Here is a 111172-nt window from a genome sequence, read left to right on the forward strand (position 1 = left end):
GCCGCAAGCCCCCCCCCCCCCCCCCCCCCCCCGCCCCCCCCCCCCCCCCCCCCCCCCCCCCCCCCCCCCCCCCCCCCCCCCCCCCCCCCCCCCCCCCCCCCCCCCCCCCCCCCCCCCCCCACGGCCTGACCGCCAGGAGGAGAACCCCCTCGCCCCCCAGCGCTCGCACGCTCGCGATGGGACCCTGCGAGGGCGCCGCCTCCCCCAGCACGACAGCGAGAAGAGGACACATGCCCAGTCAGACCGTGACCGTCGGCTCCCGGGTGGGGCTGCACGCCCGCCCGGCCGCGCTGATCGCCGAGGCCGTCGGGAAGGCCGGGGTGCCCGTCACCCTCGCCACCCCCGGCGGCAACCCGGTCGACGCCGGTTCGCCGTTGATGATCATGACCCTCGGCGCGAAGCAGGGCTCGGAGGTGATCGTCGCCAGCGAGGACCAGGCCGCGCTGGACCGCATCGCGGACCTCGTCGCCCAGGACCTCGACGCGGAGTGACCCGAGACGGCGACGGCGCCCTCCCCGCGCGGGTGGGCGCCGTCGCCGTCGTCCATGATCAGGTGACCTGATCGTGGCGCGTCCTCCCTCAGCGCGTGCGGTGAGGGAGGACACCGGGGGATCAGGTCACCTGATCATCGCCGGGGTCAGGACTGGTCGGGGCGCGGCACGTCACCGCGCCAGGCACCGGTCTCGGTGCCGCGGCTCTCGATGAACTCCTTGAACTTCTTCGCGTCGGCCTTGACCTGCCGGTCGTCGAAGCCGAGCGCGGCGCCGGCCTTCTCGACCAGCCCGGTGGGCTCCCAGTCGATCTGGATCATGACGCGGGTCTTGGCGTCGTCCAGCCGGTGGAACGTCACCACGCCCGCGTGCTTGGCGTCGCCGCTGGTGCTGGTCCAGGCCACCCGCTCCTCGGGGTGCTGCTCGGTGATCTCGGCGTCGAACTCGCGCTTCACGCCGTCGATGTTGGTGACCCAGTGGGTGTGGGTCTCGTCGATCTGCGTGATCCTCTCGACACCGCCCATGAACTTCGGGAAGGTCTCGAACTGCGTCCACTGGTCGTAGGCGACGCGGATCGGGACGTCGACGTCGACGGACTCCTGCACGCTGGCCACGTTCTCAGCTCCTCGTATCGCTTGTTCGGTCGGGCCGCCACCTACCCCGCGCCGGCGGGGCCGACACGTGGTCCGCGCTGCTCAGCGCAGCGCGGCCGCGATGCTCCCGCGCACCGGCCGGTCCGCCACCAGCAGCATCTGGGCCAGGTGGTAGGCGTCCGGCTGCCCGGCCCAGGTGCCCTCGGCGACCTCTCCGGTGGGGGTCAGCTCGTGGTGCCAGCTCCCCGTGGCGGGGTCGGCGAACCGCTCCTCCCCGTGCACCCGCCAGCGCTCGGCCAGCCCCCGGTAGCGCTCCTCACCGGTGACCCTGGCCAGGACGGCGGCGGCCGCGACCGCCTCGCAGAGCACCCAGTGCATGCGCGCGCCGACGACCGGCCGGTCGTCCCAGTCCAGCGTGTACGGGAAGCCCTCGCGCCCGTCGGCGGCCCACCCCCGCCTCGCCGCCGCGTCGAAGAGCGCGACGGCGTCCTCGAGCAGCCAGGACGGCGGATCGGGCAGGGCGGCCCGCAGGTGCAGTGCGAGGCGGGCCCACTCGAACTGGTGCCCGACCGTGACGCCGTAGGGCTGGAACGGGTCGGCCGGGCGGTCGCGGTTGTGGTCGGGCAGCGGCTCCCACGCGGCGGTGAAGTGCTCCGGCAGGCGCCAGGCCCGCTCGCGGGCGAAGCCGTGCACGATCCGCTCGGTGCTGCGCAGCGCCTGCCCGCGCAGCCGGTCGGCGAGGGCGGTGTCGTCGACCGCGTCGGCGGCGGCGAGCACCGCCTCGACGCCGTGCATGTTCGCGTTGGCCCCCCGGTAACCGGACAGCCGCGTCCAGCCGGCGTCCCACTCGTCGACCGCGAGCCCGGCGTCGGCGTCCCAGAAGCGGTCCTGCCAGACGGCGACGGCCTCGTCGAGCAGGCCGCGGCCGCCGTCGGCCCCCGCGGTGGTCGCCGTCGCGCCGGCGAGGACGACGAACGCGTGCACGTAGGCGGCCTTGGCGTCATCGTCCCCCGTCGCGCGCCACCCGCCGTGCACGACGTCGTGGAGCGGGCCGGAGCGCAGCGCGGCGACGCCGTGCCGGACCAGTTCGTCCGCCCCGGGCCGGCCGAGGAGCGCGGCCAGCCCGAAGACGTGGGTCATCCGGGCGACGATCCACGTCTCCTGCGGCCGCGGCAGCACCGCCCCGTCCGAGCCCAGGTAGCCGAACCCGTCGGGCAGCCGCGACCGCGCCGCGAAGTCCAGCAGCCGGTCGAGGTCGGTCCGCGCAGCGCTCACGCCCTCATCCTGGCCCGCCCGGCCGCACGAGGCCCGTCTCGTAGGCCCGGACGACGGCCTGCACCCGGTCGCGGACCCCGAGCTTGGCCAGCAGCCGGGTGACGTGCGCCTTCACCGTGGCCTCCGTGACGACCAGGTGGGCGGCGATCTCGGCGTTGGAGAGGCCCTGGGCGACCAGCAACCAGACCTCGCGCTCGCGCGGGCTGAGGCCGGCGACCGGCTGCGGCGGGGCGATCGGCGCCCGGAGGTGCCGCTCGATCAGCCGGCGGGTGACGGCGGGGGCCAGCAGCGCCTCGCCCTCGGCGACGGTGCGCACGGCGTCGACCAGCCGGCCGGGCGGCGCGTCCTTCAGGAGGAAGCCCGCCGCACCGGCCTCGAGCGCGCGGAAGACGTACTCGTCGAGGTCGAAGGTGGTGAGCACCAGCACCTGGGGGCTCCCGGGCTCCCGGCGGAGCCGCCGGGTCGCCTCGATACCGTCCAGTCGCGGCATGCGCACGTCCATGACGACGACGTCGGGGCGCAGCCGCAGCGCCAGCTCCACCGCCTGCACCCCGTCGGCGGCCTCGCCGACCACCTCGACGTCGCCGGCCTCGAGCAGTCCCGTGATGCCGGACCGGACCAGGGCGTGGTCGTCGGCGACGACCACGCGCAGCCGCTCGCTCACGGTGCCGTCACCGGGAGGACGGCGCGGACCGACCAGCCGCCGTCGGGCTCGGGACCGACGGCGAGCGATCCGCCGTAGACGCGGACCCGCTCGCGCATCCCGGGCAGCCCGTGACCGCCCCCGCGCAGCCCTTCCGGCGCGAGCTCCGGCCCGGCGGCGCCGGCCCGGCGTCCGGAGTCGCGGACCGTCACGGTGACCGTGTCCCCGCGCCGGGCGACGGCCACGGCCGTCCGCGCGCCGGGGGCGTGCCGGAGCACGTTGGTCAGCGACTCCTGCACGATCCGGTAGACCGCCAGCGACGGGCCGTCGGGCACCGGCTGGTCCACGGCGACGTCGAGGGCGACGTCGAGCCCGGCGCCGCGCGCCTCGTCCACCAGGTCGGGCAGTCGCTCGATGCCCGGCTGCGGCACGTAGACCGCCTCGCCCTCCCGCAGGACGTCGAGCAGGTGCCGCATCTCGGCCATCGCCTCCGTCGCCGTGCGACGCGCCATGCCGATGTGGTCGCGCGCGCGGTCGGGATCGCGGCCGACGAAGAGCTCGGCCGCGCCGGTCTGCAGGACCACGACCGACACCGCGTGCGCGACGACGTCGTGCAGCTCCCGCGCGATGCGGGCCCGTTCGGCGGCGACCGCCCGCCCGGCGGCGTCGGCCGAGCTCTGCTCGGCCCGCAGGGCGGCCAGGGCGCGGTGGTGGACGACGCGCCCGCCGGTCCAGGCGCCGGCGACGAAGAAGAACAGCAGGATGACCGAGCGCGGCTGCGTCGCCTCGACGCCGAAGTAGCCGAGCTGCCCCGCCGCACCCATCGCGATCACGGGCACCAGGCCCAGGCCGACGGCGGCCGGTAGGGGGGCGACGTGCACCGCGACGGTGAAGGCGGCGAGCAGCAGGCTGGGGAAGGGCGTGAACGTCGCCGCCGCCTCCGCCGTCGCCGCGTGCACCACCAGGGCGACCGACACCACGACGGTGACCGAGCCGGGGAACCTCCGGCGCAGCGCGAGGGGCAGCGTCGCGACCAGCACGAAGAGGGTGGCCGGCGTCGCGGCCAGCTCCGGGGAGAGGAGCACCTCCAGCAGTCCCCAGACGGCCAGCCCGGCGGCGACGGCGACGTCCAGCCCGCTGGTCCAGCGGGGGACCGACGCGGCGGCGACCGCGGGGTGCACCGCGGGGGCCGGGCCCGGAGCCCCGTCTGCGGTCGTGGTCACGGAGGGGAACCTACGGCTCGCCACCGGACCCCGGCGTCCACCTCGGGGCGACACCGGGGTTCGACCAAGGTCGACACCGGGGTTGCGACCCCGCGGCGCGCGATGTGGACCCGCGGCCGATGCCGGGCGGGGCCGGACGCTCCTAGCTTTCTCGGCGACCGCCTGACCAGGCGCTTTCCACGACCCGAGGAGCTCCCGTGACCACCCTCTCCCCCTCCGCCCGAACCACGACCGCACGGCGCCCCGACCGCGCCGCCGGCATCGCGACGCTCGTCGCCGCCGGCATCTCGGTCGCCGTCGGCGTGACCCAGGTGCTGTACCCGCAGGACACCGACCCCGCCATCGACCCGCGGACCGCCGCCATGCTCGTCGGCACCAGCGTCATGCTCTGGGCGCTGCCGGTCCTCTACCTCCGGCTGGCCGCGCTGGGTGGCTCCCGCCGGGCCGCGCAGGTCGCCTCGGCCGGGACGGTGCTCCTGTCGGCCGGGATGCTGTCGAGCGCCATCAACGGGGAGGACCTCTCCTTCTTCCCCGCGGTGGCGCTCGTGGCGAACGCCCTCTGGTTCCTCGGATCGGCCGGCCTGGCCGTCTCCCTCCGGCGTGGCCGTCAGGTGCCCCGACCGATCGTCGCGCTCCTGCCCCTGGTGACGCCGGTCTTCCTGCTCCTGTCCCAGCTCGGGGGCGGTGTGCCGGTGGGCGCGTACCTGGCCGTCGTCGGCTGGCTGATGCTGCGCGGGCAGCTCGCCGGCCGCGGCTGACCCCGTAGGGCCCTGGCGGTCCCCGCCCCTCGGGCGGGGACCGCTACCGCGCTGCCGGCCGGTCGGCCGCGAGGCCCAGCGCCAGTCGCACGGTGGCCACCATGATCACCACGAGCCCGAGCAGGTGCACCGCCCCGGCGGCGATGTTCGGCCCGTCCGCCGCCACCAGGTCCAGCACCACCAGGACCAGGAGGGCGACGAGGACGACTCCTCCCACCCGCCGGGGACCGCCGACCACGCTCTCTCCCGGCGAGGCCAGGAGGAGCACGGCGGCGGCGAGGGCCAGCGCATGGGCGGTGAACTGGGCCAGCGACGGCGCGAGGCCCTGCTCGGGCCCCGGCCGGCTCCCGCTGACGACGATGGCCACGCCGCTGCAGAGCGCGAAGAGCAGCAGCAGGACGAGAGCCGTCCGACGTCGGTCCACGGAGCCACCCTCCCGCGCGCGCCGGTCAGAAGGCCAGCGCCGCGCCCGGATCGTGGAGCAGCGCCCCCACGTCGGCCAGGAACCTCGACCCCAGCTCGCCGTCGACGATGCGGTGGTCGAAGCTCAGCGCCAACTGGGTCACCTGCCGGGGGCGGACCTTGCCCTTGTGCACCCACGGCATCTCCCGCACGGCGCCGAAGGCGAGGATCACCGACTCCCCGGGGTTGAGGATCGGCGTCCCGGTGTCGACCCCGAAGACGCCCACGTTGGTGATGGTGAGCGTGCCGCCGGTCATGTCGCCCGGGGCGGTGCGCCCGGCCCGCGCCGTCTCGGTCAGCTCGGCCAGCGCGCCGGCGAGCTCGGCCAGGGAGAGCCGGCCGGCGTCCTTGATGTTGGGCACCACCAGCCCGCGAGGCGTGGCCGCGGCGATGCCGAGGTTGACCTGGCCGTGGACGACGATCTCCTGCGCCGCCTCGTCCCAGGAGCTGTTCACCATCGGGTGCCGCTGGGCCGCCAGGAGCACCGCCTTGGCCACGAACAGCAGCGGGCTGACCTTCACCCCGGCGAGCTCGGGCCGGGCGGCCAGCCGGCTGCGCAGCTTCATCATCCGGGTGACGTCGACGGTCAGGAACTCCGTGACGTGCGGGGCGGTGAAGGCGCTGGCCACCATCGCGGCCGCGGTGGCCTTGCGGACCCCCTTGACCGGGATCCGCTGCTCGCCGGCGGTGCCCGCGACGGGGGCCTGGGCGCCGGCGCCGTCGGCCCGCGCGGCGACGGCGGCGTCGACGTCGGCCCGGGTGATGCAGCCGTCGGTGCCCGTCCCCGAGACCGTGGTCAGGTCCACGCCGAGGTCCTTGGCGTACTTGCGCACCGGCGGCTTGGCCAGCGGGCGGGGTCCGCGCCGGCCGGGGGCGGACCCGCGCGACGGCGCGGCCTCCTCACGGCGGGCGGCGGCCTCGGCCTGGCGGCCGACCTCCAGCCCGCCGTGGCGCACCGGCTTGCTGCGCATGTCGGGGGCCGTGGCCAGCAGCGGCGGGCCGTCGTCGGAGGGCAGGGGCGGCCGGTCGGTGCCGCCTGAGCCGTAGTCGGCGCCGGGCAGCGCGGTGGCGCGGGCGGCGGCCGCGGCGCCCGAGCGGCGCGGCCGGCGGCGGGCCTCGGTCGTCCGCGGGCCGTAGCCGACCAGCACGGCGGTGCGCCCACCCGGGGCGGCCCCGCCGATCAGCCCCGCGGCCGGCTCCTCGCCGGTCGCGGCGCCCTCGCCGGCCGGCTCCGCCGCCGGGGCGTCGCCGCCCACGTCGACGGTGATGATCGGCTCCCCGACGTCGACCGTCGTGCCGGCCTCGTGCAGCAGCTCGACGACGGTGCCGGCCCACGGTGAGGGCAGCTCGACGGCGGCCTTCGCCGTCTCCACCTCGCACAGCGGCTGGTTGACGGTGATGGTGTCGCCGACGGCCACGAGCCACTGGAGGATCTCGCCCTCGGTGAGCCCCTCACCGACGTCGGGCAGCTTGAACTGTCGCTGGGCCACGGCTCAGAACTCCATCGCGCGGTCGACGGCGTCCAGCACCCGGTCGAGGTCGGGGAGGTACTCCTCCTCCAGCTTCGACGGCGGGTAGGGGGTGTCGAAACCCCCGACCCGCAGCACCGGCGCCTCCAGGGAGTGGAAGCAGGTCTCGGTCACCCGGGCGGCGATCTCCGCGCCGAGCCCGAGGGTGACGGGCGCCTCGTGGACGACGACGCAACGGCCGGTGCGGCGCACCGACTCGAAGACCGGCTCGAGGTCCAGCGGGGAGACGGTGCGCAGGTCGACCACTTCCAGCGAGCGCCCCTCGCCGGCGACCGCCTCGGCGGCCTGCAGCGCCGTCTTCACCATGGGGCCGTAGGCGAGCACCGTGACGTCGTCGCCGCCGCGGACCACGCGGGAGGCGAACAGCGGGTCGGGGGTGGCGTCGGTGTCGACCTCGGCCTTCTCCCAGTACCGCCGCTTGGGCTCCAGGAAGACGATCGGGTCGGGGTGGGCGATCGCCTGCTGGATGCCCCAGTAGGCGTCGACCGGGTTGCTGACCGCGACCACCTTGAGCCCGGCGGTGTGCGCGAAGTACGCCTCGGGGCTCTCGCTGTGGTGCTCGACGGCCCCGATGCCGCCGCCGAAGGGGATGCGGATGACGATCGGCATCGGCAGCCGGCCCTTCGACCGGGCGTGCATCTTGGCCACCTGGGTGACGATCTGGTTGTAGGCGGGGAAGACGAACCCGTCGAACTGGATCTCGCAGACCGGCCGGTAGCCGCGCATCGCCAGCCCGACAGCGGTGCCCAGGATCCCGGCCTCGGCCAGGGGCGTGTCGACCACACGGGCCTCACCGAAGTCCTTCTGCAGGCCGTCGGTGATGCGGAAGACACCGCCCAGCTTGCCGATGTCCTCCCCCATGAGCACGACCTTGGCGTCGTCCTCCATGGCCTTGCGCAGGCCGAGGTTCAGTGCCTTGCCGATGGTCAGGGTCTCGGTGCTCATTCGCCGGCCTCCTCGAAGCTCGCGCGGTAGGCGACGAAGTCGTCGCGCTGGGCGGCCAGCCACGGGGTCTGCTCCGCGTAGACGGAGTCGAACATCGCCGTCGGTTCGGGGTCGGGCATGTCGACGGTGCCGCTGCGGATCCGCACGGCGAGCTCGTCGGCCTCGCGCTCCACGCGGTCGAAGAACGCCGCATCGGCCTTGTCGTGCCGGGAGAGGTGGGCCTTCAGCCGGGCGATCGGGTCGCGCAGCTTCCACTCCTCCAGCTCGCTGGCCAGCCGGTACCGGGTGGGGTCGTCTGAGGTGGTGTGCGCGCCCATCCGGTAGGTGAACGCCTCGATGAAGGTCGGCCCCTGGCCCTCGCGCGCGGCCTGGAGCGCCTGCCGAGTCACGGCCAGGACGGCGAGGACGTCGTTGCCGTCGACCCGGACGCCGGGGAAGCCGAAGCCGGCCGCGCGCCGGTACAGCGGGACGCGCGACTGCCGCTCGAGCGGGACGCTGATCGCGTACTGGTTGTTCTGGCAGAAGAAGACGACGGGGGCCGAGAAGCTCGCCGCCCAGATCATCGCCTCGTTGACCTCGCCCTGGCTGGTGGCGCCGTCGCCGAGGAAGGCCAGCGCCGCGCTCTCGGCGCCGTCGCGCTGCAGCCCCATGGCGTAGCCGGTGGCGTGCAGGGTCTGCGCGCCGATGACCACGGTGTAGAGGTTGAAGCCGGTGGCCACCGGGTCCCAGCCGCCGTTGTCCACGCCGCGGAACAGGCTGATGACGTGCAGCGGGTCGACGCCGCGGGTCCAGGCGACGCCGTGCTCGCGGTAGGTCGGGAAGGCCATGTCGGAGGCGGCCATCGCGCGGCCGGCGCCGATCTGCGCGGCCTCCTGGCCCAGCAGTGAGGCCCAGATGCCCAGCTCGCCCTGGCGCTGCAGCGCGGTCGCCTCGACGTCCCACCGGCGGACTAGCACCAGGTCGCGGTAGAGGTCGCGCAGCTCCTCGTCGGAGATCTCCAGCGAGTAGTCGGGGTGCTCGACCCGCTCGCCCTCGGGCGTGAGCAGCTGGACCAGCTGCGTCCGCTGCGGCAGGTGGGGGGCGTCGGCCCCCGGGACGGGGTCGACCATCTCGGTGGTCTCTGGCAACGCTGTCACCGGTCGCGCTCCTCGCCGTCGGCCACCGCCACCGGGGTCACCGGCGGCGCGGTGGTGCTGGACGTTGCGGCCCGCCGGGTGTGGCGGCCCTCACACATCCTGGCACGGCCTCCCCGCCGCTGACCAGCCCGGGCGGGGGCGATCTGCGCAGGGGTGGTCGAGGGAGTTGCGCAGAAAGCTGCCCGCGCACGGCCGGGAGCTGACAGACTGCCCAGCGTGCCGGAGATCGACGCCACCGACGCGCGGCTGCTGCTGGCCCTCACGGAGGACCCGCGGGCCAGCGTCATGGCGCTGTCGCAGCGGCTCGGCCTGGCCCGCAACACCGTGCAGAGCCGGCTGGCCCGGCTGGAGGGCAACGGCGTGCTCGGCCCGCTGGACCAGCGGGTCCGCCCGGAGGCCCTCGGGTACCGGCTGACCGCCTACATGTCGGTGCAGGTGGCGCAGCGCGGGCTGGCCGAGGTCAGCGGCGCGCTCGCCGGGCTCCCCGAGGTGCTCGAGGTGACCGGCCTCTCGGGCGCCACCGACCTGCTGGTGCACGTCGCGGCCACCGACGCCGACCACCTGTGGCGGATCACCGAGACGGTGCTGGCCATCCCCGGCGTCCAGCGGGTGGACACCGCCCTGGCGATGCGCCGGTTCGTCGAGCGGCGCGTGGGCCCGCTGCTGCACCGCGCCGCCGGCACCGGCTAGCGGGGCCGGCGGATCCGCACGGGTCCTCGGGCGGTCCGGACGTCGACCACCTCGCCGCCCTGGGTCACCTCGACGGTCCCCGCGTCCGCGAGGCGGCCGGCCGCGCGGCGCGCTTCGGGCATCAGGTCGCGCCAGCCCTCGGGATCGAGCGCCCGAGCAGCCTCGGAAGGGCAGATGGAGGCCTCCGCGCGACGCTGCCCGAGCAGCTCGCCGATGGTGCGCTCCAGCTCGGCGCCGACGTCGTCCACCTGCCCAGCGTGGCCGTGCCCGAGCGGCTCCGCCAGGGGTGCCGGTCTCCGTGGCCCGGGCGAGGACGCGGTCGGTGGGTGGGGCCGCTTCCGGGCGGGTATCGGGCCGCACATGGCGAAGCGGACCCCGGTAGGGCGCACCGGCAAGGGCAGGCGCGGCATCAGCACGCTGGGCTGGGCGCTGAGGGGGGCGGCCGCCGGCGCGGCCGGCACGACGGCGCTCAACGCCGTCACCTACCTGGACATGGTGGTGCGCGGCCGGGGCAGCAGCTCGACGCCCGAGCGGACCGTCGAGAAGCTCGCGGAGGCGGCGCACGTGCCCATCCCGGGCGACGAGCAGACCCGGCAGAACCGCGTCCAGGGGCTCGGGCCCATGACGGGGCTGGTGGCCGGCGTCGGGGTCGGCGTGGTCGGCGGGCTGGCGCGCGCGGCGGGTCTCCTGTCGGCCAAGCCCGTCGGTGTCGCCCTCACCGCGCTGGGCGCCATGGTGGCGGCCAACGGCCCGATGACCGTGCTCGGCGTGACCGACCCGCGCACCTGGTCGACGACCGACTGGCTCAGCGACCTGGTGCCGCACCTGGCCTACGGCGTCGTCGTCAAGACCACGATCGACGCGTTCGACCGCCCGTGACGGCGCCCGGCGATGACCAGGTCCCCTGATCGTGGAGCGTCCTCCCTCAGCGCCCACGGTGAGGGAGGACACCGCATGATCAGGTTCCCTGATCGTGGCCCGGGGGGAGAGCGGGTCAGCGCCAGCCGCGGTCGTCCACACCGCCGGGCACCGGCGCGGCGGGGTCGTACGGGGTGCGGGTGAAGACGAAGGTGTCGAGCTCCAGGTGGTCGTCGGCGATGCGCAGCCTCTCCCCCGCGAAGTAGCCGTCCAGCCCCCGCCAGGTGCCGTCCTCGGCCGACGCGAACCGGCTGGCCCGGCCCGGCCGCCCGGGCAGCGGGCCCAGGTGCAGCAGCCCGCCGCTGACCGAGCGCAGGAGGTAGGGCGCGGGCCCCCAGAACCAGACACCGAGGGTCTCCAGGGGAACCGGCGAGGGGGCGGGCACCCACGGCTCGACGACCCGCGGCTCGGCGGCGCGCAGGTCGGCCAGCAGGCCGAACACCAGCGGGTCCAGGCCGCTGGTCGTGTTGGCCAGCGAGACCGCGCCGGTCTGCTCCTCGCGGTCGACGAAGACGCCGGCCAGGAAGCCGGGCATCGAGCCGCCGTGGCCCACCAGCGTCCGCCCGTCGACCCGCACCACCTGCACGCCCAGCCCGTAGGAGGACCAGCCGGGCGCGGAGGAGTCCACCCCGGCGGGCACGGTCATCTCCTCCAGCGTCGCCGGGTCGAGCACGTCCGCGGTGTCGCCGAGGAGGAACGCGGCGAACCGGCCGAGGTCGGCCAGCGTCGCCCACAGCTGCCCGGCGGCCGCCATCACGCCGGCGTGGTGCTCGGGTTCGGGCAGCACGACGTCGGCCCAGGGGTGCACCGCCCGTCCCTCGGCGGCCGGGGCCACCGGGCGGGGAGTCGTGCGCGCCATGCCCAGCGGCGCCAGCACCTCGGCGGTGACGACGTCGTCCCAGGACGAGCCGCGCAGCCTCGCGACGAGCTCGCCGAGCAGGCCGAAGCCGAGGTTGGAGTAGTGGAACCGGCGCGCGGCGCCGAGGACGACGTCGGTCTCCGCCAGCCCCAGCTCCTCCAGCGACCCGCCCGGTGTCCGCTCCCACCAGCCGCCGGGGCTCTCCGCCGAGGCGCCGGCGAGGTGGGAGAGCAGCTGCCCGACCGTGCGGTCGCCGAACGGCGTGCCGGTCAGGTGGCGCTCCAGCGGGTCGTCCAGCCCCAGCCGGCCCTCGTCGCGCAGCCGCATGACGACGACGGCCGTCACGGTCTTGCTGATCGACCCCAGCCGGTACTGGACGTCCGTGTGCGGCCCGGGCACCTCCCCGCGGCCGGCCGACCACGCCAGCCCGCCGTCACGGACCACGCCGGCGACGAGGCCGGGAGACCGGCCGTCGCGCTGGACCCGGGCCGTGCGGGCGAGCAGGAGGCGGGCGGTCGAAGGCAGCACGGGCTCGGGCATGACGGCGACCGTAGCGACCGGCCGGGCCCGGTGGCTCAGGCGGCCAGCGCCTCGCGCGCGGGCAGCGCGCCGGTGCGGGTGGCCCACCGCTCGAACCAGACGGTGGCCAGCGGCGGCACCGAGGCGGCCAGCGCGAGCAGCGTCGTGGGCAGCGACCAGCGCAGCACCCGGGCGGCGACCAGGGCGACGAGGACGTAGACGACGAAGACGCCGCCGTGGATGGGCCCGAACACCTGGACGCCCACCTCGGAGGTCTGCAGCACCCACTTCACGAACATCCCGGCCAGCAGGCCGACCCAGGTGATCGCCTCGGCGACGGCGACGATGCGGAAGGCGGCGGTGACGGTGCGCGGGTTCAACGGGGCGTCCTCGGGTCGGGGGCGGGATCCGGCAGGTGAACGAGCGGGCCGCCGGCGACGTCCCCGGGCGGGGGTGTGACGTACGCGGCAGCCGGCCCGGTGGCAGGGTCGGCAGCGTGCGCGGACTGGCCCGGCGGGAGTTCTGCCTGGTGCTGCTGCGCCGGATGGCCGACGTCCGGCCCGACCTCACCGCCGCCGCCCTGCCCCGGCTCGGGGCGACCCGGGCGGAGGCCCACGCCGCGCACACCCGCTGGCAGGCGCTGCAGCACTCCCGGCGGGCCCCGCGCGGGCTGGCCCTGCGCACCGCGGTCCTCGGCCCCCCGGAGGAGCTGGAGGACCGGCGCGTCGGCGACCTCGACGTCCAGGTGCGGCGCTGGCCGCTCCCGCTGTGGCCGCACCAGTGGTGGGAGGTCGTCAGCGGCCCCGGGGGCGCCGTGCTGCACGAGCACCTCGCCCGGGCGCCGGGGTCACCGGTACCCCGGGCCCGCCCGCGTCGCCTGCTCGTGTGGGAGCACGTGCTCGACGACGTCGTCGGGTTGCCGGGCGCCCGCGGGGTCGACACCGGCGTGCCCACCCGCTCCGAGGTGCGGCTGCCGGGTGGGGTGCGGGCGGTGTTCGTCTGGGGGCTGCTGCAGCAGGTCAGCGGGTCGGGCGCGACCTGAGCGGCTGCCGGGCGTCACCCCGCGATGCGCCGGGCCCCGGCGTAGCCGCCCATCGAGTCGATGCTGGCCACCTTGACCACGTCGCCCGAGGTCGGCGCGTGCACCATCTGGCCGTTGCCGATGTAGATGCCCACGTGGCTGACCGGGCTGTAGAAGAAGACCAGGTCGCCGGGGCGCAGATCGTCGCGGGAGACCGCCTGGCCGACGCCCGCCTGGTTCCGGCTGGCGCGCGGCAGCGCGATCCCGGCCGCCCGGAAGGCGTAGGAGGTCAGACCCGAGCAGTCGAACGCGCCGGGACCCGTCGCCGCCCACACGTAGGGCTTGCCCCGCTGCGCCATGGCGGTGTCGACCGCGATCTGCGCGGCGCGGCTGTCGGCCGCCACGGGAGCGGACGGCGCGGCTGCCACCGCCTCCCGCTCCCCGCGGCTGGCGCGCTGGGGCTCCCCGCCGCGCTCCTCGGCGTGGTGCGCCTCGGCCACGGCCTGGCGCTCGGCGGCGCTCAGTCGGTCGAACTGGGCTCGGAACTCGTCGACCTGCTCCTGCAGCTCGGCCTGCTGGCCGGCGATGGAGTCGTAGGCGGCCTTCGCCTGGGCGGCGGCCTGCTGCGCTGCGGCCTGGGCCTGGGCGGCGGCCACGTTCGCCTCGGCGGCCCGGGTGAGCACCACGCCCTGGTGCCCGGAGATCGTCTCGAGCGTGCTCACGCGGCTGACGAACTCGTCGGCCGAGTCGCTGGTGAGCAGGGCCTGGAAGGAGCTCAGACCCTCGCCGGTCCAGGCGCTGCGGGCGATGCCGCGCACCTGCTCCTGGGCGCGGGCCAGGTCCGCGGTGGCCTGCTGGAGCTGGGCGGCGGCCGCCTCGGCGGTGGCCTGCTGGGCCGCCAGTGCATCCCGTGCCGCGTTGAACTCCTCGGTGACGACCTCGAGCTGGTGGCCGCGCTCGGCGACGAGCCGGGCCGCCTCACCGGACGTGGCGGGAGAGCCGGGAGCCGCGGAGGCGGGCACCGTGGCGAGCAGGATGCCGACCGTGCCGGCCAGGGCCAGCCCCACCCGCCCGGCGGTGCGGCGGCGGGCGGGTGTGCGCAGGGGGGTCGCCATGGTGCGGCGGCTCTCCGATCTCGTCCACGGCCGCCTGCCAGGACCGGCCGGGCGCCCCCGTGCGGCGGAACGGACGGGTCCGTCCCGCCACGACGCTGCGACGGTCCCCGGTCCGGCAGCCCGCGGGTACGCGGGTCCGGTTCGACGGCGCCCGGCGGGGGTCACTCGGCAGTGACGGAAAGCCCCGACGGACCTACTCACCGTAGGCGGCGTGACCCGGTCGTGACAATGCCGCGAACCACATTCGTGTAGTTCTTCCCGGGTCACGTCACAGCAGCCCCACCCGACGCCGGGCGGACGCGGCCGGGGGCGGTTTCGGCACGGCCCCGCGGGACCACTACCGGAGGATGGATCGCCGTGAGCCCCTCGAGTGATCCGCAGCGCGGGAGCCGGTCGTCCCGGGCGGTCGGCGCGCTCCGCGACCTCGTCCGGGGCGTGCGCGCCCGGCTGCGGGGACGCGACCTCATGCTCATCGCCGCCGGGCTCACCTTCTACGCCGGCATCGCCGTCGTCCCCCTGGTGGTGCTCGCCTTCGGGCTGACCGCCTGGCTCACCTCCCCGGAGCGGGTGCGGGAGCTCGGCGACCGGCTCGGCGACCTGCTGCCCGGCGCGCTCGGCGCCCCGGACGCCGTCGAACGGCTGGTCCAGGCCGGCGCGGGGCTGGACCCGCTGGGCGCCCTGCTGGCCCTGCTGCCCATGTCCTTCTACGGCGAGGGGCTCCGGCGCGCCCTCCTGCGCTTCTCCGCACGGCACGCCCGGCACGAGGGGCACACCGCCTGGCGCGGCCGGCTCGCCGCCCTGCCGCTGCTGCTGCTCGCCCCGGTGCTGCTCTACCCGCTGCTGCTCGCCGCGGCGCGGATGGCCGACCTGGCCGAGCGCGGGGGCGTGGCGGCCACGGTCGGGCAGGTGGCGCTCGGCTACTACGCGGTGCTGGCCGCGCTCACCCTGCCGCTGGCCTGGGGGTTCCGGGTCGTCGGCGGCGGCCGCGTGCGGTGGCGGTCGCTGCTTGTCGGCGCGCTGTTCACCGCCGCCTGCCTGTCCGGCTTCCTGCAGGGGTTCGTGCTGTTCCTGGCGCTGCCGCTGGACCTCGGCGCGCCGTTCGGTGACCTGGACGTCGTGGGCGGCGTGGTCGCGCTCGCGCTCTGGCTGTTCCTCCTCCACCTGGTCGTCCTGCTGGGCTGGCTGACCACCCAGACGCTGGACGAGCTGGTGGACCGCCGCTCAGCGTCGCAGCGGCGGATAGGGGAACCGGTCGAGCCAGGTCTCGACCGGGCCTAGCTCCGGGTCGTCGGGCACCGCAGGGTCACCGGTCCCGGGATCCGGCTCGGGCACGACCGGCGGGGCCGGTGGCGGCGGCACCGGCTCGGGCGCGCGCTCGGGAGCCGGCGGGGGCGGCGGGGGCGGCGGCGGGGGCGGCACGTAGCGGGAGCCGTTGCTGACGAGGACGGCGACGACCTGTCCCGGCACGGCGCGCCCACCCGCCGGCGGGCTGGTCCCCACGAGCTGCCCCTGGGCCAGCTCGCTGTCCACCCGCACCACGCGGGGGAGGAAACCGGCGGCCTCGAGCACGTCCTGGCACCGGGACGGCTCCCCGCAGGAGGGGACGCGGATCGTGTTGCCGCGCACCACCGCTGGGTCCGCGGGCGGGAAGTCGCTGCTGCCCCGCGCGGTGAGGACGGGCGCCATCGCGTCGTGCCAGATGGTGGCGCCCTTGTCGCCGCCGAAGCCGCCGACGTCCTGGCTCTCCTTGGGGTTGAACACCATGACGCTGGCCGCGATCTCCGGCGTGTAGCCCACGAACGCCACCGAGACGTTGTCCTGCGTGGTGCCGGTCTTGCCCGCGATCTGGTGACCCGGCACGTACGCGCGCCGGCCGGTCTGCCCGCCGGATCCCGGCTCGACGTCCTTGCGCAGCATCTGGTTCAGGGTGTTCGCGACCCCGGCGGGGATGGCCTCGGGCGTGCAGCGATCGCCGTCGACCAGCGGCTCGCCGTCGTCGCCGAGGACGGGCTCGCCCTCGCGGTCGAGGATCCCGGTCACCGGGACGACGTCGCACCGGGTGCCCGAGGCCGCCAGCGTGGAGTAGGCGCTGGCCAGCCCCAGCGGGCTGGTCGCCTCCGGGCCGAAGGCGAAGGAGCCGTTGTTCTCGTCGACGGTGCGCTGCGCCAGGCCCTGCGGGCCGTGCTCGTAGAGCCCCATGCGCTCGGCCATGCGCACCGGTTCCTCGACGCTGCCGAGCGCGTCCTCGAGGGCGAGGAAGTAGGTGTTGGAGGACTGGTAGAGGGCTGTGGTCAGGTCCAGGGTCGCCCGGTAGCTACCCGAGTTGCGGACGTCGTAGAACCCGTCGCCCTCCCGGTACACGCGCGAGACGTAGGGGCTCGGCGCGGTGAGCGTGTACTCCGTGGAGTAACCGCGGGCCAGCGCCGCGGCGGCCACGAACACCTTGTAGGTGGAGCCCGCGCCACGGCTCGGGAGGGCGTTGAGGTTCACCGACTCCTGCCGCCGGTCCGCCTCGTCGTGGCCGTAGATCCGGTTGACGCTCATCGCCAGCAGGTGCCCGGTGCCCGGCTCGACCGCGGTGAAGGTGGCGGCCAGCGGGCTCTCCAGCGGCTGGTTGGCGAGCACCGCGGCGTCACCGGCGCGCTGCAGGTCGGCGTCCAGCGTGGTCTGGATGACGTAGCCGTTGCGCTCGAGGTCGTCCTGGGTCAGCCCCAGCTCGTCGATCAGGTACTGCTGGACGAAGTCGCAGACGTAGGCACCCACGGTCGCCTCGACGCAGCCGCGGGGCGGCGCCGGGGCCGGGGCCAGGCCGAGGGGGGCGGCCGAGGCCTCCTCCTGCTGCTCAGGGCTGATGTACCCCTGCTCGGCCATCCGGGCGAGCACCTGGTTGCGCCGGACGGTCGCGCCCTCGGGGTCGGTGAAGGGGTCGTGGTCCTTGGGGCTCTGCACCAGGCCGGCCAGCAGCGCCGCCTGGGGCAGGGTCAGCTGCGCGGCGTCGACGCCGAAGAACGCCCGGGCCGCGGGCTGCACCCCGTAGGCGTTCTGCCCGAAGTAGACGATGTTGAGGTACCGCGTGAGCAGCTCGTCCTTGGTGTAGGCCGACTCCATCGCCAGGGCCAGCCGGGCCTCGCGCAGCTTGCGGCCGAAGGTCTTCTCGGTGGCGGCGTTCCGCTCGTCCTGGGTGCGCGCCGACTGCAGCAGGGTCTGCTTGACCAGCTGCTGGGTGAGGGTGGACCCACCCTCCTCGACCTCGCCGGCGGCGATGTTCGTGACCAAGGCGCGCGTCGTCCCCTGCACGTCGAGGCCGCCGTGGTCGTAGAAGCGCGCGTCCTCGACGGCGACCAGCGCCTGCCGCATGACCTCGGCGATCTGGTCGAAGGCGACCGGCTCGCGGTTCTCCCGGTAGAAGGAGGTGATCAGCTCACCGTTGGCCGCGAGCACCACGGTGTTGCCCGCCGGCACCTCGACGGAGAACTCCTCCGGCGGGTCGCCGAGCAGGGCCGAGGAGCTGCGCGCGGCCAGGGCGGGCCCGCCGACCCAGGGGAGGAGCAGCCCGGCCAGCAGGACGCCGGCGAGCAGCACGGCGCCCGCGAGCGTGAGCAGGGTGCGACCCGGCCTCCTGCGCGACTCCATGACCCTCCTCCGGCTGTTCGTGCAGCTCAGCAGGGCCGATGGCGATCCACAACCACCCGCGCGGTGGCGCGTCAACCGGAACTCTCCCGTCCGCCTCCCGGTTCCCGCGCGTCACAGGGGGCCGCGGCGCCCCGGGGCAGGGGTTCCCCGGACCCCCCTCGTCGGCGCAGCGCCCACGGCGTTGGATGGGGGCATGCCTGACTCGATGCTGGCCGGCCGGCTGGACGTGCGCACCCGTGAGTTCGTGGTCAAGGAGGTGCCCAGGCCGGCACCCGGCCCCGGGGAGGTGTTGATCCGGGTCGCCGCGGCCGGCATCTGCCTCTCCGACGTCCACCTGATCGAGGGGCAGCTCTCCCCGCTGTTCCTCGCCGGTGACGAGGTGACGCTCGGGCACGAGGTGGCCGGCACCGTCGCGGAGCTCGGCGACGGCGTGGGCGGCCTGACCGAGGGGCAGCGGGTGCTCCTGCAGGCCGGGGAGGAGAAGGACGGCTGGATCCACACCCGTGGCGTCGACTACGACGGCGGCTGGGCGCAGTACGCCCTGGCGACGGCGGGCACGGTCGTGCCCATCCCCGACACGCTGCCCTTCGAGCAGGCGTGCATCGTGCCCGATGCGGTCTCGACGCCGTGGGCCTCGATCGTGCGGACGGCGCAGGTGCGCGCCGCCCAGCCGGTCGGCGTCTGGGGCATCGGCGGGCTAGGCGCGCACGCGGTGCAGCTGCTGCGGCTGGCCGGGGCCGCCCCGATCGTCGCCGTCGACCCGGTGCCCGCGGCCCGGCAGCGGGCGCTGGACTTCGGCGCGGACCTGGCGCTGGACCCGTCCGAGGACATCGCCACCCGCGTGCGGGAGCTCACCGGTGGCGCCGGGCTGGCCTTCGCCTTCGACTTCGCCGGCGTCGCGCCGGTGCGCGAGCAGGCGGTGCGCTGCCTGGAGCGGGACGGGGCCCTGGTGCTGGTCGGCCTGACCGACCAGCCGCTGGAGATCCGCAACGGGACCCAGTTCAGCTACTTCGGGCAGCGGATCCTCGGCCACTACGGCTCCGAACCGGGCCACGTCGAGGAGTTGGTCGACCTGGTCCGGCACCACCGGCTCGATCTCTCCCGCTCCATCTCCGGCACGCTCCCGCTCGCCGACGCCGCCGAGGGCGTGCAGCGGCTGGCGAATAAGGAGGGCGACCCCATCCGCCTGGTCCTCACGCCCTGACTCTGTCGTCCTCCGGACGACACCGCGGCCAGGTGCCGTCCCCCACCGCCGTTGAGCCGCCCCACGGGACGTTGAGCCGCGCTCGCACGCGGCTCAACGTCTCCTGGGCCGGCTCAACCCGCGGACGGGGGTGGCTCCTTGATGAGCACCTGGACGGCGCGGAACTGCTTCGGCGTCCCCAACAGGACCGCCTTGGTCGGCTCCCCGACGTCCAGCGCGGGGTCGCGGCGCAGGGCGGCCAGCGGGCGCAGCCGGGGGTCGGCCAGCACCTCGTCGGCCAGCCCCCGGTCCCCGCCGGTGAACAGCGCCGCCAGCCCGTCGGCGTGCGGCAGCAGCACCCGGACGGCGGTCTCCACGGCGTGGTCGACGACGGCGTCGGTCTGGTGGCCGCGCCGGCGGGCGAAGCGCTGCTGCGACCAGCCACCGGCCGCCGTCCGGCCCTGCACCTGGCGGGCGTCGACCTTGGAGACCACCAGCTCGTCGCCGTCGAAGACGCCGACCGCCCACCGGCCCCGGCGGACGAGGAGCACGGCCGCGCGCCGCGGCCGGCCCGCGGCAGCCGTGAAGGCGGCGAGCAGGGGCGGCTGGGGCGTCCAGCCGAACGGGGCGCGCAGGACGACGGTGGTCGTGTCCGCGCAGGCGATCCGCAGCCCGTCGTCGGCCGGCTCCACCGTGGTGAAGGCGCCGTGCCGGGCGGCGACGCCGTCCAGCCAGCGGCCCAGCCGCTCGGGGGCCACCCCGAGCTGCCGCCCACCGCCGGCGGCCGGCCGGGGACGCGTCACCGGGACCGCAGGGTGAGCAGCCGGTCGAGCACGTCGCCCACACGCAGGCCGTCGTGCTCGTGCTCGTTGGTCACCCAGGTGCGCACGTTGCCGACCTCCCCGGCCGTCTGCAGCGACAGCCCGGCGTCGACGTACATGTCGTCGAAGTAGACCGCGGCGTCGACCGGCACCTCGTTGGCCGCCAACCGCGCGGGGTCGTACAGGGCCGGGAACTCCTCGAGCTCCGCGAGCGCGTGCGCGGCAGGGCCGAACGGCCGCAGCGAGGCGATCTCGTCGAACATCCAGGGGTAGACCATCTCGCCCGTGAAGGGCAGCGGGCGGCGGTCCCCGTCGAACTCCGGGCCCCGCTCGTCCTCCGCCGCCCAGCCGACCGGGCCCGCCCCCTGCGCGTAGATGCTCTCGTGCAGGGCCGCGTAGAGGGGATCGTCCCAGGAGGAGGTCCGCCGGGAGACCTGGTCGAGGAAGGTGTCCGTGAGCTCGCCGTCGGCGCCCAGGGCCTCCTCGAACAGCCAGTGCAGCTCGGTGGCGCCGTCCCGCATGCCGAGCACGTGGCCGGTCGTCTGCAGACGGCGCACGGTGAGCCGGTCGCCGTCCGGCAGGGTCGCGGGCCCGGCCGCCAGGCGGTCGGCGACGGCGGCCACCCGGGCGACGTCGCCCGGGAACCGCTCGTAGAACTGCCGGGTGCGGGCCGCGACGCGGGGATAGGTGCGCCGGTACACGTCGCGTGCGTCGGCGTGCAGGCCCGGCAACCCGCCGGTGACCAGGCAGCGGGTCAGGCCCTCCGGCGCCCGGGACAGGTAGGTGAGGGTCAGGAAACCGCCGTAGCTCTGGCCCAGCGTCGTCCACTGCCGGCCGTCGTAGAGGGTGGTCCGCACGTGCTCGGCGTCGGCGACGATCGAGTCCGCGCGGTGGGCCAGCAGGTGGCGGGCGGCCGCGGCGGCGCCGGGGAGGCGGCTGAGGGCGGCGCCGGTCACCCGGGAGCTGCGCCCGGTGCCGCGCTGGTCGAGGAGGACGACGCGGAAGTCGCGCAGCGCCCGCTCGATCCAGCCGCCCCGGGTCGGCCGCGGCGACTTGCCCCCCGGGCCGCCCTGCAGGAAGAGCAGCAGCGGGAGGTCGTCACCGCGCCGGTCGGGGTGCACCAGCTCCCGCACGAACACGTCCAGGGAGCCGTCGGCGTCGGGGTCGCCCCAGTGCAGCGGCACGCTCACCGACCGGTCGCGGACCAGCGCCCCGGGGAGCGCGTACTCCTCCACGGCGTCGCCGGTCAGCGGGCCAGCGCCGGCTCGGCGGCGTGCTCGGCCGGCACGTGCAGCAGCCGCTGGTACGAGGCGACGACCACGGCGGCGATCCCCGCGGCGACGATCGCGACGACGAAGGCCCGGTTGGCGCCGGCGACGTCGACGATCTTGCCCGCGACCGAGGCACCGACGGCGACCCCCAGGCCCAGCGCGGTGCCGATCCACGTGAACGCCTCCGTCACCGCCGACCGGGGCACCAGCAGCTCGGCCAGGGTGAAGGAGCTGATCAGCGAGGGCGACACCGCGATGCCCGCGACGATCACGAACGGCACCATCACCCAGATGTCGTCGATGAACAGCAGCGGGACGACCAGCACGGTGAGCAGGGCCAGGGCCCCGACCAGCCGGAGCCGGAGCGGGAGCTGCCAGTGGATGGCGCCCCAGCCGATGCCGCTGGCCATCGACCCGACCGCCAGGCTGGCGATGAGCACGCCGGAGAGCGCCATGGCGTCCCGCTCGTCGGCGAAGGCGACCAGGGCGATCTCCAGGGTGCCCAGGATCGCGCCGACCGCGGCCCCGACGACGAAGAGCACGCGCAGCCCCGTGGTGCGGATCGCGGAGGGGCCCTGCCGGCTGGCGTGCCCGTGCGGCTCCGGCTCGGTGCGGCGCTGGGCGGCGAACAGCAGGCTGCCCACGGTCGCCAGGGTGAACGCGGTGACGACGCCGGAGGTCGCGTGCCCCGTCGTCGACAGGAACGTGACGAGGACCGGACCCACGATGAAGACGAACTCGTCGACGACGGACTCCATCGACAGCGCCGTGTGCAGCCGGTGGCTGCCGCGGAGGAGGTGGGTCCAGCGGACGCGGATCATCGAGGAGACCGGCGGGATGCAGGCCCCGGCCAGCCCGGCGGAGAGGAAGACGACCAGGAGCGGCCAGTCCTCGCGCACGGAGAAGAGGAAGACCAGGCCGGAGAGGACGAAGACGACCAGCACCGGCAGCAGCACCCGGCGCTGGCCGTGCGTGTCGGCCCACCGCCCCAGCAGCGGTCCGGCGATCGCCGTCGTCACCGCCCCCACCGCCGCCACGGCGCCGCCGAGGCCGTAGGAGCCGGTCTCGGAGGCGACCAGGAGGACCGAGCCCAGCCCGACCATCGAGAGGGGCAGCCGGCCGATGAAGGCGGCGAGCACCATCGGCAGGGCGTGCGGCGTCCGCAGGACCTGCAGGTAGGGATTGGGCACGAGTGGGCTTGCCTCCGAGAACGGGCAGGGGGGGCTCAGCCACGCTAACCGACCGTGGGCGGGCGTGCCGCGACGGCGACCCGTCACGCTCCACCCGCCCCCGGCGATGATCAGGGTCCCTGATCGTGGAGCGTCCTCCCTCACCGCCCACCGTGAGGGAGGACACCCGGTGATCAGCTCACCTGATCGTGGCCGGGTCGGGCGCGGACGGCGGAGGGCCCGGACCGCAACCGCGGTCCGGGCCCTGGCGACGTGCTGGAACGGCCACCCTTCAGGGGCCCGCGCCGAGCGTGCGAGGCGTGGGGGGAGGGTGGTCCTCTCTCTACGCGAGGCGGCTCTTGAGGATCTCGAGCTCGTCCCACATGGTGCTGGGCAGCTTCTCGCCGAACTTCTCGAACCACTCGGTGATCTGCGGGATCTCCTCGCGCCACTCCTCCGGCTTGACCGCGAGGGCCTGCTCGACCTGCTCCGGTGTCATGTCCAGACCCGAGACGTCGAGCGCCTCGGGCGTGGGCACGTGGCCGACCGGGGTCTCGACGGCGGCCGCGGTGCCCTCGATGCGCTCGACGATCCACTTGAGCACGCGGCTGTTCTCACCGAAGCCCGGCCACAGGAAGCCGCCGTCCTCGTCGCGCCGGAACCAGTTCACGTAGAAGATCTTCGGCAGCTTGGTGGCGTCGGCCTGCTTGCCGGTGTTCACCCAGTGACCGAAGTAGTCAGCGGCGTTGTAACCGATGAACGGCAGCATGGCGAACGGGTCGCGGCGGACGACGCCGACGGCGCCGGTGGCGGCGGCGGTGGTCTCCGAGGAGAGCGTCGCGCCCATGAAGACGCCGTGGTTCCAGTCCCGGGCCTCGCTGACGAGGGGAACCGTGGTCTTGCGACGGCCACCGAAGAGGATCGCCGAGATCGGCACACCGCGGGGGTCGTCGTACTCCGGCGCCAGGATCGGGCACTGGGTGATGGGGGTGCAGAACCGGCTGTTCGGGTGGCTGGAGAGCTCCTCGCTCTCCGGCGTCCAGTCCCGGCCCTTCCAGTCGGTGAGGTGGGCCGGGGGCTCCTCGGTCATGCCTTCCCACCAGACGTCGCCGTCGTCGGTGAGCGCGACGTTGGTGAAGACCGAGTTGCCCTTCTCGATCGTCCGCATGGCGTTGGGGTTGGTGTCCCAGCCGGTTCCCGGAGCCACGCCGAAGAGCCCGTACTCGGGGTTGATGGCGTAGAGCCGGCCGTCCTCCCCGAACCGCATCCAGGCGATGTCGTCGCCGATGGTCTCGACCTTCCAGCCGGGGATGGTCGGCTCCAGCATGGCCAGGTTCGTCTTGCCGCACGCGGAGGGGAAGGCGCCGGCGACGTAGTAGGTCTTCTGCTGCGGGTTGGTGAGCTTGAGGATGAGCATGTGCTCGGCGAGCCAGCCCTCGTCGCGCGCCATGACCGAGGCGATGCGCAGCGCGTAGGCCTTCTTGCCCAGCAGGGCGTTGCCGCCGTAGCCGGAGCCGTAGGACCAGATCATGCGCTCCTCGGGGAACTGCACGATGTACTTGGTGGTGCTGCACGGCCACGGGACGTCGGCCTGTCCCGGCTCCAGCGGAGCGCCGAGGGAGTGCATCGCGGGCACGAAGGGCCGGTCGGTTCCCAGCGCTTCCAGGATGCGGCTGCCGATGCGGGCCATGACCCGCATCGAGACGACCACGTACTCGGAGTCGGTGAGCTCCACGCCGAACATCGGGCTCTCGGCCTCGACCGGGCCCATGCAGAACGGGATGACGTACATCGTCCGGCCGCGCATGCACCCCCGGTACAGCTCGGTCATGACCGACTTCATCTCGTTCGGGTCCATCCAGTTGTTGGTGGGACCCGCGTCGGCCTCGTCGACCGAGCAGATGAAGGTGCGGTCCTCGACGCGCGCGACGTCACTGGGGTCGGAGGCGCACCAGAACGAGTTGGGCTTCTTCTCCAGCGGCGTGAAGGTGCCCGCGTCGACGAGCTGCCGGGTGAGCCGCTCCCACTCCTCGTCGGTGCCGTCGACCCAGACCACCTGGTCCGGCGTCGTCAGCTCGGCCATCTCCCGCACCCAGGCCAGCAGCCGGGCGTGTGTCGTCGGGGCGTTCTCCAGACCTGGGGTGGCCACGGTGGTCACGGCGTCTCCATCCTCTGCGTCGCCGGAGCGGACTCCCGTTCCGACGGTGGTGCCCTGCGAGCCGCGGCCGCTGGACGGCCGTTCGGATCGGGTCAGGCTACAAGCGTCGACATGCGCTTGTAACCGAGACAAATGTTACGTATAGGACGTCTTGTGCTCACCTCGGAACAGCCTGCCGGAACGCGGCGTTCGCCACACCTCGTGAGCACCCCCATCCTCCTCTCGCCTTTCCGCCTCCGCGACGTCACGCTGCGCAACCGCCTCGCCGTGGCCCCCATGTGCCAGTACTCGGTCGCCGACGGGCTGGTCGGGGACTACCACCTCGTGCACCTCGGGCGGTTCGCGCTGGGTGGCTTCGGCCTGGTGGTCGTCGAGGCGACCGCCGTCACCCCGGAGGGCCGGATCAGCCACGGCGACGTCGGCCTGTGGTCCGACGACCACGTCCGGGGGCTGGCCCGGGTGGTCGACTTCCTGCACGCCGAGGGCGCCGCGGCCGGCATCCAGCTGGCGCACGCCGGGGCCAAGGCCAGCAGCCGCCGCCCGTGGGAGGGCTCGGGTCCGGTGACCGAGGACGACGCCCACCCGGGTGAGGCGCCGTGGCCGACGGTCTCGGCGTCCCCCGTCCCCGCCGGGCCGGGGTGGCCGGTGCCGCACGCGCTGACGGCCGAGGAGCTGGCCGAGGTGCGCGACGCCTTCGTCGCCGCCGCCCGCCGGGCCGACGCCGCCGGGTTCGACGTCGTCGAGGTGCACGCCGCGCACGGCTACCTGCTGCACCAGTTCCTCTCCCCGCTCACCAACCGGCGCGAGGACGCGTACGGCGGTTCGCGGGAGGGCCGGATGCGCTTCCCGCTCGAGGTGGTCGACGCCGTGCGCGCCGCCTGGCCGGAGGGCAAGCCGGTGCTGGTCCGCGTCTCCGCCGTCGACGGTTCGGGGGACGGGCTGACCATCGAGGACACCGTCGCCCTCGCCCGCGAGCTGCGCGCCCGGGGGGTGGACGCGGTCGACGTCTCCGGCGGCGGAATCGGCGGCGGCTGGGAGCACCCGATCGGCTACGGCTACCAGGTGCCCTACGCCCGCGACATCCGCGAGGGGGCGGACCTGCCGACCATGGCCGTCGGCCTGGTCGTCGACGCCCGCCAGGCGGAGGCGATCGTCGCTGGTGGCTCGGCGGACCTGGTCGCGGTCGCCCGGGAGGCCCAGGACGACCCGAACTTCGCCGCTCACGCGGCCCGCGAGCTCACCGAGACCTACGACGCCTACCCGGTGCAGGCCGGGCCGCGGCTGGCCTCCCGCGACCGGCTCCTCGGCCGGCTGGGCCCGTGGACCGGCCCCGACCCGGTCCAGACGGAGGACCCCCGTTCCCCCCACCCTTCGCACGCTCAGGGCGGGCCTCAGAACGGGGGCCGACGGAACTAGCCTGCGCGGCCGTAGGCGGGGCCGACCTCCGCGGCGAACACGTCCCAGCGGCCGGGCGCGGGCCGGCCGCTCACCTCGGCGTCGAACTTGTCCAGGTACCAGTGCCAGCCCATGGCGTAGTCGGTGACGTCGACGCCGGCGGCGAAGACCTGGACGAAGCGGAGGACGGTCCGATCGCCCTCGGTGGAGAGGTCGAGGTCGATCCGCCACACGCCGGAGCCCTCCTGCTCCTGGACCCACTGCACGACGAGCCGCCTCGGCGGGTCGCACTCGACGACGGTCATCGGCTCGCCGACCGCCTCGTCCTCGTGGGTCATCGTGAAGGTGCCGGTGCCGCCGGGCCGCCGCTCGCCCTCGTAGGTGCCGATCCAGCGGGCCATGCGGTCGGGCTCGGTGAGGGCGGACCAGACGTCCTCGATCGGGTCGGGCCAGCTGCGGCGGAACTCCAGCCGGCGGCGGCCGTCGTCCTCGGTGGTGACGGTGCCGCGCCGGGTGTCCAGGTGTTCGGTCATGCCGGGTCTCCCATGCTCCGCGCCCGCCTGCCGCGGGCGATCTCGGTGTCGAGCGCGTCGAGCCGCTGCGCCCACAGGTCGCGGTAGGGCTCCAGCCAGTCGTCGATCTCCCGCAGCGGCCGTGGGTCCAGCGAGTACCGGCGCTCGCGCCCGTCGGCGCGCACGCTCACCAGCCCGGCCTCACGGAGCACCCGCAGGTGCCGGCTGATCGCCGGACGGCTCACCCGGAACGGCGCAGCGAGCTGCCCCGCGGTCCGTTCTCCCCCGGCCAGGAGCGCCACGAGTTCACGCCGGGTCCCGTCGGCCAGCGCCTGCATCGCCTCCACCGGCCATGCGTAACACATGTGTTACGGGTCGGTCGAGGGGTTGACGCGCGCCCCCCCGGGAAAGGAGGCGGCCATGACCGTCACCGATCCGGACACCCCCGACCCGCTCAACGACCCCCGCACCCTGCAGGCCGACCCGGGGGCCTACGGGGAAGGTGCCGACCTCGCCTCCGCGGAGGACGACGCGGCAGCGACCGGCGAGGACGAGCTGGCCGCCGGCGAGAACCTCGAGGACGAGGCGGGCGGCGGCGACGTCACCGGTGGCGCATTCGGCGGCACCCCGCCGGCCTGATCGTGTGACGGATCGGTTCTCACCGGGTAAGGCGGGCCCGTCCCACCCACCTGAACAGAGGAGGACCGATGGCCACCGGTGAAACCGGCTTCGAGGACGTCTTCTACGACCTCGTCTCCGTCCAGTACCACTCGCTCAAGGCCGGGCACGACTACGGCCAGTACGTCCGGGACGCCGAGAACGCGGGCCTGGACGACATCGCGGCGTTCTTCCGCGAGGTCATGGAGCAGGACTCCCAGCGCGCCAGGCGGTGCCACGAGTTCCTGGGCCGGCTCCAGGGCACGGAGCAGGGCGGCCCGGCCACGCAGTAGAGCGGGCAGGATGCGGTCGTGATCCGGACCGCGCTGACCCGCCGCTTCCACCTCGCCACGCCGGTCATCGGGGCACCCATGGCCGGTGTGGCCGGGGGCGCGCTCGCGCGGGCGGTCTCGCTCGGCGGCGGGCTGGGCATGATCGGCGTCGGCAGCGCGACGCCGGCGTCCTTCGTCGCCGAGCAGTGCTCGATCCCGCGGGGCGACGGGCTGCCGTTCGGCGTCGGGCTGATGGCCTGGGCACTCCCCGACCGGCCCGACCTGCTCGAGGCCACGCTGGGCGCGACACCCGACCTGGTATCCGTCTCGTTCGGCGACCCGGCGCCCTGGGTCCCGCGCCTGCACGACGCCGGGATCGCCGTCGCGGCGCAGGTGAACACCGTGGCCGACCTGCACCAGGCGCTGGCCGCCGGGGTCGACGTCGTGGTGGCGCAGGGCAGCGAGGCCGGTGGGCACACCGGGCACCGCGCCACGCTCCCCCTCCTGCAGGAGGTGCTCGCGCTGACCGACCGCCCCGTCCTCGCCGCGGGCGGGATCGCCACCGGACGCGGGATGGCCGCTGCGCTGGCCGCGGGCGCGGCCGGCGTCTGGATCGGCACACCGCTGCTGTCGTGCACGGAGGGGCTGAACTCCCCCGCCGCCCGGGAACGGGTGCGGGCGGCGACGGGCGAGGAGACCGTGCTGACCCGCGCCTTCGACGTCGCGGAGGGCCTCGCCTGGCCGGAGCGGTGGCCCGGCCGGGCGCTGGTCAACGACTTCTCCCGCGCCTGGCACGGGCGGGAGGACGAGCTCGTGCACGACGCCGCGGCCCGGCAGCTGGTGGTGGACGGCCGCCGGACCGGGGACCCGGCAACCGCCCCCGTCTACGCGGGCGAGGCGGTCGGCCTGGTGACGACGCAGCGCTCGGCCACCGAGGTGGTGCGAGAGCTGGACGCCGGCGCCGAGCAGGCCCTGCGCGCGGTGGCGGACCTGGTGGGCTAGGTGTGGGCTAGGTGGCGCAGCTGTCGTCGGTGCAGCCCTCGGCGGGCGGCACGGTGACCAGCGGGTGCGCGTCCGCCCAGGCGCGCTCGAGCACCTGCAGCAGCAGCTCGGCGGGCTGGGCGCCGGCGGCGCCGTACTTCCGGTCGACGACGAAGAACGGGACGCCCGTCGCGCCCAGCGACTGCGCGGTGGCGCTGTCCTGGCGCACCGCGGCCAGGTACCGGCGATCGGTCAGCGCGGCGCGCACCTCCGACTCGTCCAGCCCCACCCGGACACCGAGGGGCACGAGCGACTCGACGTCGAAGACGGAGCGACCCTCCTCGAAGTAGGCGTGCAGCAGCAGCTCCTTGAGCTCGTTGCGCGTGCCGTGCTCGGCGGCGAGGTGCAGCAGCTCGTGCGCGAGGAGCGTGTTCCCGCTGACGGCGTCGGTGAGGTGGTACTCCAGCCCCTCACCGGCGGCGACCTGCTCGACCTGCGCCATGTTCTGCCGCATCTGCTCGACGCTGGTGCCGTACTTGCGCGCCAGCGCCGGCAGCGTCGGGTGCGTCTCGCCCTCGGGGGCGGTCGGGTCGAGCTGGAAGGAGCGCCACACGACCTCGACCTGGTCGCGGTGCGGGAACTGCTCGAGCGCAGCCTCCAGCCGGCGCTTGCCGATGTAGCACCACGGACAGACGACGTCGGACCAGACCTCTACCTGCATGCCCGGCCCAACGCCGTCACCCTCCCGACTTCTTCCGCCGGTCAGCCGCCGGTGAAGGAGCGGACCCCGACGAGGTCGACGACGAAGACCAGCGTCGCACCCGGCTTGATGACGCCCCCGGCGCCGCGCTCGCCGTATGCCTTGTGCGCCGGGATGGTCAGCCGGCGGCGACCGCCGACCTTCATGCCGACGATGCCCTCGTCCCAGCCCTGGATGACCATGCCCACGCCGACCCGGAACTCGAGCGGGTCGCCGCGGTCCCACGACGCGTCGAACTGCTCGCCGCCCTCGTGGGTGACGCCCACGTAGTGGGTGCTCACCAGGTCGCCGGCCTTGGCCTCCGGGCCGTCGCCGACGACGAGGTCCTCGATCACCAGGTCGTCGGGGGCCGGTCCGGTCGGCGGCTCGACCTCGGGTCGGCTCAGCTCGGCCACGGTTCTCCCTCCCGCACCGGGGCTCTCCCGGCGCCGTCGTCCCCCATCCAAGCAGCGGGCGGCAGCTCCGGCTCGGGCCGGCCGACGTCGAGCGGGTGGGCCAGTTCGTCGGCGGGAAGCCGCCCCGCCCAGATGGCGACGACGGCGAACACCGGCGGGGCGAGCCCGGCCACCAGGAAGGCCCCGGTGAGCCCGGCCAGCTCGCTGAGCGGCCCGGCGAGCGCCATCGACAGCGGCATGAGGCTCAGCGAGACGAAGAAGTCGAGGCTGGACACGCGGCCGAGCAGGGCGGGCGGCACCCGGCGCTGCAACAGCGTCCCCCAGATCACCATGCCCGCCTGGGACGTCGCCCCCACGGCCGCCGCGGCGAGGAGCATGACCCCGAGGTCGGTGCTGAACCCGAAGACGACCATCGGCAGGCAGCCGGCGCCCCACAGCAGGTTCATCACCGTGAGGTAGCGGCGCGGCAGCCGCCACGACGCCACCAGCAGCGAGCCCAGGGCGCCGCCCACCCCGAAGGCGGCCAGCACCCACGCGTGCTGGCTCGCCCCGCCGCCGGCGTCCTCGATCGCGAAGGGGACGAGCACCTCGAACGGCCCCATGAAGGCCAGCAGCATGAGGGCGGCGAACAGCAGCGTGGCCAGCAGCCAGGGGGTCGCGACGACGTAGCGGACGCCCTCCCGGACGTCGGCGACCAGACCGGGCGGTGCCGCGCCCTCGGCCCGCTCCCGGCGCACCGGCGTGAGCGGCAGCGCGAGCAGGAAGCCCGCGGCGAGGAACGCCGTGGCGGCGGTGCCGGCCATCGCCGCGCCCGGGGACCACGCGGCGACGAGGAACCCGGCGACCGCGGGCCCCGCCGCCTGGCCGAGCACCGGGCGCACCGCCCCCTCCAGCCCGTTCACCGCGAGCAGGTCGCCCTCGGGGACGAGCGCGGGCACCAGCGCGGAGTACGCCGGGTAGAACAGCCCGAGGGCCGCACCGTCCACCAGGGCGACCACGGCCAGGTGCCACACCTCCAGGACTCCGGCGAGCGAGAGCGCGGCGGCGACGGAGGTCGCGCCGCCCTGCAGCAGCGCCACGAGCAGCAGCAGGTGCCGCTGGGGCACCCGGTCGGCCAGCGCCCCGCCGAGCAGCGTCATGACGAGCATGCCGCCGGAGCCGATGGCGGCGACGAGCGACAGCGCGCCGGGGCCGCCGCCGAGCGCGACGACCTGCCAGACCATCGCGATCGCCCACAGCCCCTGGGTGAGCAACGAGAGCGCCATCGCCGCCGCGAGCAGCCGGTAGGAGCGGTGCCGCAACGGCGCCAGGGCGCGTGGCAGCGTCATCGCTCTCCTCCGTGGGTCGTGGGCGCGCCCATCCTGGGCGACGGGTACGACAGGAGGCACGCGGTTTCCCCGAAGGCGGAACCGGGGTGCCCCGCTCTGCCGGTCCCCGCCGCTACGTTCCGCGCCATGATCGACCACCTGGGTCTGCAGTGCGCCGACGCCGAGGCGGCGGCCGCCTTCTACCAGCGCGTCTTCGCGGCCTGCGGCGTCCGCGAGGCGATGCGCATCGACACACCGCGCGGGCCGGTGATCGGGCTCTGCGGCCCCGACGGGCAGCCGCAGCTGTGGACCAGCCCCGCCGAGGACACCGGCCACCGCCCGGTGCACCTGGCGCTGGCCGCGCCGTCGCGCGAGGCCGTCGACGCCGTCTTCGCCGCCGCGCGCGAGGCCGGCGCCGAGGTCCTGCACGAGCCGCGCGTGTGGCCCGAGTACCACCCGGGCTACTACGGCGTCTTCCTGCGCGACCCCGACGGCAACAACGTGGAGGCGGTGCACCACGGAGGGCCCTGACCCTGCGAGCGGCGGCCCGGCGTGCTGGGCTGGGCACATGGCCAGTGAGCAGCCGCCGTGGTGGACCCGTGCCGTCGTCTACCAGGTCTACCCGCGCTCGTTCATGGACAGCGACGGCGACGGCATCGGGGACCTCGGCGGCGTGCTGCTGCACCTGGACCACCTGGCCGACCTCGGCGTCGACGTCCTCTGGCTCTCGCCGGTCTACCCCTCGCCGCAGGCCGACAACGGCTACGACATCAGCGACTACCAGGACATCGACCCGCTGTTCGGCTCGCTCGAGCAGCTCGACGCGCTGATCGCCGCGCTGCACGCCCGCGGGATGAAGCTGGTCATGGACCTGGTGGTCAACCACACCAGCGACCAGCACCCGTGGTTCCTGGAGTCGCGCTCGTCGACGGAGAACCCGAAGCGCGACTGGTACTGGTGGCGCCCGCCGCGCGCGGGCATGGCGCCCGGCGCCCCGGGGGCGGAGCCGACCAACTGGCAGTCGTTCTTCTCCGGCTCGACCTGGGAGCTGGACGAGGCCTCCGGCGAGTACTACCTCCACCTCTTCGACCGCCGGCAGCCCGACCTCAACTGGGAGAACCCGGAGGTCCGGCAGGCCGTGTACGAGATGATGCGGTGGTGGCTCGACCGCGGGGTCGACGGCTTCCGCATGGATGTCATCAACATGATCAGCAAGGACGTCGCCCCGGACGGGCACCTGCACGACGGTCCGCCGCTGGCCGGCTCCGCGCTGGGTGACGGCTCGGCGTCCTACCTGTGCGGGCCGCGGATCCACGAGTTCCTGCAGGAGATGCACCGCGAGGTCGTCGCCGGCCGCTCGGGCGCGCTGCTGACGGTCGGCGAGATGCCCGGTGTGACCGTCGAGCAGGCCCGGCTGTTCACCGACCCGGCGCGCGGCGAGGTGGACATGGTGTTCCAGTTCGAGCACGTGGGGCTGGACCACGGCACCTCGAAGTGGGACATCCACCCGCTGCGGATGCGCGACCTCAAGGCCTCGTTCGGCCGCTGGCAGGCCGGCCTGGCCGACGTCGGCTGGAACTCCCTCTACTGGGACAACCACGACCAGCCGCGCGCCGTCTCCCGCTTCGGCGACGACTCCCCCGAGTTCCGCCGCGACTCCGCGACCTGCCTGGCCACGCTGCTGCACCTGCACCGGGGGACGCCGTACGTCTACCAGGGGGAGGAGCTCGGGATGGCCAACTACCCGTTCACCGCGCTCGAGGAGTTCGCCGACGTCGAGTCGCTCAACCACCACGTGCACGCCGTCTCGGCCGGCCACGACCCGGCCGAGGTGCTCGCCGCCCTCCGGTACATGAGCCGCGACAACGCCCGCACGCCGGTGCAGTGGGACGACTCCCCGCACGCGGGGTTCACGACCGGGACGCCGTGGCTGGCGGTCAACCCCGACCACGTGCAGTGGAACGCGGCAACGCAGCGGGACGACGAGAACTCGGTGCTCGCCCACTACCGGCGGCTGATCGCGCTCCGGCACACCGACGACGTCGTCGCGCTCGGCGACTTCACCATGCTGCTGCCCGACCACGGCGACGTGTACGCGTTCACCCGCTCGCTCGGCGGGGTGGAGCTGCTCGTCGTCTGCAACCTGTCGCGGACCCCCTACCGGCTGGCCGAGCTGCTGCCGGAGGCGCCGGCCGCCGAGCTGGTGCTGGGCAACCTGCCCGACGACGACCCCGCCGAGCTGCGCCCCTGGGAGGCCCGCGTCCTGCGCCTGCCGTGACCTGGCCGGCGTCGACCCTCCCCACGACATCCGGGCCCGGCGGATGCCCTGCTGGGGGACACCGCCTCGATCCGGCGGTCCCTGCCACGATGACCACGTGCAGGACACGTTCGCGGAGATCGGCGAGGAGCGCCGCGGCCTGGCGGCGATGCTGTCGGGGCTGACGGCTGAGCAGCAGGCGGCCCCGAGCCTGTGCAGCGGGTGGACCGTGCACGACGTCGCCGCCCACCTGGTCGTGTCCCTCGAGGTGAGCACCCGGAGCTTCCTCCTCGCGATGCTGGTCTGCCGCGGCAGCTTCGACCGGGCGAACGTCCGGGTGACCCGCGAGCAGGCCCGCCGGCCCTTCGCCGAGCTCGTCGAGGTGCTGCACCGGAAGGCCGACTCGCGGTTCACCCCACCCGGCGCAGGCCCCGAGGCGCCCCTCACCGACCTCCTGGTCCACGGCCTGGACATCCGCCGGCCGCTGGGCATCCCGCGCGACATCCCCGAGCCGCGCCTGCGCACGCCGCTGACCTACCTGGCCGACGGCGGCTTCGTCCCCCGCGGCGCGCTGGACGGGCTCCGGTTCGAGGCGGCCGACCTCGACTGGGCGCACGGCAGCGGTCGGCCCGTGCACGGGGACGCCGACGCCCTCCTGCTGGCGATGTCCGGCCGCACCGCCGCCCTCGACGACCTCGACGGTGGCGGCGTCCCGGTCCTGCGCGCCCGACTGGCGCCACCGGCCCGGCGCCAGGACCGGGACCGGGACCGGGACCGGGAGGAGCGCAGCCCGTCCGGGGGGTGACCGCAGGCCCTACGCTGCCGACGCTCCCGACGAGAGGACCGCGCATGGCCTACGACGTCGCACTGGCAGGCCGCGTCCGCGAGGCGCTGCCCGAGGGGAGGGCCGTCCGCGAGATCACGATGTTCGGCGGCCTCGCCTTCATGGTCGACGGGAAGATGGCCGCCTGCGTCTCGGCCGGCGGAGGCGCGCTGCTCGTACGCGTCTCCGCCGCTCGCGACGCCGGGTACCTCGAGGTGTCCGGCGCCCGCCGGGCGGAGATGGGCGCCGGACGATCCATGGGCGAGGGGTGGATCGCCGTCGACCGGGACGCGCTCGTCGCGGACGAGGACCTGCGCTTCTGGCTCGACGCCGTCCTCGAGTTCAACGCCGAGCAGACGGCACCGCGCTGACCCGACCGGCGGCACCGGCCGCCCACCCGCGGGAGGCCTAAGCTCCTCTCCTCGTGGGCCGGGTCGTCGAAGCAGTGCTCCCGGCCCGCATGGGGACGCCGTTCCGCTGGCTGGTCGGCTCCTCGTGGGTGACCAACCTCGGCGACGGCATCGCGCTGGCCGCCGGGCCGCTGCTCGTGGCGTCACGGACGACCGATCCGTTCGTCGTCGCGCTCGCCGCCCTGCTGCAGCGTCTCCCCTGGCTGCTGTTCGGTCTCTACGCCGGGGTGCTCGCCGACCGCGTCGACCGCCGCCTGCTGGTCGTCGCCGTGGACGTCGCTCGCGCCGTCGTCCTCGCCGTCCTGACCGTCGCCCTCGTCACGGGCTCGATCGGCGTCGGGCCGGTGCTCGCCGCCATGTTCCTGCTGGGCACCGCCGAGGTCTTCGCCGACACCACCTCGGGGACGCTGCTGCCGATGGTGGTCGACCGCGCCGATCTCGGCGTCGGCAACGCCCGGATGATGGCCGGCGCGCTCACGATGAACCAGATGGCCGGACCGGCGCTGGGCGCGGTGCTCTTCGCGGCGGGCTCGGCCTGGCCGTTCCTCGTCCAGGGGCTGTGCGTCGCGCTCGGCGCGCTGCTGCTGGTGCGCATGGCGCTGCCCCCGCTCCCCCGCGCGCAGGGCGAGCGGCACGTCGGCCGCGAGATCGTCGAGGGCCTGCGCTGGACGTGGGGGAACGGTCCGGTCCGGACCCTGACGATCACGATCGTCACCTTCAACGTCACCTACGGCGCCGCGTGGTCGGTGCTGGTGCTCTACGCGACCGACCGGCTCGCGCTCGGGCCGATCGGCTTCGGCCTGCTCAGCACGGTGACGGCGGTGGGCGGCCTCCTGGGCACGGTCTCCTACGACTGGCTGGCCCGGCGCGCGAGCCTGGCCCTGCTCATGCGCGTCGGCCTGGTCATCGAGACCCTCACCCACCTCGGGCTCGCGCTGACCACCGCCCCCTGGGTCGCGGCAGCGGTCCTCTTCGTCTTCGGTGCCCACGCGTTCGTCTGGGGGACGACGTCGCGCACCGTCCGCATGCGCGCCGTCCCGGCCCACCTGCAGGGGCGGGTCGGCAGCCTCTACTACGTCGGGGTGTTCGGCGGGATCGTCGTCGGCCAGGCGCTGGGCGGGCTGATCGCGCGCGTCTGGGGCATCACCGGGCCGTTCTGGTTCGCCTTCGCCGGGTCGGCGGTCATCCTCGTCCTCATCTGGAGCCAGCTCGCGCAGATCGCCCACGCCGACGAGGAGGTGCCGGTCGCGGGCTGACCGTGGTGCAATGCCAGGTCGGGCACCACGGGGAACGGGACGGACGACGAATGCGGCAGGGCACGACGAGCACCGCTCCCCGGCGGTGGCGGCGGCGCCCCGGAGCGGTCCGGCGCACCTGGGCGCGCCACCCCCGGATCGGCCTCGCCGTCCGCGCGGCCGTGGCGGCGGCGGTGGCGTGGGCCCTCGCGCAGCTCGCCCCCGGGCCCTTCGCGGACTACCCGTACTACGCACCGCTGGGAGCGGTGGTCGCGACGACGGCGTCCACGCTGGCCAGCTCGGTCCGCGGGTCCCTGCAGACCGTGGCCTCGATCGCCCTCGGTGCCGCGATCGCGCTCGCCGGGGAGGCCCTCGTCGACCCGCAGCTCCTGGCCCTGGCGCTCGTGGTCGCCATCGGCGTCCTGCTGGCCGGTTGGGGGCGGCTGGGCAGCAGCAGCAGCTGGCTGCCCACCTCGGCGCTGTTCGTGCTCGTCCTGGGGCAGGACAACCCCACCGGGTACGTGCTCGCTTTCGCCGGGCTGACGTTCGCCGGCGCGCTGGTCGGCATCCTGGTGGCCGCGGCCTTCCCGCCGCTGCCGCTCGCCCCCGCCGACGAGGCCCTGGGAAGGCTGCGCGAGACCCTCGTCGAGCAGCTGGACGACCTCGCCGACGGGCTGCGCCAGGAGCACCCGCCGACGCAGGACGAGTGGCGCGGGCGGATGCGCACCATCGACCCGCTGCTGGCCCAGATGCGCGCGGCGGTCCAGGAGACCGACGAGGCCCGGCGCGGCAACCGCCGGGCCGCGCGGTACCAGGACAGCGCCGAGCGGCTGTACCAGCAGGCCCGGGCCCTGGAGCGGCTCACCCTCCTCGTCGAGGACCTCACCCTGGTCATCGCCGAGACCGAGATCGCGGAGAACGAGCGCGTCGCGCTGGGGCCGGCGCTGCGACCGACGGCCTCCGGGGCCCTCGCCGCGCTCGCCGACGTCCTCCGGTCGGTGGAGAGCGCCGCCGCCGACCCCGACACCGTCCGCGAGGCCGACGAGGCGGTCGGCGCCTTCGCCGCCGCGCTGCGCCGGGCCAGGGCGACCGCCGACGACGACCTGTTCGAGGCCGGGAACATCATCGACAACGTCCGCCGCTCGCTGGACGCGGTGCGCCCGCCGGAGCCGGCGGATCACCCGGCGCAGCAGTGACGCGACCCTCGACCGGGTCACGCCGAGGCCACGAGGGGGGCGTCAGCCTGCTCGTCCCCATCGAGCCGGACCGAGCCGCCGCGGCTCAGCCGAGCGGCGAGCGGGGGAGCAGGCGGTCGCTGACGATCCGCTTCTGGATCTCGCTGGTGCCCTCGAAGATCGTGGTCAGCCGGGCGTCGCGCCAGTGCCGCTCGACCTGGCGCTCGGTGGTGTAGCCGTTGCCGCCGTGCAGCTGCATCGCCTGGTTCGTCACCCGCACCGACATCTCGGTGGCCTCGAGCTTCACCATCGACGCCTCCTTGGCGACCGGCATCCCGAGGTCGAGCAGGTGGGCGACCTGGCGGTAGAAGGCGCGGGACTGCTCGATCTGCGACGCCATCTCGGCGACGGCGAACCGGAGGGCCTGGAAGTCGCCGATCGGGTGGCCGAACTGCTCGCGCTCCTGGAGGTAGCGGATCGAGTCCTCCAGCGCGGCGCGGGCCAGGCCGACCGCCCGCGCCGCCGTGTGCACCCGGGCGGTGTTGAGGAACTTCTGCGCCTCGGCGAACCCGGCCTGCTTCGCCTCCTCGCCCTCGGCGTCGCTGTCCTCCCGCGCGGCCTTGGCCTGGTCGATGACGTTGTCCTTCGGGATGCGGACGCCGTCGAACGTCAGGTCCCAGGTGAGGAAGCCGTGGTAGCCGATCTTGTCGATCGGGTGCCCGGACAGGCCGTCCGGGAACTCGCCACGCTTCTTCTCCAGCAGGAGGTTGAGCAGCCCGGCCGAGCGCGACTCGCCCTCCTGGGGCTCGCGCTCGCGCACCAGCACCTGGATGAAGTCGGCGGCCTCGGCGTTGCCGCACCAGCGCTTGCGCCCGGTGACCACCCACTCGTCGCCGTCCAGCACCGCCCGGGTGGAGACCCCGGCGAGGTCGGAGCCGGCGTCGGGTTCGGAGAGCGCGATCGCGCCGATCCACTCGCCCCGGGCGCTGCGGGCCATCAGCTCGTGCCGGCGGTCGGCGTCGGGCACCGCGGTGCCGAGCCCCTGGGAGCGGGCCAGGATGCTCGCCGTCGACATCCACGCGCGGGCGAGCTCCTCGCTGACCATGCAGTACTCGAAGACGCCCAGACCCAGCCCGCCCTGCTCGGCGGGCACGGTGATGCCGAAGTACCCCAGCTCGGCCAGCCGCTGCAGCAGGGTCGCCGGGATGAGGCCCTTCTGCGGGTCGAGCTCGTTCGCGACCGGCAGCACCTCCTCCATCGCGAACCGGCGCGCCTGCTCCTGCAGCGCCTCCCGCTCCGGGGTGTGCCACGGGGGGAGCAGCACGGGCGGCTGCGGCTCGAGGATCTCGCTGGCGGGGTTGGCGCTCGACGTCATCGTCGGTCGGCCTCCTCGGTCGGGCGGGCGGTGGCGTCCACTGTCGCGGCTCGTCGTTCCCCCGCGCACCGCGTCCACCCGCGGAGGTGACCAGCGTCACCGGCGATGCGGCTCTGACAATGACTTCACAGACCTCACAGAAGTCTGTCACGATGACGGCGTGGCCGTGCCCGAGCGACTGGACGTGACGCTGCGGCTGGTCCGCAACGCCGGGACGGCGACGCTGGCCGACCTGGCCGCGCGCCTCGGCGTGAGCGAGATGACCGTGCGCCGCGATCTCGACGAGCTGCAGCGCCGCGGCCTGGTCACCCGCATCCGCGGCGGCGCCACCGCGGTCGACGCCCCGGAGAACGGCTTCGCCGCCCGCGCCGGCTGGCAGGCGGGCCTCAAGGAGCGCATCGGCCGGGCGGCGGCCGAGCACGTCCTGCCGGGGTCGACGGTGCTCCTCGACGCCGGGACGACGACGGTCCACGTGGCGCGGGCGCTGCTGGGCCGGGCCCCGCTCACCGTGGCCGCGCTGAGCCTGCCGGTCGCCGCGGTGCTGGCCGACCAGCCCGGGATCCGGCTGCTCGTGGTCGGCGGCGAGGTGCGCGCCGGCGAGGGGAGCCTGGCGGGGCCGGTCACCGCCGCGGTCCTCGCCACCCTCTCCTTCGACGTGTTCGTCATGTCGATCGGCGGCATAACCCCCGCCGGGTGGTCGGAGTTCACGCTCGAGGACGCCGCGGTGAAGCAGGTGGGGCTGCGCCAGGCCGACCGCACGCTCGTGGTGGCGGACGGCAGCAAGCTCGGCGTCCGGGCGTTCGCCCGTGTCGCGGACCTCCCGGCGGCCGGCCGGCTGGTGACCGACGCCGGCGCCCGCGACCCGAGGCTGACCCCGGCGGCGCAGGACACCCTCGCCGCCCTCGACGACGCGAAGGTGGAGGTCACCACCGCATGAGCCTGATGATCCTGGTCGCCGGCCCCTACCGGAGCGGCACCGGTGACGACCCCGACGCGATCGCGACCAACCACCGCCGCATCCAGCAGGCCACCCTGGACCTGTTCCGGGCCGGCCACCTGGCGGTCAACGGCGAGGACCTCGCGCTGCCCCTGGCCGCGCTGGCCGGCTCGACGCGGGTCGGCGACGCCGCCTTCGACGAGGTGTTCCACCCGGTCGGCCGCCGGCTGGTCACCCGCGCCGACGCCCTGCTCCGGCTCCCCGGGGCGTCGGCCGGCTCCGACGAGATGGTCGCGCTCGCCCGGGCCAGGGGCATCCCGGTCTACACCGACGTCGCCGACGTCCCGGCGTCGGCGTGACCGGCGTCCCGGGGATCGACGTCCCCGACTTCCGCGGCCGGACCGGGCTGGACCGGGCCGGGCAGGACCTGACCGGCAACCCCGACGTCGTCGTCCGCGACGTGGAGCTGCTCGCCGCCGGCTGGCACGTGCTGCGGCGAACGACCCTCGACCGGCGGCGCAGCGACGGCCGGTGGGTGACCGAGCAGCGCGAGACCTACGACCGGGGCAACGGCGCGACGCTGCTCCCCTACGACCCCGACCGGCGCACCGTGCTGCTCACCCGGCAGTTCCGCTACCCGGTGTACGTCAACGGGCACCCCGACGGGCTCCTGCTGGAGGCCGCCGCGGGGCTGCTCGACGACGACGCCCCGGAGGTGGCGATCCGGCGGGAGGCCGAGGAGGAGCTCGGCGTGACCCTCGGGGAGGTGCAGCACGTGTACGACGTCTTCATGAGCCCCGGCTCGGTGACCGAGCGGCTGCACTTCTTCGCCGCCCCCTACCGCCCGGCCGATCGCACGTCGGCCGGCGGCGGGCTCGCGGAAGAGGGCGAGGACATCGAGGTCGTCGAGCTCCCGTTCGACGAGGCCCTCGACATGATCGAGGACGGCCGCATCGCCGACGCGAAGACGGTGATGCTGCTGCACTGGGCCGCGCTGCGGGGACCGTTCAGGAGCTGAGCCGCTCCTTCGCCAGCCGGATGTAGTGCTCGACCAGCGAGGCGTCGTCCACGGTGCCGGTGTTGACCGCCTTCGCCGGGTCGACGCCCTGGAAGAGCCGCTTGAGCGGCACCTCCAGCCGCTTGCCGGTGCGGGTGTGCGGCACGCCCGGGACGGCGATCACCTCGTCGGGCACGTGCCGCGGGCTGGCCTGCTCCCGGATGGCCGACCGCAGCCGCCCGACCAGGTCGTCGGTGAGCTCCTCCCCCGGCGCGAGCTGCACGAACAGGGGCATCCAGTAGCCGCCCTCGGGCAGCTCCACCCCGAGCACGACGCAGTCGAGCACCTCGGGGAACGCCTCGACGGCGGCGTAGATGTCGGCGGTGCCCATGCGCACGCCACCGCGGTTGAGCGTGGAGTCCGACCGGCCGGTGATGACGCAGGTGCCGCGGTCGGTGATCTCGAGCCAGTCGCCGTGCCGCCAGACGCCCGGCCACGGCTCGAAGTAGGCGGCGCGGTAGCGGGCGCCGTCCGGGTCGTTCCAGAAGTACAACGGCATGGAGGGCATCGGCTCGGTGACCACCAGCTCCCCGAGCTCGCCCACCACCGGCTCGCCCTGCTCGTTCCACGACTGCACGGCCACACCCAGCATGGGCCGCTGCAGCTCGCCCACCGTGACCGGGAGCAACGGCGAGCCGCCGATGAAGCCGGTCGCGACGTCGGTGCCACCCGACGCGGAGACCAGCTGCAGGTCCCTGCCGACGGCGTCGTAGACCCAGCGGTAGGAGGCGTCCGGGAGGGGGGAGCCGGTGCAGCCGATCACGCGCAGCGCGGAGAGGTCGTGGTCCTCTCCGGGGCGGACGCCTGCCTTCTGGCAGGCGCCCAGGTACCCGGGGCTCGTGCCCAGCAGGGTGATCCCGACCTTGGCGGCGAGGGCGAACTGCGCATCCGGGGTCGGGTAGGTGGGCGCCCCGTCGTGGAGCACCGCCGTCGCGCCCGAGAGCAGCGAGGAGGCGACGACGTTCCACATCATCCAGGCGGTCGAGGTGTACCAGTAGAAGCGCGCGCCCGGCCCCAGGTCCTGGTGCAGCAGCCCCCACTTGAGGTGCTCCAGCACCACCCCGCCGTGCCCGTGCACGATCCCCTTCGGCAGCCCGGTCGTGCCCGAGGAGTAGACGATCCACAGCGGGGCGTCGAACGGCGTCGGCTCGAACACCGGGTCCTGGCGGTCGGCGACGGCGTCGGTCCACGCCAGGGCGCCGTCGGGCACCTCGTCCGGGAAGAGCCGCGGGACGGCGATCGTCGTCCGCACGGTGGGCAGCGCCTCGCGCAGCTGGGCGACGACGTCCCGGCGGTCGTGCGCCCGGCCGTTGAAGCGGTACCCGTCGACGGCGACCAGCACGGTCGGCTCGATCTGCGCGAACCGGTCGAGGACGGCGCGGGTGCCGAAGTCGGGGGCGCACGTCGACCACACGGCCCCGACCGAGGCGGCGCCGAGGAAGGCGACGACGGTCTCGGGGACGTTGGGCAGGTAGCCCGCCACCCGGTCACCCGGGCGCACGCCGAGCCGGCGCAGGGTCGCGGCGAACGCGCCCACCTGGCCGCGGAGCTCCGCCCACGGGATCTCGACGGGCTCGGCGTCCTCGGCGACGGCGATGAGCGCGGGCCGGTCGTCGGCGGCCTGCCGGAAGACCTGCTCGGCGTAGTTGACCGTCGTCCCCGGGAACCAGACGGCGCCGGGCATCTCGCGGGAGGTGAGCACCCGGTCGTCGGGCACGTCGAGCACCCCGGTCCAGCGCGCGACGTCGCCCCAGAACTGGTCGAGGTGCTCGACCGACCACCGCCACAGGGCGTCGTAGTCGACCGGGTCGCCGAAGGAGAGGCCGCGGCGCTGCGCCACCCAGCCGGCGAAAGCGGCCACGCGGGTGCCGGCGATCGACGCGGCAGTGGGCCGCCAGAGGATCTCGGTGCTCTCGGTCACGCTGGCACCATGCCATCCTGAGCGCGCGCCGACCACGCCCACTCGAGGAGCGCCCGTGCTGCCCGACCCCGCTGACGAGCGGAACGTGCTCGGTGGACCGCTGCAGTCCTGCTCCACCGAGCCGCTGACCGGGTTCTACCGCGACGGGCACTGCAGCTCCGGCCCGGACGACCTGGGCCGGCACACCGTCTGCGCCGTGGTCTCCACCGAGTTCCTGGCGCTGCAGCGCGAGCTGGGCAACGACCTCTCCACCCCGCGCCCCGAGTACGGCTTCCCGGGGCTGCGGCCGGGGGACCGCTGGTGCGTCGTCGCCACCCGCTGGCTGCAGGCCTACCAGGCCGGGGCCGCCGCGGGGGTGGTGCTGGCCGCCACCAACGCCCGCGCGCTGGAGATCGTCCCGCTGGAGGCACTGCGGCAGTACGCCGTCGACGTGCCGGACGACGCCAGCGGCCTGGAATGAACACCCCGCCCGGCGTGCTGCGGGCGGCATGGGCGACCTCCTCGACACCCCCGTCACCACCCTCCGCGGCACCGCCACGACGCTGCGGGAGCTGACCGGCGGCGGGCCCGCGCTCGTCGTCAACGTGGCCAGCCGCTGCGGCCTGACCCCGCAGTACACGGCGCTGGAGGCGCTGCACGAGGAGTACCGCGCCCGCGGGTTCACCGTCGTCGGCGTGCCGTGCAACCAGTTCATGGGCCAGGAGCCGGGCACCGCGGAGGAGATCGAGCAGTTCTGCTCGGCCACCTACGGCGTCACGTTCCCGTTGACGGAGAAGGCGGAGGTGAACGGCACCGGCGCGCACCCGCTGTTCCAGCGGCTGACGGCCGCACCGGACGTCGACGGCGAGGCCGGTCCGGTGGCGTGGAACTTCGAGAAGTGGGTGCTGTCGGGCCACGGCGAGGTGGTCGCCCGCTTCCGGCCGCGGACGCCGCCGGACGACCCCGCCGTCCGCGCCGCGATCGAGTCGGTCCTCCCCGCCTGACAACCGGCCCGCCCCAGGCGCGTGGTCGCGACCCCGGCCGCACGGGCCTGGCGCGGCGGCACCGGGCTGGAGCGGCGGGCGCGGGCGCGAACGCCTAGGTTCGCGGCATGGCCGATCTGCGCTTCTGGTTCGACCCGGTCTGCCCCTTCGCCTGGATGACCAGCAAGTGGGTGCGCCAGGTGAGCGCCCAGCGCGAGTACGCCGTCGAGTGGCGGTTCATCTCCCTGCGGCTGCTCAACGCGCACGTCGACTACGCCTCGCACTTCCCGCCCGAGTACGAGGCCGGGCACACCGCCGGGCTGCGGCTGCTCCGCGTGGCCGCCCACGTGCGTGACCGGACCGGGAACGAGGGCGTCGCCCGGTTCTACGAGGCGTGCGGGCAGCACGTCTTCGAGCACGGCCCCGAGGGCGACCGGGCGGCGCGGGGGACGGCGGAGTTCGTGGCACCCGTGCTCGCCGACGCGGGCCTGCCCGCCGACCTCGCCGACGCGCTGGAGGACGGCGCGCGCGACGCCCAGATCCGGACCGAGACCGACGAGGCGCTGGGCCTGGCCGGCAAGGACGTCGGGACGCCGATCCTGCACTTCCAGCCGCCCGAGGGCGTCGCCTTCTTCGGGCCGGTGATCAGCCGGCTGCCGGCCGAGGACGAGGCCGTCGCGCTGTGGGACCACGTGGTGGGGCTGGCCTCGTTCCCCGGGTTCGCCGAGCTCAAGCGCAGCCTGCGCGAGCGCCCGCAGCTCCCCGCCTTCGGGGTGCAGCCCGGCGAGATCGGGCAGCAGGAGGACTGGCACGGAGGGAGCCGGCGGCAGAAGCGCTGACCCCGGCGAGGGCCCTCACGAGGCGGACGCACCTGGCGAGAACGGCGGAGCGGGCTAAGGTAAGCCTTATCTGATCTGCCGTCCGTCCCGGGAGCTGCTCGTGGCCACCACGGTCGACGTCCCGCCCCGGGGCGCGGCACGACCTCCGGCGCCGCCGCTGCGCGCGCGCCGGCTGGGCACGCTCGCCCTCCTGCTGGCGCTCGTCGTCGCCGCCGCGCTGGCCAGCATCGCGGTCGGCACGCGGTCCATCGGCCTCGGCGAGGTGTGGCGCTCGCTGCTCGACCCCTCGCTGACCGGGGAGGAGGCGGTGATCGTCCGGCAGCTCCGGGTGCCCCGCACGGTGCTCGGCCTGATGGTCGGCGCCGCGCTGGGGCTGGCCGGGGCGCTGATGCAGGGCCACACCCGCAACCCGCTGGGCGATCCCGGGCTCCTCGGCGTCACCGCGGGCGCCAGCCTCGCCGTCGTCCTCGCGATCACGCTGCTGGGCGTCACCACGCCCGCCGGCTACGTCTGGTTCGCCTTCGTCGGCGCGCTGGTGGGCACCGTGCTGGTGTACGCGATCGGTTCCGCCGGGCGGGGCGGGGCCACCCCGGTCACCCTCGCGCTCGCCGGGGCGGCGCTGTCGGCCCTCATGTACGCCCTGGTCCGCGCGATCCTGGTCAGCGACCAGCAGACGCTCGACAGCTTCCGGTTCTGGGTGGTCGGCTCGCTCGCCGGGCGGGACGCCGCCGTCGCCGGGCAGGTCGCCCCCTTCCTCGCCGTGGGCCTCGTGCTGGCCCTGGTCAACGCGCCGGCGCTGAACCTGCTCGGCCTGGGCGAGGACGTCGCCCGCGGGCTGGGCCAGCGCATCTGGCTGGCCCGCGCCGTCGGCCTGGCCGCGATCACGCTGCTCTGCGGAGCCGCCACCGCCGCCTGCGGGCCCATCGCGTTCCTCGGGCTCGTCGTGCCGCACGCCGTGCGCGCCCTCACCGGCCCCGACCACCGGTGGCTGCTGCCCTGCTCCGCGCTCGCCGGCGCCGCGCTCCTGCTGGTCGCCGACGTGCTCGGCCGCGTCCTGGCCCGCCCCGGCGAGCTCCAGGTCGGCATCGTGCTCGCCCTGGTCGGGGCGCCGTTCTTCATCGCCCTCGTGCGCCGGAGCCGGACGGTGCGGCTGTGAGCGTCAGCGCCCCGGTGCGCCCGCCGACGGCGGAGCGCCCCCGCCCGCGCACCGGCCGGGTGCTGCGCGCGGGGCCCGCGTCGGGGCTGCTGCACTGGCGCCAGGTCGTCGTGCCGGTGGCCGGGTTCGTCGCCCTGGTGCTGGCCGCCGCGCTGAGCATGGGCCGCGGCGACTTCCCGATCGGCGTCGGCGACGTGCTGCGCACCCTCGTCGGCCTCGGCGAGGGCCCGCAGGTCTTCATCGTCCAGGAGCTGCGGGCCCCGCGGGTGGTCGTGGGCGCGCTGGTCGGGCTCGCCCTCGGCGTCGCCGGCGCGCTCTTCCAGACCTTCGCCCGCAACCCGCTGGCCTCCCCCGACACGCTGGGCATCACCATGGGCGCCTCCGTGGGGGCGGTGGCCGCGATCGTGCTCAGCGGCGGCACGTCGACCGGCGCCGTCCTGGGCGGGCTCGGCGTCCCGCTGGCCGCCCTGCTGGGCGCGCTGCTCACCGGCGCCCTGCTGTTCGCGCTCACCTGGCGGGCCGGCGTCGACGGGTACCGGCTGGTGCTCATCGGGATCGCGCTGTGGTCGGCCGGCACCGCGATCACCGACTGGCTGCTCACCCACGCCGAGATCTACGACGCCGCGTCGGCCTACGTGTGGATCACCGGCTCGCTCAACGCCCGCACGTGGGACGACGCCCTGCCGCTGGCCGTCGCCGTCGCGGTGCTCCTGCCGCTGGCGCTGGCGGCCGGTCGCGTGCTCGGCGTCCTCCAGTTCGGCGACGACACAGCCCGGGGGTTGGGGGTGCGGGTCGCCGGGGCACAGGCCGCGGTCGTCCTGCTCGCCGTCTTCCTCGTGGCCTTCGCCGTGTCGGCCGCCGGGCCGGTCACCTTCGTCGCCCTCGTGGTCCCGCAGATCGCCGTCCGGCTCACCGGCGGCTCCCGGCCACCGCTGCTGGCCTCGGGCATCCTCGGCGCCCTGCTCGTGGTCGCGGCCGACCTGGTCACCCGCACCGCCCTGCCCCAGGCGCTGCCGGTGGGCATCCTGACCGCCGTCATCGGCGCCCCCTACCTGCTCTGGCTCCTGGTCCGTGGAAGGCGGCGAGCGACGCTGTGACACTCCACATCGGCACCGAACTGCTGCGCCAGGACGTGCACCCGGCCGGGCCCCGGCGGGTCCGGCTGGCCGCCGAGCACCTCCGGCTGGCCTACGACGACCAGGTGGTGGTCGACGACCTCGACCTGCATCTCACCGAGGGCTCGTTCACCGCGATCGTCGGCCCCAACGGGTGCGGCAAGTCCACCCTGCTGCGGGCGCTCGGCCGGTTGCTGCGGCCGGTGAGCGGCCAGGTGCTGCTGGACGGCCGGGCCATCGCGCGCACGCCCACCCGCGAGGTCGCCAAGGTGCTGGGGCTGCTCCCGCAGACGCCGGTCGCGCCGGAGGGGCTCACCGTCGGCGACCTCGTCGCCCGGGGCCGCCACCCGCACCAGAGCTGGCTGCGGCAGTGGTCCCGCGACGACGAGGCGGTGGTGGCCGAGGCGCTGTCGTGGACCGACATGGCCGAGCTCGCCGACCGCCCCGTGGACGCCCTCTCGGGCGGTCAGCGGCAGCGGGCCTGGATCTCGATGGCGCTGGCCCAGGGCACCGACCTGCTGCTGCTGGACGAGCCGACGACCTACCTCGACCTCTCCCACCAGATCGACGTGCTGGACCTGGTGGCCCGCCTGCACGCCGAGCGCGGTCGCACCGTCGTGGTCGTGCTGCACGACCTCAACCTGGCGGCCCGGTACGCCCAGCGGCTGGTGGCGATGAAGGACGGCGCGCTGGTGGCTTCCGGCACCCCCGCCGAGGTGCTCACCGAGGAGCTGCTGGCCGGCGTCTTCGACCTCGAGGCGCGGGTGCTGGCCGACCCGGTCACGGGGACGCCGATGGTCGTCCCCGTCCGCCGGCTGCGCTGAGCCGGCCCCCTCTCGAAGGTTTTAGTTAGGGCAGGCTAACCTTCCTCGCGTCCGGGGATGACCACGCATCCCCTCAGCCGAGGGAGTTCCGTTGCACCGCACCTCACGCCGCCTGATGGGCGGCCTGCTGGCCCTGGGCGTCACCGTCGGCGTCAGCGGCTGCGGGGCCGACGCCGCCACCGATGACGCGGTGCCGGCCGCCGAGGGCGGCTGGCAGTTCACCGACGACCGGGGCACCACCGTCGAGCTCGACGCCACCCCCGAGCGCGTGGCGGGCCTCAACGACGTCGTCTCCTCGCTGTGGAACTACGGCGTGGAGCCGGTGGCCACCTTCGGCCAGACCTCCACCGCCGACGACGTGGCCTTCGAGGGCGAGGACCTCTCCGACGTCGAGATCGTCGGCGAGAGCTACGGCCAGATCGACCTCGAGCAGCTGGCCGCGGCGGAGCCGGACGTCATCGTCACCAGCGTCTACCCGACCGACTCCGAGGGCACGATCGACGAGACCCAGCCGCTCTACGGCTTCGAGAGCCTGGAGCAGCAGGAGCAGGTCGCCCGGATCGCGCCGATCATCGCGATCGCCTGGACGGGCTCGGCCGCCGACGTCATCGACCGCACCGCCGAGCTCGCCGAGGCGCTCGGCGCCGACATGGAGGGCACGGAGGTCACGCAGGCCCGCGAGGAGTTCGAGGCGGCCTCCGACGCGCTCACCGAGGCCGCGGCCGGCGGCATCACCGTGCTGCCCGTCGCCGCCTACGCCGCCGAGGGCTTCTACATGGCCAAGGCCCCCGACGACCCGTCGCTGCGCATGTACGCCGACCTCGGCGTCCAGTTCGTCGACCCGGGCGGCGAGGGCTACTTCTGGGAGACCGCCGGCTGGGAGGACGTGGGCCGGTACCCCAGCGACGTCCTGCTGTACTCGCTGCGCGGCGCCATGACGCCGGAGGAGATGGCCACGCAGCCGACCTACACGCTGCTGCCCGCCGCGCAGGCCGGCCAGGTGCACCCGTGGAAGTACATCGGCATGGACCACGCCGCGCAGGCGGAGTACATGGAGGAGCTCGCCGGCTGGCTCGCCGAGGCGGAGGACGTCACCCCCTGAGCGGCGCCACCCCTCCGAGGCCCCGGTCCCGCGTCACGTCGACAGCGGGGCCGGGGTCTCCGGCACCGGGGGCGCGGACGGCGTCCGCCCGGTGCGCGCGGTCTGGGCCAGCGCGATGCCGGTGAGCACGACGATGCCGCCGGCGACCTGCCAGCCGGTGAGCACCTGCTCGACCCACAACCACGCGACGACGGAGGCGAAGACCGGCTCCACCGTCGCGACGAGCCCGGCGGTGGTGGGCGCCAGGTGCGGAAGCGCCGCGATCGACAGCCAGAACGGCACCGCCGCGCCCAGCACGACGATCCACCCGACGAGCAGCCAGAGCGGCAGCTGCAGGCCGCCCAGCGAGACCGGCACCGGCTCGGCGAGCACCCCGGCGTCGAACTGCCACCACGGGGCGGCGACGGCCCAGAACACCGCGGCCGCCACGAAGCTCCAGCAGGTGAGGGTGACCGGATCTCGGCTCACCGTGCCGCGCTCGCCGACCAGGTAGTAGGTGGCCAGGCAGAGCGCCGCACCGAACGCCGCCGCCACGCCGAGCGCGTCCAGCGAGCCGCCGCCCTGCCAGACCTGCGCCACGAGCACCAGGCCGGACAGCGACAGCAGCAGCGCCGCCCACAGCCGGCTGCGCACCCGTTCGCGGCGGACCAGCCAGACGTAGAGGGCGATGAACACCGGCGCGGTCATCTCGAAGACGAGCGCGATGCCGACCGGCAGCCGCCCGATGGCCACGTAGTAGAGGAACTGGGTCAGCGCCACGCCGACCACCCCGAAGACGGCGAGCAGCGGCAGCTCGCGGGGCCGCACCCGCAGCCGGCCCGGAGCGATGAGCGCGAGCACCGCGAGCAGCACGATCGCGGCGCCGGTGCAGCGCAGCGCCGTCAGCCGGGTCGGCGGGACGCCGGCCTGGAGCGCGAGCGTCGAGACGGTGCCGTTGACGGCGAAGAGGGCGGCCGCACCGAGGGTGAAGGCGTACCCGAGGCCGGGCCGGACGGTGCGGGGCACGCGCGCACGGTAGCGGGCATGGCCGACGGAGACACCTACCGGATCAGAACAGCGCGAGGTCCTGAGCGGGCGGGCAGGTCGCGGGGCCGGCCGCGACGAAGACGGCGTCCAGGCCGGTCACCTCGAACACCCGCCACACCGAGGGCTGCACGTCGCACAGCAGCAGGTCGATACCGCGCTGCTGGCACCAGCGGCGGACGCCGGTGAGCACCGAGAGGCCGGCCGAGCCGATCGAGGGCACCCCGCCGAGGTCGAGCTCGAGGACGGTGCAGCCCACCAGCGGGTGCCCGGCGACGAACGCCTCCAGGTGCGGAGCGGTGACCAGGTCGACGTCACCGTCGACCACCACCCGGGCGCGCCCACCCGCGCTCTCCCACGCAAGGCGCAGCGCGGCCGGCTCCGGGGCCGGGTGCGAGACCCACCAGGGCCGCCGCCCACCGGGCGGGCGCGCAAGACGCCGACTGCCGTCCCATTCGTGCGCTCGCACCATGCTGCCCCCTCGCGCCGACGGTCACCCCGTCGCCACGGAACGTACGGACGCCGATCCGGCGGGACAACGGTTTCCGATACCGGATCGGCCGGGTCGGCACGCCCGGCGGGCGCGCGGTGACGCCTCGCAGCCGTGGCACCACCGTACGGATGCCGGGACCCGGCGGCGGCGGGCAGGACCGGCGGCGGAAGACTCGGCCCCGTGGACGTTCCGGAGGCCCTCTACCTGCCCGACGGGGACGGCTTCGCCGCCACCGCCCTCACGATCGGCCCCTGGGACACGGGGTTCCAGCACGCCGGGCCGCCGGCGGCGCTGCTCCTGCGCGCCGCCGAGGAGGTCAGCGCGATCGAGGGCGGGCAGACCGTCCGCCTGGCCTACGACATCCTGGCGCCCGTGCCCGTCGGCCCGGTGCGGGTGCGCACGTCGGTCGTCCGCCCCGGCCGGCGGATCGAGCTGGTGGAGGCGGTCCTCGACGCCGGGGGCGCGGCGCTCATGCGGCTGTCGGCCTGGCGGATGCGCTGCCGGGACGACGCCGCGGCGGAGACCGAGCAGCCGCACCCGGCACCGGCCGGGCCGGAGGGGAGCCGCGCCGAGCGTGCGGCGTTCTTCAGCAGCGAGGTGGCCTACCACCGGGCGCTCGCCTGGCGGTTCGCCGCCGGCACCTTCAACGGGCCGGGGCCGGCGACGGCGTGGACCCGGCCGGAGTGCGCCCTCGTGGCCGGGGAGCCGATGACGCCGCTGCAGCACCTGCTCGTGATGACCGACGCCGCGAGCGGCATCTCGGCGACCCTCGACTGGACCCGGGCGACGTTCGCCAACGTCGACCTCACCGTGGCCCTGCACCGGCCGCCGCGGGGTGAGTGGCTGGGGATGGACGCCACGACCGTGCACGGCGGCGCCGGGGCGGCGCAGTGCTTCGCCGTCCTGTTCGACGCCGACGGCGCGGTCGGCCGGTCCAGCCAGTCGCTGTTCGTCGAGCCGCGGTGAGCCCGGCGTGAGTCATCTCTCCGCAACCGCTGCGCCGCAGGTCAGCGGCGTGCCCGGCCGTTCCGGACGCGCGCCGCGGCGGGTCGGGTTGGCATCGCCGTCCGGCGGTGAGCATGGTGGGAGGGTCGCTTCCCCCGACGAACGGAGTGCCGCCACGTGGACGCGTTGAGAGACGTGCTGGACTGGCTGGCCGGGCGCGGTCTCGAGGTCGTGCTGATCGTGCTCGGGTCGGTGCTGCTCGCCCGCTTCGTCGGCTGGGTCGGCGACAAGATCACCGACCGGATCGACCGGAACTCCACCGGCGGCGACGCGCTCGTCCGGTCGGAGGCCGCCAAGCACCGCCACTCGCTGACCCAGGTGCTCACCTGGGCCCTGGTCGTGCTCATCTACTCGATCTCGGTCTTCTTCATCCTCGACCGCCTCGGCATCCCGGTGACCGGCCTCGTCGCGCCGGCGACCGTGCTCGGCGTCGGTCTGGGCTTCGGCGCGCAGCGCATCGTCGGTGACGTGCTGGCCGGGTTCTTCATCATCACCGAGCGCCAGTACGGGTTCGGGGACGTCGTCTCGATCCAGGTGGTCGGCGGGGGCGACCCGGCGAACGGCACGGTCGAGGACGTCACGCTGCGGGTCACCCGGATGCGCTCGCCCGACGGCGAGGTCGTGACCATCCCCAACGGCCAGATCGTCAAGGTCATCAACCTGTCCCGCGACTGGGCGCGCGCCGTCGTCGACGTCCCCCTGCCGACCACCGTCGACGTCAACCGGGCCAACGAGGTCCTGCGCGGGGTGGGCCGGGAGGCGTTCCGCGACCCGGCCATGCGGCCGCTGCTGCTCGACCCGCCCACCGTGATGGGCGTCGAGACCCTCGGGTTGGACGAGGTGAACGTGCGGGTGGTCGCCCGCACGCTGCCCGGCAAGCAGTTCGAGGTGGGCCGGGACCTGCGCGCCCGCATCGTCCAGGCGTTCCGCAGCCAGGGCATGCAGGTGCCGCCGCCCACGACGGCGCCCCTGGCGCAGGACGGCGCGACGGCCGTCCAGGAGGGGGTCCGGTGAAGACACCCGACGAGCGCCGCGACCCGGCCGCCCGCGCCTCCGAGGAGCCCACCGTGAGCACCGCCCCCGCCGCCGCGCCGGGCTCGCCCGCCGACTCGCCGTCGCCGGCGCCGCGGCACGGCTGGTGGGCGTCGATCCCCCGGCACCTGGGCCGCGCCCGCACCTCCACCGTCGTGCTCGCCATCCTCTTCGTGGCGGTCTTCGCCCTCTGGCTGAACGTCAAGCCCCCTGCGCAGGGCGCGCCCGCGACCGGGGAGACGGCGGTCACCGAGCCGACCGACCCGGCGGGCACGACGGAGCCCACGCAGACGGAGGAGACGCCGCCGACCGAGGAGCCGGTGACGACGACGCAGCAGCCCGAGCCGACCACCTCGCCCTCCGCGCCCACCACCACCGCGCCGGGCACGACCACCACGGCGCCGGAGACGCCCGCCCCCGCGCCGACCGGCGGCACGGGCGAGGAGACCGCGCCCGGCTCCTAGGACCGTGGGCCGCTGTTTCACGTGGGACATCGCTGCCCGAGTCCGGGCGGGTGTGCGTCGCCCGGCGGAGCGTCCTAGGATCACGTCGGCTCCTGAGAGGCAGCGCGAAGCACCTGGCTGGCTGCCCGGCAACCTCAACTCCGTCTGAGGTGCTCCAGGGGAAGAGCCGGCCGGTCGGCGCCCCGCCCCCGGCAAGGACGGAGCTCCCGTGCGCCGCGGGATCTCCCGCGAGCGAAGGAGACGGCGCATGACCGACCCGCAGAGCTGGAGCTTCGAGACCCGGCAGATCCACGCCGGCACGAGCCCCGACCCCACGACCGGCGCCCGCGCGCTGCCGATCTACGCGACCACCGCCTACCAGTTCCGCGACACCCAGCACGCGGCGGACCTCTTCGCGCTGGCCGAGATGGGCAACATCTACACGCGGATCATGAACCCGACGCAGGATGCGCTGGAGCAGCGCGTCGCGTCGCTGGAGGGCGGCGTCGCCGCGCTCGCCGTCGCCTCCGGCCAGGCCGCGGAGACCCTCGCCATCCTCAACCTCGCCGAGGCCGGAGACCACCTCGTCGCGTCGGCGTCCCTGTACGGCGGCACGTACAACCTGCTGCACCACTCGCTGCCGAAGATGGGCATCACCGTCTCCTTCGTCGAGGACCCCGACGACCCGGAGAACTGGCAGTCCCTCGTGCAGGAGAACACCCGGGCCTTCTTCGCCGAGTCGATCGGCAACCCGAAGGGCGACATCCTCGACATCGAGACCGTCGCCGGCGTCGCCCACCGCAACGGCGTCCCGCTCATCGTCGACAACACCATCGCGACGCCCTACCTGGTCCGGCCGCTGGAGTTCGGCGCCGACGTCGTCGTCCACTCGGCCACCAAGTACCTCGGCGGCCACGGCACCGTCATCGCCGGGCTCATCGTCGACGGCGGGTCGTTCGACTGGACCGGCGGCCGGCACCCGATGTTCACCACCGCCGACCCCACGTACCACGGCGTCGTCTACGCCGACCTCGGCGCACCGGCGTTCGCGCTGAAGGCCCGGGTGCAGCTGCTGCGCGACCTGGGGCCCGCGGTCTCGCCGTTCAACGCCTTCCTGGTGGTGCAGGGCATCGAGACGCTCTCCCTGCGCATGGAGCGGCACGTGCAGAACGCGCAGCGGGTGGCCGAGTTCCTCGAGGCCCACGACGCCGTCGAGCGGGTGAACTACCCGGGGCTGCCGTCCTCGCCGTGGCACGCCGCGCAGCAGAAGTACGCGCCGAAGGGCGCCGGCGCCGTCCTGACCTTCGAGCTGCACGGCGGCGTGGAGGCCGGCAAGCGGTTCGTGGAGGCCCTGGAACTGCACAGCCACGTCGCCAACATCGGCGACGTGCGCAGCCTGGTGATCCACCCGGCCTCGACGACGCACTCCCAGCTCACCCCCGAGGAGCAGCTGACCACCGGCGTCACGCCGGGCCTGGTGCGCCTCGCCGTGGGCCTGGAGGGGATCGAGGACATCCTCGCCGACCTCGAGGCCGGCTTCCGCGCCGCCAAGTCCGCCTGACGTGGGCGGGTGGGCCGAGGGGGATCCGGCGGGCGGCCGGCGCTTCCTCGACCTGCCCGCCCCGTTCGAGCTGGAGCGCGGCGGCAACCTGCCCGGCGTGCGGATCGCCTACGAGACCTGGGGGACGCTCGCCCCGGACGGCGGCAACGCCGTGCTGGTCGAGCACGCGCTGACCGGTGACAGCCACGTGGTGGGCGACCGCGGGCCGGGGCACCCGACGCCCGGCTGGTGGGGCGGCGTCGTGGGCCCGGGCGCCGCGCTGGACACCGACCGGTTCTTCGTCGTCTGCGCGAACGTCCTGGGCGGCTGCCAGGGGACGACCGGGCCGTCGTCACCCGCGCCGGACGGGCGAGCGTGGGGCTCGCGCTTCCCGGAGATCACGGTCGGCGACCAGGTCCGGGCCGAGGCGGCGCTCGCCGACGCGCTGGGCGTCCAGCGCTTCGCCGCCGTCGCCGGCGGCTCCATGGGCGGCATGCGGGCACTGGAGTGGGCGGTCCGGTTCCCCGGGCGGGTGGCGGGGCTGTTCTTCCTCGCCTCCACCGCCGTCGCCTCGGCCGACCAGATCGGCACGCAGACCACCCAGCAGGCGGCCGTGCGCGCCGACCCCCGCTGGCGCGGCGGGGACTACCCGCCGGGGGACCCGCCGGCGGACGGCCTCGACGTCGCCCGCCGGATCGCCCACCTCACCTACCGCAGCGCCGCGGAGCTCGAGGCGCGTTTCGGCGCGCGCCTGCAGAAGGACGGCCGCTTCGCCGTCGCCTCCTACCTGCAGCACCACGGGGCCAAGCTGACCCGCCGGTTCGACGCCGGGAGCTACGTGGTGCTCACCGAGGCCATGAACAGCTGGGACGTCGGCCGGGGCCGCGGCGGCGTGGAGGTGGCGCTGGCCGGCGTGACCGCCCGCGCCCTGGTCGCCGGCGTGGACAGCGACCGGCTGTACCCACCGGAGCAGCAGCAGCGGGTGGCCGACGCGCTCGGCGTGCCGCTGCGGCTCATCGGCTCGCCCTACGGGCACGACGGCTTCCTGGTCGAGACGGCGGCGGTCGACGCGCTGCTGCGCGAGCTGCTCGCGGGCTGACGGCGCCCGGCTGTCGCACCCGGGGGCCAGGATGGCGGCGTGCCGACGCCGACGGACCTGCCGATGCTGCCGTTCCCCGACCAGCCCGCCTTCGAGGCCTGGCTGGAGGCCGAGCACGCCACCGCCCCGGGGCTGTACGTGCAGATCGCGCGCAAGGGCTCGGGCATCCGCTCCCTCACCTCCGCCGAGGTCGTCGAGTCGGCGCTCTGCTTCGGCTGGATCGACGGGCGCGGGCTCCGGCTGGACGACTCCTACCACCTGCTGCGGCTCACCCCGCGCCGCCCGCGGAGCGTCTGGTCGCAGAAGAACGTCGCCACCGTGGAGCGGCTGATCGCCGAGGGACGGATGCGCCCGGCCGGACTGGCTGCGGTGGAGGCGGCGCGGGCCGACGGCCGGTGGGAGCGCGCCTACCCGGGCGCGGCCACCATCACGGTGCCCGACGACCTCGCCGCCGCTCTGGACGCCGAGCCCGGCGCGCGGGCCGCCTTCGATGCCCTGGACGGGCAGAACCGCTACGCCGTCCTGTGGCGGGTGCACACCGCCGCCACCCCCGCCGGTCGGGCGAAGCGGGTCGCGGCCTGCGTGGAGCGGCTGGCCGCGGGCCGCCCCTTCCACCCCCCGCCCGGCGGGCGAGACTGACCGGGTGGACGACGACCTCCTCGCCCTGCGCGATGCCTGCACCCGCGCGCTGACGGGGCACGGCGACTGGCGCCCGGCCGACCTGCTGGCCACGGTCCCGCCCGGCACCGCCCCCGACCGGTACGGCGAGGGCGGAGTGGTCAGCGAGCTCGAGGCCGAGGTGGCGGAGCTGCTCGGGTTGCCCGCGGCGGTGTACCTGCCCAGCGGCGTCATGGCCCAGCAGGCGGCGCTGCGGGTGCACGCCGAGCGGCGCGGCCGGCGCACCGTCGTCTGCCACCCCGAGAGCCACCTGATCCGGCACGAGGAGCAGGCGTTCGAGCGGCTGCACGGCATGGTCCTGCGCCCGGCGGGCGACCGGTACCGCCTGCTGTTGCGGGCTGACCTCGACGCCGTCGCCGAGCACCCTGCCGCGCTGCTGGTGGAGCTGCCGCAGCGCGACCTCGGCGGACCGCTGCCACCGTGGGACGACCTGGTCGCGCAGGCGGCCTGGGCGCAGGAGCGCGGCGCCGCCGCCCACCTCGACGGCGCCCGGCTGTGGGAGGCCTCGGCCGGGTACGACCGCACGCCGGCCGAGATCGCCGGGCTGTTCGACACCGTCTACGTCAGCTTCTACAAGGGCATCGGCGCGCTGGCCGGCTGCTGCCTGGCCGGCCCGGCCGACGTGGTGGCCGAGGTGCGCGAGTGGCGGCGCCGGCTCGGCGGCACGCTCTTCGGGCTCTGGCCGGGCGCGGCCTCGGCGCTGGCCTGCCTGCGCCGGCGGCTGCCGCTGATGCCCGCCTACCTGGCCCGCGCCCGCGAGGTGGCCGACTCCGTGCGCGACCTCCCCGGTGTCACCGTCGTCCCCGATCCGCCGCAGACGCCGATGCTGCACCTGCTGCTGCGCACCACCCCGGAGGCGTTCACGGCGGCCGCCCGCCGGCTCGCCGCCGAGCAGGGCCTGTGGACCTGGCCGCAGGCCGCGGTCACCGGCGACCCCGGCGTCGTGCGCGTCGAGCTCGCGGTCGGCGACGCGACGCTGGCGCTCCCCGTCGAGGAGGCGCGGACCGCCGTCGCCGCCCTGGCGGGGGACGCCTGACGGGCGGCGGCTAGCGTCGGTGACCATGGGCTTCGACGTCGCCGCGCTCCGCGCCTGCTTCCCGTCGCTGGCGAGCGGCACCGCGCACTTCGACGGCCCCGGCGGCACCCAGGTGCCCGAGGCGGTGGGCCGGGCGGTGGCCGCGACGCTGACCGCGCCGATCAGCAACCGCGGCTCGGTGACCGCCGCCGAGCGGCTCGCCGACGAGACGGTGCACGGCGCGCGCTCGGCGATGGCCGACCTGCTCGGGGTCGACCCCGGCGGCGTCGTCTTCGGCCGCAGCGCCACCGCGCTCACGTTCGACCTGGCCCGCACGCTCGCCGCCGGCTGGGGCCCCGGCGACGAGGTGGTGGTCACCCGGCTCGACCACGACGCCAACATCCGGCCCTGGGTGGTGGCGGCCGAGGCCGTGGGCGCGACGGTGCGGTGGGCGGCGTTCGACCCGGCCACCGGCGAGCTGACCGCCGACGACGTCGCCGCCGTGCTCGGCGACCGCACGCGGCTGGTCGCGGTGACCGGTGCCTCCAACCTGATCGGCACCCGGCCGCCGATCGAGGAGATCGCCGCGCGGGTGCACGCGGCTGGCGCCCTGCTCGTCGTCGACGGCGTGCACCTCACCGCCCACGCGCCGGTCGACGTCCCCGCGCTCGGCGCCGACGTCTTCCTCTGCTCGCCGTACAAGTTCCTCGGCCCGCACTGCGGCGTGCTCGCCGCGGACCCTGCGCTGCTGACGACGCTGCACCCGGCCAAGCTGCTGCCGAGCTCGGACGCCGTCCCCGAGCGCTACGAGCTCGGCACGCTGCCCTACGAGCTGCTGGCCGGCACCACCGCGGCGGTGGACTTCCTCGCCGCCCTCGGGGACGGCGGCACCCGCCGGGAGCGGCTCGTCGCGGCGATGACCGCGGTCGAGGAGCACGAGGACCGGCTGCGCGAGCGGCTGGAGGCGGGCGTGGCCGAGCTGCCCGGGGTGCGGCTGTGGTGCCGGGCGGCGCACCGCACGCCGACGCTGCTGCTGACCTTCGAGGGCAGGGACGCAGCCGAGGCCTACCGCTTCCTCGCCGCGCGGGGCGTGAACGCCCCGGCGGGCTCCTTCTACGCGATCGAGGCCAGCCGGTGGCTCGGGCTCGGCGACACCGGCGGCCTCCGGGTGGGCCTGGCCCCCTACAGCGACACCGACGACATCGACCGCCTGCTGGCCGGCCTGCGGGAGTGGCTGACCGCCGCCTAGGAGAGCGCGTCCCCGGGCACCATGCCGGCCGGCGGCAGGGGCCGGCGCACGACGGGCCGCACCTTGCGCGCCTCCGGCAGCCGCTCGGAGTAGGCGGCCGCGTTGCCGCGGATGTGCAGCAGGTCGTCGTCGGTGGCCTCGCGCACCACCTTCGCCGGGACGCCGGCGATCACCGAGCGCGGGGGGAACTGCTTGCCCTGGGTGACCACGGCCCCGGCGGCGACGATCGAGCCGGTGCCGATGTGCGCCCCGTTCATCACGACGCTGCCCATGCCGACCAGGACCTCGTCGTCGATCCGGGCGCCGTGCAGCACGACACGGTGCCCGACCGTCACGTCGCGGCCGACCACCAGCGGGAAGCCGGGGTCGGAGTGCAGCGTGCAGCCGTCCTGGACGTTGGAGCCGGCCCCGATCTCGATGGTCTCCTGGTCGGCCCGGGCCACGGCGCCGTACCAGATGCTCGCGCGTGGGCCCATGGTGACCGCCCCCACCACCACGGCGGTCGGGGCCACGAAGGCCTCGTCGTCGATCCTCGGGGCCCCGAAGGGCAGTTCCGCGATGTAGTTGTCCGCCACGCCCACAGCACAGCACAGGTGCGCACCACGCGCACCGACCTCGGCCCCGGCAGACTCAGCCACATGTCCGCCGCACCCCTGCCCCCGCTGCCCACCTCGATCGTCGGCAGCCTCCCCCAGCCGGACTGGCTCATCGACCGCGACCGCCTCGCCCACCAGTTCCCGCCCCGGGTGCGCGCCGCGGAGCTGTGGCGCATCCCGCCGGAGCTGCTCGCCGGGGCGCAGGACGACGCGACCCTCCTCGCGATCCGCTCGCAGGAGCAGGCGGGGCTGGACATCCTCACCGACGGCGAGATCCGGCGGGAGTCCTACTCCAACCACTTCGCGACCGCGCTCAGCGGCGTCGACGTCGACCACCCGGGCAGCATCCTCAACCGCTCGGGCAAGCCGATCCCGGTGCCGCGGGTGGTCGGTGACATCGGCCGCCCGGGCCCGATCCAGGCCGACGACGTCCGGTTCCTGCGGACGCACACGGACCGGACCGTCAAGATCACGGTCCCCGGCCCGTTCACCATGGCGCAGCAGGCGCAGGACGAGCACTACGGCGACGGCCGCGCGCTGGCGCTGGCGTACGCCGACGTCGTCCGGGCGGAGATCGCCGACCTGTTCGCCGCCGGCGCCGACATCGTGCAGATCGACGAACCGTGGCTGCAGGCCCGGTCCGAGGTGGCCCGCCAGTACGGCGCTGAGGCGGTGACCCGCGCGGTGGAGGGCGCCCCGGGGCCGGTCCACCTGCACCTGTGCTTCGGCTACGCGGCGATGGTGTCCGAGCGGCCCGAGGGCTACTCGTTCCTGCCGGAGCTGGCCGACACCCCGGTGGACACGGTGGCGGTGGAGACCGCGCAGTCCCACCTCGACCCGGCCACGCTGCGCCCGCTCCGGGGCAAGGGCATCGCGCTCGGCGTCCTCGACCTCTCCACCGAGGAGGTGGAGACGCCGGAGACGGTGGCCGGCCGGGTGCGGCGCGCGCTGGAGGACGTCGACGTCGACCGGCTCGTGCTCACCAGCGACTGCGGGCTGAAGTACCTGTCCCGGGAGTCCGCGGCGGGCAAGATGCGCTCCCTCGCGCTCGCCGCCGAGATCGTCCGCGCAGAACTGTAGGGGCTGGAACGGCCCCCTCGCAGGGGCCCGCCGCGAGCCTGCGAGCGGCGGGGGGCGAGGGGGTCCTTCTAGATGAGGCCGTGCGCGTGCACCGCCTCGGCCACCTGCAGGAAGCCCGCGACGTTCGCCCCGAGCACCAGGTCGCCCGGCGAGCCGTACTCCTCGGCGGTCTCGTGGCAGCGGGTGTGGATGTCGCGCATGATCTCGGCCAGCCGGGCCTCGCTGTGCTCGAAGGTCCAGCGGTCGCGCGAGGCGTTCTGCTGCATCTCGAGCGCGGAGGTGGCCACGCCGCCGGCGTTGGCGGCCTTGCCGGGTGCGAAGGCGATGCCCGCCTCACGGAGGACCTTCACCGCCGACGGGGTGGCGGGCATGTTCGCCCCCTCCACCACGTAGCGGCAGCCGTTGCGGGCGAGCACCTCGGCGGCGTCGCCGTCGAGCTCGTTCTGCGTGGCGCTGGGGATCGCCACCTCGCAGGGGACGTCCCAGATGCTGCCGTCGGGCACGAAGCTCGCCGAGTCGCGGCGCTCGGCGTAGTCGGAGATCCGGCCCCGCTCGACCTCCTTGACCTGCTTGAGCAGGTCGAGGTCGATGCCCTTCTCGTCGACGACGTAGCCGCTGGAGTCCGAGCAGGCGACGACGGTGCCGCCGAGCTGGTGCACCTTCTCGATGCCGTAGACGGCGACGTTGCCCGAGCCGCTGACCACGACCCGCGCGCCGTCGAAGGTCTGGCCGCGCGCCGTCATCATCGCCTCGGCGAAGAAGGCCGCGCCGTAGCCGGTGGCCTCCGTGCGGACCAGCGCGCCGCCCCAGCCCAGGCCCTTGCCGGTGAGGACGCCGGACTCGTACCGGTTGGTGATCCGCTTGTACTGGCCGAACAGGTAGCCGATCTCGCGGGCGCCGACGCCGATGTCGCCGGCGGGCACGTCCGTGTACTCGCCCAGGTGCCGGTAGAGCTCGGTCATGAACGACTGGCAGAACCGCATGATCTCGGCGTCCGAGCGACCCTTCGGGTCGAAGTCGGAGCCGCCCTTGCCGCCGCCGATGGGCATGCCGGTGAGCGCGTTCTTGAAGATCTGCTCGAACCCGAGGAACTTGACGATGCCCAGGTTCACCGACGGGTGGAAGCGCAGCCCGCCCTTGTAGGGGCCCAGCGCGGAGTTGAACTCCACCCGGAAGCCACGGTTGATCCAGACCTCGCCGCGGTCGTCCTGCCACGGCACCCGGAAGATGATCTGCCGCTCCGGCTCGCAGATCCGCTCGACTGTCTTCATCTCGGTGTACTCGCCGTGCCGGTCGAGGACGACGGCGAGGGACTCCAGGACCTCGCGGACGGCCTGGTGGAACTCCGTCTCACCCGGATTGCGCCGCAGCACCTCGTCGTAGATGCCGCGGACCCGCTCCGGAACCTCGCCGCTCACCTGGTGCCCCTCTCGCGCCGGTCACTGCTCCCCCGCAACGTACGTCGGGCGGGGACGGCCCGCGGAACGGGGGCGTGCGGACGGGGCCCCGGGTGGCCGGCGGACGGGTCAGCCGGTGGGGCGGACGCCGAACCGGAAGCCGCCCTGGTCGACCGAGGTGACCGACAGCGGGGTGCCGTAGGTGCGGGCGTGCACGATCATCCCGTTGCCGATGTAGAGGGCGACGTGGCTGATCGGCGAGTAGTAGAAGACCAGGTCGCCGGGCTGGAGCTCGCCGCGCGAGAGCTGCGGACCGATCGTGGACTGGCCACTGCTGGTGCGCGGGAGCGCGATGCCGGCGGCGGCGTAGGCGTAGGAGGTGAGGCCGGAGCAGTCGAAGGCGCTGGGGCCGGTGGCGCCGGAGCGGTAGGGGGAGCCGACCTTCGACAGCGCCACCTGGATCGCGGTCGCGGCCGCGCTGCCCGCCGCGACCGGCAGCTCCGCGACCGTCGGCGTCGACAGCCTCGGGCCGGCCACGATGGTGGAGACGCGCTCCTGCTCGGCGGCCGAGAGCCGGTCGTAGTCCGACTGGTACTCGGCGGCCCGCCGCTCGACCTCGGCCTGCTGGGCCTGCAGCTCGGCCAGCCCCGCCTGCGCGGTCGCGGTGGCGGCATCCGCGGCGGCCTGCGCCTGCTCCGCGGCGGTGCGGGCCGCGGCGACCTGCGCGATGACCTCGTTGGTGTGCGTGGCGATCATGTCCAGCGTCGTCATCTGCTGGACGAGCTCGTCGGCCGAGTCGCTGGTGAGGAAGGCGGCGACGCGCGACTGGGTCGTGCTGGTGAAGCTGCTCTGCACGATGGCGCGGATCTGCGGCTCGTGGACGGCGAGCGCCTCGCGGGCGGCCTGCGCCTGGTCGGCGGCCGCGGCGGCTGCCTGCTGCTGGCCGGCGACGATCTCCTCCGCCTCGTGCACCTGGGCCTCGATCACGGTGAGCTGCTGGGCGGCCTCCGCCATCAGCGACGCCGCCTCGGCCACCGAGCCGGGCTCGGCGTGGGCCGCCGTCGCGGGGAGAACCGCCGTCGCCGCCGCCAGCACCGCGGCGCCGACCGCCAGGACGGCACGCGAGCGGCGTCGGGTGGTCGTGCGCTGCGCGTGCACCCTGGCCTCCGATCAGCTGCGCCCGGCCCGGGGAAGGGGCCGCAACCATGCGCGTCAGCACGGACCGTAGGGAGGTCGTCTCGAGAAGTAGTCGGGGGCGCGCGGGTGGGCGACCGCGGCTTAGCCCCAGGCGTCACACCCGTCACGGGAGGCGCCCACCGCCACGGGGTCGTCAGCGGCGGCGGGGACCGGCCGCGGTGCCGTCGGGGAGGCGGTCGGGCGCAAGGGGGATCAGTCGGTCGGCGACGGCCCCGGTGACGAGGGAGTACACGGTCTTGTGGGCGACGTCGACGAGCTGGTCGCGGCGGGACCAGGTCCAGGGCGGGGCGCCGACGCCGGTGGCGTTCTCCAGCGTCTGGTCGGTGGCCAACCGGATGGAGGCGTGCCAGACCGATGCGCGGACGCCGCGCAGTCCGCTCGCGGCCCAGATGCCGCGGAGCGCGCCGACGGCGGCCCCGGTCCCCCAGTGCATGAGGTGGTTGCGGACCGGCGGGCGGGCCGAGCCCGGCAGCCGCCGTCCGGTCGTGAGCGCCGTCGACGTGCGGGCCGGCACGTAGCTGTCCGGCCGGTGCGTCACCGCCTGCTCGGCCTTCTCGCCGAGCGTCATCACGGCGACACCGACCAGGCCGGCGAGAGCGCCCCGCAGGGCAGCGCGTCCCAACATGGGCCCGCACTACCCCGCAGGTGACGCTGTGGAACGGCCGCCGTGCAGGGTCCCGCCACGAGCGTGCGAGTGGCGGGGGGCACGGGGGCCCTTCAATCAGCCGGCGAGGGGCTCCTGCACCTCGAGGACGTCGAGGGCCCGGAAGTCGCGCAGGATGCCCGAGAGCTCCTCGGAGGTCCACGGCTCGCAGCAGTCGCAGCCGCCGTCGCGGAAGCTGACGAGGCCGATGGAGCCGCCGGCCTGGTCCTCGGCGATCGCGAGGTGGCCGGCCGACGGGTGGCGGTGGCAGGTGCAGGCGGCGGCGCAGAGGCCCAGGCCCCAGCCGGAGATGACGACGGTGTGCCCGTCGTCGCGGACCTTGCCCACCTGGAAGACGGACGGCTTGCGACTCCTGGTCACGGAGTCCTCCCCTCGACAGCCCCGTGGGAGCGGGGCTCGCGTGCGGTACCCGGTGTTCGAGCTACGAGAGGTTTCGGCAGGACCCGCTCTGGGGTAAAGCCTTCCGCTCGCTCATGTACCGCAACCGAGAGTAGTTCGACGCACACGAATCGTCGCCGTCAGTTTCCGCCAGCCTGCGCGAGATCGACTTGGCGGAACTGTGACGGAACGGCCCCGACCCGCCCGGGCGCCCTCAGCTGGCGGGGCTGACGCTGCTCATGTTGAAGTCCGGCACCCGCAGCGCCGGCATCGCGGTACGGGTGAACCAGTCGTTCCACTCCCGCGGCAGCGTCCGCTCGGTGCGGCCCGCCTGCACGGCCCGGCCGAGCAGGTCGACCGGTGACTCGTTGAACCGGAAGTTGTTCACCGCGCCGGTCACCTCGCCGTCCTCCACCAGGAAGACCCCGTCGCGGGTGAGCCCGGTGAGCAGCAGGGTCTGCGGGTCCACCTCGCGGATGTACCAGAGGGTCGTCAGCAGCAGGCCCCGGTCGGTCGCGGCCACCATCTCCGCCTGGGTCGCCGTGGCGGTGCGGTCCTCGAGGATCAGGTTGTCGACGGCGGCGGTGGCCGGCGCGGTGGTCTTCAGCGCCCACGACCGCGGCCGGACCAGGTTGCTCAGGACCCCCTCGGAGATCCAGTCGACCGCCGGCGTCGCCATCCCGTTGTCGAAGACCGAGGCGGCGCCGGAGGAGCCCCCCACCACCTGGAACGGGGTGGCCTCCAGGCCCGGGGCGTGCGGATCGCTGCGCAACGTCAGCGGCAGCGTCGCGAGCCGCTCGCCGATGCGGGTGCCGCCACCGGTCCGGGCGAAGACGTTGCGGCCCTCGTCGGCGTCCCGCGCCTCCATCGTCCAGTAGAGGTAGATCATCAGGTCGGCGACGGCCGAGGGCGGCAGCAGCGTCTCGTACCGGCCCGCCGGCAGGTCCACGCGCCGCTGCGACCAGGCCAGCTTCTGCCGCACGTCCGCGGCGAGGTCGGGCACCGAGACGTCGGTGAAGTCGCGGGTGCCGGTGCCCGCCCACACCGAGCGGCCGAAGTCCGGCGTCTTGCCGTTGACCTCCACCCGGCCCGTGGGCTGGTCGTGGCGGAGGCGCAGCCCCGTGGAGCTGCCGAGGTACGTGGAACGCATCGAGTGCTCGGCGAAGCCGAAGAGGAGCTCGCCGCGGTCGCGGGCCTCGCCGAAGGCCTGGCCGAGCGCCGGGGCGAACTCCGAGAACACCTCGATCGAGGTCTCCGCGGGCTCGGCGTCCCAGTCGCCGGTCCCCGGCGGGGTGTCGGCGATCAGCGGCATCGCGTCCTCGGCCGGGCCCGCGTCGCGTGCGGCCTGCTCACTGGCGGCCACGAGACCCGCGACGTCCGGCGTCCCCGAGCGGCTCACGGTGCCCGCGGCCATGCCGGCGCCGCCGTCGACGAAGGAGATGACGACGACCTGGCGCGAGCGCATGGCACCGTTGGTGGTCAGGCTGTTGGCGGCCCAGCGCAGGTTCGCCTCGGACCCCTCGACGACGAACGTGATCTGCCCATCGGCGGTGGAGGCGGCCAGCGCCCGCTCGACGATCTGCTGCGGGGTCGGGGTCATCGCCCGGCCTCCTCGACGGTGTTGAGGATGGTGACGCCCTCGAACAGGGCGGTGGGGCAGCCGTGGCTGACCGCCGCGGTCTGGCCGGGCTGCGCCTTGCCGCAGTTGAACGCGCCGCCCAGGACGTAGGTCTGCGGGCCGCCGACGACCCGCATCGAGCCCCAGAAGTCCGTCGTCGTCGCCTGGTAGGCGACGTCGCGCACCTGCCCGGCCAGCCGGCCGCTGTCGATCCGGTAGAACCGCTGGCCGGTGAACTGGAAGTTGTAGCGCTGCATGTCGATCGACCAGCTCTTGTCGCCGACGACGTAGATGCCGCGCTCGACGCCGCCGATGATCTCCTGGGTGCTCGGCCCGTCGGGGGCCGGCTGCAGGGACACGTTGGCCATGCGCTGCACCGGGACGTGGCCGGGCGAGTCGGCGTAGGCGCAGCCGTTGGACCGCTCCATGCCCTGCAGCCGGGCCATGTTCCGATCCACCTGGTAGCCCACGAGGACGCCGTCCTTCACGATGTCCCACTGCTGGCCGGCGACGCCCTCGTCGTCCCAGCCCACGGTCGAGAGCCCGTGCAGGGCGGTGCGGTCGCCGGTGACGTCCATCAGCGGTGAGCCGTACCGGAGGCTGCCCAGCTGGTCAGGGGTGGCGAAGGAGGTGCCCGCGTAGGCCGCCTCGTAGCCCAGCGCCCGGTCCAGCTCGGTGGCGTGCCCGATCGACTCGTGGATGGTCAGCCACAGGTTGGACGGGTCGACGACGAGGTCGTACCGACCCGCCTGCACCGAGGGCGCCTTGGTCTTCTCGCGCAGCAGCTCGGGGAGCTCCGCGAGCTCCGCCTGCCAGTCCCAGCCGGTGCCGGTGAGGTACTCCCACCCGCGGCCGGCCGGCGGGGCGAGGGTGCGCATGCTCTCGAACGACCCGGTGGCGCGGTCGACGGCGAGCGCCGTGAGGTCGGGGTTGACGCGCACCCGCTGCTGCCGGGTGCGGGTGCCCGCGGTGTCGGCGTAGTACTTCTGCTCCTTGACCAGCATGCAGGTGGCCTGCACGTGCTCGACGCCGTCGGCGGCCAGCAGCTGCTCGGACAGCCCGGTGAGCAGCGCCGTCTTCTCGGCGTCCGGCACGGTGAACGGGTCGACGTCGTAGGCGGAGACGTACTCGGCGTCGCGGTACACGGGCTCCGGGGCCAGCTCCACGCGGTCGGAGTTGAGGGCGGCGGCCACCCGGGCCACGGCGACGGCCTCCTCGGCCAGGCGCACCGCCTCGGCCGCGGTGAGGACGACGCCGGCCGCGAACCCCCAGGTGCCCTCGAAGACGACCCGGACGGCCAGCCCCAGGTCCTCACCGTCGGTGAAGGCCTCGGGCCGGGCGTCGCGCAGGCTGATCGTCTGGGTGCGGATGCGCTCCACCCGCAGGTCGGCGTGCGAGCAGCCGAGGTCGACCGCGCGGGTCAGCGCGGCGTCGGTCAGCGCGGACAGCGGCAGCGCGAGGAAGGTCTCGTCGATCGTGCGGGTTCCTGGCACGCCGCCTGTCTACCAGCGCGCGGGCAGGCGTGACGCGGAGTGCCCGGGGTAAGCGCCGCGCATGGACGGCGCTGCGGACGACGTGACCATGACCTTCGGCGGCAACGCGACGATGCTGCTGCGCGTCGGGGGTTTCACGCTGCTCACCGACCCGAACTTCCTGCACCGCGGCCAGCGGGCACACCTGGGCTACGGGCTGCGCAGCAAGCGGCTGACCGACCCGGCCCTGCTCCCGGCCCAGCTGCCCGAGCTGGACGGCATCCTGCTCTCCCACATGCACGGCGACCACTGGGACCGGATCGCCACGCGGACGCTGGCGAAGGAGACGCCGGTCGTCACGACGCCGGAGGCCTCGAAGTGCCTGGCCGACCGCGGCTTCACCGGCACCGCCGACCTACGACCGTGGCAGACGCACACCTTCGCTCGCGAGGGCGAGGAGCTGCGGGTGACCTCGGTGCCGGGCGTGCACGGCCCGGGACCGCTGGCCCGGGCGCTCCCCCAGGTCATGGGCAGCGTGCTGGAGCTGGTGCGCGACGGCGCGGTGAGCTGGCGCGGCTACATCAGCGGCGACACCCTCTTCCGGCCGTTCCTGGGCGAGGTGCTGGAGCGCTGCGGCCCGCTCGACGTCGTCATCCCGCACCTGGGCGGCACGAAGGTGCTGGGGCTGACGGTGACGATGGACGGCCGGCAGGGCGCGGACCTGGTGGAGCTGCTGAAGCCGCCGGTCACCGTGCCGGTGCACTACGACGACTACGCGGTGTTCGCCTCGCCGCTGGGCGACTTCGTGGCCGAGGTCGCCCGCCGGCGCTTGCCCGGTACGGTCCGGCCGGCCCACCGGGGCGAGACGATCAGCCTGCGCGCTTGAGCGGCGACACCTGGGACCTGCTCGTCGTCGGAGGCGGCACGGCGGGGATCGTCGCCGGTCGGCGCCGCCCCCGCGGAGGCCGCCGCCCGGGGGTGGACGACGCGGCGGATGCCGCACCACGACATCGACCGGGCCCGCACCGACGGGCGACCGAGGGCTTCACCACCCTGTTCCTCGACGGGAAGCAGCGGGTCGTCGGCGCCACGGTCGTCGGGCCCCGGGCCGGCGAGACGCTCGGCGAGCTGACCCTCGCCGTCCGGAAGGGGCTGACGGCCGGCGACCTGACCGGCTCGACGCACGCGTACCCGACCTACGACGACGGCGCGTGGAAGGCCGCGATCGCCGCGAACCGGAGCCGCTGGGCAGCCGGCCGGCCCGGACCGTCCTGGGCTCGGCGGTCGGGGTGCGCCGCTGGTGGCTCGACCGTCAGCGGGCGAGCAACTCGTCCAGCTTCTCGTAGCCCTCGCTCACGCCGACCTCCATCCCGCTGGCGACGAAGGCGTCGCGGCCCTCGAACGAGTCGACCAGCGAGGTCGAGGTGAGCCGGGTGCGCCCGTCGCCGAGGTCCTCGAAGACGAGCCGCTCCAGGGCGACGTCGTCCGGCATGCCCTCGAAGGCGAAGGTCTGGACGATGAGCTCGCCCGGGCGCACCTCGTGGAAGACCCCGTTGAACGCGTAGTCCTGCCCGTCCTGCGCCATGACGTAGCGGTAGGAGCCGCCGGTGCGGCAGTCGTACCGGTCGATCCGCACCTGCATGCCCCGTGGCCCGGTCCACCGGGCGAACAGCTCGGGGTCGACGTGCGCCCGGAACACCTTCTCGGGCGGGGCGTCGAACTCGCGGGTGATGCGGACGAGCGGGACCTGCGGGTCGAGGACGATCTCGGTCCCGCGGTGGGCGGTGCTGGTCATGACGGGGTTCCTTCCTGGGATGGGGTGGCGGTCGAGTCCGGCATCGCGCGCAGGACGTCGTCCAACCGGCGGTAGCGCTCCTCGGCCTGGCGCCGGTAGCGCTCGATCCACGTCGTCATGAGGTCGAAGACCTCTGCCTCGAGGTGCACCGGACGGCGCTGGGCCTCCCGGCTCCGGCTCACCAGGCCGGCGTCCTCCAGCACCTTGAGGTGCTTGGAGACGGCCTGGACGGTCACGTCGTAGGGCGCGGCGAGCTCGTTGACCGTGGCGTCGCCGACCGCGAGCCGCGCCACGATGTCCCGTCGGGTGGGGTCGGCCAGCGCCGAGAACACCCGGGAGAGCGGATCCGCCACCACAGCACTCCCCTTCTTCAACCTCTCGGTTGAAGAAGACCGTAGACCGTGGCGCACGCGTGGTCAACCACCTGGTTGAACAGGGGTCCGCGTGGAACGACGACGCCTGCGGGCTCCGCGGCCGCTGAGCTCAGCGCGCGGCGAGCCGGGCGGCCCGCTCGGCGACGTCGGTGCGCAGGGCCTCGACGTCGACCGTCGTGGGGGCGCCGTTCCGCACGACGGGGCGACCGCCCACCCAGACGTCGCGCACGTGCCGCCCGGCGCCGGACCACACCAGGTGGGCCAGCACGTCCGCGGGGTCGCCGACCGGCTCGAACACCAGGTCGCGGGTGTCGACGTGCACCAGGTCGGCCCGTCGCCCGGCGGAGAGCTGCCCCAGGTCCGGGCGTCCCAGCGCAGCGGCGGCGCCGCCGGTGGCCAGCCAGAACGCCTCCCCGGCGGTCAGCGCGGTCGCCGACCGCTCGCGCAGCCGCGCCATCCCGGCGGCCAGCCGCAGGTCGGCGAAGAGGTCGAGCGAGTCGTTGGACGCCGGGCCGTCGGTGCCCAGGCCCACGCGGAGGCCCAGGTCGAGCATCGGGCGCACAGGCGCGACCCCGCTGGCGAGCTTGGCGTTGCTGGCCGGGCAGTGGGCGACGGCGACGTCGAACTCCCGCCACAGGTCCAGGTCGCCGTCGTCCAGGTGCACGCAGTGCGCGGCGAGCACCCGCCCGCCCAGGACGTCGTAGGAGGCGAGCAGGGCCGGCACCGACAGGCCGTGCGCCGCGAGCAGGTCGGCGCCCTCGGCCGCGGTCTCGGCGACGTGCAGGTGCAGCAGCAGGTCGTGCTCGCGGGCGGCCCGCGCGGCGTCGGCGAGCACCGGCAGCGGGACGGTGTAGGCCGCGTGCGGCCCGATGCCGTACTCGACCGTCCCGTCCACAGGAGCGCTCCGCGCCAGGGCGACGGCGGCGTCGAGCTGCTCGGCCACGGGTGGCATGCCGGGCAGGGGCAGCAGCGGCGTGGCGATCACCGCCCGGGCGCCGGTCGTGGTGACGGCGGCGGCGATCCGCTCGGGGTGGAAGTACATCTCGACGCTGGTGGTGATGCCGTTGCCCAGCATCTCCGCCGACGCCGCGGTCATGGCGACCTCGACGTCCTCGGGCGTGAGGCGGGCCTCGCGCGGCCACATGACCTCCTGCAGCCAGCGGTCGAGCGGCAGCCCCTCGCCCTGCCCCCGGAACAGCACCATCGCGGCGTGCGAGTGCGCGTTGACCAGGCCCGGGGTGAGGACGCCGGGCAGCGCGACCACCTCCGCGTCGCCGGGCGGCGGCGCCTCCGCCGCGGGGCCGGCCCAGGTGATCGAACCGTCCACGGCGTCGAGCACGCCGTCCCGGATCACCGTCCCCGCTCGGTCGCCGACGACGAGGGCCCGGGCGGTGAAACGCTGCCGCATGGTCCCCGAACCTAGCCGCGCCCCGGCCGGGGGGCGCGGCGGCGGAACCCGTCGCCTCTACCGTGGAACCCATGTCGTCGCTCGCCGCTGCATCCTCCGACGAGGGCGGCATCACCGGATTCCTGCTCGAACTCGTGGAGGCCCTCGGCCCGGTGGGCGTGGGTCTGGCCATCCTGCTGGAGACCGTGGTCCCGCCGATCCCCAGCGAGGTGGTGCTCGGCCTGGCCGGGGTGCTCATCCGCGGCGGCGATATGGCCCTCGTCCCGGTCGTGCTGTTCGCCACCCTCGGGTCGATCGTGGGCGCGGTCTTCTTCTACTACATCGGGAAGGCGCTGGGGCCCCGCCGTTCGCATGCCTTCCTCGACCGGCTGCCGCTGGTCGAGACCGCAGACGTCGACCGCACCTTCGAGTGGTTCGAGCGGCACGGGCGCGCGGCCGTCTTCTTCGGCCGGATGGTGCCGATCGTGCGCAGCTTCATCTCCGTGCCCGCGGGGGTGGTCCGGATGCCGCTCGGCCAGTTCGTCCTCTACTCCGCCGCGGGCAGCCTCATCTGGAACAGCGTGCTCATCGGCCTGGGCGTGGCCCTCGGTGACGTGGTCTACGAGTACCTCGAGTACTTCGACTACCTGATCTACGCAGCCGCCGCGCTGGGGATCGGGTGGCTGGTCTGGAAGCGCGCCATGGACGTCCGCCACCACCGCCAGGCCCGGACCGGCTCGGACGGCCGGGATCTGGCCGGCGAGGACCCCGGGCGCCCGGCAGCATGACGCCGCCCGTGACCCGTTCCCGGCCCGACGTGGTCGCCTTCGACGTCAACGAGACGCTGCTGGACCTCGCGCCGGTCCGCGCCGCCCTGGTCGAGCTCGGGGAGGCGGGGTCGCTCCTGGGCACCGTCTTCGCCCGCACGCTGCTCACCGGCTTCGCAGCGGCCGCCGTCGGCTCGTGGTGCCGGTTCCGGGACGCCTTCGACGCCGCGCTGGCGCAGGAGACCGGGCTGTCGGCCGACCAGCGCGCGGGCGTGGCCGATGCCTTCGGCGAGCTGTCCCCGCACCCCGACGTCGAGCCCGCGCTGCGCCGGCTCACCGAGGCCGGGATCCGGGTGGTCACCCTGTCGCACGGCTCGCCCGGCGTCGCTGAGGCGGCCCTGGAGCGGGGCGGGATCACGCCGCTGGTGGAGCGCAGCATGACGAGCGAGACGATCCGCGCCTGGAAGCCGGCCCGCGAGGTGTACCTGTGGGCGGCCGGCGTCTGCGACGTGGCCCCGGAGCGGATGGCGCTCGTGGCCGCGCACGGCTGGGACGTGCTGGGCGCGCGGCGGGCCGGCCTCACCGGGGCGTGGTTCCCGCGGAGCGAGCGGGTGTTCCCGGCGGTGTACGGCGAGCCCGACGTGACCGGCCGCGACCTCGCCGGCGCGGTCGACGGCCTGCTGGCGCTCCCGCCGCGGTGACCGCGCTCGACATCGGGACGCCGCACGGTCCGGCCCGCGCCCACCTCTCCGACGGGGGTTCCCGCGGGACGCTGCTGCTGGGGCACGGCGCCGGTGGTGGGGTGGAGTCGGCGGACCTGCAGGCGGTGGCCCGCGACGCGGCCGAGGGCGGGTGGCGCGTGCTGCTCGTCGAGCAGCCGTGGCGGGTCGCGGGCAGGAGGATCGCCCCCGCGCCGGCCCGCCTGGACGAGGGCTGGCGGGCGGTCGTGGCCCACCTGGCGGGCGCCGGGCACCTGGCCGGTCCCCTCGTCGTCGGAGGGCGCAGCGCCGGGGCACGGGTGGCCTGCCGCACCGCGGCGCAGGTCGGCGCGGACGGGGTGCTGACGCTGGCGTTCCCGCTGCACCCGCCGGGGCGGCCGGAGAAGAGCCGGGCGGCGGAGCTCACCGGGGTGTCGCTGCCCGTGGTCGCGGTGCAGGGCGAGACCGACGCCTTCGGGACGCCGGCCGAGGTCGCCGCCGTGCTCTCCGGCCGGGCCAACGCGTCGGTCTACGCGGTGCCGGGCGACCACGCGCTGAAGAAGAACCCGGACCTCGTCGGCGCGGCCGCCGCCGCCTGGCTCACCGAGGTGCTCCCCGCCTGACCGGTCGGGTCAGAAGGGTGGCGGGTCGTCGTCCGGCTCGAGCTCCTCGTCCGGGGTCCGGTGGTGGCCCCGGGTGGCTGGGTGGGGACGCGGTAGCCGGGTGGTCGGGTGGTGCGGGTGACGCCGCTGGGGGTGGTGACGGTGAGCACGCCGTCGTCGTGCAGGGTGTGGGTCCAGCCGGGGGCGAAGGTCTTGAGCCGGTGGTGGCGGCGGCACAGGCAGCACAAGTTCTCGCAGGCGGTCTGGCCGCCGTCTGCGTGGGCCAGAACGTGGTCCAGGTCGGCCCGGCCGGCGGGCACGGTGCAGCCGGGGTGGCGGCAGGTGCGGTCGCGGACCCGCAGGAACCGCTGCTGGGCCGCGGTCGGGCGGTAGCGGGCCACCGCCGGCGGCGGGCCCAGCAGCGGGCAGCCGCAGGCGGCGTCGGGGTGCTGGGGGCAGCCGTTGCGGGCGAGCCGGGCCAGCTCGCCGAGGCCGGTGACGGCCCGCAGCTTTCCGGTGTCGTCGGTGATGGCGATGTCCAGGCCGCCACCCGGGGGTGCCTGCAGGGCGCAGGCGTCCAGCTGGGCGAGCAGTTCGCGCAGGTGGGCGGCGGTGATCGGCTCCCCGTCGACCTCCCCGATCGGCGCAGGAACCCCGGCCTGGGTGCCGGCTGCGGTGAAGGCGGCCGGTAGCGGGTTCCCGGCGGCCAGGAAACCGGCCGGGGTGAGCGCGCCCAGCGGGGCGATCACGGTCAGCTGCGCGGTCACCGCCGGGGCGTCCTGCCAGGGGCGCAGCAGCAGATCGGCCAGGGCGCCGGCGCGCAGCATGCCGATCGGCCGCTCATCCCCGGCCGCCTTCGCCGCCCGGGCGTGGCCGTCCACCGCCGCCCGGCAGGCCCGGGCCTCGGGATGCGGGAGCAGGGCGCGCAGCTCGCTCATCCCGTCCCCGACCGGCCGCACCGACACATCCGCGCCGCGCCGGCGCGCTTCCCGGCGCCGGTCGGCCGCGGCGGCGTCGCGGGCCACCAGCTCCGCCCGCATGGCTTCGCGCAGCCGGCCCAGCCCCAGCCCGGTGGCGCCGGGCAGCACCGCGGCCTCCGCCGCGGCGATCACCGCCGGATCGGTGTCGGCCCCGGTGGCGGCGACCTCCGCGGCGATCGCCCGGGCACGGGGCCAGTCCAGCAGCCCCAGCCGCAGCCGCAGCCGGGCGAAGGTGGCCGGCAGCCGGGCGGTGAGCACCTCGGCGTGCTCCAGCAGGGTCACCGCCGCCGCCCGGCTGCCGTTGTGCACCGCCGCCAGCTCATCGGGCACGAACTCACTCACCCCCGCCGGCCCCACGGTTCCGGCCCGCTCCCCGCCGGGCAGCGGATCGACCGGGGCCGGGCGGGCGGCGGCGAGGTCCATCACCAGCTCCACCCGCAGCGCCGCCAGCCGCGCCTCCGCCGCCACGATCTGCCCCAGCAGCTCCGCGACCTCGCCCGCCGACCGGCGGGCGGGCAGCCACGCCGACAGCGGCTCGTCGAACCGCCGCGGCTCCGGGTCCTCGATCTCCCAGGGCGAGGGCGCGTCGGACACCGGCCCAACCGTCACCCCGACCGCGAACCCGACCACCGACACACCCGCAGGCTAGGCCGGGGGTAGGACACTTCCCGCAGGTCAGAGCGGTGCAGGGACCGACCAGGGCATCGACTCGCCGCCCGCTCCGGCCGAAGCCCCGGACCAGGTGACGGATCGGTCCGACTCAGCGCCGGCGGCGGCGCCTGACCACGAGGGCGACGACCAGGAACAGCGCGGCGACCCCCGCGGCGGGCGCGGCGTAGCGGGTCAGCGCCGCCCCACCGGCCACCTCGAGCAGGTCGATGGGCTCGGGCTCGGACCGGGCCGGACGTGGCCGCTCGGCCGGGCCGCTGCCGGGCACGCTGCGCAGCGGCGCCCCGGTCGCGGGCCGGCCGGGAGGCGCGGTGTTGGCGTTCGGCGGCGCGCTGGGCGCCTTGCCGGCAGGCGCGGTGTCGGCGGCCTTCTCCGCCGTCACCTTGGCCGCGGTCTCCTTGGCCGGGGTCTCCGTGGTCGCCGTCTCCTTGCCGGAGGCGGCCTTCGCCGGGGCGGCCTTCTTCGCCGGAGCCGACTTGGCGGGGGCGGCCTTCTTCTCCGGGGCAGCGTCGGCCGACTCGCTGACCTTGTCGGTCGCCGACGCGGCGGCCTTCTTGGTCGCGGCAGCCGCCTTCTTGGCTGCCGTCCCCTCGCCGGTGGCCTGCTCCGCCGAGGCGGCGACCTCCTCGACGACCCCGGTGGCCGTCGCGGCCGCCTTCGTCGCCGGCCCGGCGGCGGCCGCGGCGGTCGCGCGGTCGGCGTCGCCCTGCGCGTCACCCTCGCCGAGCTGCGCAGCGAGCTTGTCGGCGAACTGGCCGAGCAGCTTGTTGCCGACGTCGGTCATCACCCCGCGCCCGAACTGCGCCGGACGGCCGGTGATGTTCAGGTCGGTGAGGACGTCGACCCGCGTGACGGATCCCTCGGCGCGGAGGTTGGCGGTGACCGTGGCCGCGGCCGTCCCGTTGCCCCGCTGGTCCTTCCCGCGCGCGTCGATGACCGCCCGGTGCGCCGCCTCGTCCTTCTCGATGAACGAGGCCTTGCCCTGGTAGGTCAGGTTGATCGGCCCGAGCTTGACCTTCACGCGCCCGGTGAAGTCGTCGCCGTCGACGGAGTCCAGGGCCGCGCCGGGCATGCAGGGCGCGATCCGCTCGATGTCGAGCAGCACCCGCCAAGCCTCGTCGACGGGCACCGGGACGGTGAACGAGTTCTCCAGCTGCACGGGATGACCTCCTGGTGACGTCCTGGAACGGCCCCGTGCATGGACCCAGCGCGAGCCTGCGAGTGCTGGGTCCGTGCACGGGGGTCCTTCGACAAGCTACAGCCCGGCGGCGGCCGTCACCGCCCGGCGCGTGAGGACGGTCGCCAGGTGCTGCCGGTAGTCGGCCTGGGCGTTGAGGTCGCTGCTGGGATCGGTGCCCTCGGCGGCGTGCGCGGCGGCCGCGGCGATCGCCTCGGGCGTCGCCTCCGCACCGGAGAGCGCCGCCTCCACCGCACCGGCGCGGAGCGGGGTCGGCCCCATGTTGGTCAGCCCGATCCGCGCCTCGGCGATGTGCCCGTCCTCCCGGCGCACCGCGGCGGCCACGGCGACGATCGACCAGGCCTGCGCGACCCGGTTGAACTTCTCGTACCGCATGCCCCACTGCCCGGCGAGCTTCGGCACCCGCACCTCCACCAGCAGCTCGCCCTCGTCGACGGCGGTGGTGAGGTAGTCGACGAAGAACTCGCTCGCGGGCACGGTGCGGCGGCCTCCGGGACCGGCGATGACGAACTCGGCGTCGAGCGCGAGCGCCACCGCCGGCAGGTCACCGGCAGGGTCGGCGTGCACGAGCGCGCCGCCGAAGGTGCCCCGGTGGCGCACCTGCCGGTCGGCCACGGTGGCGGTGGCCTCGGCGATCAGCGGTGCGTGCTGCCCGATCAGCGGGTCGGCGAGGACGTCGGAGTGCGTGGTCATCGCGCCGATGACCAGCACGTCGCCCTCCTCCCGCACGCCGCGCAGCTCGGTGACCCGGCCCAGGTCGACCACCGTCTCCGGGGCGGCCAGCCGCAGCCGCATGACCGGGATGAGCGACTGCCCACCGGCGAGGACCTTCACGTCCTCGCCGCCGGAGGCGATCGCCTCCAGCGCCTCGTCGACCGTGGTCGGGCGGGCGTACTCGAACGGTGCGGGAATCATCGGTCCCCTCCCAGCGACGAAGCCTCGGTGGACACGCCGGCAGTGGTCTCCGTCTGCGCCCCGCCGTAGGCGTTGGTGCCGGCGGTGGCGCGATCCCCGCCGTCCCCCCCGGCATGGATGGCCCGCCAGACGCGCTCGGGCGTCAGCGGCATGCGGATGTCGGCGACCCCCAGGTGCCGGACGGCGTCCAGCGCGGCGTTGACCACCGCGGGTGTCGAGGCGATGCAGCCGGCCTCCCCCACGCCCTTGGCGCCGATCGGGTTGCCCGGCGCGGTGTGCACCGTGTTCCCGGTGTCGAAGTGCGGCAGGTCGGCGGCCGAGGGGACCAGGTAGTCGACGAAGGTGCCCGTGGTGAGGTTGCCGTCGGCGTCGTAGACGGCCTCCTCGTAGAGCGCCTGCGCGATGCCCTGGGCGAGCCCGCCGTGGACCTGCCCCTCGACGATCAGCGGGTTCACGATCGTGCCGACGTCGTCCACGCAGGCGTACTTGCGGATCTTCACGAACCCGGTCTCGGTGTCGACCTCCATGGCGCATAGGTGCGTGCCGTGCGGGAAGGAGAAGTTCTCCGGGTCGAAGGTCGCCTCGGCGTCGATCGAGGGCTCGATCCCCTCCGGGTAGTCGTGCGCGGCGAAGATCGCCAGGGCGATCTCCTGGATCCCGAGCCCGGCGCCCGGGGTGCCCCGGACGGAGAACCGCCCGCCGCTGAACTCCAGGTCGTCCTCGCTGGCCTCGAGCAGGTGCGCGGCGATCTTCCGTGCCTTGGCGATCACCTTGTCCGCCGCCTTGACCACCGCGGAGCCGCCGACGACCAGCGAGCGGGAGCCGTAGGTGTCCAGCCCGCGGGAGGCGATGGCGGTGTCGCCGTGCAGCACCTCGACGTCCTCGAACGGCACCCCCAGGGAGTCGGCGACGAGCTGGCTCCACGCCGTCTCGTGGCCCTGCCCGTGCGGCGTCGAGCCGGTGACGACCTCGACCTTGCCGGTGGGCAGCATGCGGATCGCGGCGTGCTCCCAGCCCCCGGCGCCGAAGGAGAGCGAGCCGAGCACCCGGGAGGGCGCCAGCCCGCACATCTCGGTGAAGGTGGAGATCCCGATGCCCAGCTGGACCGGGTCGCCCGACTCCCGGCGCCGCTGCTGCTCGGCGCGCAGCTCGTCGTAGCCGAGCAGCTCCAGCGCCTGCTGGGTCGCGGTGTCGTAGTCACCGCTGTCGTAGGCGAGGCCGGCCACGGTGGTGAACGGGAACTCCTCGGCGCGGATCCAGTTCTTCCGCCGCAGCTCCAGCGGATCCATGCCCAGCTCGACGGCGAGCTCGTCCATGATCCGCTCGACGGCGAAGGTGGCCTCCGGGCGCCCGGCGCCGCGGTAGGCGTCGGTGGGCACCTTGTTGGTGAACACCCCGTCGCACTCGAAGCGGTAGGCCGGGAACTTGTAGATGCCGGGGTACATGAAGGCACCCAGCGCCGGGACGCCGGGCGTGATCAGCCGCAGGTAGGCGCCCATGTCGGCGAGCAGCCGCACCCGAAGGCCCTTGACGTTCCCCTCCCGGTCGGCGGCGATGTCCACGTACTGGATCTGGTCGCGGCCGTGGTGGGCGGTCATCAGCGACTCGCTGCGGGTCTCGGTCCACTTGACCGGCTTGCCGAGCCGGCGGGCGATCAGCAGGCAGAGGATCTCCTCCGGGTTCACCTGCAGCTTCCCGCCGAACCCGCCACCGACGTCCGGGGCCACGACCCGCAGCTTGTGCTCCGGGATGCCGGTGACCATCGCCGCCATGACCCGCAGGATGTGCGGGATCTGGGTCGCCGACCACATCGTGTAGTTGTCGCCCTGCGGCTGGACGACGACCGAGCGCGGCTCCATGAACGCCGGGATCAGCCGCTGCTGGATCAGCCGCCGGCTGACGACGACGTCGGCCTCGGCGAACGCCTGCTCGGTGTCCGTCCCCGTGCCCATCTCGCCGGCGTCGAAGACGAAGTGGTAGCTGGTGTTGGACTCGACGTGGTCGTGCACGCGGTCCGCGCCGTCCTTGACGGCCTCCTCCATGTCGAGCACCACCGGCAGCGGGTCGTAGTCGACGTCGACGAGCTCGACGGCGTCCTGGGCCGCGGCCTTGCTGCGGGCGACGATGACCGCCACCGCCTCGCCGACGTGGTTGACCTCGGTCACCGCGATGGAGGGGTGGCCCGGGTTGACCATCTCCGGCGTCACCGGCCAGGCGCAGGGCAGCGAGCCCTGCTCCTCGGCGAGGTCGGCACCGGTGTAGACGGCGACGACGCCCGGCGCCTCCCGGGCCGCGCTGACGTCGACGTTCGTGATCCGCGCGTGCGCGACGGGTGAGCGGACGACGGCCAGGTGCAGCATCCCCGGCAGGACCATGTTGTCGGTCCAGGTGGTGCGCCCGGTGATGAGCCGGGCGTCCTCCTTGCGCTTCCGCGCCTTGCCGATCTCGGGGGTGGGGGCGTCCGCGTCGGCGCGGTCCTCGACGGCGGTCATGCCTGACCCACCACGTGCGGCGCGGCGGCGGTGTCGACCTCGGCCGGCGCGACGGAGCCGTTGCCGGCCCCGCGCATCTCCCCGGCCGCGTGCTGCACGGCCCGGACGATGTTCTGGTAGCCGGTGCAGCGGCAGAGGTTGCCCTCGATGCCCTCGCGCACCTCGTCCTCGCTGGGGTCCGGGTTGTCCTGCAGCAGGTCGATCGAGGCCATGATCATGCCGGGGGTGCAGAAGCCGCACTGGAGCCCGTGCATCTCGTGGAACGCCTTCTGCACCGGGTGGAGCTCGCCGTTGGCGGCGACGCCCTCGATGGTCGTGACCTCCGCGCCGTCGGCCTGCACCGCCAGCACGGTGCAGCTCTTCACGGCCTCGCCGTCCAGGTGCACGGTGCAGGCGCCGCAGTTGCTGGTGTCGCACCCGACCACGGTCCCGACCTTGCCGAGCTGCTCGCGCAGGTAGTGGACGAGCAGGGTCCGCGGTTCGACGTCGTCCTGGTAGGACGCCCCGTCCACCCGCACGCTGATCCGTGTCATCAGTCCTCCGCCTCGTTGCAGGGGTCGCTGCGCCCACGGTCGACCGCGGGCCCGGAGCGGAGTCTGACCCGAAAGCTGTGACTTAGGCCACGCTTACCTGCGCGATTTCTGCCATGGAGCCCGGCGAAGGCGCTGGTGAGCGGGGTCCGGGCACGTTGCACGGCCGTTGCAGGCGGGTTCGTTGCGCTTGCTGGCAGCCCACTTCCTGGTGCTCCGCCCCGCCGTGGGCGACCGTTCCCGGGTGCCGATCACCGCCCCGCCCCGCGGCTCCGCCGACGTCCTGGCCGCCCAGCAGCGCCGGGTCGCCGGGCTCCTGGCCGCCGCCCCCGCCGCGGCGCTCACCACCCGCCGCCTGCCCGAGGCCGAGCGCGGGCGGCTGGTCGGCTGCGGCCACTTCCCCGCCTACGCCGCGGAGCTGGCCTGGACGCCGCACGAGGTGGCGGGACACCTGCGCGACAGCGCCCTGGTGTTCACCGCCCGCATCGGCCGGCTGCGCGCCGAGGAGCACCCGCTGCTCCCCGACTTCGACCCGACCGAGGCCGACCGGGTGGCCGGGTACGCCGCCGTCGTCCCGGCGCGCATGCTGGCCGAGCTGCGGGACGCCCAGCGCGGCCTGCTCGCGGCGGTCCGGGGCGTGCCGGAGGTGGAGCGGGCGCGCACCGGCCGGCACGCCACCGACGGGGCGCTGACGCTGGGCGACGTCCTGGACTTCCTCCCCGGCCACCAGCGGGACCACGCCGAGCAGCTCGCCGCCCTGCTGCGCTGAGCGGGGTCAGCGGACGCCGGCGGGCTCCGCCTGCGGGGCCGGCGCCAGGTCACCGACCGGGGCCACGCGCAGCTCGCGGCGGCGGAGCAGCGCCGACGCGGTGAGCGCCAGCAGCCCCAGCACGGCCAGCCCCGCCCCGACGACGCCGGGCGCCGTGTAGCCCAGGCCGGCGGCGATGACCAGGCCCCCCAACCAGGCCCCCAGGGCGTTGGCGGCGTTGAGCGCCGAGTGGTTCAGCGCCGCCCCCAGCATCTGCGCCTCGCCGGCGACCTCCATCAGCCGGAGCTGCAGGCACACCACGAGCGTGGAGGCGCTGGCGGCCAGCAGGAAGACGATCGCGACGACGGTGACGGGGGTGCGGGCGGCGAGCGGCACCAGCGCCAGCAGGACACCGGTGACGACGTTCGCCCCGACCAGCGAGCGGAAGAGCGCGAGGTCGGCGAGCCGGCCGCCCACCGCCGTCCCGAGCACGCCGCCGACGCCGAACGCCAGCAGCACGAGGGGCACCGCGGCCCGGGGCATGCCGGTCACGTCGGTGACCAGCGGCGCGACGTAGCTGTAGACGGCGAACATGCCGCCGAAGCCGACGACGCCGACCAGCAGGGTGAGCAGCACCTGCGGGCGGCGCAGCGCGCCCAGCTCGCTGCGCACCGTGGCGGCGCGGTTGCCCGGCGCCGCGGGCACGACCAGCGCGGTCGCGGCGATGGTGAGCAGCGCGAGCACCGCGACCGCCCAGTAGGCCGTGCGCCAGCCGAACTGCTGGCCCAGCCAGGTCGCCGAGGGCACGCCCGCGACGTTGGCCAGCGCGAGGCCCAGCATCACCGAGCTCACTGCGCGCCCGCGCAGGTGCGGCGCCACCAGCGAGGCGGCCACCAGCGACGCGACGCCGAAGTAGGCCCCGTGCGGGAGCCCGGCCAGGAACCGCGAGGCCAGGAGGGACCCGTACCCCGGTGCCAGCGCGGTGAGCACGTTGCCCGCGATGAACGCGACCATGAGCCCGAGCAGGACCCCGCGGCGCGGCAGCTTCGTCGCGAGGGCAGCGATCACCGGCGCCCCGACGACGACGCCCAGCGCGTAGGCGGAGATGACGTGGCCGGCGGTGGGGATGTCGATGCCCACGCCCTCGGCCAGGTCCGGCAGCAGCCCCATGGTGACGAACTCGGTGGTGCCGATGGCGAACCCGCCGAGCCCCAGCGCGACCACCGCGGCGACCAACCGGCGGGTGGAGAGGGGAGGGCGGTCGGCGAGGGGCGGGGCGGTCACTCCAGCTGCGAAGTCGTGAGCGGCCCTCAGCATTCCCACGCCCGGCGCGCGTCAGCGTGCGCGGCCGGCCAGCCGCAGGCGGTGCAGGTGCGCCGTGACCGCCGCCCGGCGCGGCGAGCCCACCGGCAGGACCTCGCACAACGCCTGCCAGACGCCGGCGTCCTCCCGCAGCTCGGGCAGCTGGGCCAGGCGCAGCAGCAGGTCGGGACGGCGCCCGGTGAGCACCGCCCGCCGGAGCAGGGCGAGCAGGCGGTCGCGGGCGTGCCGCACCCCGGGCGCCTGCGATCCGGGGAGCACCGGGCCGGCGTAGTGCTCGAGCGCGGCGGCGAGGTCCCCCCGCGCCACGAGCCCGCGCACCTGGTCGACGTCGGTCTGCAGCCGGCCCACCAGGCGGTAGGGGCGGGACTCCAGCAGGTCGCCGCCCACCAGCCGCCGCAGCCGGGAGAGCTCGGCGCGCACGGTCACCGTGGCCGCGGCACCGGCGTGCACCTCCGCGGCGAGCTGGGCCGCGTCGCGTCCCTGCCCGGAAGTGGCCGCCTCGGCGAGCAGGAACAGCAGCTCCGAGTGCCGGACCGACAGCTCCAGCGGGCCGCCCGGCAGCGTGAGCCGGGCGCGTTCCCGGCCCAGCACCTCCAGCCGGGCCCCGGCCGGTACCGCGGCGACCGCTCCGGGGCCGGCCGCGAGCCGCTCGCGGTGCAGCCAGCGCAGCTCCGACTCGACGGCGGCCACCGTCGCGCGGACCAGGGTGAGCACGTGCGGGCTGGCCACGTGGTCGCCGCCGGTGATGTCGATGGCGCCGAGCAGCGCGCCGGTCACCGGGTCGTGCACCGGCGCCGCCGAGCAGCTCCACGGCTGCACCGAGCGGCGGAAGTGCTCGCTGCCGTAGATCTGCACGGCCGAGTCGACCGCCAGCGCCGTCCCGGGGGCGTTGGTGCCGGCGACCTCCTCCGACCACCGGGAGCCCTCGACGAAGTTCATCGCCGCGGCCCGGCTGCGCAGCGCGCGGTCGCCCTCGACCCACAGCATGCGACCGGCGGCGTCGGTGACGGCCACGATCATCCGGTCGGCCTCGGCGTCCTGGACCAGCAGCCGGCGGATCACCGGCAGGGCCGGGGCCAGGGGGTGGGCGGCCCGGTAGGCGCGCAGCTCGGCGTCGACCAGTTCGACCGGCGGCAGCCCGCCGTCGGGGTCGACGCCGCTGCCGAGGGAGCGCCCCCAGGAGTCGCGCACGACCGGGCGGACCGCGTCGTCGGCGGGCAGCGCGCTGGCGGTGACGAGGCGCTCGTGCGCCGCGCGCAGCCGGCGCGTGCGGGCGGCGGACGGCTGCCCGTCCGGCAGCGCCAGCCACGGGTTGACGGCGGTCGTCACCGGCCGGGCCTGGGGGAGTCGCTCATCTCCCGGCCATCGTGGCCGCTACCGGCGTTTTCCACCAGACCGGCGGGCGCGATCAGCCGGCGGCGACCTCGTCGCCGACCGGCAGCCGCCACGGCCGCACGACCGTGCCCAGGACCACGAGGGCGAGGGCGAGGGCCGCGACGACGACCAGCCCGATCGCCAGCGCGTCGTTGCCCAGCAGCCCGACGACCGGCGAGACCACGGCGCCGACCCCGAACTGGACGGCGCCGAGCAGTGCGGCGGCGCTGCCGGCGGACTCGCCGTGCCGGGAGAGCGCCAGCGCCGGCGCGTTGGGCAGCGCCAGGCCGCAGGCGAACAGCACGACCCACAGCGCGCCGGTGACCGCGGGGAGGCCGCCGGTCCCGGTCGCGGCCAGCACGACCAGGCCGGCCCCGGCGAGGGCGCCGATGACCGTGCCCGCGACCAGCAGCCGCTGGGGCGACCAGCGGCGCAGCAGCAGCGGGTTGAGCTGGGTGGCCGCGATCAGCCAGAACGCGCCGGCGCCGAAGAGCAGCCCGAACTGCTGCTCGTCGAGGCCGAACTGCTCCTGGTAGACGAAGGAGGAGCCCGAGACGTAGCTGAACAGCCCGGCCATGGTCAGCCCGGCGACGAGGACGAGCCCCACGTACACCCGGTCGTGCAGCAGCCCGCCGTAGATGCGCAGCGTGCCGCGCACGCCGTTGCTGTTCCGCCGCTCCGGGGGGAGCGTCTCCCGCAGCGTCGCCCAGCCCACGGCGACCATGAGCAGCCCGTAGGCGGCGAGGACGGCGAAGACCCCGCGCCAGCTGGTGAAGCGGAGGAGCTCCCCGCCGATGGTGGGCGCCAGCACCGGCGCGGCGCCGAGCACCAGGAACAGCCGGGAGAGCATCGTCGCCGCCGCCCGGCCGTCGTAGAGGTCGCGGACCACGGCGAGGGCGATCACCGCGCCGGCGGCGGCGCCCACCCCCTGGAGGAAGCGCAGGGCGCCGAGCACGGCGATGGTCGGGGCGACCAGCACCAGCAGCGAGGCCAGCACGTGCAGCGCCGTCCCGGCGATCAGCGGCCGGCGCCGGCCCCAGGCGTCCGACAGCGGGCCGATGAGCAGCTGGCCGACGGCGAGGCCGACCAGGGTCCCGGTGAGGGTGAGCTGCACGGTGGCCGACGTCGTCAGGAGGTCGTCGGTGATCGCGGGCAGCGCCGGTAGGTACATGTCGATGGTGAGCGGGCCGAGGGCGACGAAGGCCCCCAGCGTCAGCGCGGTGCGCGCGGCGCCCGGTCGGGCGGGCGCGGTCGCGGCGGCGGCTGCCGGCGCGGTGCGCTCCTGGGTGGTGGTCACGGTTTCCCCGTCGGTCGGTGCTGAGCGGGACCCACGCTGGTCGGACCGCAGTACGAGGGCTCTCAAGTCACCGGGGCGGCCGCGCATTCCGCCGCCCCCGGTCGTCAGCGCGGCGGGCGCACCGGCAGGAGGGCGCGCGCATCCCGGGCACGCAGGGCGCCGGCCCACAGCCCGGTGCCGTAGGCGAGGTCCTCCAGCCGCCGGGCCAGCCCGTGACGGACCGGTCCTATCCGCCCCCGGTGGGGCCACCAGCCGGCGAGCGCGTCGACCACGGCGACGGCGAGCACCCACCGCCGCGCCCGGGGCGATGCGGCGGCGAGCACCGCCGCGACCGGCCAGTGGTGCCGGGTGACGGCGCGGGCCAGCGCCTGCCCCGACGCCGCGAGGCCCCGAACCGCCAGGCCGGCGGCGAGCGGGACCGGGACCGGCTCCCCCGGCCGGGCCAGCCGGCGCCCCAGGCGGACCGCCGTCACCCCGAGCAGGCCGGCGCCAACCGCCCGCCCCCACCGGCCTCCCGCGAGCAGCAACGCCCAGGTGGCCGCCGTCTCCGGCGCGATGACCAGCGGCGAGACCGCCGATCCGTGCCGCGTCGCCAGCAGCGCGGCGCCGGTGCCGTAGAAGGCGCGGCGGCGCAGCCACTCGGCGGTGCGCGCCGGGTGCTCGTGGGCGACCGCGGCGGCCGGCTCGTAGCGCACCCGCCAGCCGGCGGCGGCCAGCCGCCACACCAGGTCGACGTCCTCGGCCACCCGCAACGCCTCGTCGAACCCCGCCCCGAGGGCGGCCCGGCGCGCCAGCAGGGCGGCGCTGGGCAGGTAGGACACCGCGGACAGCGGCCGCGCCGCGGCCGGGTGCGGGCCCATGTCGAGCGCGCCGGCGACCTCCTCGTAGGGGGCGGTCCAGCCGCGCGCCGCGCCCGCGAGCGGCACGATCCGGGGGCCGACCACCGCCAGCCGGGGGTCGTCCAGGTGCGGGAGCAGCCGGGCCAGCCAGCCCTCGACCGGCACGCAGTCGGAGTCGACGAGCGCGACGAACTCCGTCGTCGCGACCGCGAGCCCCGCGTTGCGGGCGGCCGCGGGTCCCCGGCTGGTCGCGTGCCGCAGGACCCGGACGCCCTCCGGCGCCGCCACCGGGACCGCCGAGCCGTCGTCGACGACGACCACCGGCAGCGCCGCGGTGGCGGGGTCCGCGGACAGCGCGGCGAGCAGCCGGGCGAGCCCGGCCGGGCGGTCCTTCACCGGGACGACGACGGTCACGCCGGCCGGAGCGCCGGCCCGGCCGACGGCCGGCGGGAGGTCGGGGTGGGCGAGGCCGGCGTCGAGCAGCCGGGCGGCCAGCACGGCGCTCGTGGCGTCGCGGACCACCAGGTGGCCGGTCGCGAGCAGCCCGGCGGCCCGCGGGGCGAGCCGCAGCAGCCGCAGCGGGGAGCCGCCGAGCAGGGTGGCGCCGCCGTCCCTGCGACGGGTCCGCGGATCGAGCCGGACGGCGAACCCGTCCGGCAGCCGACGCTCCGGCGGGGCGGGGATCATCCCTCCGCCAGGACCTCGTCGGTCGTCGCGAAGGAGACCAGCGGGGCGTAGCCGGCCATCAGCCGCAGCGCCCGCTCGTGCTCCTCGTCGCCTGCCCCCGCGCACGCGTCGGTGACCACGCGCACGTGCACCCCGGCGTCGGCGGCCGGCAGCACGGTCGAGACGACGCAGCAGTCGGTGGCCACGCCGGCGACGGTGAGCGGCCCCTCGCCGACCACCGCGGCCAGCTCCGGGCCCCACTTGCCGAACGTGGTGGCGTCCACCACCGGGTGGGTGCCCGGGTCCTCGACGAGCTGGTAGCAGTGCGCGTCGGGCGGCTGGAGCGCGAAGTCGTACTTCGCGTAGTACTCCTTCCACGCCCCGACCGGCTCCGCGGGCGCCACGAAGCGGGTCCAGACCACCCGCTCGCCGAAAGCGTCGACCAGCCGGCGGATGCGGGGCCGCACCTCCTCGAACCTCGGCGCGGTCCAGGGCGAGTCCTGCTCGCCGAAGACGTGTTGCAGGTCGACCACGACCAGCCAGCCCTCGTGGCCGTCACCCACCCCGCTCATGCCCAGCTCTCCTCGCGCGTCCCGCTCCCGGCCCGGTCGGCGGGCCTCCCGACCCTAGCGATCCGGTCCCGGCCGCGGGATTCCCAGGTCCATGTGCTTAGGTCAGCCTTACCTGAGCTTCGAGGAGTTCCCATGTTCGTCCGCCCTGCCCTGCGCGGCGCCGCCGCGCTCGCCGCCACCGCCCTCGTCGTCACCGGCTGCGGCTCCGGTGACGACGCCGCCCCCGCCACCGAGGGGGAGGCGACGGGTGGCTCGTCGTCGGCGGCGTTCCCGGTCACGGTGGAGACGGCCTTCGGCGACGTCACCGTCGAGGAGCAGCCCACGCGAGTGGTCGCGCTGGGCTGGTCCGACGCCGAGACCGCGCTGGCCCTGGGCGTGGAGCCGGTCGGCGCCAGCGACTGGCTCGCCGTCGGCGGCGACGACGGCCTGGGCGACTGGGTCGAGCAGGGCTACGAGGAGCCGCCGGTGCTCATCGAGACGCTGGAGCCGAGCTTCGAGGCGATCGCGGCGCTCGAGCCGGACCTCATCCTCGACACCCGCTCCTCCGGTGACCAGGACCGGTACGACCTGCTCAGCGAGATCGCCCCGACGATCGGCCAGCCCGAGGGCGTGGGCCCCTACCAGACCTCCTGGCAGCAGCAGCTGGAGCTGGTCGGCCAGGCACTCGGGAAGACCGAGGGGGCCGAGGAGCTCGCGACGCAGGTCGAGCAGGCGTTCGCCGACGCCGCCGCCGAGCACCCCGAGTTCGACGGCACCGAGGTCGCCGTGGGGGCGTACACCTCCGAAGGCTTCGGCGCCTACGTGAGCGGTGACTCGCGGGTGCAGTTCATGGAGCAGCTCGGCTTCGAGAACAAGGCCGAGATCGAGGCGCTGGCGACCGAGAACTTCTTCGTGCCGGTCAGCGAGGAGCAGCTGTCGCTCCTCGACGCCGAGCTGACCGTGGTCTTCCCGATCTTCGTGGAGGCCTCGGAGTTCACCGGGAACCCGCTGTGGCAGGCACTGCCGGCCGTGCAGGAGGGGCGCGCCGTCGTCCTGGAGGACCTGACGGTGCTCAACGCGTTCTCCAGCGCGTCGGCCCCGGGCCTGCTGTACGCGATCGACGCCACCGCGCCGCAGTTCGCCGAGGCGTTGAACTAGCCGGACGACGTGCCCGTCGGTGCGGGGCCGGAGGCCTCCCGCCGGCGGGCACTCGGCGGCTCAGCGGAGCCAGGACGGCCGTTGGTCGCGGTGTCGTCCGGAGGACGACGGTGTCACAGCAGCCGCCCGTCGTCGTCCACCCGCCAGGCGGCGATGCCCGGGACCAGCCGGCCGACCAACCCCTCCAGCAGCCGCGCACCCTCGTCCGCCCCCGCGCCCACCGGGTCGCCCAGCACCCCGTTCGGGCTGACGGCGCGCACCCCCTGGGCCCGCAGCCGCGGCAGCAGCTCCCCGATCGGCGCCGTCTCCCCGGCCACCGCCCGGTCGCGCCGGACCCCACCAGGTTCCACGTGCAACATCAGCGACGTCTCGGTGCGGCCCGCGTGCGCGTCACCGCCGGGGACGCCGCATGCGAACCACGCCACGTCGCGCCCCTCGGCCCGCACGCGGGGCACCGCCGTCCGCAGCGCGTCGAGGTTCCCTCCGTGCCCGTTGACGATGAGCACGCGCCCGGCCCACCGGCAGGCCGAGCGACCGTACTCGACGAGCAGGCCGGTCAGCGCCTCGGTGCCGAGCGAGACCGTGCCGGGGAAGTCCTCGTGCTCCCCGCTCGCCCCGTAGGCCAGGGCGGGGGCCAGCAGCGCGCCGTCGAGCCGGTCGACGGCGCGGTCGGCGACCGCCGTGGCGATCGCGGTGTCCGTGGTCAGCGGCAGGTGGGGGCCGTGCTGCTCCACCGCCCCGAGGGGGACGACCAGCAGCGGGCGCTCGGGCAGCTCCGGCCAGGTCGCGGCGGCGAGGGAGGTCACCGCCGCACCCTAGGCGCCGGTCAGACGGGCGCGACCTCGTCCTCGACCAGGACGTCCTCCTCGAGCTCCTCGGCGAGCTCGGTGAACACCCGGGAGACCTGCGCGAGCTGGTCGGCGAGGACGCCGACGGTGGCGGTCGCGTCCGCGACGTCGCCCTCCCGGCCCCGCTCCTCCAGCACGCGGCAGACGCCCGCGAGCGCGTCGGCGCCCAGGGTGGCCGCAGCGCCGGCGAGGCGGTGGGCGGCAGCCTCCAGCGCGTCGGCGTCCGCGGTCCGGGCCGCGCGCTCCACGGCGGCGAGGTTGGCCGGGGCGGTCGCCAGGAAGGTGCGCAGGAGCCGGGCGGTGAGCGCCCGCTCGGCCTCCTCCTCGACGCCGGCGACGTCACCCAGCCGGCGGCGGACGGCGTCCTCGAGCTCGTCGGTGGTCGTGCCCGTGGCCGCGTCGATGGCCCGGGCCAGATCGGCGAGCGTGCAGGGCTTGGCCAGGTACGTGGCGCCGAGCGACCGGCCGGCCTCGACGTCGCCGGGCAGCGCTCGCCCGCTCAGGAAGACCACGGGGACGTCGCCGCAGGTGGGGTGGGTGCGCAGCGCGGTGACCAGGCCCAGGCCGCTGCCGCCGGGCATGAACATGTCGGTGACGACGACGTCGGGCGCGAAGCCGTCCAGCAGGTCCGCCGCCTCGTCGGCGGAGGCGGCCGCGCGGACGCGGTGTCCCGCCCAGGTCAGCCGCCGCTCCAGCATCACCCGCGTGGTGTCCTCGTCCTCGACCACGAGCACCTTCGCCACGCCGTCCCCCTGCATCTGCGCACCGCTCCGGCGCCGCCTGCCGCGGGCACCGCCGGTGCCCTGTCCAGCACTGTCATCGGCAGCCGGGCGGCCGGCGTGAGCCGGGCGGGAAGAATCCGGGCATGCCCCCACGTCGCTGCCCCTGCGGAACCGGTCTGCCCTACGCGGAGTGCTGCGGCCCGCGCCACGACGGCTCGGCCCCCGCGGCGACGGCCGAGCAGCTCATGCGCTCGCGCTACAGCGCCTTCGCGGTCGGCGACGCCGGCTACCTGCTGCGCACGTGGCACCCCCGCACCCGTCCGCCGGAGCTCGACCTGGACCCCGCGGTGCGCTGGACCGGCCTGGAGGTGCTCGCCACGAGCGGCGGCGGACTGCTCTCCGCCCGGGGGACCGTCGAGTTCGTGGCCCGGTTCCGCCACGGCGCCGCGGACGGCGAGCAGCACGAGGTCAGCCGGTTCGAGCGGGAGGACGGCGCCTGGCGCTACGTCGACGGCGGCTGAGCCGCATCCTCCGGCGCGTGTCACCGGCCGCCGCGCTGGGCACGAGCCCGGGCATGAGCGCAGAGGACACCCGCAAGGTCGCGGAGCTGATCAAGGGGGAGCGCTTCGGCTTCCTCACCACCATCGCCCCCGGCGGCAAGCTGACCAGCCGGCCCATGACGCTGCAGGAGGTCGAGTTCGACGGCGACCTGTGGTTCTACGCCGAGCGGAGCTCCCACCCGGTCGCCCACATCACCGCGCAGCCGCAGGTGAACGTCGGCATCGGCTCGGGCGGCACCTGGGTGTCGCTCACCGGGCACGCCCGCGTCGTGGACGACCTCGAGAAGAAGAAGGCGCTGTGGAACGGCGGCGTCGAGGCGTGGTTCCCCGACGGCCCCGAGGACCCCGAGGTCGTCCTGATCAAGGTCGAGGGCGACTCGGCGGAGTACTGGGACAGCCCCGGCGGCCGGCTGGCCACCGCCTTCAGCTTCGTGAAGGCCAAGGCGACCGGCGAGCGGATCGACGCCGGTGAGAACAAGAAGGTCGACCTCTGAAGACGGGCTGGCCCGGCGGCGCGGGCCCGTAGGCGGGGGCCACCGGCTCAGCGCAGGTCGAGCCCCGCCAGCGGCGACTCGTCGCAGATCTTGCTCGGGATGGTGGGGATGCCGAGGAGCGTGGGCTGACCGCGGACCGGGCCGGTGTGCGAGTGGTCCAGGTGGCTCCTCGGCGTCGCCGTCGCGGCGTCGCGCGCCGCCAGCGCCGACTCGCCGTAGCCCTGGACGCACTCGGGGTCGGGGCCGTCCAGCGGCAGGCCGGTGAAGAACTTCGCCGCCATGCACCCGCCCCGGCAGGCGTCGAAGTGGGCGCACTTGGTGCAGGCACCGCCGGTCTGCGGGCTGCGCAGATCGGCGAAGAGCTCGCTCTCCTGCCACACCTTCCGGAAGCCGCCGGGCGAGCGCACGTTGCCGGCGAGGAAGTTCTCGTGGATGGCGAACGGGCAGGCGTAGACGTCGCCGACCGGGTCGATGAGGCAGACCACCCGCCCGGCGCCGCACAGGTTCAGCCCCGGCAGGGCCTCCCCGAACGCGGACAGGTGGAAGAACGAGTCGCCGGTGAGCACCTGCTCGCCGTTGGCCAGCAGCCAGGAGTACAGCTCGCGCTGCTGGGCCTGGGTCGGGTGCAGCTGGTCCCAGACGTCGGCCCCGCGGCCGGACGGGCGCAGCCGGGTGATCCGCAGCTGGGCGCCGTAGCGGTCGGTGAGCGCCTTGAACGCGTCCAGCTGCCCGGCGTTCTCCCGGGTGACGACCACCGAGACCTTGAAGTCCTTCATCCCGGCCTCGGCCAGGTTCTCCAGGGCGCGCGTCGCGGTGGCGAACGAGCCGGTGCCGCGCACCCGGTCGTTGACCTCGGCGGTGGCGCCGTCCAGCGAGATCTGCACGTCGACGTAGTCGGTGGCCGCCAGCTGAGCGGCCCGGGCCTTGTCCAGCTTCACGCCGTTGGTGGAGAACTTGACCCCGACGTCGTGGCCGATCGCGTAGTCGAGGAGGTGCCAGAAGTCCGGGCGGACGGTCGGCTCGCCGCCGCCGACGTTCACGTAGAAGACCTGCATCCGCTGCAGCTCGTCGATGACCGCCTCGGCCTCGGCGGTGGAGAGCTCGCGCGGGTCCCGCCGTCCCGAGGAGGAGAGGCAGTGCACGCACGCCAGGTTGCAGGCGTAGGTGAGCTCCCAGGTCAGGCAGATCGGGGCGTCCAGGCCGTACTCGAACTGGTCGATGAGCCGCCCACCGGCGGGGCGCTCGGGTCGGGCGGGCAGGACGGCGGTCACGGGGTCTCCCGGGGGGTGATCATCTGGGAGCGGGCGAGGTCGGCCAGGGCCTTCTCGTAGGCGGGCCGCTGGGCGTCGCCCACGCCGCAGGCGGTGAGCGCGGCGGTGGCGGTCGGGTGGTCGGCGAGGGCCTCCACCACGGCGACGAGGGTCTTCGACTTCAGGAAGGAGAGCTTCCGGTTGCCGAAGTGGTAGACGAGCGCGCCGAACGGCTCGGGCCGGAGCGCGACCGACCGGGCCTTCTGCCAGGGCAGCGCGGGGTCGAACACGGCCGTCACGTCCGGCCCGGCCGGAGCGGTCATCGGGGCGAGCGGTTCAGTAGACGCCGCACATGCCGTCGATGGAGACCTCCTCGACGAGCGACTCCTCGACGAGGGGCTCCTCGGTGGTGGGGGCCTCCGGGGCCCGGAACTCCACGGCGGGGACGTCGGTCGGGGTGGTCTCGGGCATGTCAGCCTCCGTGAACGCGGTCACATGGACCTGCCGGACGTTAGTGACACCGGGTGCCAGGGGCAACACCGGGCCGCGGGTGCATCGCGGACCGGCAGAATGCCCGCGTGACGGAGACGAGGACGGCGGCCCCGCTCGCCCCCGACGGGCGGGCCCGCGTGGAGCGCGCCGCCCTCGACCTCTTCGCGACCCGCGGGTTCGAGCAGGTGACCAGCGACGAGGTCGCCGACTCGGCGGGCATCAGCCGTCGCACCTTCTTCCGCTACTTCCCGGCCAAGGCCGACGCCGTCTGGGGCGACTTCGCCGGCCACGTCGCCCGCCTGGAGCAGCTGCTGGCCGCCGCGGACCCCGCCCAGCCGGTGCTCAGGTCGGTCTGCGCCGCCTACGTCGAGGTCAACGACTACCCGGCCGCCGAGCTGCCGCTGCTGCGCGAGCGCATGCGGCTGATCCTCACCGAGCCCGCGCTGCTGGCGCACAGCCAGCTGCGCTTCGCCGAGGTCGACCGGGTGGTCGCCCGGCACGTCGCGGCGCGGACGGGCGGCGAGCCGACCGGGCTGCTGCCGCGGCTGGTCGCCGCGAGCACGCGCGCCGCCGCGACCACGGCGTTCGAGGCGTGGCTCGCCGAGCCGGGCTCCCCCCTGACCCGGCACCTGCACCTGGCGTTCGACGAGATGGCGGCGGGTTTCCCGAGCCTGCGCGGCTGACCCGGCGGGGCGACCGCTGTGGCCGCCGTCTCACCCACGGCGCTAGCCTGGCACTCAGTGCCACCGGCTGTCGCGCCGGCCCACCGCCCGGTCGACCGGGCCGACGAAGGAGAAGCCCATGGCCAACGCGTGGTTCGAGTCGGTCGCCGAGGCCCAGCGCCGGGCGAAGAAGCGGCTCCCCAAGGGGGTGTACGCCGCGCTGGTCGCCGGCTCCGAGCGCGGGCTGACGCTCGAGGACAACCTCGCCGCCTTCGCCGAGGTCGGCTTCGCGCCGCACACCGCGGGGCTGGCCAACGAGCGGAACACGGGCGTCACCGTCATGGGCCAGCAGATGTCGATGCCCGTGGTGATCAGCCCGACCGGCGTGCAGGCCGTGCACCCCGACGGCGAGGTCGCCGTCGCCCGGGCCGCGGCGGCGCGCGGGGTGGCCATGGGGCTGTCCAGCTTCGCCAGCAAGCCGATCGAGGAGGTCGTGGCGGCGAACCCGCAGACCTTCTTCCAGATGTACTGGGTGGGCACCCGCGAGGAGATGCTCGGCCGCATGGAGCGCGCCCGTCGGGCCGGCGCCGTCGGCATGATCGCCACCCTGGACTGGTCGTTCGCCTACGGCCGCGACTGGGGCAGCCCGTTCATCCCCGAGAAGATCGACTTCGAGGCGGCCCGGAAGTACGCGCCCCAGGTGCTGGTCAAGCCGCGCTGGCTGCTGGACTTCGCCCGCACCCGGCAGCTCCCCGACCTGACCGTGCCGAACATGGTGGCGACGCCGGGCGACCCGGCGCCCACCTTCTTCGGCGCCTACGGCATGTGGCAGCAGTCGCCGATGCCGACCTGGGAGGACGTCACCTGGCTCCGCGAGCAGTGGGGCGGTCCGTTCATGCTCAAGGGCGTCATGCGGGTCGACGACGCCAAGCGCGCGGTCGACGCCGGCGTCACCGCGATCTCGGTCTCCAACCACGGCGGGAACAACCTCGACGGCACCCCGGCCTCCCTCCGCGCGCTGCCTGCGGTCGCCGAGGCGGTGGGCGACCAGATCGAGGTGCTGCTCGACGGCGGCATCCGGCGCGGCGGCGACGTCGCCAAGGCCCTCGCCCTGGGCGCGAAGGCCGTCATGATCGGCCGCGCCTACCTGTGGGGCCTCGCGGCGAACGGCCAGGCCGGCGTGGAGAACGTGCTGGACCTGCTGCGTGACGGGCTCGGTTCGGCGATGGTCGGGCTGGGCCGGCCCGACGTCTCCGAGCTCTCCCGCGACGACCTCGTCGTCCCCCCAGGCTTCGAGCGGGCGCTGGGCGACACCGCCGTGGAGAACGCGCTGCTGGCGACCTCGCCCGCCCGCCGGCGGCGCGAGGCCTGATCCCGCGGCCTGCGACTGAGGGCGCTCACACCCGCACCGAGCGGACGATGCGGTCGGGGCGCACGCGCACCAGCGCGGCGCCGTCCAGCCAGCGCGCCAGAGCGCCGGACGGGTCCTCGATGCGCAGGGCCGTGCCGTCGGGCCGCCGCACCCGCAGGTCCGACGTGATCTCGACGTAGCCGTCACCCAGGACGTCGTCCAGCCGGCGGACGGTCCCGTCGACGAGGACCTCCGGCTGCGGCAGGAGCGTCCCGGCCAGCCGGCGACCGGCCCGGCCCCTTCGCGCCACCAGCGGGCCGCGGCGCAGCGGCGGGGTGCGGCTGTCGGTGGCCAGCCGGGCGACGGCGGGGATGCGGCGGACGGCGGCCAGGACGACCCGACGGGCGACCGCGCCCCAGCGCCCACCGCCGGTCATGAGCCGGCCGAGCAGCAGGGCCACCCGGATCAGCGCGCGGGCGTGCGGCTCGCGCTCGGCGCGGTAGGTGTCCAGCAGCGCGTCCGGCGCCTCCCCGTGGAGGACCGCGGCGAGCTTCCAGGCCAGCTGGTGGACGTCGCGCAACCCGAGCCCGAGCCCCTGACCGACGAACGGCGGGGTGAGGTGGGCGGCGTCGCCGGCCAGCAGCACCCGCCCGTCCCGCCAGCGGTCGGCGACCTGCGCCCGGAACGTGTACTCGACGGCCCGCAGCACCTCGAGGTCGGCCGCCGGCGCGACCGGGGCCAGCAGCGAGGCCAGCCGCTCCGGGGCGGAGAGCTCCTCCGCCGTCTCCCCCGGCGCCAGGCGGAACTCCCAGCGGTAGCGGTCGCCGGTGACCGGCATGAAGGTGGCCGCCCGGCGGGGGTCGCACACCTGGTGCACCCCGGGCCAGACCGGCAGCGGCGCGGGCGCCCGCGCGTCCACCACGAGCCAGCGGTCGGGTGGGCCGAGGTCGAGCATCCTGGCGCCGATCAGCTCCCGCACGGTGCTGTTGGCGCCGTCGCAGCCCAGCACCGCCGCCGCGCGGACGGAGCGTTCCGCCCCGGCCGCCCGCTCGGTCAGCCGCACCGTGATCCCGCGGCGGTCCTGCGCGAGGCCGGTCACCTCGCAGCCACGGCGCACCTCGATCCCGGGCGTCGCCGCTGCGGCGGTCGCCAGCACCTCCTCCAGGTCGGGCTGGTGCACGAAGCTCCCCTGCGGCCAGCCGTGCGGGCCGGCGTCCGGGGCCCGGCGGAACTCGGCGAGCACCCGGTGCGCGCCGTCGAGCAGGCGGAGCCCGGCCATCGGCCGGCACCGGGCGGCGACCTCGTCGGCCACCCCCGCCGCCTGCAGCGCGCGGAACACCTCGTCGTCGAGGTGCACGGCCCGCGGCAGCGGGTAGGGGGCGGCGTGCCGCTCGAGGACGACCACCTCCAGCCCCCGGCGGGCCAGCAGCAGCGCCGCGGTCAGCCCGACCGGGCCGGCGCCCACCACGACCACCGGCCCGCCCGTCATGCCGCCAGTCTGGCCGACGACGCACGGTTCCGGGATGCAGCACGTTGCAGACGGCACCGGGTGCCTTGACGCGCGGTGCCGCCGCTCAGCAGTCTGTGATGCACTGCACACGACGCACCGACGTGTGCGCTGAGCACCCGCGACGACGCGGGCCGACGGAAGGAATCACCGGGTGAAGACCAAGGGCGCGGTCCTGTGGGGCGTGGGCGAGGAATGGTCGGTCGAGGAGATCGAACTGGGTGATCCGCGGGAGGGTGAGGTCCAGGTCCAGCTCGCTGCCTCGGGGCTGTGCCACAGCGACGAGCACCTGGTCACCGGCGGCACCCCGGTGGCGTCCTACCCGGTCATCGGCGGCCACGAGGGGTCCGGCGTCGTCACCAAGGTCGGCCCCGGCGTCACCGGGCTGAAGGAGGGCGACCACGTCGTCACCGCCTTCATCCCCGCGTGCGGTACGTGCCCGCCCTGCTCGCGCGGGCAGCAGAACCTCTGCGACCTCGGCGCCAACCTGCTGGCCGGCACGTCGATCTCCGACGGCACCTACCGGGTCCAGGCCCGCGGCAAGGACGTCATCCCGATGTGCCTGCTGGGCACCTTCTCGCCGTACATGACGGTGCACCAGGCGTCGGTGGTGAAGATCGAGCCGGACATCCCGCTGGAGATCGCCGCGCTCGTCGGCTGCGGCGTCACCACCGGCTGGGGCTCGGCCACCAAGGTCGCCGACGTCCGCCCGGGCGAGAACGTCGTCGTCATGGGCGTCGGCGGCGTCGGCATGAACGCCGTCCAGGGCGCGGCCGCGGCCGGCGCCAAGCGGGTCATGGTCATCGAGCCGGTCGCGCAGAAGCGCGAGTGGGCCATGGAGATGGGCGCGACCCACGCCTTCGCGAACATCGAGGAGGCCACGCCGGCCATCAACGAGCTCACCTGGGGCCGGATGGCGGAGAAGACGATCATCACCGTCGGCGACATCCAGGGCGAGGACATCGCCGCCGCGCTCAGCGTCACGGGCAAGGGCGGCCGCGCCGTCGTCACCGGCATGGGCAACGCCGCCAACGTCGACGTCAAGCTCAGCCTGTTCGAGCTGACTCTCCTGCAGAAGGACCTGCAGGGCGCGATCTTCGGCGGCCTGGCCCCGCGGAACGCGATCCCCGAGCTGCTCTCCCTCTACCAGGAGGGCCAGCTCAAGCTCGACGAGCTGGTGACGACGAAGTACGCCCTGGAGGACATCAACCAGGGCTACCAGGACATGCGCGACGGCAAGAACATCCGCGGCATGATCGTCTACACCGACGCCGACCGGTAACGGGGACCTCTTCTCGGCGCGGTCCGTCTCTGCCCACTCCGGATGGGCAGAGACGGACTGCCCGGGAGACCCCTCTGCCTCCGGCAGGAGGCCGCCCTAGGCGAGCAGCCGCGTGAGCGCCGGGCCGAGGTCGGCCAGCGAGCGCACCGGGGCGACCGAGCCCCCACCGCGTGCCGCCAGCGCCCGTGACGCCGTCAGGGCCTCCTCCTCCGCCGTCCCGCCGGGCAACGGGCACAGCACGTCCAGCCGGTCGATGCCGGCCAGCGCCGACGCGGCGTCGTCCCCGGCGGTGGCCAGGCAGTCCGACAGGAGGACGACGAGCCGCTCGTCTGCGTGCGGGGCCGTCCGCAGCTGCGCGGCCGCCGCCCGCAGCGCCGCTGCCAGATCAGTGGTGCCGTGCCCGCGCAGGCCCACCAGCGCGAGCACCAGGTCCTCCGCCGAGCGGTGGCGGCCGTGCTGCTGCAGCACCTCGACCCGGTCGGCGAACGCGAGGACGCTGGTGTCCAGCCGCTCGCCGGCCGACAGGACGACGCCGGCCGCGGCCACCGCGGCGATCGCCACCCCCAGCCCGCTCATCGAGCCCGACCGGTCGACCAGCAGGCAGACCGCCCGGCGGGAGCCGGTCCACCGCCGGGTCGCGACGTCCTCGGGCGACGGGGGCCACGGCCCGCTCCAGCGCTCCAGCGTGCGGTCCAGGTCCAGCTCACCGTCCCCACCGCGGGCGGTGACCAGCCGCCGGGCGCCCCGCGCCCGCGCCGTACCGACCCGCCCCACCTGCACGAACACCCGGGCCGCGAGCCGGCGGGCGGCCGCGCGGAGCTCCCGGTCGGTGGCGAGCGCCAGGTCGGCGAGGAGCGCCGCGGCCGCGTCGGGGTCGGCCCCCATCAGCCCGGCGAACGCCTCCTCGTCGAGCTCGCCCACCTCGGGGCTGACCTCGTCGAAGGCGGCGTGCCGCAGCTGCAGTTCACGGCGCGCGGTCTGCCGCGGGCCCCGCCGGGCCGGCCGCTCGCGCCGGGCGCCGCCGGCATCCGGGCCTGCCGCCTCAGGCGGCAGGCCCCCCGCTTTTCCCGGGCCGTCCCCGGCGGGCGCCGGTGGCGCCCCGGGCGACGGGTCCGGGGGCGGCCCGGCCTGGGGCGGCCAGACCTGCTCCAGGATATCGTCGAGCACCGCCTCGGGGGTACGCTCCACGCCCTCGGTGACCCGGATCCGGCCGGAGAGCGCGGCGTGCAGGGCGTCCCGCGCCGCCTCGCGGGCACCGTCGTCCTCCAGCTCCGCCAGCCCGCGCAGCTCCAGCAGGCCGTCGAGCAGCAGCACCAGGTCGATCGCGCCGCGGACGGAGGAGCCGGTGCGCAGGTCGCGGTGCTCGCGGGTGGCCCGCACCAGCGCCACCGCCAGCGCGACCGGCCGGGGCGGGGCGCCGGTGACCGAGGCGACGATCTCCCGCTCGGCGGCCTCGTCCTGGTAGCCGAGCACCACCCGGCACATGCGGTCGGCGATCGCCTGGCCCACCCGCGCGGTGCCGATCGCGTCGAACGGGTTCATCGCGGCGATCAGGCGGAAGCCTGCCGCCGCCCGCACCGTGCCCAGCCTGGGGACGGCGATCTCCCCCTCGGTCAGCACCGTGATGAGGACGTTGAGCGTCTCCTCCGGGATGCGGTTGAGCTCCTCCAGGTAGAGCAGCCCCGAGCCGCGCATCGCGGTGAGCAGCGGGCCGTCGGTGAAGCTGCCGGGCACGTAGCCCTCGGCCATCACCGCGGCCGGGTCGTAGGAGCCGACCAGCCGCGCCGGGGTGAGCTCGGCGTTGCCCTCGACGAAGACGACGTCGCGGCCGACCTCGCCGGCGACCGCCCGCAGCAGGGTCGACTTCCCCGTGCCGGGCGGCCCCTCGAGGACCACGTGCCGGTGGGTCTGCAGCGCGACCGTGAGGACCTCGCGCTCACGGCGCAGGCCGACGACCGGGCCGGGGACCGGGGGACCGACGCTCACCCGGCGGAGGCTACGGCAGATCAGCCGCCGAGGCCGTCCAGGTCGACCGGGTCCTCCGGGGCAGTGATCTCGACCGCCTCGCCGAACTCGCTGAACTCCACCGTGGCCGGCGCGTCGCCCCGGTTGTCGATCCGCAGCGGGTAGGGGGCCGGACTCGTCGTCGGCGACGGTGAGGCTGCTGCCGTCGGCCTGCGTGACGACGACGACGGGCTCGCCGTCCAGCTCGCCCCTGGTGACCTCACCGGTGGCCTGGGCCCCCGCGGCGGCGCGCAGCTGGTCGGCCATCCCCGAGAGGGTCAGCGTGCTGAAGGAGGTCGCCACCTCCGCGGGCATGAGCGCCCACCGGCCCTCCAGCTGACCGGCGAACTCGGCGGGCATGCCGAAGGAGGCCCAGTAGTCGGCCGGCGCCCGGACGTAGGCGGTGCCGGCGGTGAAGATGAGCTCGGCGGCGGTGCCGTCCAGGGTCACGGTGCCCTGCGCGTCCTCGCCCTGCAGCCGCAGGTCGAGCTCCTGGGTCGAGCCACCCTCCTCCACCGAGCCGACGACGTGCACGGCGCCCGCGTCCTCGAGGGCGGCGAAGGCGGCGTCGACCACCCCGGCGGCGTCCTGCTCGGCCAGCGAGCTCCCGCTCTCGGCGCCGCTCGTGGCCGCCGCCCCGCTCGGGGCCTCCTCGGAGCCGCTGCACGCGGCGAGCAGCAGGACGGCGGCGGCCGCCGTGCCGAGACGTCGGATGCTCATGGCCCCCCTCGTGTGCGCGGCGACGGGTCGCGACGCCGGTCGCCACCGTCCCCGGGCACCGTCGCCGTCGGCCGCCCGTCGTACCGGTGCCTCAGCGGCCTCCCGGCCCCTCGGCAGGGGCCCGCCGCGAGCCTGCGAGTGGCGGGGGGCCGGGGGGTCCTTGGTGGATGGGGCCCTCCACCTCGGCCAGCCGGCGGCCGGTCCCGCCCCAGCGGCCCTGGATGATCTCGGCGGCGATCGACACCGCCGTCTCCTCGGGGGTGCGCGCACCGAGGTCCAGGCCGATCGGCGAGGCGAGCCGGGAGAGCTCGTCCTCGGTCAGCCCGGCCTCGCGCAGCCGCGCCAACCGCTCGTCGTGCGTGCGCCGGGAGCCCATGGCCCCCACGTAGGCCACCGGGGTGCGCAGGGCGACCTCCAGCAGCGGGACGTCGAACTTCGGGTCGTGGGTGAGCACGCAGAGGACGGTGCGCTCGTCGATCCGCCCGGCGTCCACCTCGGCCTGCAGGTAACGGTGCGGCCACTCGACGACGACCTCGTGCGCGTCCGGGAAGCGCTTCGGCGTCGCGAACACCGGCCGGGCGTCGCAGACGGTGACCCGGTAGCCCAGGAACGCCCCGACCCGGGCGACGGCGGCGGCGAAATCGATCGCGCCGAAGACCACCATGCGCGCCGCCGGGGCGAAGGAGTTGACGAAGAGCGTGAGGTCGTCGCCGCGCCGCTCGCCGTCGTGGCCCACGTGCAGGAGGGCGGTGCGCCCGGCGGCCAGCATGCCGCGGGCGTCGTCGGCCACGGCGTCGTCCAGCCGCTGGGAGCCCAGCGTCCCCGACGCCCGGTCGGGCCAGAGCACCAGGCGGCGGCCCAACCGGTCGTCCGGCCCGGCCACCACGGTGACGACGGCGACCGGCTCGTGCCGGCCCACCGACTCCGCGACCTCGCCCAGCTCGGGGAAGGACTCGCGGGAGACCGGCTCCACGAAGACGTCGAGGATCCCGCCGCAGGTCAGGCCGACGGCGAAGGCGTCGTCGTCGCTGACCCCGTAGCGGCGCAGGACGGGCTCGCCGGTGTCGACGGCGTCCTTCGCCTCCTCGTACACCGCGCCCTCGACGCAGCCGCCCGAGACGCTGCCGACCGCCGTCCCGTCCGGCCCGACCAGCATCGAGGCGCCGGCCGGCCGCGGCGCCGAGCGCCAGGTGCCCACCACCGTGCCCACCCCGACGGTCTCCCCCGCCTGCCACCAGCCGACGAGATCGTCAAGAACGTCGCGCATCCGCGTCCTCCTGTCGTCCGGCCTCGGTCGGAGGCTCGCCGCGAGCCTGCGAGTGGTGAGGGGGCCGAGGTCCTTCAAGCACGGTGGATCACTCCTGACAGCTCCTCGAACGCGGCCATGCTGTGCCCGGCCACGAAGTGGTCGACCGACGGGAGCGCGGCCTGCATCCCGCCGGTGAGGGGTTCGTACCCCATGCGGCCCTTGTGCGGGTTGACCCACACCACGGTGTGCGCCAGCCGCCGCAGCCGGGCCATCTGCTCCCGCAGCATCGTGGTGTCCCCCCGCTCCCAGCCGTCGCTGCAGACGACGACGACGGCCCCGCGCGCGGTGCCGCGCTGACCCCACCGGTCGAGGAAGGCCTTGAGCACCTCGCCCAGCCGGGTGCCGCCCGACCAGTCCGGGATCGCCTCGCCGCCGGCCGCGAGCGCGCGGTCCGGGTCGCGCAGCCGCAGCTCGCGGGTGACGCGGGTGAGCCGGGTGCCGATCGTGAACACCTCGGTGGAGGCCGGCCGGGCCCGGACCGCGGCGTGCGCGAACCGCAGCAGCGCGTCGGCGTAGGGGGTCATGGAGCCGGAGACGTCGACCAGCAGCACCACCCGGCGCGGCCGGGGGCGCGCCCGGCGGTGCATCAGCCGGCTCACCTCGCCGCCGTCGCGCAGCGCCCGCCGCACGGTGCGTGCCGGGTGGACCCCGCCGTGGGCGGCCGGCCGCCGCCGCCGGGCCGGGCGCATCGGCGCGGCGGGGACCAGCAGCGCGAACAGCCGCCTCAGGTGGGCCCGTTCGGCGTCGGTCAGCCCGGCGACGTCGCGGTGGCGCAGCACCTCGTCGGCGCTGGCGCGGGCAGCGAGGTCGGGGGCATCGGGGTCGTCGTCCTCCCCCTCGCCCTCGCCGGCGTCCAGCGGCGCGCTGGCGGCGAGCCGGGGCCGCACCTGCGGCGCTGCGGGCGCGGGGCGCGGCCGTCGCCCGGAGAACCAGGCCAGGAACGCGGCGTCGTAGCGGTCGAGGTCGTCGGGGCCCGCGCACAGCGTGAGCCGGCCGGCCCAGTAGACCGCCGAGGGCTTCAGGACGTCGAGGTGCCCCAGGGCGCCGAGCATCGCCTGGACCCGGTCCGGGGAGGCGGTCACCCCCGCGTGCCGCAGCGTGCGGGCGAACCCCAGCACCGTGTCGACCACGTCGCGCTCAGCCACCGAGCAGCGCCTCCGGGGCCAGCGACCGCACCCGCTCGGTGTCCTCGCGGTACTTGAGCACCGCGCCGAGGGTCCGCGCCGCGAGGTCGGGGTCCAGGTCGCGGGCGCCGAGGGTGTGCAGCGCCGTCGCCCAGTCCATGGCCTCGGCGACCCCGGGAGGCTTGAGCAGGTCGAGGGTCCGCAGCGTCGCCGTCGCCCGGGCCACCTGCCGGGCCAGCTGCTCGGTGACCTGGGGCAGCCGGCGGCGCAGGATCGCCACCTCGCGGTCGAAGTCCGGGTGCGCGAGCCAGTGGTAGAGGCAGCGCCGCTTGAGCGCGTCGTGCACCTCGCGGGTGCGGTTGGAGGTGAGGACGACCAGCGGCGGGATCTCCGCCCGCACCGTGCCGAGCTCCGGGATGGAGATGGTGAAGTCGGAGAGGATCTCCAGCAGGAACGCCTCGAACTCGTCGTCGGCGCGGTCCACCTCGTCGACCAGCAGCACGCTCGGCGCGTCCTCCAGCGCCTGCAGCAGCGGCCGGGCGAGCAGGAAGCGGCGATCGTAGAGCGAGGCCTCCAGCCGCGCCGGGTCGTCCGCGGCGTGCGCCGCCTCGGCCGCGCGCAGGTGCAGCAGCTGGCGGCCGAAGTCCCAGTCGTAGAGCGCCTGGCTGGCCTCGAGCCCCTCGTAGCACTGCAGCCGGTAGAGCGGCCGGTCGGTGATCTGCGCCAGCGCCTGGGCCAGCGCCGTCTTCCCGACGCCGGCCTCGCCCTCGAGGAACAGCGGCCGGTGCATCGCCAGCGCCAGGTGGGCGGCGGTGGCTAGCCCCTCGTCGGCGAGGTAGCCGGTGGCCTCCAGCGCGGCGGACAGCTCGTCGGGGCTCCCGGGCACCGTGCGCTCGCTCACACCAGCAGCATCCCACCCCACCGTCGGCGACCGCGCCCTCACCGTCTCCGGGCGTCGGGCACGATGGCCGCATGCCGACCGCCGCTCTCGACCCGCTCGCCCTCGGCGACGACCTGCGCGCCTTCGTCGACGCCTCGCCGTCCCCCGCCCACGCGGTCGCCGAGCTGGTGCGCCGGCTGCGCGCCGCCGGGTTCACCGAGCTCGCGGAGACCGACTCGTGGGCCCCGGCCCCGGGCGGGCAGCACTTCGTCGTCCGGCACGGCAGCGTCATCGCCTTCCGCCTGGGCAGCGGCTCGCTGGCCCAGACCGGCATGCGGCTGGTCGGCGCCCACACCGACTCGCCGACGTTCAAGGTCCGCCCGCGCTGGGAGGTGCGGCAGTCCGGCTACCGCCTCGTGGGCGTGGAGCCCTACGGCGGCGGGCTCTGGCACACCTGGCTGGACCGGGAGCTCACCGTCGCCGGGCGGCTGGTGCTGCGCTCCGACTCCCCCACCCATCCGCGCACCGCCCTGGTCCGGCTGCCCGGCGCCCCCCTTCGGCTGCCGTCGCTCGCGATCCACCTCGACCGCAGCGTCCGGGAGGGGCTGACCCTCGATCCGCAGCAGCACCTCGTGCCGGTGTGGGACCGCGACCTCGGCACCGGGCCGGCGCTGGCCGAGGCGTTGGCCGCGACCGCCGGGGTGGAGCTCGGGGACGTCGTCGGCACCGACCTGGTGCTGGCCGACACCCAGCCCTCCGCGCGCGCCGGCGCGGACGGCACGTGGGTGGCCGCACCGCGGCTGGACGACCTGGCCTGCTGCCACTCCGGGCTGCTGGCCCTGCTCGCCGCGCCCGCCGGGGAGCGCACGCAGGTGCTGGTGTGCAACGACCACGAGGAGGTGGGGAGCGGCTCGATGTCCGGCGCCCGCGGGAGCTTCCTCGAGGACGTCGTCCGGCGGCTCGCGGCCGCGACCGACGACGGCGACCCGCAGGCCCCGCACCGGGCGCTGGCCCGGTCGGTGCTCGTGTCGGCCGACATGGCCCACGCGGTGCACCCGACCCGCGCCGAGCGGCACGAGCCTGCGCACCGGCCGGAGCTTGGCGGCGGTCCGGTGCTGAAGGTGAACGCCAACCAGGCCTACGCCACCGATGCGGCCTCCGGTGGCTGGTTCACCGAGCGCTGCGACGAGGCGGGGGTCCCCGTGCAGACGTTCGTCACGCGCGCCGACCTGCCGTGCGGCAGCACCATCGGGCCGCTCACCGCCACCCGGCTGGGCGTGACCACGGTGGACATCGGGGCGCCCATGCTCGCCATGCACTCCTGCCGCGAGCTGGCCTCGGCCCTCGACGTCCCGCTGATGGTGGGCGCCCTCACCGCCTGCCTGGGGGACTGACCGGCACCCCGGGGACGACAACGGCGGCCGACCGGAGTCTGGTCTCGGTCGGCCGCCGCCCGTCAGCGGCCCCCTTCCAGGATCCCGCCCTGAGCGTGCGACGGGTGGGGAGGAAGGGGGTCCTTGCTCACATCCGGCGGTTGGTGTCGTCCGCCCCGTCGACCTCGATCTCCTCCTTGCGGAGGGTCTCGTCGACCCGCACCTCGTCGGTGACGGTCTCCTTGTCCAGGCGGACGCGCTCGACCGGCACGGCCTCCTTGGCGACGACCGGCTTCTCCGCGCGGAGGGTGACCTCGTGCTCCTCCTCGCTGATGGCGGGCCCGTCCATGGCGTTGCCCACGTTGGCGTCCGTGATCGGCTCGCGCTCGACCCGGACCTCCTCGCGGGAGACGGGGACGGTCTCGGTGACGTTCTCGCTCACGACGTACTTGCGCAGGCGGGCGCGGCCCACCTCTTCCTGGCGGGTGCCGACGTCCAGCCGCTCCTCGGAGCGGGTCATGGCGTTGTCGGTCGTCGGGCCGGAGGTGTCGTGGCCGACGGTGCCCCGGGTGTCGGTGCGGTCGGTGCCGACCGTTCCGGCGGTCCCGGCCATGCCCGTGGTCTCGGTCGTGGTGACGGTCTCGGTGCGGCCGGTCGTCCCGCTGCCGAGGCCGTAGTACCGGTACAGCTCCTCTTCCTCCTGCGGGGAGAGGTGACCGTCGGTGTCGATCTTGGGGGCGTCCTTGACGCGGTCCTTGCTGACCGGTACCCGGAGGCCGTCGTCGGTCAGGTTGGCGTCACGGATCGGGACGAAGGACTCCTTGGTGCCGAACAGACCGGTGCGGACGGTCACCCACTCGGGCTGGCCGGTCTCGTCGTCGAGGTAGACCTCGGAAGCGGACCCGATCTTCTGACCCTCGGTGTCGTAGACGTCCTGGCCGATCACGCGGCTGATGGTCTCGGTGCCGATCATCGTCGTTGTCGCTCCTATCTGAGCTCGGGGATGTTCGTCCCTCCGATGGGTGACCGGGACGGTGGCCGCGAAACGAGCAGATCGGAACGGACCGGGATCGCCCCGCGTCCGCATCACCGCGCACGGCCTGCATCCGGAGCCGCCGGCCGGCCTGCCACCGACATCCGCGCAGGTCACGCCCATATCCACCCGGCGGGCACCCACCCACCGGCGCCCCCGTCCACAGCGCTAGCACCCGTCACGGTGCGTGATCCGGCTCTGCCCGGGCGTGTCGTCCGGGACGGGTCCGGCACACCGGGTCGGCGCGCCGCCCACGACCGCGCGGGCACCGTGCTTAGCGTCGTCGCGTGCCTCCCCGTTCGCCGTACGACAACCTGGTCCACCCGCGCACCGTCAAGAAGGCCTCGCCCGAGGTCGAAGCGGTCAAGGACGTCGTCGTCGAGGACCCGAGCAGCGGGTTCGTCGGCGCCGTCGTGCGCTGCGAGAAGGACGTCGTCCACCTCGAGGACCGGTTCGGGCGCGTGCGCGCCTACCCGCTCGGCCCCGGCTTCTGGGTGGACGGGCGCCCGGTGGTGCTCGTCCGGCCCAAGCAGACCGCGCCGGCCGGCCCGGCCCGCAGCGCCTCCGGCTCCACCTACGTGGCAGGCGCCCGCGCCCGGGTCGCGCGCGAGGGGCGCATCTACGTAGAGGGCAAGCACGACGCCGAGCTGGTGGAGAAGGTCTGGGGCCACGACCTGCGCATCGAGGGCGTCGTCGTCGAGCCGCTGCACGGGGTCGACGACCTGCCGGGCATCGTCGAGGAGTTCCGCCCGTCGTCGGGACGGCGACTGGGCGTGCTCGTCGACCACCTGGTGACCGGCTCCAAGGAGTCCCGCATCGCCGCCCGGATCACCGGCGACCACGCGCTCGTCGTCGGTCACCCGTTCATCGACATCTGGCAGGCCGTCAAGCCCTCCGTCGTCGGCATCGGGGCGTGGCCGACCGTGCCCAAGGGTGAGGACTGGAAGACCGGCGTCTGCCGCCGGCTGGGCTGGGAGGACGACACCGGCTACGTGTGGGCCCAGCGCATCCTCGCCCGCGTGCGCACCTGGACCGACCTGGAGCCCGCGCTCATCGGCCGGGTCGAGGAGCTCATCGACTTCGTCACCACCGACTGAGCCGGCGCTTCCTTACGAATTGCCGACGGTCGGCCCCCGCCCGGTTGCCGGAGGCTCCGCCGGTCACCCCTCCGGTCGTCGGACGCACACCACGCACGGACGAAGGGGAAGCACCATGTCGGCACCGTCGCACGAGAACCCGGACGCCGTCCCCCGCACCGGCACGGAGGTGCCGTGGCGCGAGGACGTCCCCCGCACCGACCACGAGCACGAGGTCGAGGGCCCGCTGGACCCGCCGGAGGCCCAGCGCAACGTCGCCTCCGCGCCGGAGGAGAAGCCCCCGGTGCGGCGCGGGGAGTGAGCCGCGCGGCCGGCGAGCGACCCCTGGTGATCAGCGGACCTGATCACCAGGGGTCCTGGCTCGCGGTCGGCTCAGCCGGGGATGTAGTTGAAGGTGTCCGGGTCGGGGCCGGTGCGCTCGCCCCGGTCCAGCCCGGTGAGCGCGGCCATGTCCTCGCGGCCGAGCTCGAAGTCGAACAGCGCGAAGTTCTCCGCCATGCGCTCGCGGGAGGAGGACTTCGGGAAGACGACGTCGCCGCGCTGCACGTGCCAGCGCAGCACGACCTGGGCCGGGGTGCGGCCGAGGCGCTCGGCGATCGCGGTGACGGCCGGGTCGTCGAGCACCTTGCCCTGGGCGATGGGCGACCATGCCTCGGTGACGATCCCGTGCTCGGCGTCGAACGCGCGGACGTCGTCCTGCGCCAGGTAGGGGTGGACCTCGATCTGGTTCACCGCCGGGACGACCTCGGTCTCGTCGAACAGCCGGCGCAGGTGGTGCGGCTGGAAGTTGGAGACGCCGATGGCCCGGCAGCGGCCGTCGCGGTAGATCTCCTCCATCGCCTTCCAGGTCTCGACGTAGTCGACGTCGATGCCGGGCAGCGGCCAGTGGACGAGGAAGAGGTCGAGCTGGTCGAACCCGAGGTCGGCGAGCGTCCGGTCGAAGGCGCGCAGCGCGTCGTCGCGACGGTGGAAGCCGTTGTTCAGCTTGCTCGTCACGAAGATCTCGCCGCGGTCGAGGCCGGAGCGTGCGACGGCCTCGCCGACGCCCTTCTCGTTGCCGTACATCTCCGCGGTGTCGATGTGCCGGTAGCCGACCTCGAGGGCGGTCGCCACGGTGTCCGCGGTCTCCGCGGGCGGGACCTGGTAGACGCCGAAGCCGAGCTGCGGGATCTCGACCCCGTTGTTGAGGGCGAGGGAGGGCACGGGTGAGTGAGCCACAGGCTGGTCCTTCCGGTTCGGGGAGGGGTCGCGAGCCGCACGAACGGTGGTGCGCGATCGACCCGTCGCCCGCCTACCCGGTGGTGCGGTCCTCAACCAGGGGGGTGGGCGCCGGCCGGTCCGCGACCAGCGCCCCGCCGCCGAGCGCGAGCAGGGCGGCGAGCGCCGCGGCCCCCGCGGGCACGGCGAAGGCCGCCTCCGCGCCCCAGGCGTCCACCGCGGCACCGGCCAGCGCCGAGCCCGCGGTGACGCCGAGGGTGAGGCCGGAGATGGTCCAGGCCAGCGACTCGGTGAGCAGACCGGGCGCCGTGCGGGACTCCACCAGCGAGGTGCCCGAGACGAGCACCGGCGCGATGGTCAGCCCGGCCAGGAAGCCGACCCCGACGAGCACCGCCAGCGAGCCGACGCCCCACAGCAGCTGGGCGGCCAGCCCGAAGGCGACCGCCGTCGCGACGAAGCGGGTGGCCAGCGTGCCGGGCAGGCGCGCGAGGCCGTAGACCAGCCCGGCGACCAGGCTGCCCGCGGCGAAGACGGCGAGGGCCACCCCGGAGAGCGCCGGCGCCCCCTCGGCCTCGGCGAAGCCGACCACCACGACGTCGATGGCGCCGAACACCGTGCCCACGGCCAGGTAGGTGACGGTGACGACCAGCAGCGTCGGCGTCAGCACCGCCCACCACCGGGCGGCCGACGCCCCGGCGACGGGGTGCGCCGGCGGGTCGGTGTCGCGGAGGGCGGCGAGCCAGAGGCCGCCGATCGTGCCGAGGACCACCCCGGTGAGGAAGCCGACGGGCGGCGCGACGAGCGTGGCCAGGAGCGTCACCAGCGGCGGACCGACGACGAAGACCACCTCGTCGGCGACGGCCTCGAACGCGAACGCCGTCTGCCGCCCCGCGGGGTCGAGCACCGCGGCCCACCGCGCGCGCACCAGCGAGCCGACGTTGGGGCTGCTGGCCCCGACCGCCGCGGCCAGCAGGAACCAGCTCCAGCGGGGTCCGCCGCCGACCACCGCCGCGACGAAGGCGACGCCGGTGAGCGCGAAGGCGGCCATCGCCAGGCGGAGCACCGGGCCCTGGCCGCGGCGGTCCATGGCCCGCGCCCACTGCGGTCCGGCGACGCCGTAGCTGAGGGCGAGGGCGCCGGCGACAGCACCGGCGAGGCCGTAGCTCCCGGTCTCCCGCGAGACCAGGAGCACCGCGCCCAGGCCGAGCATGGGGGCGGGCAGCCGCCCCACCCACCCGGCCAGGGAGAAGGCCACGGACCCGGGAACGGTGAAGAGGCAGCGGTAGGGGCTGAAGACGGTGCGGGCCGACACGGGTTCTCTCGCGCTTCCTGGCCACGGGCGAGTGCGGGACGTCCTCCGCCGGTCTCTCGGGTGGCGAGGGAACGGTAGCAACGCCTCCGCGGCGGGGGCCCGCGCATTTCCGGCCCGCCACGTGTCGCCCGTCGCGGCTACATTCGGCCCATGACCGGCGCCGACCTCCCCGACCCCGCGGTCCGCCGTGCCGTGGGCACCGTGGCCGCCGGCTCCGGCGGCCTGGTCGACCGGTACGGGCGCACCGCGACCGACCTGCGGGTCTCCCTGACCGACCGGTGCAACCTGCGCTGCACCTACTGCATGCCGCCGGAGGGTCTGCAGTGGCTGCCCAAGGTCGAGCAGCTCACCGACGACGAGGTCGCCCGCCTGGTGCGCATCGGGGTGGAGCACCTGGGCATCCGCGAGGTGCGCTTCACCGGGGGCGAACCGCTGCTGCGCCCGGGCCTGGTCGGCATCGTCGCCGCCGCGACGGCGCTCCACCCGCGGCCCGAGGTCAGCCTCACCACCAACGCCATCGGGCTCTCCCGCATGGCGCCCGCGCTCGCCGAGGCCGGGCTCGACCGCATCAACGTCAGCCTGGACACCCTCGACCGGGAGCGGTTCAAGACCCTCACCCACCGCGACCGGCTGGACGACGTCCTCGCCGGCCTGGCCGCCGCGCGGGACGCCGGGCTCACGCCGGTGAAGGTGAACGCCGTCCTGCTGCACGGGATCAACGACGTCGACGCCGTCCCGCTGCTGGACTACTGCCTGGAGCAGGGCTACGAGCTGCGCTTCATCGAGCAGATGCCGCTGGACGCCCACCACGCCTGGACGCGCGGTCGCATGGTCACCGCCGAGGACATCCTGGAGCGGCTGTCGGCGGCGCACGAGCTCACCCCCGACAGCGAGGAGCGGGGCTCGGCACCGGCCGAGCGCTGGCTGGTCGACGGCGGGCCGGCCACGGTGGGTGTGATCGCCTCGGTCACCCGCTCGTTCTGCGGCAGCTGCGACCGCACCCGGCTCACCGCCGACGGGCAGATCCGCAACTGCCTGTTCGCCCGCGAGGAGTCCGACCTCCGGACGGCGCTGCGCGAGGGCGCCACGGATGCGGAACTGGCGGACCGCTGGCGGATCGCGACCCTGGGCAAGCTGCCCGGCCACGGGATCGACGACCCGAGCTTCCTGCAGCCGACCCGGCCCATGTCGGCGATCGGCGGCTGAGTTGTCCAGCAACCCCACCACCCCGGCGGCGACCACCGTCACCGTCCGCTACTTCGCCGGCGCCCGCGCCGCCTCCGGCGTCGACACCGAGCGCTGCGAGGCCGCCAGCCTCGACGAGCTCGTCGGGCGGATCGCCGTCGCCCACGGAGAGCGGCTGGAGCGGGTGCTCACCGCCTGCTCGTTCCTGGTCGACGGCGCCCAGGCCCGCGACCGGGAGGCGCCGCTGCCCGCCGGTGCGGTCGTGGACGTGCTCCCGCCCTTCGCCGGGGGGTGAGCGAGGGCCGTCCGCCCCGTCGGCAGGCGCGACCGTGGAGGATGGCCGTTCCCGCGCCGACCCGGTCGGTCGGCGGCCGGATGGAGGAGGAGTCATGAGCATCTTCGACAGAGCGAAGGCGAAGGCCCAGGAGCTGTTCGGCCGGGCCGAGGAGCTGTACGGCGAGTCGCACGGCGACGCCGCGGCGAAGGTCGACGGGGAGGCCCACCGGCTGGAGGCCGAGGCGGAGGAGGCCGAGCTCGAGCGCGACGGGCGGACCGACGACGACGGCCTGGCCGGAGCACGCTGACCTCGCTCCGGACGGTTGGCCGGCCCGCCGCGGTGGTATTTCGTACGACATGGTTCCGTCGGGCGTGGCCGACGTGGCGCCGTGGGGTGACTGGCTCTCCGCGGCCGAGGGAGCGCTGCGCTTCCTGCACGGGTACGTCGGCTGGGACCTGTGGGTGGTCACCCACGTCGAGCACGACCGGCAGATCATCGTGCGCGCGTTCCCGGAGGCCGGCGTCCGCCCGGGCACGGAGCTGCCGTGGGCGCAGAGCTTCTGCCGCCAGATGATCGAGGGGAACGCACCGCGGGTGGCCACCGTGACCGCCGCCGTGCCGGCCTACGCCTCGCGGTCCTACGGCTCCATCCGCGACATCGCCGCCTACGTGGGCGTCCCCCTCGTGACCCGCGACCTCGAGTTGTTCGGGACGCTCTGCGGGATCGCCTTCCGCGCCAAGCCGCGCAGCGCCAGCCGCGAGCTCCCCGTCGTCGAGCACACTGCCCGCATGCTGAACACGTTGCTGGCCACCGACCTGCCGGGCCCCGTCGGGACGGAGGCCCGGTGAAGGCGCAGCGGCTGACCGGTGCGGTGACCCACCACGGCGAGGGGCCCGTGTGGTCGCCGGCGTGGGGCGGCCTGCGCTGCGTGGACATGCTCGCCGGTGACGTCCTCACGGTGGGCGAGGACGGCTCGGTCGCCCGCCGGCACGTCGCGGACGTCGCGGCGGTCGTCCGGCCGCGCCGCGGCGGCGGCGCGGTCATCGCGGTGGAGCGCGGGTTCGCCCTCGAGGGCCCCGACGGCACCCTCACCCTGCTGGACCCGGTGTGGACGAACCCCGACATCCGCATGAACGAGGGCGGCTGCGACCCCGATGGCCGCTTCTGGTGCGGCTCGATGGCCTACGACCAGACGCCGGGCGCCGCGTCGATGTACCGGCTGGACCCCGACGGCAGCGTGCACCACGTCTTCGGCGGGGTCACCGTCTCCAACGGGCTGGAGTGGAGCCCCGACGGGTCGCTGGCCTACTACGCCGACACGGCGACCCACCGCATCGACGTCTTCGACTACGAGGCCGGGGCAGGGCTGAGCGGGCGGCGCCCGTTCGTGACGTTCCCGGACGACGGCAACCCCGACGGGCTCACCGTCGACGCCGAGGGCGGGGTCTGGGTCGCGCTCTACGGCGGCGGCGAGGTGCACCGCTACGACCGCGACGGCCGGCGCGACGCCGTGGTGGAGCTGCCCACGCCGCAGGTGACGGCATGCACCCTCGGCGGCCGCGCCCTGGACCGGCTGTTCGTCACCACCTCCGCCGAGGGCGGCCTGGACGACGGCGTGGCCGGCTCGCTGTTCACCGTGGACGTCGGGGTGCGGGGGCTGCCGGTGCGCGAGTTCGCCGGCTGAGGCAGGCGCCTAGGGGCAGGCGACCCACTCCTCCTCACCGTCGCCGAACACCTGCCGCTTCCAGATGGGCAGCCGCTTCTTCACCTCGTCGACGAGCTCGGCGCAGGCGGCGAACGCCTGACCGCGGTGCGAGGCGCTGACCGCGCACGCGAGCGCGACGTCGCCGATGCCGAGCAGACCGACGCGGTGGCTCACCGCGACGGCGTGCAGCTCGGGGCGCGCGGCGAACTCCTCGGCCAGCTCGGTGATGACGTCGGCGGCGCTCGGGTGGCCGACGTACTCCAGCTCAGTCACCGAGCGGCCTCCGTCGTGGTCGCGGACGACGCCGGCGAAGGAGACCACGGCCCCCGCCGCCGCGACGGAGACGGCGTCCTCGTGCTCGGCGACGGACAGCGGCGTGTCCACGACCCTGGCGATCACGGCGCCGACGCTACCCCCGGCGGCGGGACGTCGAGGTCGACCGGATCGGCGAGGCCGGTGCAGTCGACCTCGACGACGTCGTGCGCCGCCAGGTAGCGGCGGGCGCCCTCGTCGCCGGTGGCCGTCTCCGCGACGCCGGCCCAGTGG

The 111172-nt window shown here is 75.2% G+C and carries 117 protein-coding genes and 1 riboswitch (1 of these 118 cut by a window edge); of the genes, 56 read left to right on the top strand and 61 right to left on the bottom strand.

The genetic code is table 11. The features are described 5' to 3' along the window. Positions 1-230 precede the first annotated feature (230 nt). Positions 231-491 carry an HPr family phosphocarrier protein gene (locus ACI794_RS12950; protein ID WP_456616556.1) on the top strand — a complete coding sequence of 87 codons (261 nt, stop codon included), beginning with the start codon at positions 231-233 and terminating at the stop codon, positions 489-491. Positions 492-637: 146 nt separating this feature from the next. On the opposite strand, the gene ACI794_RS12955 is transcribed toward ACI794_RS12950, so the two are convergent. The 4 genes from ACI794_RS12955 to ACI794_RS12970 all read right to left on the bottom strand — a co-directional run bounded on the left by ACI794_RS12955 (position 638) and on the right by ACI794_RS12970 (position 4225). Further along, on the bottom strand, positions 638-1105 hold the full coding sequence (locus ACI794_RS12955; protein WP_456580405.1) for an SRPBCC family protein: 468 nt from the start codon (positions 1103-1105) through the stop codon (positions 638-640). A gap of 81 nt (positions 1106-1186) precedes the next feature. Beyond that, entirely contained in the window at positions 1187-2359 is a 1173-nt protein-coding gene (locus ACI794_RS12960; RefSeq protein WP_456616557.1) for an AGE family epimerase/isomerase, read from the bottom strand. 4 nt (positions 2360-2363) lie between these two features. Beyond that, positions 2364-3023: a response regulator gene (locus tag ACI794_RS12965; protein WP_456616558.1), complete on the bottom strand. Its 660-nt coding sequence runs from the start codon at positions 3021-3023 to the stop codon at positions 2364-2366. Continuing rightward, entirely contained in the window at positions 3020-4225 is a 1206-nt protein-coding gene (locus ACI794_RS12970; RefSeq protein ID WP_456602329.1) for a sensor histidine kinase, read from the bottom strand. The genes ACI794_RS12965 and ACI794_RS12970 overlap by 4 nt, the downstream gene beginning before the upstream one ends. A 197-nt stretch (positions 4226-4422) precedes the next feature. Here ACI794_RS12970 and ACI794_RS12975 point away from each other — a divergent pair, with 197 nt between their 5' ends. Continuing rightward, positions 4423-4983: a hypothetical protein gene (locus tag ACI794_RS12975; protein ID WP_456602328.1), complete on the top strand. Its 561-nt coding sequence runs from the start codon at positions 4423-4425 to the stop codon at positions 4981-4983. A gap of 43 nt (positions 4984-5026) precedes the next feature. On the opposite strand, the gene ACI794_RS12980 is transcribed toward ACI794_RS12975, so the two are convergent. Genes ACI794_RS12980 through pdhA form a run of 4 tightly spaced genes read right to left on the bottom strand, consistent with a single transcriptional unit; the run spans position 5027 to position 9055 of the window. Next, the gene (locus tag ACI794_RS12980) at positions 5027-5407 is read right to left on the bottom strand and encodes a hypothetical protein (RefSeq protein WP_456616559.1); all 381 of its coding nucleotides are present in this window, start codon (positions 5405-5407) and stop codon (positions 5027-5029) included. A 25-nt stretch (positions 5408-5432) separates the two neighbouring features. Next, positions 5433-6935, bottom strand: a complete 1503-nt coding sequence (locus ACI794_RS12985) for a dihydrolipoamide acetyltransferase family protein (RefSeq protein WP_456616560.1) — start codon at positions 6933-6935, stop codon at positions 5433-5435. Positions 6936-6938: 3 nt separating this feature from the next. Next, positions 6939-7919: an alpha-ketoacid dehydrogenase subunit beta gene (locus tag ACI794_RS12990; protein WP_456602325.1), complete on the bottom strand. Its 981-nt coding sequence runs from the start codon at positions 7917-7919 to the stop codon at positions 6939-6941. After that, positions 7916-9055 carry a pyruvate dehydrogenase (acetyl-transferring) E1 component subunit alpha gene (gene pdhA / locus ACI794_RS12995; protein ID WP_456602324.1) on the bottom strand — a complete coding sequence of 380 codons (1140 nt, stop codon included), beginning with the start codon at positions 9053-9055 and terminating at the stop codon, positions 7916-7918. The genes ACI794_RS12990 and pdhA overlap by 4 nt, the downstream gene beginning before the upstream one ends. A 216-nt stretch (positions 9056-9271) precedes the next feature. On the opposite strand from pdhA, the gene ACI794_RS13000 reads away from it, so the two are divergent. Beyond that, a complete protein-coding gene (locus tag ACI794_RS13000; RefSeq protein ID WP_456616561.1) occupies positions 9272-9745 on the top strand; it encodes an Lrp/AsnC family transcriptional regulator in 474 nt (157 codons plus the stop codon). On the opposite strand, the gene ACI794_RS13005 is transcribed toward ACI794_RS13000, so the two are convergent. After that, positions 9742-9993 (bottom strand): DUF3253 domain-containing protein, encoded by a 252-nt coding sequence (locus tag ACI794_RS13005; RefSeq protein ID WP_456602323.1) that lies wholly within the window; start codon positions 9991-9993, stop codon positions 9742-9744. The genes ACI794_RS13000 and ACI794_RS13005 overlap by 4 nt on opposite strands. Positions 9994-10105: 112 nt before the next feature. On the opposite strand from ACI794_RS13005, the gene ACI794_RS13010 reads away from it, so the two are divergent. After that, positions 10106-10624 (top strand): hypothetical protein, encoded by a 519-nt coding sequence (locus ACI794_RS13010; protein ID WP_456616562.1) that lies wholly within the window; start codon positions 10106-10108, stop codon positions 10622-10624. 115 nt (positions 10625-10739) lie between these two features. Here the strand turns inward: ACI794_RS13010 and ACI794_RS13015 are convergent, their stop codons facing one another. Both ACI794_RS13015 and ACI794_RS13020 read right to left on the bottom strand, forming a co-directional pair. After that, a complete protein-coding gene (locus tag ACI794_RS13015) occupies positions 10740-12062 on the bottom strand; it encodes a serine hydrolase domain-containing protein (RefSeq protein ID WP_456616563.1) in 1323 nt (440 codons plus the stop codon). A 35-nt stretch (positions 12063-12097) separates the two neighbouring features. Further along, positions 12098-12421 carry a DUF3817 domain-containing protein gene (locus tag ACI794_RS13020; protein ID WP_456602320.1) on the bottom strand — a complete coding sequence of 108 codons (324 nt, stop codon included), beginning with the start codon at positions 12419-12421 and terminating at the stop codon, positions 12098-12100. Between the two features lie 116 nt (positions 12422-12537). Between ACI794_RS13020 and ACI794_RS13025 the strand changes: the two genes are divergently transcribed. After that, on the top strand, positions 12538-13083 hold the full coding sequence (locus tag ACI794_RS13025; RefSeq protein ID WP_456602319.1) for a hypothetical protein: 546 nt from the start codon (positions 12538-12540) through the stop codon (positions 13081-13083). A gap of 14 nt (positions 13084-13097) precedes the next feature. Here ACI794_RS13025 and ACI794_RS13030 read toward each other — a convergent pair whose 3' ends face one another. Beyond that, positions 13098-14177, bottom strand: coding sequence for a C40 family peptidase (locus ACI794_RS13030; protein WP_456616564.1), 1080 nt, complete (start codon positions 14175-14177; stop codon positions 13098-13100). A gap of 357 nt (positions 14178-14534) precedes the next feature. Between ACI794_RS13030 and ACI794_RS13035 the strand changes: the two genes are divergently transcribed. Then, positions 14535-15455 (top strand): YhjD/YihY/BrkB family envelope integrity protein, encoded by a 921-nt coding sequence (locus tag ACI794_RS13035; RefSeq protein WP_456616565.1) that lies wholly within the window; start codon positions 14535-14537, stop codon positions 15453-15455. On the opposite strand, the gene ACI794_RS13040 is transcribed toward ACI794_RS13035, so the two are convergent. Further along, the gene (locus tag ACI794_RS13040) at positions 15399-17810 is read right to left on the bottom strand and encodes a penicillin-binding protein (protein WP_456616566.1); all 2412 of its coding nucleotides are present in this window, start codon (positions 17808-17810) and stop codon (positions 15399-15401) included. The genes ACI794_RS13035 and ACI794_RS13040 overlap by 57 nt on opposite strands. 193 nt (positions 17811-18003) lie before the next feature. On the opposite strand from ACI794_RS13040, the gene ACI794_RS13045 reads away from it, so the two are divergent. Beyond that, positions 18004-19014: a zinc-binding dehydrogenase gene (locus tag ACI794_RS13045; RefSeq protein ID WP_456602315.1), complete on the top strand. Its 1011-nt coding sequence runs from the start codon at positions 18004-18006 to the stop codon at positions 19012-19014. 113 nt (positions 19015-19127) lie between these two features. Here ACI794_RS13045 and ACI794_RS13050 read toward each other — a convergent pair whose 3' ends face one another. From ACI794_RS13050 to ACI794_RS13065, 4 genes are all read right to left on the bottom strand, one after another. Next, positions 19128-19796, bottom strand: coding sequence for an acVLRF1 family peptidyl-tRNA hydrolase (locus tag ACI794_RS13050; RefSeq protein ID WP_456616567.1), 669 nt, complete (start codon positions 19794-19796; stop codon positions 19128-19130). Continuing rightward, positions 19793-21049 (bottom strand): alpha/beta fold hydrolase, encoded by a 1257-nt coding sequence (locus tag ACI794_RS13055; protein ID WP_456616568.1) that lies wholly within the window; start codon positions 21047-21049, stop codon positions 19793-19795. The genes ACI794_RS13050 and ACI794_RS13055 overlap by 4 nt, the downstream gene beginning before the upstream one ends. A gap of 11 nt (positions 21050-21060) precedes the next feature. Next, a complete protein-coding gene (locus ACI794_RS13060) occupies positions 21061-22275 on the bottom strand; it encodes an MFS transporter (RefSeq protein ID WP_456616569.1) in 1215 nt (404 codons plus the stop codon). Between the two features lie 322 nt (positions 22276-22597). Further along, a complete protein-coding gene (locus ACI794_RS13065) occupies positions 22598-24412 on the bottom strand; it encodes a phosphoenolpyruvate carboxykinase (GTP) (protein WP_456602311.1) in 1815 nt (604 codons plus the stop codon). 201 nt (positions 24413-24613) lie between these two features. Between ACI794_RS13065 and ACI794_RS13070 the strand changes: the two genes are divergently transcribed. Continuing rightward, entirely contained in the window at positions 24614-25828 is a 1215-nt protein-coding gene (locus ACI794_RS13070; RefSeq protein ID WP_456616570.1) for an NADH:flavin oxidoreductase/NADH oxidase, read from the top strand. Here ACI794_RS13070 and ACI794_RS13075 read toward each other — a convergent pair. Together ACI794_RS13075 and ACI794_RS13080 are read right to left on the bottom strand one after the other, a co-directional pair. Beyond that, entirely contained in the window at positions 25825-26340 is a 516-nt protein-coding gene (locus tag ACI794_RS13075) for an SRPBCC family protein (RefSeq protein WP_456616571.1), read from the bottom strand. The genes ACI794_RS13070 and ACI794_RS13075 overlap by 4 nt on opposite strands. Continuing rightward, on the bottom strand, positions 26337-26684 hold the full coding sequence (locus ACI794_RS13080; protein WP_456580383.1) for an ArsR/SmtB family transcription factor: 348 nt from the start codon (positions 26682-26684) through the stop codon (positions 26337-26339). The genes ACI794_RS13075 and ACI794_RS13080 overlap by 4 nt, the downstream gene beginning before the upstream one ends. Before the next feature lie 55 nt (positions 26685-26739). Here ACI794_RS13080 and ACI794_RS13085 point away from each other — a divergent pair, with 55 nt between their 5' ends. From ACI794_RS13085 to ACI794_RS13095, 3 genes are all read left to right on the top strand, one after another. Then, on the top strand, positions 26740-26958 hold the full coding sequence (locus ACI794_RS13085; protein ID WP_456602308.1) for a hypothetical protein: 219 nt from the start codon (positions 26740-26742) through the stop codon (positions 26956-26958). A 68-nt stretch (positions 26959-27026) separates the two neighbouring features. Continuing rightward, the gene (locus tag ACI794_RS13090; RefSeq protein WP_456602307.1) at positions 27027-27269 is read left to right on the top strand and encodes an acyl carrier protein; all 243 of its coding nucleotides are present in this window, start codon (positions 27027-27029) and stop codon (positions 27267-27269) included. A gap of 18 nt (positions 27270-27287) precedes the next feature. Continuing rightward, the gene (locus ACI794_RS13095; RefSeq protein WP_456616572.1) at positions 27288-28250 is read left to right on the top strand and encodes an NAD(P)H-dependent flavin oxidoreductase; all 963 of its coding nucleotides are present in this window, start codon (positions 27288-27290) and stop codon (positions 28248-28250) included. A gap of 7 nt (positions 28251-28257) precedes the next feature. On the opposite strand, the gene ACI794_RS13100 is transcribed toward ACI794_RS13095, so the two are convergent. The 3 genes from ACI794_RS13100 to ACI794_RS13110 are packed head-to-tail and all read right to left on the bottom strand — an operon-like array spanning position 28258 to position 30712. Next, positions 28258-28950: a DsbA family oxidoreductase gene (locus ACI794_RS13100; RefSeq protein WP_456616573.1), complete on the bottom strand. Its 693-nt coding sequence runs from the start codon at positions 28948-28950 to the stop codon at positions 28258-28260. A gap of 41 nt (positions 28951-28991) precedes the next feature. Continuing rightward, on the bottom strand, positions 28992-29384 hold the full coding sequence (locus ACI794_RS13105) for an FKBP-type peptidyl-prolyl cis-trans isomerase (RefSeq protein ID WP_456602304.1): 393 nt from the start codon (positions 29382-29384) through the stop codon (positions 28992-28994). Next, positions 29372-30712, bottom strand: a complete 1341-nt coding sequence (locus ACI794_RS13110) for an MFS transporter (RefSeq protein ID WP_456616574.1) — start codon at positions 30710-30712, stop codon at positions 29372-29374. Before ACI794_RS13110 ends, ACI794_RS13105 begins: the two co-directional genes overlap by 13 nt. A gap of 126 nt (positions 30713-30838) precedes the next feature. Here ACI794_RS13110 and ACI794_RS13115 point away from each other — a divergent pair, with 126 nt between their 5' ends. The 6 genes from ACI794_RS13115 (at position 30839) to ACI794_RS13140 (ending at position 36612) form a co-directional block, all read left to right on the top strand. Further along, a complete protein-coding gene (locus ACI794_RS13115; protein ID WP_456616575.1) occupies positions 30839-31222 on the top strand; it encodes a VOC family protein in 384 nt (127 codons plus the stop codon). A gap of 37 nt (positions 31223-31259) precedes the next feature. Further along, on the top strand, positions 31260-32969 hold the full coding sequence (locus ACI794_RS13120; RefSeq protein WP_456616576.1) for an alpha-glucosidase: 1710 nt from the start codon (positions 31260-31262) through the stop codon (positions 32967-32969). Between the two features lie 97 nt (positions 32970-33066). Beyond that, positions 33067-33753: a maleylpyruvate isomerase family mycothiol-dependent enzyme gene (locus tag ACI794_RS13125; RefSeq protein ID WP_456616577.1), complete on the top strand. Its 687-nt coding sequence runs from the start codon at positions 33067-33069 to the stop codon at positions 33751-33753. A 44-nt stretch (positions 33754-33797) separates the two neighbouring features. Then, positions 33798-34142 (top strand): TfoX/Sxy family protein, encoded by a 345-nt coding sequence (locus tag ACI794_RS13130; RefSeq protein ID WP_456616578.1) that lies wholly within the window; start codon positions 33798-33800, stop codon positions 34140-34142. Between the two features lie 53 nt (positions 34143-34195). After that, a complete protein-coding gene (locus ACI794_RS13135) occupies positions 34196-35437 on the top strand; it encodes an MFS transporter (protein WP_456602298.1) in 1242 nt (413 codons plus the stop codon). A gap of 50 nt (positions 35438-35487) precedes the next feature. Beyond that, on the top strand, positions 35488-36612 hold the full coding sequence (locus ACI794_RS13140; protein ID WP_456616579.1) for an FUSC family protein: 1125 nt from the start codon (positions 35488-35490) through the stop codon (positions 36610-36612). 85 nt (positions 36613-36697) lie between these two features. On the opposite strand, the gene ACI794_RS13145 is transcribed toward ACI794_RS13140, so the two are convergent. Continuing rightward, entirely contained in the window at positions 36698-37966 is a 1269-nt protein-coding gene (locus tag ACI794_RS13145; protein WP_456616580.1) for an acyl-CoA dehydrogenase family protein, read from the bottom strand. Between the two features lie 160 nt (positions 37967-38126). Here ACI794_RS13145 and ACI794_RS13150 point away from each other — a divergent pair, with 160 nt between their 5' ends. From ACI794_RS13150 to ACI794_RS13160, 3 genes are read left to right on the top strand one after another with little or no spacing between them, the layout of a single operon-like run. After that, positions 38127-38903 carry a DeoR/GlpR family DNA-binding transcription regulator gene (locus ACI794_RS13150; protein ID WP_456616581.1) on the top strand — a complete coding sequence of 259 codons (777 nt, stop codon included), beginning with the start codon at positions 38127-38129 and terminating at the stop codon, positions 38901-38903. Further along, positions 38900-39262, top strand: a complete 363-nt coding sequence (locus ACI794_RS13155) for a DUF4406 domain-containing protein (protein WP_456616582.1) — start codon at positions 38900-38902, stop codon at positions 39260-39262. Before ACI794_RS13150 ends, ACI794_RS13155 begins: the two co-directional genes overlap by 4 nt. Next, positions 39259-39921 carry an NUDIX domain-containing protein gene (locus ACI794_RS13160; protein ID WP_456602293.1) on the top strand — a complete coding sequence of 221 codons (663 nt, stop codon included), beginning with the start codon at positions 39259-39261 and terminating at the stop codon, positions 39919-39921. The genes ACI794_RS13155 and ACI794_RS13160 overlap by 4 nt, the downstream gene beginning before the upstream one ends. Here the strand turns inward: ACI794_RS13160 and ACI794_RS13165 are convergent. After that, entirely contained in the window at positions 39911-41881 is a 1971-nt protein-coding gene (locus ACI794_RS13165; RefSeq protein WP_456616583.1) for an acetoacetate--CoA ligase, read from the bottom strand. The genes ACI794_RS13160 and ACI794_RS13165 overlap by 11 nt on opposite strands. Before the next feature lie 55 nt (positions 41882-41936). Here ACI794_RS13165 and ACI794_RS13170 point away from each other — a divergent pair, with 55 nt between their 5' ends. The 7 genes from ACI794_RS13170 to ACI794_RS13200 all read left to right on the top strand — a co-directional run bounded on the left by ACI794_RS13170 (position 41937) and on the right by ACI794_RS13200 (position 47879). Further along, a complete protein-coding gene (locus ACI794_RS13170; RefSeq protein WP_456580365.1) occupies positions 41937-42341 on the top strand; it encodes a DUF2237 family protein in 405 nt (134 codons plus the stop codon). A 28-nt stretch (positions 42342-42369) separates the two neighbouring features. Then, complete coding sequence (locus ACI794_RS13175; RefSeq protein WP_456580364.1) at positions 42370-42864, top strand: glutathione peroxidase; 495 nt, start codon at positions 42370-42372, stop codon at positions 42862-42864. A 107-nt stretch (positions 42865-42971) separates the two neighbouring features. After that, a complete protein-coding gene (locus ACI794_RS13180) occupies positions 42972-43682 on the top strand; it encodes a mycothiol-dependent nitroreductase Rv2466c family protein (RefSeq protein ID WP_456602291.1) in 711 nt (236 codons plus the stop codon). Positions 43683-43782: 100 nt separating this feature from the next. Beyond that, on the top strand, positions 43783-44838 hold the full coding sequence (locus ACI794_RS13185; RefSeq protein WP_456602290.1) for a FecCD family ABC transporter permease: 1056 nt from the start codon (positions 43783-43785) through the stop codon (positions 44836-44838). Beyond that, positions 44835-45935 (top strand): FecCD family ABC transporter permease, encoded by a 1101-nt coding sequence (locus ACI794_RS13190; RefSeq protein ID WP_456616584.1) that lies wholly within the window; start codon positions 44835-44837, stop codon positions 45933-45935. The genes ACI794_RS13185 and ACI794_RS13190 overlap by 4 nt, the downstream gene beginning before the upstream one ends. Beyond that, positions 45932-46777, top strand: a complete 846-nt coding sequence (locus tag ACI794_RS13195) for an ABC transporter ATP-binding protein (RefSeq protein ID WP_456616585.1) — start codon at positions 45932-45934, stop codon at positions 46775-46777. The genes ACI794_RS13190 and ACI794_RS13195 overlap by 4 nt, the downstream gene beginning before the upstream one ends. A 91-nt stretch (positions 46778-46868) precedes the next feature. Next, positions 46869-47879: an ABC transporter substrate-binding protein gene (locus ACI794_RS13200; protein WP_456616586.1), complete on the top strand. Its 1011-nt coding sequence runs from the start codon at positions 46869-46871 to the stop codon at positions 47877-47879. 33 nt (positions 47880-47912) lie between these two features. Here ACI794_RS13200 and ACI794_RS13205 read toward each other — a convergent pair whose 3' ends face one another. Together ACI794_RS13205 and ACI794_RS13210 are read right to left on the bottom strand one after the other, a co-directional pair. Next, on the bottom strand, positions 47913-48884 hold the full coding sequence (locus tag ACI794_RS13205) for an EamA family transporter (RefSeq protein ID WP_456616587.1): 972 nt from the start codon (positions 48882-48884) through the stop codon (positions 47913-47915). 43 nt (positions 48885-48927) lie between these two features. Continuing rightward, positions 48928-49374 (bottom strand): STAS domain-containing protein, encoded by a 447-nt coding sequence (locus tag ACI794_RS13210; RefSeq protein WP_456616588.1) that lies wholly within the window; start codon positions 49372-49374, stop codon positions 48928-48930. Positions 49375-49575: 201 nt separating this feature from the next. Between ACI794_RS13210 and ACI794_RS13215 the strand changes: the two genes are divergently transcribed. From ACI794_RS13215 to ACI794_RS13250, 8 genes are all read left to right on the top strand, one after another. Next, positions 49576-50361, top strand: a complete 786-nt coding sequence (locus ACI794_RS13215) for a thioesterase family protein (protein WP_456616589.1) — start codon at positions 49576-49578, stop codon at positions 50359-50361. A 156-nt stretch (positions 50362-50517) separates the two neighbouring features. Further along, a complete protein-coding gene (locus ACI794_RS13220) occupies positions 50518-51414 on the top strand; it encodes a mechanosensitive ion channel family protein (protein WP_456602283.1) in 897 nt (298 codons plus the stop codon). Further along, complete coding sequence (locus ACI794_RS13225; protein ID WP_456602282.1) at positions 51411-51896, top strand: hypothetical protein; 486 nt, start codon at positions 51411-51413, stop codon at positions 51894-51896. The genes ACI794_RS13220 and ACI794_RS13225 overlap by 4 nt, the downstream gene beginning before the upstream one ends. Positions 51897-51984: 88 nt before the next feature. After that, a riboswitch (SAM riboswitch) is annotated at positions 51985-52100 on the top strand. A 43-nt stretch (positions 52101-52143) separates the two neighbouring features. Further along, a complete protein-coding gene (locus tag ACI794_RS13230) occupies positions 52144-53436 on the top strand; it encodes a bifunctional o-acetylhomoserine/o-acetylserine sulfhydrylase (RefSeq protein ID WP_456602281.1) in 1293 nt (430 codons plus the stop codon). Position 53437: 1 nt separating this feature from the next. After that, positions 53438-54514, top strand: coding sequence for a homoserine O-acetyltransferase MetX (gene metX, locus ACI794_RS13235; RefSeq protein ID WP_456616590.1), 1077 nt, complete (start codon positions 53438-53440; stop codon positions 54512-54514). Positions 54515-54553: 39 nt separating this feature from the next. Next, positions 54554-55153, top strand: a complete 600-nt coding sequence (locus ACI794_RS13240) for a YdeI/OmpD-associated family protein (RefSeq protein ID WP_456616591.1) — start codon at positions 54554-54556, stop codon at positions 55151-55153. 4 nt (positions 55154-55157) lie between these two features. Then, positions 55158-56228: a threonine aldolase family protein gene (locus ACI794_RS13245; protein ID WP_456616592.1), complete on the top strand. Its 1071-nt coding sequence runs from the start codon at positions 55158-55160 to the stop codon at positions 56226-56228. Positions 56229-56253: 25 nt separating this feature from the next. Continuing rightward, positions 56254-57456, top strand: a complete 1203-nt coding sequence (locus ACI794_RS13250; RefSeq protein ID WP_456616593.1) for a cysteine desulfurase-like protein — start codon at positions 56254-56256, stop codon at positions 57454-57456. Here ACI794_RS13250 and ACI794_RS13255 read toward each other — a convergent pair. Then, entirely contained in the window at positions 57453-58031 is a 579-nt protein-coding gene (locus ACI794_RS13255) for a gamma carbonic anhydrase family protein (RefSeq protein WP_456602276.1), read from the bottom strand. The two genes, ACI794_RS13250 and ACI794_RS13255, sit on opposite strands and share 4 nt — an antisense overlap. Positions 58032-58094: 63 nt before the next feature. Between ACI794_RS13255 and ACI794_RS13260 the strand changes: the two genes are divergently transcribed. Next, a complete protein-coding gene (locus tag ACI794_RS13260) occupies positions 58095-59132 on the top strand; it encodes a 5-methyltetrahydropteroyltriglutamate--homocysteine methyltransferase (RefSeq protein ID WP_456616594.1) in 1038 nt (345 codons plus the stop codon). 68 nt (positions 59133-59200) lie between these two features. Here ACI794_RS13260 and gdhA read toward each other — a convergent pair whose 3' ends face one another. From gdhA to ACI794_RS13290, 6 genes are all read right to left on the bottom strand, one after another. Further along, positions 59201-60550, bottom strand: coding sequence for an NADP-specific glutamate dehydrogenase (gdhA, locus tag ACI794_RS13265; RefSeq protein ID WP_456616595.1), 1350 nt, complete (start codon positions 60548-60550; stop codon positions 59201-59203). Between the two features lie 108 nt (positions 60551-60658). Continuing rightward, complete coding sequence (locus ACI794_RS13270; RefSeq protein WP_456616596.1) at positions 60659-61687, bottom strand: C40 family peptidase; 1029 nt, start codon at positions 61685-61687, stop codon at positions 60659-60661. Positions 61688-61859: 172 nt separating this feature from the next. Next, positions 61860-62351, bottom strand: coding sequence for a hypothetical protein (locus ACI794_RS13275; protein ID WP_456616597.1), 492 nt, complete (start codon positions 62349-62351; stop codon positions 61860-61862). A 96-nt stretch (positions 62352-62447) separates the two neighbouring features. Further along, entirely contained in the window at positions 62448-62750 is a 303-nt protein-coding gene (locus ACI794_RS13280) for a hypothetical protein (RefSeq protein WP_456580343.1), read from the bottom strand. A gap of 232 nt (positions 62751-62982) precedes the next feature. Further along, positions 62983-64368 carry a metallopeptidase TldD-related protein gene (locus tag ACI794_RS13285; protein ID WP_456616598.1) on the bottom strand — a complete coding sequence of 462 codons (1386 nt, stop codon included), beginning with the start codon at positions 64366-64368 and terminating at the stop codon, positions 62983-62985. Continuing rightward, complete coding sequence (locus ACI794_RS13290) at positions 64365-65879, bottom strand: TldD/PmbA family protein (RefSeq protein WP_456616599.1); 1515 nt, start codon at positions 65877-65879, stop codon at positions 64365-64367. Before ACI794_RS13290 ends, ACI794_RS13285 begins: the two co-directional genes overlap by 4 nt. A gap of 61 nt (positions 65880-65940) precedes the next feature. Here ACI794_RS13290 and ACI794_RS13295 point away from each other — a divergent pair, with 61 nt between their 5' ends. Both ACI794_RS13295 and ACI794_RS13300 read left to right on the top strand, forming a co-directional pair. After that, positions 65941-66744: an MBL fold metallo-hydrolase gene (locus tag ACI794_RS13295; RefSeq protein ID WP_456580340.1), complete on the top strand. Its 804-nt coding sequence runs from the start codon at positions 65941-65943 to the stop codon at positions 66742-66744. A gap of 92 nt (positions 66745-66836) precedes the next feature. Further along, positions 66837-67286, top strand: coding sequence for a hypothetical protein (locus ACI794_RS13300; RefSeq protein ID WP_456616634.1), 450 nt, complete (start codon positions 66837-66839; stop codon positions 67284-67286). Here ACI794_RS13300 and ACI794_RS13305 read toward each other — a convergent pair. The 3 genes from ACI794_RS13305 to ACI794_RS13315 all read right to left on the bottom strand — a co-directional run bounded on the left by ACI794_RS13305 (position 67171) and on the right by ACI794_RS13315 (position 69435). Continuing rightward, positions 67171-67653: an SRPBCC family protein gene (locus tag ACI794_RS13305; protein ID WP_456616600.1), complete on the bottom strand. Its 483-nt coding sequence runs from the start codon at positions 67651-67653 to the stop codon at positions 67171-67173. The genes ACI794_RS13300 and ACI794_RS13305 overlap by 116 nt on opposite strands. Further along, positions 67650-68006, bottom strand: coding sequence for an ArsR/SmtB family transcription factor (locus ACI794_RS13310; RefSeq protein WP_456616601.1), 357 nt, complete (start codon positions 68004-68006; stop codon positions 67650-67652). Before ACI794_RS13310 ends, ACI794_RS13305 begins: the two co-directional genes overlap by 4 nt. Before the next feature lie 130 nt (positions 68007-68136). Then, positions 68137-69435 (bottom strand): amidohydrolase family protein, encoded by a 1299-nt coding sequence (locus ACI794_RS13315; protein ID WP_456616602.1) that lies wholly within the window; start codon positions 69433-69435, stop codon positions 68137-68139. Between the two features lie 71 nt (positions 69436-69506). Here ACI794_RS13315 and ACI794_RS13320 point away from each other — a divergent pair, with 71 nt between their 5' ends. From ACI794_RS13320 to ACI794_RS13330, 3 genes are read left to right on the top strand one after another with little or no spacing between them, the layout of a single operon-like run. Next, entirely contained in the window at positions 69507-70202 is a 696-nt protein-coding gene (locus tag ACI794_RS13320) for a DedA family protein (RefSeq protein ID WP_456616603.1), read from the top strand. Between the two features lie 8 nt (positions 70203-70210). Continuing rightward, the gene (locus ACI794_RS13325; protein ID WP_456616604.1) at positions 70211-70882 is read left to right on the top strand and encodes an HAD-IA family hydrolase; all 672 of its coding nucleotides are present in this window, start codon (positions 70211-70213) and stop codon (positions 70880-70882) included. Further along, the gene (locus tag ACI794_RS13330) at positions 70879-71502 is read left to right on the top strand and encodes an alpha/beta hydrolase family protein (RefSeq protein WP_456602264.1); all 624 of its coding nucleotides are present in this window, start codon (positions 70879-70881) and stop codon (positions 71500-71502) included. Before ACI794_RS13325 ends, ACI794_RS13330 begins: the two co-directional genes overlap by 4 nt. Here the strand turns inward: ACI794_RS13330 and ACI794_RS13335 are convergent. From ACI794_RS13335 to ACI794_RS13355, 5 genes are all read right to left on the bottom strand, one after another. Beyond that, on the bottom strand, positions 71409-73055 hold the full coding sequence (locus ACI794_RS13335; RefSeq protein ID WP_456616605.1) for an HNH endonuclease signature motif containing protein: 1647 nt from the start codon (positions 73053-73055) through the stop codon (positions 71409-71411). The genes ACI794_RS13330 and ACI794_RS13335 overlap by 94 nt on opposite strands. 166 nt (positions 73056-73221) lie before the next feature. Further along, positions 73222-74289 carry an SRPBCC domain-containing protein gene (locus ACI794_RS13340; RefSeq protein ID WP_456616606.1) on the bottom strand — a complete coding sequence of 356 codons (1068 nt, stop codon included), beginning with the start codon at positions 74287-74289 and terminating at the stop codon, positions 73222-73224. Positions 74290-74385: 96 nt separating this feature from the next. Beyond that, a complete protein-coding gene (locus ACI794_RS13345) occupies positions 74386-75243 on the bottom strand; it encodes an FAD binding domain-containing protein (RefSeq protein WP_456616607.1) in 858 nt (285 codons plus the stop codon). Continuing rightward, complete coding sequence (locus tag ACI794_RS13350; protein WP_456616608.1) at positions 75240-77735, bottom strand: xanthine dehydrogenase family protein molybdopterin-binding subunit; 2496 nt, start codon at positions 77733-77735, stop codon at positions 75240-75242. The genes ACI794_RS13345 and ACI794_RS13350 overlap by 4 nt, the downstream gene beginning before the upstream one ends. Continuing rightward, positions 77732-78268: a (2Fe-2S)-binding protein gene (locus ACI794_RS13355; RefSeq protein WP_456580329.1), complete on the bottom strand. Its 537-nt coding sequence runs from the start codon at positions 78266-78268 to the stop codon at positions 77732-77734. Before ACI794_RS13355 ends, ACI794_RS13350 begins: the two co-directional genes overlap by 4 nt. 181 nt (positions 78269-78449) lie before the next feature. Here ACI794_RS13355 and ACI794_RS13360 point away from each other — a divergent pair, with 181 nt between their 5' ends. Next, on the top strand, positions 78450-79034 hold the full coding sequence (locus ACI794_RS13360) for a DinB family protein (RefSeq protein WP_456616609.1): 585 nt from the start codon (positions 78450-78452) through the stop codon (positions 79032-79034). Between the two features lie 6 nt (positions 79035-79040). On the opposite strand, the gene ACI794_RS13365 is transcribed toward ACI794_RS13360, so the two are convergent. From ACI794_RS13365 to ACI794_RS13385, 5 genes are all read right to left on the bottom strand, one after another. Beyond that, positions 79041-80297: an MFS transporter gene (locus ACI794_RS13365; RefSeq protein WP_456602258.1), complete on the bottom strand. Its 1257-nt coding sequence runs from the start codon at positions 80295-80297 to the stop codon at positions 79041-79043. Positions 80298-80348: 51 nt separating this feature from the next. Continuing rightward, positions 80349-81665, bottom strand: coding sequence for a GAF domain-containing protein (locus ACI794_RS13370; RefSeq protein ID WP_456602257.1), 1317 nt, complete (start codon positions 81663-81665; stop codon positions 80349-80351). A gap of 79 nt (positions 81666-81744) precedes the next feature. Then, a complete protein-coding gene (locus ACI794_RS13375) occupies positions 81745-83007 on the bottom strand; it encodes a multidrug effflux MFS transporter (RefSeq protein WP_456616610.1) in 1263 nt (420 codons plus the stop codon). A 104-nt stretch (positions 83008-83111) separates the two neighbouring features. Continuing rightward, positions 83112-84533: a mycofactocin biosynthesis glycosyltransferase MftF gene (gene mftF, locus ACI794_RS13380; protein WP_456616611.1), complete on the bottom strand. Its 1422-nt coding sequence runs from the start codon at positions 84531-84533 to the stop codon at positions 83112-83114. Next, positions 84530-85084 (bottom strand): cysteine hydrolase family protein, encoded by a 555-nt coding sequence (locus ACI794_RS13385; RefSeq protein WP_456602254.1) that lies wholly within the window; start codon positions 85082-85084, stop codon positions 84530-84532. Before ACI794_RS13385 ends, mftF begins: the two co-directional genes overlap by 4 nt. Positions 85085-85216: 132 nt before the next feature. Between ACI794_RS13385 and ACI794_RS13390 the strand changes: the two genes are divergently transcribed. Further along, positions 85217-86221 (top strand): iron-siderophore ABC transporter substrate-binding protein, encoded by a 1005-nt coding sequence (locus ACI794_RS13390; protein WP_456616612.1) that lies wholly within the window; start codon positions 85217-85219, stop codon positions 86219-86221. Positions 86222-86334: 113 nt separating this feature from the next. Here the strand turns inward: ACI794_RS13390 and mftE are convergent, their stop codons facing one another. Together mftE and ACI794_RS13400 are read right to left on the bottom strand one after the other, a co-directional pair. Beyond that, positions 86335-87027, bottom strand: coding sequence for a mycofactocin biosynthesis peptidyl-dipeptidase MftE (gene mftE / locus ACI794_RS13395; RefSeq protein WP_456602252.1), 693 nt, complete (start codon positions 87025-87027; stop codon positions 86335-86337). A 20-nt stretch (positions 87028-87047) separates the two neighbouring features. Beyond that, positions 87048-87812: a response regulator gene (locus ACI794_RS13400; RefSeq protein ID WP_456616613.1), complete on the bottom strand. Its 765-nt coding sequence runs from the start codon at positions 87810-87812 to the stop codon at positions 87048-87050. A 122-nt stretch (positions 87813-87934) separates the two neighbouring features. Between ACI794_RS13400 and ACI794_RS13405 the strand changes: the two genes are divergently transcribed. Both ACI794_RS13405 and ACI794_RS13410 read left to right on the top strand, forming a co-directional pair. After that, complete coding sequence (locus ACI794_RS13405) at positions 87935-88312, top strand: YchJ family protein (RefSeq protein WP_456616614.1); 378 nt, start codon at positions 87935-87937, stop codon at positions 88310-88312. A 53-nt stretch (positions 88313-88365) separates the two neighbouring features. Further along, positions 88366-88845, top strand: a complete 480-nt coding sequence (locus ACI794_RS13410; RefSeq protein WP_456616615.1) for a pyridoxamine 5'-phosphate oxidase family protein — start codon at positions 88366-88368, stop codon at positions 88843-88845. A 47-nt stretch (positions 88846-88892) separates the two neighbouring features. Here the strand turns inward: ACI794_RS13410 and mftC are convergent, their stop codons facing one another. The 3 genes from mftC to mftA are packed head-to-tail and all read right to left on the bottom strand — an operon-like array spanning position 88893 to position 90566. Continuing rightward, positions 88893-90116 carry a mycofactocin radical SAM maturase gene (mftC, locus tag ACI794_RS13415; protein WP_456580313.1) on the bottom strand — a complete coding sequence of 408 codons (1224 nt, stop codon included), beginning with the start codon at positions 90114-90116 and terminating at the stop codon, positions 88893-88895. Further along, on the bottom strand, positions 90113-90418 hold the full coding sequence (gene mftB, locus ACI794_RS13420) for a mycofactocin biosynthesis chaperone MftB (RefSeq protein ID WP_456602247.1): 306 nt from the start codon (positions 90416-90418) through the stop codon (positions 90113-90115). The genes mftC and mftB overlap by 4 nt, the downstream gene beginning before the upstream one ends. 13 nt (positions 90419-90431) lie before the next feature. After that, the gene (gene mftA, locus ACI794_RS13425; RefSeq protein ID WP_456602246.1) at positions 90432-90566 is read right to left on the bottom strand and encodes a mycofactocin precursor MftA; all 135 of its coding nucleotides are present in this window, start codon (positions 90564-90566) and stop codon (positions 90432-90434) included. Positions 90567-90673: 107 nt separating this feature from the next. Between mftA and ACI794_RS13430 the strand changes: the two genes are divergently transcribed. Both ACI794_RS13430 and mftD read left to right on the top strand, forming a co-directional pair. After that, on the top strand, positions 90674-91270 hold the full coding sequence (locus tag ACI794_RS13430) for an acyl-CoA-like ligand-binding transcription factor (RefSeq protein ID WP_456616616.1): 597 nt from the start codon (positions 90674-90676) through the stop codon (positions 91268-91270). Positions 91271-91388: 118 nt separating this feature from the next. Then, positions 91389-92621: a pre-mycofactocin synthase MftD gene (mftD, locus tag ACI794_RS13435; RefSeq protein ID WP_456616617.1), complete on the top strand. Its 1233-nt coding sequence runs from the start codon at positions 91389-91391 to the stop codon at positions 92619-92621. A 25-nt stretch (positions 92622-92646) separates the two neighbouring features. Here mftD and ACI794_RS13440 read toward each other — a convergent pair whose 3' ends face one another. Continuing rightward, on the bottom strand, positions 92647-94089 hold the full coding sequence (locus ACI794_RS13440; protein ID WP_456616618.1) for a bifunctional 3-(3-hydroxy-phenyl)propionate/3-hydroxycinnamic acid hydroxylase: 1443 nt from the start codon (positions 94087-94089) through the stop codon (positions 92647-92649). A gap of 172 nt (positions 94090-94261) precedes the next feature. Here ACI794_RS13440 and ACI794_RS13445 point away from each other — a divergent pair, with 172 nt between their 5' ends. After that, a complete protein-coding gene (locus ACI794_RS13445; RefSeq protein ID WP_456602242.1) occupies positions 94262-95389 on the top strand; it encodes an NDMA-dependent alcohol dehydrogenase in 1128 nt (375 codons plus the stop codon). A gap of 96 nt (positions 95390-95485) precedes the next feature. On the opposite strand, the gene ACI794_RS13450 is transcribed toward ACI794_RS13445, so the two are convergent. From ACI794_RS13450 to ACI794_RS13465, 4 genes are all read right to left on the bottom strand, one after another. Next, the gene (locus tag ACI794_RS13450) at positions 95486-98113 is read right to left on the bottom strand and encodes an AAA family ATPase (protein WP_456616619.1); all 2628 of its coding nucleotides are present in this window, start codon (positions 98111-98113) and stop codon (positions 95486-95488) included. Between the two features lie 91 nt (positions 98114-98204). Next, a complete protein-coding gene (locus tag ACI794_RS13455) occupies positions 98205-99380 on the bottom strand; it encodes an XdhC family protein (protein ID WP_456616620.1) in 1176 nt (391 codons plus the stop codon). Between the two features lie 74 nt (positions 99381-99454). Further along, the gene (locus tag ACI794_RS13460; RefSeq protein ID WP_456602238.1) at positions 99455-100567 is read right to left on the bottom strand and encodes a vWA domain-containing protein; all 1113 of its coding nucleotides are present in this window, start codon (positions 100565-100567) and stop codon (positions 99455-99457) included. Further along, positions 100560-101447 carry an AAA family ATPase gene (locus tag ACI794_RS13465; protein WP_456602237.1) on the bottom strand — a complete coding sequence of 296 codons (888 nt, stop codon included), beginning with the start codon at positions 101445-101447 and terminating at the stop codon, positions 100560-100562. Before ACI794_RS13465 ends, ACI794_RS13460 begins: the two co-directional genes overlap by 8 nt. Positions 101448-101518: 71 nt before the next feature. On the opposite strand from ACI794_RS13465, the gene ACI794_RS13470 reads away from it, so the two are divergent. Continuing rightward, positions 101519-102820, top strand: coding sequence for a M18 family aminopeptidase (locus ACI794_RS13470; RefSeq protein WP_456602236.1), 1302 nt, complete (start codon positions 101519-101521; stop codon positions 102818-102820). Positions 102821-102947: 127 nt separating this feature from the next. Here the strand turns inward: ACI794_RS13470 and ACI794_RS13475 are convergent, their stop codons facing one another. Then, complete coding sequence (locus ACI794_RS13475; protein ID WP_456580299.1) at positions 102948-103772, bottom strand: DUF2382 domain-containing protein; 825 nt, start codon at positions 103770-103772, stop codon at positions 102948-102950. A 347-nt stretch (positions 103773-104119) separates the two neighbouring features. Between ACI794_RS13475 and ACI794_RS13480 the strand changes: the two genes are divergently transcribed. Together ACI794_RS13480 and ACI794_RS13485 are read left to right on the top strand one after the other, a co-directional pair. Then, positions 104120-104929, top strand: a complete 810-nt coding sequence (locus tag ACI794_RS13480; RefSeq protein ID WP_456602235.1) for a DUF3097 domain-containing protein — start codon at positions 104120-104122, stop codon at positions 104927-104929. Positions 104930-105044: 115 nt separating this feature from the next. Then, on the top strand, positions 105045-105230 hold the full coding sequence (locus ACI794_RS13485) for a hypothetical protein (RefSeq protein ID WP_456580297.1): 186 nt from the start codon (positions 105045-105047) through the stop codon (positions 105228-105230). Between the two features lie 71 nt (positions 105231-105301). Here ACI794_RS13485 and ACI794_RS13490 read toward each other — a convergent pair whose 3' ends face one another. Both ACI794_RS13490 and ACI794_RS13495 read right to left on the bottom strand, forming a co-directional pair. Further along, a complete protein-coding gene (locus ACI794_RS13490) occupies positions 105302-106147 on the bottom strand; it encodes an aldo/keto reductase (protein WP_456602234.1) in 846 nt (281 codons plus the stop codon). Positions 106148-106220: 73 nt separating this feature from the next. Next, positions 106221-107459, bottom strand: coding sequence for an MFS transporter (locus ACI794_RS13495; RefSeq protein WP_456602233.1), 1239 nt, complete (start codon positions 107457-107459; stop codon positions 106221-106223). A gap of 150 nt (positions 107460-107609) precedes the next feature. Here ACI794_RS13495 and moaA point away from each other — a divergent pair, with 150 nt between their 5' ends. The 5 genes from moaA (at position 107610) to ACI794_RS13520 (ending at position 110605) form a co-directional block, all read left to right on the top strand. Continuing rightward, positions 107610-108665, top strand: a complete 1056-nt coding sequence (moaA, locus tag ACI794_RS13500) for a GTP 3',8-cyclase MoaA (RefSeq protein WP_456602232.1) — start codon at positions 107610-107612, stop codon at positions 108663-108665. A 1-nt stretch (position 108666) separates the two neighbouring features. Beyond that, positions 108667-108939: a MoaD/ThiS family protein gene (locus ACI794_RS13505; protein ID WP_456602231.1), complete on the top strand. Its 273-nt coding sequence runs from the start codon at positions 108667-108669 to the stop codon at positions 108937-108939. A gap of 94 nt (positions 108940-109033) precedes the next feature. Further along, on the top strand, positions 109034-109228 hold the full coding sequence (locus tag ACI794_RS13510) for a hypothetical protein (protein ID WP_456580292.1): 195 nt from the start codon (positions 109034-109036) through the stop codon (positions 109226-109228). Between the two features lie 64 nt (positions 109229-109292). After that, positions 109293-109769 (top strand): GAF domain-containing protein, encoded by a 477-nt coding sequence (locus tag ACI794_RS13515; RefSeq protein ID WP_456580291.1) that lies wholly within the window; start codon positions 109293-109295, stop codon positions 109767-109769. Further along, positions 109766-110605, top strand: a complete 840-nt coding sequence (locus tag ACI794_RS13520) for an SMP-30/gluconolactonase/LRE family protein (protein ID WP_456580290.1) — start codon at positions 109766-109768, stop codon at positions 110603-110605. Before ACI794_RS13515 ends, ACI794_RS13520 begins: the two co-directional genes overlap by 4 nt. A 9-nt stretch (positions 110606-110614) precedes the next feature. Here ACI794_RS13520 and ACI794_RS13525 read toward each other — a convergent pair whose 3' ends face one another. Both ACI794_RS13525 and ACI794_RS13530 read right to left on the bottom strand, forming a co-directional pair. After that, positions 110615-111025, bottom strand: coding sequence for a molybdenum cofactor biosynthesis protein MoaE (locus ACI794_RS13525; RefSeq protein ID WP_456602230.1), 411 nt, complete (start codon positions 111023-111025; stop codon positions 110615-110617). Beyond that, positions 111022-111172, bottom strand: the final stretch of a protein-coding gene (locus ACI794_RS13530) for a nucleotidyltransferase family protein (RefSeq protein WP_456616621.1). Its footprint extends 428 nt past the window's final position; only the last 151 of its 579 coding nucleotides appear in the window; its start codon lies beyond the right edge, outside the window; its stop codon occupies positions 111022-111024. The genes ACI794_RS13525 and ACI794_RS13530 overlap by 4 nt, the downstream gene beginning before the upstream one ends.

Source organism: Blastococcus sp. SYSU DS0541, assembly GCF_054050875.1.

Bases quoted from the DNA above. Each gene is read 5' to 3' on its own strand.
- ACI794_RS13275 (WP_456616597.1), bottom strand. From the start codon at position 62,351: ATGTTGGGACGCGCTGCCCTGCGGGGCGCTCTCGCCGGCCTGGTCGGT.
- ACI794_RS13470 (WP_456602236.1), top strand. From the start codon at position 101,519: ATGCCGACCGCCGCTCTCGACCCGCTCGCCCTCGGCGACGACCTGCGC.
- ACI794_RS13510 (WP_456580292.1), top strand. From the start codon at position 109,034: ATGAGCATCTTCGACAGAGCGAAGGCGAAGGCCCAGGAGCTGTTCGGC.
- ACI794_RS13180 (WP_456602291.1), top strand. From the start codon at position 42,972: ATGGCCGATCTGCGCTTCTGGTTCGACCCGGTCTGCCCCTTCGCCTGG.
- ACI794_RS13315 (WP_456616602.1), bottom strand. From the start codon at position 69,435: ATGCGGCAGCGTTTCACCGCCCGGGCCCTCGTCGTCGGCGACCGAGCG.
- ACI794_RS13250 (WP_456616593.1), top strand. From the start codon at position 56,254: ATGGGCTTCGACGTCGCCGCGCTCCGCGCCTGCTTCCCGTCGCTGGCG.
- ACI794_RS13110 (WP_456616574.1), bottom strand. From the start codon at position 30,712: ATGACGCTGCCACGCGCCCTGGCGCCGTTGCGGCACCGCTCCTACCGG.
- ACI794_RS13040 (WP_456616566.1), bottom strand. From the start codon at position 17,810: ATGGAGTCGCGCAGGAGGCCGGGTCGCACCCTGCTCACGCTCGCGGGC.
- ACI794_RS13120 (WP_456616576.1), top strand. From the start codon at position 31,260: ATGGCCAGTGAGCAGCCGCCGTGGTGGACCCGTGCCGTCGTCTACCAG.
- ACI794_RS13295 (WP_456580340.1), top strand. From the start codon at position 65,941: ATGGACGGCGCTGCGGACGACGTGACCATGACCTTCGGCGGCAACGCG.
- ACI794_RS13475 (WP_456580299.1), bottom strand. From the start codon at position 103,772: ATGATCGGCACCGAGACCATCAGCCGCGTGATCGGCCAGGACGTCTAC.
- mftD (WP_456616617.1), top strand. From the start codon at position 91,389: ATGGCCAACGCGTGGTTCGAGTCGGTCGCCGAGGCCCAGCGCCGGGCG.
- ACI794_RS13305 (WP_456616600.1), bottom strand. From the start codon at position 67,653: ATGACCAGCACCGCCCACCGCGGGACCGAGATCGTCCTCGACCCGCAG.
- ACI794_RS13350 (WP_456616608.1), bottom strand. From the start codon at position 77,735: ATGACCGCCGTCGAGGACCGCGCCGACGCGGACGCCCCCACCCCCGAG.
- ACI794_RS12950 (WP_456616556.1), top strand. From the start codon at position 231: ATGCCCAGTCAGACCGTGACCGTCGGCTCCCGGGTGGGGCTGCACGCC.
- ACI794_RS13230 (WP_456602281.1), top strand. From the start codon at position 52,144: ATGACCGACCCGCAGAGCTGGAGCTTCGAGACCCGGCAGATCCACGCC.
- ACI794_RS13320 (WP_456616603.1), top strand. From the start codon at position 69,507: ATGTCGTCGCTCGCCGCTGCATCCTCCGACGAGGGCGGCATCACCGGA.
- ACI794_RS13210 (WP_456616588.1), bottom strand. From the start codon at position 49,374: ATGGTGCGAGCGCACGAATGGGACGGCAGTCGGCGTCTTGCGCGCCCG.
- ACI794_RS13440 (WP_456616618.1), bottom strand. From the start codon at position 94,089: ATGACGGGCGGGCCGGTGGTCGTGGTGGGCGCCGGCCCGGTCGGGCTG.
- ACI794_RS13405 (WP_456616614.1), top strand. From the start codon at position 87,935: ATGCCCCCACGTCGCTGCCCCTGCGGAACCGGTCTGCCCTACGCGGAG.
- ACI794_RS13085 (WP_456602308.1), top strand. From the start codon at position 26,740: ATGACCGTCACCGATCCGGACACCCCCGACCCGCTCAACGACCCCCGC.
- ACI794_RS13075 (WP_456616571.1), bottom strand. From the start codon at position 26,340: ATGACCGAACACCTGGACACCCGGCGCGGCACCGTCACCACCGAGGAC.
- mftF (WP_456616611.1), bottom strand. From the start codon at position 84,533: ATGATCCCCGCCCCGCCGGAGCGTCGGCTGCCGGACGGGTTCGCCGTC.
- ACI794_RS13155 (WP_456616582.1), top strand. From the start codon at position 38,900: ATGAGCCTGATGATCCTGGTCGCCGGCCCCTACCGGAGCGGCACCGGT.
- ACI794_RS13100 (WP_456616573.1), bottom strand. From the start codon at position 28,950: ATGCAGGTAGAGGTCTGGTCCGACGTCGTCTGTCCGTGGTGCTACATC.
- ACI794_RS13175 (WP_456580364.1), top strand. From the start codon at position 42,370: ATGGGCGACCTCCTCGACACCCCCGTCACCACCCTCCGCGGCACCGCC.
- mftA (WP_456602246.1), bottom strand. From the start codon at position 90,566: ATGCCCGAGACCACCCCGACCGACGTCCCCGCCGTGGAGTTCCGGGCC.
- ACI794_RS12990 (WP_456602325.1), bottom strand. From the start codon at position 7,919: ATGAGCACCGAGACCCTGACCATCGGCAAGGCACTGAACCTCGGCCTG.
- ACI794_RS13345 (WP_456616607.1), bottom strand. From the start codon at position 75,243: ATGATTCCCGCACCGTTCGAGTACGCCCGCCCGACCACGGTCGACGAG.
- ACI794_RS13410 (WP_456616615.1), top strand. From the start codon at position 88,366: ATGAGCGCAGAGGACACCCGCAAGGTCGCGGAGCTGATCAAGGGGGAG.
- moaA (WP_456602232.1), top strand. From the start codon at position 107,610: ATGACCGGCGCCGACCTCCCCGACCCCGCGGTCCGCCGTGCCGTGGGC.
- ACI794_RS13080 (WP_456580383.1), bottom strand. From the start codon at position 26,684: ATGTGTTACGCATGGCCGGTGGAGGCGATGCAGGCGCTGGCCGACGGG.
- ACI794_RS13130 (WP_456616578.1), top strand. From the start codon at position 33,798: ATGGCCTACGACGTCGCACTGGCAGGCCGCGTCCGCGAGGCGCTGCCC.
- ACI794_RS13390 (WP_456616612.1), top strand. From the start codon at position 85,217: ATGTTCGTCCGCCCTGCCCTGCGCGGCGCCGCCGCGCTCGCCGCCACC.
- ACI794_RS13015 (WP_456616563.1), bottom strand. From the start codon at position 12,062: ATGCCCGAGCCCGTGCTGCCTTCGACCGCCCGCCTCCTGCTCGCCCGC.
- ACI794_RS13010 (WP_456616562.1), top strand. From the start codon at position 10,106: ATGGCGAAGCGGACCCCGGTAGGGCGCACCGGCAAGGGCAGGCGCGGC.
- ACI794_RS13485 (WP_456580297.1), top strand. From the start codon at position 105,045: ATGTCGGCACCGTCGCACGAGAACCCGGACGCCGTCCCCCGCACCGGC.
- ACI794_RS13455 (WP_456616620.1), bottom strand. From the start codon at position 99,380: ATGCGCGACGTTCTTGACGATCTCGTCGGCTGGTGGCAGGCGGGGGAG.
- mftB (WP_456602247.1), bottom strand. From the start codon at position 90,418: ATGACCGCTCCGGCCGGGCCGGACGTGACGGCCGTGTTCGACCCCGCG.
- ACI794_RS13090 (WP_456602307.1), top strand. From the start codon at position 27,027: ATGGCCACCGGTGAAACCGGCTTCGAGGACGTCTTCTACGACCTCGTC.
- ACI794_RS13285 (WP_456616598.1), bottom strand. From the start codon at position 64,368: ATGACCCCGACCCCGCAGCAGATCGTCGAGCGGGCGCTGGCCGCCTCC.
- ACI794_RS13145 (WP_456616580.1), bottom strand. From the start codon at position 37,966: ATGACGTCGAGCGCCAACCCCGCCAGCGAGATCCTCGAGCCGCAGCCG.
- ACI794_RS13045 (WP_456602315.1), top strand. From the start codon at position 18,004: ATGCCTGACTCGATGCTGGCCGGCCGGCTGGACGTGCGCACCCGTGAG.
- ACI794_RS13385 (WP_456602254.1), bottom strand. From the start codon at position 85,084: ATGAGCGGGGTGGGTGACGGCCACGAGGGCTGGCTGGTCGTGGTCGAC.
- ACI794_RS13355 (WP_456580329.1), bottom strand. From the start codon at position 78,268: ATGACACGGATCAGCGTGCGGGTGGACGGGGCGTCCTACCAGGACGAC.
- ACI794_RS13260 (WP_456616594.1), top strand. From the start codon at position 58,095: ATGTCCGCCGCACCCCTGCCCCCGCTGCCCACCTCGATCGTCGGCAGC.
- ACI794_RS13030 (WP_456616564.1), bottom strand. From the start codon at position 14,177: ATGGCGACCCCCCTGCGCACACCCGCCCGCCGCCGCACCGCCGGGCGG.
- ACI794_RS13140 (WP_456616579.1), top strand. From the start codon at position 35,488: ATGCGGCAGGGCACGACGAGCACCGCTCCCCGGCGGTGGCGGCGGCGC.
- ACI794_RS13115 (WP_456616575.1), top strand. From the start codon at position 30,839: ATGATCGACCACCTGGGTCTGCAGTGCGCCGACGCCGAGGCGGCGGCC.
- ACI794_RS13450 (WP_456616619.1), bottom strand. From the start codon at position 98,113: ATGAGCATCCGACGTCTCGGCACGGCGGCCGCCGCCGTCCTGCTGCTC.